Annotated in this window: 107 protein-coding genes, 15 tRNA genes, 2 rRNA genes, 1 pseudogene, 1 riboswitch and 1 other annotated feature (2 of these 127 cut by a window edge); of the genes and pseudogenes, 35 read left to right on the forward strand and 90 right to left on the reverse strand. The window is 46.2% G+C overall.

Features of this window, described 5'->3' with window-relative positions; all coding sequences use genetic code 11:
* Positions 1-480 carry the final stretch of an endo-beta-N-acetylglucosaminidase gene (locus tag ACDJ58_RS24665; RefSeq protein ID WP_413373459.1) on the forward strand. 2,277 nt of this gene lie to the left of the window's left edge, so the window shows 480 of its 2,757 coding nt (coding positions 2,278-2,757); its start codon lies off the left edge, out of view; it ends in the stop codon at positions 478-480.
* Between the two features lie 88 nt (positions 481-568).
* On the opposite strand, the gene ACDJ58_RS24670 is transcribed toward ACDJ58_RS24665, so the two are convergent.
* The 5 genes from ACDJ58_RS24670 to ACDJ58_RS24690 all read right to left on the reverse strand — a co-directional run bounded on the left by ACDJ58_RS24670 (position 569) and on the right by ACDJ58_RS24690 (position 5,132).
* Entirely contained in the window at positions 569-1,225 is a 657-nt protein-coding gene (locus ACDJ58_RS24670; RefSeq protein ID WP_413373461.1) for a hypothetical protein, read from the reverse strand.
* On the reverse strand, positions 1,226-1,744 hold the full coding sequence (locus ACDJ58_RS24675; RefSeq protein ID WP_413373463.1) for a DinB family protein: 519 nt from the start codon (positions 1,742-1,744) through the stop codon (positions 1,226-1,228).
* 95 nt (positions 1,745-1,839) lie between these two features.
* Entirely contained in the window at positions 1,840-2,811 is a 972-nt protein-coding gene (locus ACDJ58_RS24680) for a helix-turn-helix transcriptional regulator (RefSeq protein ID WP_413373464.1), read from the reverse strand.
* Between the two features lie 137 nt (positions 2,812-2,948).
* Complete coding sequence (locus ACDJ58_RS24685) at positions 2,949-4,484, reverse strand: helicase DnaB (RefSeq protein WP_163761056.1); 1,536 nt, start codon at positions 4,482-4,484, stop codon at positions 2,949-2,951.
* Between the two features lie 354 nt (positions 4,485-4,838).
* Entirely contained in the window at positions 4,839-5,132 is a 294-nt protein-coding gene (locus tag ACDJ58_RS24690; protein WP_413373467.1) for a YuiB family protein, read from the reverse strand.
* A 230-nt stretch (positions 5,133-5,362) separates the two neighbouring features.
* Between ACDJ58_RS24690 and hemQ the strand changes: the two genes are divergently transcribed.
* A complete protein-coding gene (gene hemQ, locus ACDJ58_RS24695; protein ID WP_413373469.1) occupies positions 5,363-6,109 on the forward strand; it encodes a hydrogen peroxide-dependent heme synthase in 747 nt (248 codons plus the stop codon).
* Positions 6,110-6,242: 133 nt separating this feature from the next.
* On the opposite strand, the gene ACDJ58_RS24700 is transcribed toward hemQ, so the two are convergent.
* Entirely contained in the window at positions 6,243-6,497 is a 255-nt protein-coding gene (locus tag ACDJ58_RS24700) for a hypothetical protein (RefSeq protein WP_024632648.1), read from the reverse strand.
* On the reverse strand, positions 6,494-7,687 hold the full coding sequence (locus tag ACDJ58_RS24705; protein ID WP_024632649.1) for an NAD(P)/FAD-dependent oxidoreductase: 1,194 nt from the start codon (positions 7,685-7,687) through the stop codon (positions 6,494-6,496). The genes ACDJ58_RS24700 and ACDJ58_RS24705 overlap by 4 nt, the downstream gene beginning before the upstream one ends.
* 534 nt (positions 7,688-8,221) lie before the next feature.
* Between ACDJ58_RS24705 and ACDJ58_RS24710 the strand changes: the two genes are divergently transcribed.
* Together ACDJ58_RS24710 and ACDJ58_RS24715 are read left to right on the forward strand one after the other, a co-directional pair.
* Complete coding sequence (locus ACDJ58_RS24710) at positions 8,222-9,196, forward strand: NAD(P)/FAD-dependent oxidoreductase (protein ID WP_211754064.1); 975 nt, start codon at positions 8,222-8,224, stop codon at positions 9,194-9,196.
* An 85-nt stretch (positions 9,197-9,281) separates the two neighbouring features.
* A complete protein-coding gene (locus ACDJ58_RS24715) occupies positions 9,282-9,533 on the forward strand; it encodes a hypothetical protein (RefSeq protein WP_157284171.1) in 252 nt (83 codons plus the stop codon).
* A 21-nt stretch (positions 9,534-9,554) separates the two neighbouring features.
* Here ACDJ58_RS24715 and ACDJ58_RS24720 read toward each other — a convergent pair whose 3' ends face one another.
* Together ACDJ58_RS24720 and ACDJ58_RS24725 are read right to left on the reverse strand one after the other, a co-directional pair.
* Positions 9,555-9,698, reverse strand: a complete 144-nt coding sequence (locus ACDJ58_RS24720) for a sporulation histidine kinase inhibitor Sda (protein WP_017692430.1) — start codon at positions 9,696-9,698, stop codon at positions 9,555-9,557.
* A gap of 355 nt (positions 9,699-10,053) precedes the next feature.
* Positions 10,054-10,713: a YheC/YheD family protein gene (locus tag ACDJ58_RS24725; RefSeq protein WP_053783243.1), complete on the reverse strand. Its 660-nt coding sequence runs from the start codon at positions 10,711-10,713 to the stop codon at positions 10,054-10,056.
* A 236-nt stretch (positions 10,714-10,949) separates the two neighbouring features.
* Here ACDJ58_RS24725 and ACDJ58_RS24730 point away from each other — a divergent pair, with 236 nt between their 5' ends.
* Positions 10,950-11,204, forward strand: coding sequence for a hypothetical protein (locus ACDJ58_RS24730; protein WP_413373472.1), 255 nt, complete (start codon positions 10,950-10,952; stop codon positions 11,202-11,204).
* A gap of 26 nt (positions 11,205-11,230) precedes the next feature.
* The gene (locus ACDJ58_RS24735) at positions 11,231-12,757 is read left to right on the forward strand and encodes a Ppx/GppA family phosphatase (protein WP_413373474.1); all 1,527 of its coding nucleotides are present in this window, start codon (positions 11,231-11,233) and stop codon (positions 12,755-12,757) included.
* Here the strand turns inward: ACDJ58_RS24735 and ppk1 are convergent.
* Positions 12,717-14,798, reverse strand: a complete 2,082-nt coding sequence (gene ppk1 / locus ACDJ58_RS24740; protein ID WP_413373476.1) for a polyphosphate kinase 1 — start codon at positions 14,796-14,798, stop codon at positions 12,717-12,719. The two genes, ACDJ58_RS24735 and ppk1, sit on opposite strands and share 41 nt — an antisense overlap.
* A gap of 248 nt (positions 14,799-15,046) precedes the next feature.
* On the opposite strand from ppk1, the gene ACDJ58_RS24745 reads away from it, so the two are divergent.
* From ACDJ58_RS24745 to ACDJ58_RS24755, 3 genes are all read left to right on the forward strand, one after another.
* A complete protein-coding gene (locus ACDJ58_RS24745) occupies positions 15,047-15,274 on the forward strand; it encodes a hypothetical protein (protein WP_413373477.1) in 228 nt (75 codons plus the stop codon).
* 415 nt (positions 15,275-15,689) lie between these two features.
* A complete protein-coding gene (locus ACDJ58_RS24750; RefSeq protein ID WP_413379817.1) occupies positions 15,690-16,670 on the forward strand; it encodes an arabinogalactan endo-beta-1,4-galactanase in 981 nt (326 codons plus the stop codon).
* Between the two features lie 470 nt (positions 16,671-17,140).
* A complete protein-coding gene (locus tag ACDJ58_RS24755; protein WP_413373479.1) occupies positions 17,141-17,650 on the forward strand; it encodes a hypothetical protein in 510 nt (169 codons plus the stop codon).
* 96 nt (positions 17,651-17,746) lie between these two features.
* On the opposite strand, the gene ACDJ58_RS24760 is transcribed toward ACDJ58_RS24755, so the two are convergent.
* Positions 17,747-18,388, reverse strand: a complete 642-nt coding sequence (locus ACDJ58_RS24760) for an NAD(P)-dependent oxidoreductase (RefSeq protein WP_413379819.1) — start codon at positions 18,386-18,388, stop codon at positions 17,747-17,749.
* A 214-nt stretch (positions 18,389-18,602) separates the two neighbouring features.
* On the reverse strand, positions 18,603-18,959 hold the full coding sequence (locus ACDJ58_RS24765; protein WP_163761050.1) for a HesB/IscA family protein: 357 nt from the start codon (positions 18,957-18,959) through the stop codon (positions 18,603-18,605).
* Between the two features lie 441 nt (positions 18,960-19,400).
* Between ACDJ58_RS24765 and mqnE the strand changes: the two genes are divergently transcribed.
* Together mqnE and ACDJ58_RS24775 are read left to right on the forward strand one after the other, a co-directional pair.
* Positions 19,401-20,507, forward strand: a complete 1,107-nt coding sequence (mqnE, locus tag ACDJ58_RS24770) for an aminofutalosine synthase MqnE (protein WP_413373481.1) — start codon at positions 19,401-19,403, stop codon at positions 20,505-20,507.
* A gap of 216 nt (positions 20,508-20,723) precedes the next feature.
* On the forward strand, positions 20,724-21,785 hold the full coding sequence (locus tag ACDJ58_RS24775; RefSeq protein ID WP_063566178.1) for an NAD(P)/FAD-dependent oxidoreductase: 1,062 nt from the start codon (positions 20,724-20,726) through the stop codon (positions 21,783-21,785).
* On the opposite strand, the gene ACDJ58_RS24780 is transcribed toward ACDJ58_RS24775, so the two are convergent.
* A complete protein-coding gene (locus tag ACDJ58_RS24780; protein ID WP_413373483.1) occupies positions 21,782-22,036 on the reverse strand; it encodes a YuzB family protein in 255 nt (84 codons plus the stop codon). The two genes, ACDJ58_RS24775 and ACDJ58_RS24780, sit on opposite strands and share 4 nt — an antisense overlap.
* An 80-nt stretch (positions 22,037-22,116) precedes the next feature.
* Here ACDJ58_RS24780 and ACDJ58_RS24785 point away from each other — a divergent pair, with 80 nt between their 5' ends.
* Positions 22,117-22,362, forward strand: coding sequence for a NifU family protein (locus ACDJ58_RS24785; protein WP_024632664.1), 246 nt, complete (start codon positions 22,117-22,119; stop codon positions 22,360-22,362).
* Positions 22,363-22,430: 68 nt separating this feature from the next.
* Here ACDJ58_RS24785 and ACDJ58_RS24790 read toward each other — a convergent pair whose 3' ends face one another.
* Positions 22,431-23,210 carry an SDR family oxidoreductase gene (locus tag ACDJ58_RS24790; RefSeq protein WP_413373485.1) on the reverse strand — a complete coding sequence of 260 codons (780 nt, stop codon included), beginning with the start codon at positions 23,208-23,210 and terminating at the stop codon, positions 22,431-22,433.
* A 324-nt stretch (positions 23,211-23,534) separates the two neighbouring features.
* On the opposite strand from ACDJ58_RS24790, the gene ACDJ58_RS24795 reads away from it, so the two are divergent.
* A complete protein-coding gene (locus ACDJ58_RS24795) occupies positions 23,535-24,533 on the forward strand; it encodes a DUF2167 domain-containing protein (protein ID WP_413373486.1) in 999 nt (332 codons plus the stop codon).
* 168 nt (positions 24,534-24,701) lie between these two features.
* On the opposite strand, the gene ACDJ58_RS24800 is transcribed toward ACDJ58_RS24795, so the two are convergent.
* The 6 genes from ACDJ58_RS24800 to ACDJ58_RS24825 all read right to left on the reverse strand — a co-directional run bounded on the left by ACDJ58_RS24800 (position 24,702) and on the right by ACDJ58_RS24825 (position 30,232).
* A complete protein-coding gene (locus tag ACDJ58_RS24800; protein WP_053783256.1) occupies positions 24,702-25,538 on the reverse strand; it encodes a MetQ/NlpA family ABC transporter substrate-binding protein in 837 nt (278 codons plus the stop codon).
* A 79-nt stretch (positions 25,539-25,617) separates the two neighbouring features.
* Positions 25,618-26,277, reverse strand: coding sequence for a methionine ABC transporter permease (locus ACDJ58_RS24805; RefSeq protein WP_413373488.1), 660 nt, complete (start codon positions 26,275-26,277; stop codon positions 25,618-25,620).
* Positions 26,278-27,312, reverse strand: coding sequence for a methionine ABC transporter ATP-binding protein (locus tag ACDJ58_RS24810; protein WP_413373490.1), 1,035 nt, complete (start codon positions 27,310-27,312; stop codon positions 26,278-26,280).
* Between the two features lie 128 nt (positions 27,313-27,440).
* Positions 27,441-27,582, reverse strand: a riboswitch (SAM riboswitch).
* A 130-nt stretch (positions 27,583-27,712) separates the two neighbouring features.
* Positions 27,713-28,441, reverse strand: a complete 729-nt coding sequence (locus ACDJ58_RS24815) for a Cthe_2314 family HEPN domain-containing protein (RefSeq protein WP_413373492.1) — start codon at positions 28,439-28,441, stop codon at positions 27,713-27,715.
* A gap of 212 nt (positions 28,442-28,653) precedes the next feature.
* Entirely contained in the window at positions 28,654-29,592 is a 939-nt protein-coding gene (locus tag ACDJ58_RS24820) for a COX15/CtaA family protein (RefSeq protein ID WP_063566122.1), read from the reverse strand.
* Positions 29,593-29,887: 295 nt separating this feature from the next.
* Complete coding sequence (locus ACDJ58_RS24825; protein ID WP_413373495.1) at positions 29,888-30,232, reverse strand: thioredoxin family protein; 345 nt, start codon at positions 30,230-30,232, stop codon at positions 29,888-29,890.
* Positions 30,233-30,375: 143 nt separating this feature from the next.
* Here ACDJ58_RS24825 and ACDJ58_RS24830 point away from each other — a divergent pair, with 143 nt between their 5' ends.
* Positions 30,376-31,656 (forward strand): DUF2515 family protein, encoded by a 1,281-nt coding sequence (locus tag ACDJ58_RS24830; RefSeq protein WP_413373497.1) that lies wholly within the window; start codon positions 30,376-30,378, stop codon positions 31,654-31,656.
* Between the two features lie 151 nt (positions 31,657-31,807).
* On the opposite strand, the gene ACDJ58_RS24835 is transcribed toward ACDJ58_RS24830, so the two are convergent.
* From ACDJ58_RS24835 to ACDJ58_RS24885, 11 genes are all read right to left on the reverse strand, one after another.
* Positions 31,808-33,436, reverse strand: a complete 1,629-nt coding sequence (locus tag ACDJ58_RS24835; protein WP_099858137.1) for a polysaccharide biosynthesis protein — start codon at positions 33,434-33,436, stop codon at positions 31,808-31,810.
* Positions 33,437-33,496: 60 nt separating this feature from the next.
* Positions 33,497-33,937 (reverse strand): DUF456 domain-containing protein, encoded by a 441-nt coding sequence (locus ACDJ58_RS24840; RefSeq protein WP_063566179.1) that lies wholly within the window; start codon positions 33,935-33,937, stop codon positions 33,497-33,499.
* A 54-nt stretch (positions 33,938-33,991) separates the two neighbouring features.
* Positions 33,992-34,741 carry a Cof-type HAD-IIB family hydrolase gene (locus ACDJ58_RS24845; RefSeq protein ID WP_076290920.1) on the reverse strand — a complete coding sequence of 250 codons (750 nt, stop codon included), beginning with the start codon at positions 34,739-34,741 and terminating at the stop codon, positions 33,992-33,994.
* Between the two features lie 282 nt (positions 34,742-35,023).
* The gene (locus ACDJ58_RS24850; RefSeq protein ID WP_063566127.1) at positions 35,024-35,896 is read right to left on the reverse strand and encodes a metal ABC transporter permease; all 873 of its coding nucleotides are present in this window, start codon (positions 35,894-35,896) and stop codon (positions 35,024-35,026) included.
* Positions 35,896-36,855 carry a metal ABC transporter permease gene (locus ACDJ58_RS24855; protein WP_076290922.1) on the reverse strand — a complete coding sequence of 320 codons (960 nt, stop codon included), beginning with the start codon at positions 36,853-36,855 and terminating at the stop codon, positions 35,896-35,898. Before ACDJ58_RS24855 ends, ACDJ58_RS24850 begins: the two co-directional genes overlap by 1 nt.
* A 3-nt stretch (positions 36,856-36,858) precedes the next feature.
* On the reverse strand, positions 36,859-37,680 hold the full coding sequence (locus ACDJ58_RS24860; protein ID WP_413373499.1) for a metal ABC transporter ATP-binding protein: 822 nt from the start codon (positions 37,678-37,680) through the stop codon (positions 36,859-36,861).
* A gap of 31 nt (positions 37,681-37,711) precedes the next feature.
* Complete coding sequence (locus ACDJ58_RS24865) at positions 37,712-38,626, reverse strand: metal ABC transporter solute-binding protein, Zn/Mn family (protein WP_413379821.1); 915 nt, start codon at positions 38,624-38,626, stop codon at positions 37,712-37,714.
* 272 nt (positions 38,627-38,898) lie between these two features.
* A complete protein-coding gene (locus ACDJ58_RS24870) occupies positions 38,899-40,878 on the reverse strand; it encodes a peptidoglycan D,D-transpeptidase FtsI family protein (RefSeq protein ID WP_413373500.1) in 1,980 nt (659 codons plus the stop codon).
* Between the two features lie 366 nt (positions 40,879-41,244).
* Positions 41,245-43,269 carry a peptidoglycan D,D-transpeptidase FtsI family protein gene (locus ACDJ58_RS24875; RefSeq protein ID WP_413373502.1) on the reverse strand — a complete coding sequence of 675 codons (2,025 nt, stop codon included), beginning with the start codon at positions 43,267-43,269 and terminating at the stop codon, positions 41,245-41,247.
* Between the two features lie 105 nt (positions 43,270-43,374).
* Complete coding sequence (locus tag ACDJ58_RS24880) at positions 43,375-44,472, reverse strand: transglutaminase domain-containing protein (RefSeq protein ID WP_413379823.1); 1,098 nt, start codon at positions 44,470-44,472, stop codon at positions 43,375-43,377.
* 69 nt (positions 44,473-44,541) lie between these two features.
* Positions 44,542-44,997, reverse strand: coding sequence for an ATPase (locus tag ACDJ58_RS24885; protein WP_413373504.1), 456 nt, complete (start codon positions 44,995-44,997; stop codon positions 44,542-44,544).
* Between the two features lie 217 nt (positions 44,998-45,214).
* Here ACDJ58_RS24885 and ACDJ58_RS24890 point away from each other — a divergent pair, with 217 nt between their 5' ends.
* Together ACDJ58_RS24890 and ACDJ58_RS24895 are read left to right on the forward strand one after the other, a co-directional pair.
* On the forward strand, positions 45,215-46,390 hold the full coding sequence (locus tag ACDJ58_RS24890) for an MFS transporter (RefSeq protein WP_413373506.1): 1,176 nt from the start codon (positions 45,215-45,217) through the stop codon (positions 46,388-46,390).
* Positions 46,391-46,895: 505 nt separating this feature from the next.
* A complete protein-coding gene (locus ACDJ58_RS24895) occupies positions 46,896-47,243 on the forward strand; it encodes a toprim domain-containing protein (protein ID WP_024631255.1) in 348 nt (115 codons plus the stop codon).
* 80 nt (positions 47,244-47,323) lie between these two features.
* Here the strand turns inward: ACDJ58_RS24895 and ACDJ58_RS24900 are convergent, their stop codons facing one another.
* Positions 47,324-47,935 carry an SCO family protein gene (locus ACDJ58_RS24900; protein ID WP_413379825.1) on the reverse strand — a complete coding sequence of 204 codons (612 nt, stop codon included), beginning with the start codon at positions 47,933-47,935 and terminating at the stop codon, positions 47,324-47,326.
* Positions 47,936-48,166: 231 nt separating this feature from the next.
* On the reverse strand, positions 48,167-49,096 hold the full coding sequence (cyoE, locus tag ACDJ58_RS24905; protein WP_413373508.1) for a heme o synthase: 930 nt from the start codon (positions 49,094-49,096) through the stop codon (positions 48,167-48,169).
* Positions 49,097-49,349: 253 nt separating this feature from the next.
* On the opposite strand from cyoE, the gene ACDJ58_RS24910 reads away from it, so the two are divergent.
* Positions 49,350-50,330, forward strand: coding sequence for a metal-dependent hydrolase (locus tag ACDJ58_RS24910; RefSeq protein ID WP_413373510.1), 981 nt, complete (start codon positions 49,350-49,352; stop codon positions 50,328-50,330).
* 105 nt (positions 50,331-50,435) lie between these two features.
* On the opposite strand, the gene ACDJ58_RS24915 is transcribed toward ACDJ58_RS24910, so the two are convergent.
* The gene (locus ACDJ58_RS24915; RefSeq protein WP_017692386.1) at positions 50,436-50,654 is read right to left on the reverse strand and encodes an alpha/beta-type small acid-soluble spore protein; all 219 of its coding nucleotides are present in this window, start codon (positions 50,652-50,654) and stop codon (positions 50,436-50,438) included.
* Between the two features lie 120 nt (positions 50,655-50,774).
* On the opposite strand from ACDJ58_RS24915, the gene ACDJ58_RS24920 reads away from it, so the two are divergent.
* A complete protein-coding gene (locus tag ACDJ58_RS24920) occupies positions 50,775-50,972 on the forward strand; it encodes a hypothetical protein (protein WP_413373512.1) in 198 nt (65 codons plus the stop codon).
* Positions 50,973-51,077: 105 nt separating this feature from the next.
* Here ACDJ58_RS24920 and trpS read toward each other — a convergent pair whose 3' ends face one another.
* A complete protein-coding gene (gene trpS, locus ACDJ58_RS24925) occupies positions 51,078-52,070 on the reverse strand; it encodes a tryptophan--tRNA ligase (protein WP_413373514.1) in 993 nt (330 codons plus the stop codon).
* 64 nt (positions 52,071-52,134) lie between these two features.
* Positions 52,135-52,401: a binding site (T-box leader), on the reverse strand.
* A gap of 249 nt (positions 52,402-52,650) precedes the next feature.
* Between trpS and ACDJ58_RS24930 the strand changes: the two genes are divergently transcribed.
* Together ACDJ58_RS24930 and ACDJ58_RS24935 are read left to right on the forward strand one after the other, a co-directional pair.
* The gene (locus ACDJ58_RS24930; RefSeq protein ID WP_413373516.1) at positions 52,651-53,625 is read left to right on the forward strand and encodes an aldose 1-epimerase; all 975 of its coding nucleotides are present in this window, start codon (positions 52,651-52,653) and stop codon (positions 53,623-53,625) included.
* A 202-nt stretch (positions 53,626-53,827) separates the two neighbouring features.
* Positions 53,828-54,061 (forward strand): alpha/beta-type small acid-soluble spore protein, encoded by a 234-nt coding sequence (locus tag ACDJ58_RS24935; protein WP_017692382.1) that lies wholly within the window; start codon positions 53,828-53,830, stop codon positions 54,059-54,061.
* An 81-nt stretch (positions 54,062-54,142) separates the two neighbouring features.
* Here ACDJ58_RS24935 and ACDJ58_RS24940 read toward each other — a convergent pair whose 3' ends face one another.
* Positions 54,143-54,556 carry an O-methyltransferase gene (locus ACDJ58_RS24940; protein WP_413373518.1) on the reverse strand — a complete coding sequence of 138 codons (414 nt, stop codon included), beginning with the start codon at positions 54,554-54,556 and terminating at the stop codon, positions 54,143-54,145.
* A gap of 272 nt (positions 54,557-54,828) precedes the next feature.
* Positions 54,829-56,628, reverse strand: a complete 1,800-nt coding sequence (locus ACDJ58_RS24945) for a M3 family oligoendopeptidase (protein ID WP_413373520.1) — start codon at positions 56,626-56,628, stop codon at positions 54,829-54,831.
* Between the two features lie 118 nt (positions 56,629-56,746).
* Between ACDJ58_RS24945 and ACDJ58_RS24950 the strand changes: the two genes are divergently transcribed.
* Together ACDJ58_RS24950 and ACDJ58_RS24955 are read left to right on the forward strand one after the other, a co-directional pair.
* A complete protein-coding gene (locus tag ACDJ58_RS24950) occupies positions 56,747-56,917 on the forward strand; it encodes a YycC family protein (protein ID WP_064506463.1) in 171 nt (56 codons plus the stop codon).
* Entirely contained in the window at positions 56,914-57,147 is a 234-nt protein-coding gene (locus ACDJ58_RS24955) for a hypothetical protein (protein WP_063566143.1), read from the forward strand. Before ACDJ58_RS24950 ends, ACDJ58_RS24955 begins: the two co-directional genes overlap by 4 nt.
* 17 nt (positions 57,148-57,164) lie before the next feature.
* Here ACDJ58_RS24955 and ACDJ58_RS24960 read toward each other — a convergent pair whose 3' ends face one another.
* Entirely contained in the window at positions 57,165-57,896 is a 732-nt protein-coding gene (locus tag ACDJ58_RS24960; RefSeq protein WP_413373521.1) for a DUF2225 domain-containing protein, read from the reverse strand.
* Positions 57,897-57,932: 36 nt separating this feature from the next.
* A complete protein-coding gene (locus ACDJ58_RS24965) occupies positions 57,933-58,310 on the reverse strand; it encodes a globin (protein WP_413373523.1) in 378 nt (125 codons plus the stop codon).
* A 562-nt stretch (positions 58,311-58,872) separates the two neighbouring features.
* On the opposite strand from ACDJ58_RS24965, the gene ylbJ reads away from it, so the two are divergent.
* On the forward strand, positions 58,873-60,126 hold the full coding sequence (gene ylbJ, locus ACDJ58_RS24970) for a sporulation integral membrane protein YlbJ (RefSeq protein ID WP_413373525.1): 1,254 nt from the start codon (positions 58,873-58,875) through the stop codon (positions 60,124-60,126).
* Between the two features lie 104 nt (positions 60,127-60,230).
* Positions 60,231-61,034: an NAD kinase gene (locus ACDJ58_RS24975; RefSeq protein ID WP_024634403.1), complete on the forward strand. Its 804-nt coding sequence runs from the start codon at positions 60,231-60,233 to the stop codon at positions 61,032-61,034.
* A gap of 28 nt (positions 61,035-61,062) precedes the next feature.
* Here the strand turns inward: ACDJ58_RS24975 and ACDJ58_RS24980 are convergent, their stop codons facing one another.
* Positions 61,063-61,464 carry a YutD family protein gene (locus tag ACDJ58_RS24980; RefSeq protein ID WP_413373527.1) on the reverse strand — a complete coding sequence of 134 codons (402 nt, stop codon included), beginning with the start codon at positions 61,462-61,464 and terminating at the stop codon, positions 61,063-61,065.
* Complete coding sequence (lipA, locus tag ACDJ58_RS24985) at positions 61,461-62,360, reverse strand: lipoyl synthase (protein WP_413373529.1); 900 nt, start codon at positions 62,358-62,360, stop codon at positions 61,461-61,463. Before lipA ends, ACDJ58_RS24980 begins: the two co-directional genes overlap by 4 nt.
* A 203-nt stretch (positions 62,361-62,563) precedes the next feature.
* Between lipA and ACDJ58_RS24990 the strand changes: the two genes are divergently transcribed.
* The gene (locus ACDJ58_RS24990) at positions 62,564-63,634 is read left to right on the forward strand and encodes a M23 family metallopeptidase (RefSeq protein WP_413373531.1); all 1,071 of its coding nucleotides are present in this window, start codon (positions 62,564-62,566) and stop codon (positions 63,632-63,634) included.
* Positions 63,635-63,756: 122 nt separating this feature from the next.
* On the opposite strand, the gene yunB is transcribed toward ACDJ58_RS24990, so the two are convergent.
* The 4 genes from yunB to zwf (ACDJ58_RS25010) form a co-directional block, all read right to left on the reverse strand.
* Entirely contained in the window at positions 63,757-64,632 is an 876-nt protein-coding gene (gene yunB, locus ACDJ58_RS24995) for a sporulation protein YunB (RefSeq protein ID WP_413373533.1), read from the reverse strand.
* Between the two features lie 206 nt (positions 64,633-64,838).
* Positions 64,839-65,483, reverse strand: coding sequence for a fructose-6-phosphate aldolase (gene fsa / locus ACDJ58_RS25000; protein ID WP_024632668.1), 645 nt, complete (start codon positions 65,481-65,483; stop codon positions 64,839-64,841).
* A gap of 86 nt (positions 65,484-65,569) precedes the next feature.
* Positions 65,570-66,463, reverse strand: a complete 894-nt coding sequence (gene gnd / locus ACDJ58_RS25005) for a phosphogluconate dehydrogenase (NAD(+)-dependent, decarboxylating) (RefSeq protein ID WP_063566149.1) — start codon at positions 66,461-66,463, stop codon at positions 65,570-65,572.
* A 404-nt stretch (positions 66,464-66,867) separates the two neighbouring features.
* Positions 66,868-68,322, reverse strand: coding sequence for a glucose-6-phosphate dehydrogenase (gene zwf, locus ACDJ58_RS25010; protein ID WP_413373535.1), 1,455 nt, complete (start codon positions 68,320-68,322; stop codon positions 66,868-66,870).
* A gap of 414 nt (positions 68,323-68,736) precedes the next feature.
* On the opposite strand from zwf (ACDJ58_RS25010), the gene ACDJ58_RS25015 reads away from it, so the two are divergent.
* Positions 68,737-69,057 (forward strand): winged helix-turn-helix transcriptional regulator, encoded by a 321-nt coding sequence (locus ACDJ58_RS25015; RefSeq protein WP_024632671.1) that lies wholly within the window; start codon positions 68,737-68,739, stop codon positions 69,055-69,057.
* Between the two features lie 164 nt (positions 69,058-69,221).
* Here the strand turns inward: ACDJ58_RS25015 and ACDJ58_RS25020 are convergent, their stop codons facing one another.
* Positions 69,222-70,094 carry a helix-turn-helix domain-containing protein gene (locus tag ACDJ58_RS25020; protein ID WP_413373538.1) on the reverse strand — a complete coding sequence of 291 codons (873 nt, stop codon included), beginning with the start codon at positions 70,092-70,094 and terminating at the stop codon, positions 69,222-69,224.
* 142 nt (positions 70,095-70,236) lie between these two features.
* On the opposite strand from ACDJ58_RS25020, the gene ACDJ58_RS25025 reads away from it, so the two are divergent.
* Positions 70,237-71,364: a glycoside hydrolase family 88 protein gene (locus ACDJ58_RS25025; RefSeq protein WP_413373539.1), complete on the forward strand. Its 1,128-nt coding sequence runs from the start codon at positions 70,237-70,239 to the stop codon at positions 71,362-71,364.
* A gap of 83 nt (positions 71,365-71,447) precedes the next feature.
* Here the strand turns inward: ACDJ58_RS25025 and ACDJ58_RS25030 are convergent, their stop codons facing one another.
* Complete coding sequence (locus ACDJ58_RS25030) at positions 71,448-72,605, reverse strand: Gfo/Idh/MocA family protein (protein ID WP_413373541.1); 1,158 nt, start codon at positions 72,603-72,605, stop codon at positions 71,448-71,450.
* Positions 72,606-72,717: 112 nt separating this feature from the next.
* Between ACDJ58_RS25030 and ACDJ58_RS25035 the strand changes: the two genes are divergently transcribed.
* Complete coding sequence (locus tag ACDJ58_RS25035; protein WP_413373542.1) at positions 72,718-73,584, forward strand: AraC family transcriptional regulator; 867 nt, start codon at positions 72,718-72,720, stop codon at positions 73,582-73,584.
* 77 nt (positions 73,585-73,661) lie between these two features.
* Here ACDJ58_RS25035 and ACDJ58_RS25040 read toward each other — a convergent pair whose 3' ends face one another.
* From ACDJ58_RS25040 to ACDJ58_RS25055, 4 genes are all read right to left on the reverse strand, one after another.
* Entirely contained in the window at positions 73,662-74,423 is a 762-nt protein-coding gene (locus tag ACDJ58_RS25040) for a DUF3600 domain-containing protein (RefSeq protein ID WP_413373544.1), read from the reverse strand.
* Positions 74,410-74,997 (reverse strand): sigma-70 family RNA polymerase sigma factor, encoded by a 588-nt coding sequence (locus ACDJ58_RS25045; protein WP_413373546.1) that lies wholly within the window; start codon positions 74,995-74,997, stop codon positions 74,410-74,412. The genes ACDJ58_RS25040 and ACDJ58_RS25045 overlap by 14 nt, the downstream gene beginning before the upstream one ends.
* Before the next feature lie 175 nt (positions 74,998-75,172).
* Complete coding sequence (locus ACDJ58_RS25050) at positions 75,173-75,961, reverse strand: TrmH family RNA methyltransferase (RefSeq protein ID WP_413373548.1); 789 nt, start codon at positions 75,959-75,961, stop codon at positions 75,173-75,175.
* 101 nt (positions 75,962-76,062) lie between these two features.
* On the reverse strand, positions 76,063-76,725 hold the full coding sequence (locus ACDJ58_RS25055; RefSeq protein WP_064635682.1) for a potassium channel family protein: 663 nt from the start codon (positions 76,723-76,725) through the stop codon (positions 76,063-76,065).
* Between the two features lie 184 nt (positions 76,726-76,909).
* Here ACDJ58_RS25055 and sspI point away from each other — a divergent pair, with 184 nt between their 5' ends.
* Positions 76,910-77,143, forward strand: a complete 234-nt coding sequence (gene sspI / locus ACDJ58_RS25060; protein ID WP_413373550.1) for a small acid-soluble spore protein SspI — start codon at positions 76,910-76,912, stop codon at positions 77,141-77,143.
* Between the two features lie 392 nt (positions 77,144-77,535).
* On the opposite strand, the gene ACDJ58_RS25065 is transcribed toward sspI, so the two are convergent.
* The 12 genes from ACDJ58_RS25065 to ACDJ58_RS25120 form a co-directional block, all read right to left on the reverse strand.
* A complete protein-coding gene (locus tag ACDJ58_RS25065) occupies positions 77,536-79,119 on the reverse strand; it encodes a peptide chain release factor 3 (RefSeq protein ID WP_413373551.1) in 1,584 nt (527 codons plus the stop codon).
* A gap of 358 nt (positions 79,120-79,477) precedes the next feature.
* Positions 79,478-79,876 carry a DoxX family protein gene (locus tag ACDJ58_RS25070; protein WP_413373553.1) on the reverse strand — a complete coding sequence of 133 codons (399 nt, stop codon included), beginning with the start codon at positions 79,874-79,876 and terminating at the stop codon, positions 79,478-79,480.
* A gap of 403 nt (positions 79,877-80,279) precedes the next feature.
* Positions 80,280-81,830: a glucose-6-phosphate dehydrogenase gene (gene zwf, locus ACDJ58_RS25075; protein WP_413373555.1), complete on the reverse strand. Its 1,551-nt coding sequence runs from the start codon at positions 81,828-81,830 to the stop codon at positions 80,280-80,282.
* Between the two features lie 246 nt (positions 81,831-82,076).
* On the reverse strand, positions 82,077-82,814 hold the full coding sequence (locus ACDJ58_RS25080) for a YwmB family TATA-box binding protein (protein WP_413373556.1): 738 nt from the start codon (positions 82,812-82,814) through the stop codon (positions 82,077-82,079).
* A 242-nt stretch (positions 82,815-83,056) separates the two neighbouring features.
* Complete coding sequence (locus tag ACDJ58_RS25085; RefSeq protein ID WP_413373558.1) at positions 83,057-83,731, reverse strand: response regulator; 675 nt, start codon at positions 83,729-83,731, stop codon at positions 83,057-83,059.
* Positions 83,667-84,788 carry a sensor histidine kinase gene (locus tag ACDJ58_RS25090; RefSeq protein ID WP_413373560.1) on the reverse strand — a complete coding sequence of 374 codons (1,122 nt, stop codon included), beginning with the start codon at positions 84,786-84,788 and terminating at the stop codon, positions 83,667-83,669. Before ACDJ58_RS25090 ends, ACDJ58_RS25085 begins: the two co-directional genes overlap by 65 nt.
* A gap of 33 nt (positions 84,789-84,821) precedes the next feature.
* Positions 84,822-85,469 carry a cell wall-active antibiotics response protein LiaF gene (liaF, locus tag ACDJ58_RS25095; RefSeq protein ID WP_413373562.1) on the reverse strand — a complete coding sequence of 216 codons (648 nt, stop codon included), beginning with the start codon at positions 85,467-85,469 and terminating at the stop codon, positions 84,822-84,824.
* Between the two features lie 149 nt (positions 85,470-85,618).
* Positions 85,619-86,326 carry a PspA/IM30 family protein gene (locus ACDJ58_RS25100; protein ID WP_413373563.1) on the reverse strand — a complete coding sequence of 236 codons (708 nt, stop codon included), beginning with the start codon at positions 86,324-86,326 and terminating at the stop codon, positions 85,619-85,621.
* A 1-nt stretch (position 86,327) separates the two neighbouring features.
* The gene (locus ACDJ58_RS25105) at positions 86,328-86,834 is read right to left on the reverse strand and encodes a PspC domain-containing protein (protein WP_413373565.1); all 507 of its coding nucleotides are present in this window, start codon (positions 86,832-86,834) and stop codon (positions 86,328-86,330) included.
* A 17-nt stretch (positions 86,835-86,851) separates the two neighbouring features.
* On the reverse strand, positions 86,852-87,088 hold the full coding sequence (locus ACDJ58_RS25110; RefSeq protein WP_379446868.1) for a PspC domain-containing protein: 237 nt from the start codon (positions 87,086-87,088) through the stop codon (positions 86,852-86,854).
* 4 nt (positions 87,089-87,092) lie between these two features.
* On the reverse strand, positions 87,093-87,764 hold the full coding sequence (locus ACDJ58_RS25115; RefSeq protein ID WP_110002425.1) for a PspA/IM30 family protein: 672 nt from the start codon (positions 87,762-87,764) through the stop codon (positions 87,093-87,095).
* Positions 87,765-87,797: 33 nt separating this feature from the next.
* Positions 87,798-88,106 (reverse strand): LiaF transmembrane domain-containing protein, encoded by a 309-nt coding sequence (locus ACDJ58_RS25120; protein WP_062324034.1) that lies wholly within the window; start codon positions 88,104-88,106, stop codon positions 87,798-87,800.
* Positions 88,107-88,598: 492 nt separating this feature from the next.
* On the opposite strand from ACDJ58_RS25120, the gene ACDJ58_RS25125 reads away from it, so the two are divergent.
* Complete coding sequence (locus tag ACDJ58_RS25125) at positions 88,599-90,986, forward strand: helix-turn-helix domain-containing protein (RefSeq protein ID WP_413373567.1); 2,388 nt, start codon at positions 88,599-88,601, stop codon at positions 90,984-90,986.
* Positions 90,987-91,153: 167 nt separating this feature from the next.
* On the opposite strand, the gene ACDJ58_RS25130 is transcribed toward ACDJ58_RS25125, so the two are convergent.
* The 7 genes from ACDJ58_RS25130 to ACDJ58_RS25160 all read right to left on the reverse strand — a co-directional run bounded on the left by ACDJ58_RS25130 (position 91,154) and on the right by ACDJ58_RS25160 (position 102,347).
* The gene (locus tag ACDJ58_RS25130) at positions 91,154-92,080 is read right to left on the reverse strand and encodes a class I SAM-dependent methyltransferase (RefSeq protein WP_413373569.1); all 927 of its coding nucleotides are present in this window, start codon (positions 92,078-92,080) and stop codon (positions 91,154-91,156) included.
* A 392-nt stretch (positions 92,081-92,472) separates the two neighbouring features.
* Entirely contained in the window at positions 92,473-95,136 is a 2,664-nt protein-coding gene (locus ACDJ58_RS25135; protein WP_413373570.1) for a glycosyl hydrolase-related protein, read from the reverse strand.
* A gap of 58 nt (positions 95,137-95,194) precedes the next feature.
* A complete protein-coding gene (locus ACDJ58_RS25140; protein WP_413373571.1) occupies positions 95,195-97,363 on the reverse strand; it encodes a glycosyl hydrolase family 95 catalytic domain-containing protein in 2,169 nt (722 codons plus the stop codon).
* Between the two features lie 80 nt (positions 97,364-97,443).
* Positions 97,444-99,102, reverse strand: a complete 1,659-nt coding sequence (locus tag ACDJ58_RS25145; protein ID WP_413373572.1) for an extracellular solute-binding protein — start codon at positions 99,100-99,102, stop codon at positions 97,444-97,446.
* Between the two features lie 61 nt (positions 99,103-99,163).
* A complete protein-coding gene (locus ACDJ58_RS25150; RefSeq protein WP_413373573.1) occupies positions 99,164-100,054 on the reverse strand; it encodes a carbohydrate ABC transporter permease in 891 nt (296 codons plus the stop codon).
* A gap of 12 nt (positions 100,055-100,066) precedes the next feature.
* Positions 100,067-100,978, reverse strand: coding sequence for an ABC transporter permease (locus ACDJ58_RS25155; protein ID WP_413373574.1), 912 nt, complete (start codon positions 100,976-100,978; stop codon positions 100,067-100,069).
* A gap of 274 nt (positions 100,979-101,252) precedes the next feature.
* Positions 101,253-102,347: a GntR family transcriptional regulator gene (locus tag ACDJ58_RS25160; protein ID WP_413373576.1), complete on the reverse strand. Its 1,095-nt coding sequence runs from the start codon at positions 102,345-102,347 to the stop codon at positions 101,253-101,255.
* A gap of 343 nt (positions 102,348-102,690) precedes the next feature.
* Here ACDJ58_RS25160 and ACDJ58_RS25165 point away from each other — a divergent pair, with 343 nt between their 5' ends.
* A complete protein-coding gene (locus tag ACDJ58_RS25165) occupies positions 102,691-102,846 on the forward strand; it encodes a hypothetical protein (protein ID WP_413373577.1) in 156 nt (51 codons plus the stop codon).
* Here ACDJ58_RS25165 and ACDJ58_RS25170 read toward each other — a convergent pair.
* Positions 102,825-103,679 carry a helix-turn-helix domain-containing protein gene (locus tag ACDJ58_RS25170; protein ID WP_413373578.1) on the reverse strand — a complete coding sequence of 285 codons (855 nt, stop codon included), beginning with the start codon at positions 103,677-103,679 and terminating at the stop codon, positions 102,825-102,827. The two genes, ACDJ58_RS25165 and ACDJ58_RS25170, sit on opposite strands and share 22 nt — an antisense overlap.
* A 105-nt stretch (positions 103,680-103,784) precedes the next feature.
* Here ACDJ58_RS25170 and gap point away from each other — a divergent pair, with 105 nt between their 5' ends.
* The 3 genes and pseudogenes from gap to ACDJ58_RS25185 all read left to right on the forward strand — a co-directional run bounded on the left by gap (position 103,785) and on the right by ACDJ58_RS25185 (position 106,087).
* On the forward strand, positions 103,785-104,786 hold the full coding sequence (gene gap / locus ACDJ58_RS25175; protein ID WP_413373580.1) for a type I glyceraldehyde-3-phosphate dehydrogenase: 1,002 nt from the start codon (positions 103,785-103,787) through the stop codon (positions 104,784-104,786).
* A gap of 253 nt (positions 104,787-105,039) precedes the next feature.
* Positions 105,040-105,749 (forward strand): annotated as a pseudogene (locus ACDJ58_RS25180) (response regulator transcription factor).
* Positions 105,746-106,087 (forward strand): hypothetical protein, encoded by a 342-nt coding sequence (locus ACDJ58_RS25185; protein ID WP_413373582.1) that lies wholly within the window; start codon positions 105,746-105,748, stop codon positions 106,085-106,087. The pseudogene ACDJ58_RS25180 and the gene ACDJ58_RS25185 overlap by 4 nt, the downstream one beginning before the upstream one ends.
* 177 nt (positions 106,088-106,264) lie before the next feature.
* Here ACDJ58_RS25185 and ACDJ58_RS25190 read toward each other — a convergent pair.
* The 18 genes from ACDJ58_RS25190 to ACDJ58_RS25275 all read right to left on the reverse strand — a co-directional run bounded on the left by ACDJ58_RS25190 (position 106,265) and on the right by ACDJ58_RS25275 (position 113,944).
* Positions 106,265-106,343: transfer RNA gene (locus ACDJ58_RS25190), tRNA-Leu, on the reverse strand.
* A 24-nt stretch (positions 106,344-106,367) separates the two neighbouring features.
* Positions 106,368-106,441, reverse strand: a tRNA-Cys gene (locus ACDJ58_RS25195).
* Positions 106,442-106,447: 6 nt separating this feature from the next.
* Positions 106,448-106,522 (reverse strand) — tRNA-Gly (locus ACDJ58_RS25200).
* A gap of 4 nt (positions 106,523-106,526) precedes the next feature.
* Positions 106,527-106,601 (reverse strand) — tRNA-Gln (locus tag ACDJ58_RS25205).
* A 12-nt stretch (positions 106,602-106,613) separates the two neighbouring features.
* A tRNA-His gene (locus tag ACDJ58_RS25210) sits at positions 106,614-106,686 on the reverse strand.
* 29 nt (positions 106,687-106,715) lie between these two features.
* Positions 106,716-106,789 (reverse strand) — tRNA-Trp (locus tag ACDJ58_RS25215).
* A 6-nt stretch (positions 106,790-106,795) separates the two neighbouring features.
* Positions 106,796-106,881 (reverse strand) — tRNA-Tyr (locus tag ACDJ58_RS25220).
* Positions 106,882-106,890: 9 nt separating this feature from the next.
* Positions 106,891-106,966 (reverse strand) — tRNA-Thr (locus tag ACDJ58_RS25225).
* An 18-nt stretch (positions 106,967-106,984) separates the two neighbouring features.
* Positions 106,985-107,060 (reverse strand) — tRNA-Phe (locus ACDJ58_RS25230).
* 96 nt (positions 107,061-107,156) lie between these two features.
* Positions 107,157-107,234, reverse strand: a tRNA-Asp gene (locus ACDJ58_RS25235).
* Positions 107,235-107,261: 27 nt separating this feature from the next.
* Positions 107,262-107,335 (reverse strand) — tRNA-Met (locus ACDJ58_RS25240).
* An 18-nt stretch (positions 107,336-107,353) separates the two neighbouring features.
* Positions 107,354-107,429, reverse strand: a tRNA-Val gene (locus ACDJ58_RS25245).
* Between the two features lie 68 nt (positions 107,430-107,497).
* Positions 107,498-107,569: transfer RNA gene (locus tag ACDJ58_RS25250), tRNA-Glu, on the reverse strand.
* A gap of 6 nt (positions 107,570-107,575) precedes the next feature.
* Positions 107,576-107,667, reverse strand: a tRNA-Ser gene (locus ACDJ58_RS25255).
* 3 nt (positions 107,668-107,670) lie between these two features.
* A tRNA-Asn gene (locus ACDJ58_RS25260) sits at positions 107,671-107,746 on the reverse strand.
* 69 nt (positions 107,747-107,815) lie between these two features.
* Positions 107,816-110,742 (reverse strand): 23S ribosomal RNA (locus ACDJ58_RS25265).
* 305 nt (positions 110,743-111,047) lie between these two features.
* Positions 111,048-112,599 (reverse strand): 16S ribosomal RNA (locus ACDJ58_RS25270).
* Together the 16S and 23S rRNA genes with 15 tRNA genes alongside form the textbook arrangement of a ribosomal RNA operon.
* Positions 112,600-113,062: 463 nt before the next feature.
* The gene (locus tag ACDJ58_RS25275; protein ID WP_413373583.1) at positions 113,063-113,944 is read right to left on the reverse strand and encodes a nucleotidyltransferase-like protein; all 882 of its coding nucleotides are present in this window, start codon (positions 113,942-113,944) and stop codon (positions 113,063-113,065) included.
* Between the two features lie 122 nt (positions 113,945-114,066).
* On the opposite strand from ACDJ58_RS25275, the gene ACDJ58_RS25280 reads away from it, so the two are divergent.
* Positions 114,067-114,471 carry a YgzB family protein gene (locus tag ACDJ58_RS25280; RefSeq protein ID WP_053778954.1) on the forward strand — a complete coding sequence of 135 codons (405 nt, stop codon included), beginning with the start codon at positions 114,067-114,069 and terminating at the stop codon, positions 114,469-114,471.
* Between the two features lie 123 nt (positions 114,472-114,594).
* On the opposite strand, the gene ACDJ58_RS25285 is transcribed toward ACDJ58_RS25280, so the two are convergent.
* Positions 114,595-115,011, reverse strand: partial view of a glycosyl hydrolase family 18 protein gene (locus tag ACDJ58_RS25285; RefSeq protein ID WP_413373584.1) — the 3' end only. The gene runs 1,314 nt beyond the window's last position; 417 of the gene's 1,731 nt are visible here — the last part of the coding sequence; its start codon lies off the right edge, out of view; it ends in the stop codon at positions 114,595-114,597.

The following is a 115,011-nucleotide window of genomic DNA, read 5'->3' on the forward strand; positions in this document are numbered from 1 at the left end:
AAGAAGAACCTAGGTAAAGATCCGATCCAGCTTACACTCCAAACTGAGTACACGAAGGAACCTTTCACCAAGACACTTCAGGTCAAAAAAGGAAAACAGTCTGCCATTCTGACAGGCCTTCCGACCAATGGCGAACATTACGTCCTGGATATTGCCATTGGAAAACAGAATCCAGTCACTACGACTGGACAACTGGCAGATACTCAGATTACACCATATGCCAAGGAAATGGTTACGGTAAAGGATGGAAAGTATACCCTCGCATTGCCTGATTTGGAGGATTGGTACAAAATCTATGTCTATGAAAATGAGGTAGCACGCGAATTCGGAGTAACTTACGTTTCGCAAAAATTCCCTTATATCATTCGGGGTAGAACGAAGCTGAGCGAACTGACATTCACGCCTGCATCCAGCGCCAGCTCCCTGAAGCTCGTTATCGAAGATTATGCTGGCAATAAAGCAACGACGATTCTACGATAAAAGATTCACAAGAAATCAATTCAGCCCTTTCGCTTCCCTACAGGAAGTCGGAAGGGCCTAATTCATGTTCGGTACTTTTAATTAAACCCTACAATACGCCGTTCATCCCACCAAATATCCGACCTAAAACATTAAAATAGATCATAATAAATGACAATATAATTGCTATCGATAGAATGGGTAAAAATCGTTTTTTATTTATCGGTATGATCAGCAACAACACAACAATCATGATTAGATATATTATCATAAGGACTGGAATTAAATAGTAATGAGTGTGAATGGGTAAGTAAGCGTGACGTAATTGAAACCCTTCTGACAGTAGTAATGTAACTGGGAGAGCTGCAACAACATTAGATAACAGCCCACTCCCACGTGCATACCACATAATATAAGCACAGATCGGAGATACCACCGCGCATATCCCCCAAAAAACCATAGCCCTTTCTGGAGAAAAATGTAGAAATAACACGGTGTAAGCATAATACACGGTCAGCATTGACCCAAAAAAGATGAATATTTTTACTGCCGCCAATTGGGGAGAATAGCTAAAAACCGCTATAAGCGCTGCAACAAATACCCATACACCCAGACGCCCACCTATACTGTCAAATATAGGGTTTACCCCCGGAACATCAACAAGTTTGGCTGCCACCCCCATGATAACTCCGATCAGCATGGCATACCCTATCGATACAACTTTTTGTTTTGTGGTTGATTCGCTCTTCACTCTAATCTGATTCATTTACCCTTGAACTTTCTGCTGTTCCAACAAATAAAATATATAATCGGTTGGCACACCGCTATAACCTTGCTGTCTCAACATCGCGGTCACATTGCCCCGGTGATATGTCCCGTGGTTAACAACATGCTGTAGAATGTCCGAAAAATGTGTTTCCATTTTACCGTATTTCGGATGCTCGATTGTCATTTTTTTGTCCGGGTCAGGCGTATGCCGCAGTAAATCGCGGAAACGTTCGGCAACACTGCTAAACAGCTCCCTCATCTCATTCACGGTTTTGCCCTGTGCTTCCTCTGTCCAGCCTGAGATTTTCGGGAAAATCTCCTCGTTCGGAACTTCTGCGAGCACGAGCATATAGAGCTGTTCGAACAAGTACATGTGTACACATGTTTGTGATACGGATGGGAACACGCTCGTCACTTCCGTATGGAATACTTCCTTTGGGAGTTGCTCCAGGTGTGCAAACAATCGATCATTTGCCCAAACATGATAGTCATACAGTCGGTATGGTTGTTGAAGCATCGATAAATTCACCTTTCCCTTCTTCGCATGGTTTGGCTGCCGCAGCTGTGTCTTTATCATATAACAAGTTTGTTGACAAATGTTGTCAGCAAACTTCAATCCGGATCGTCTTCATAATGTTTGGCGATACCGTATGCCTTTTCCTGAATCCGCCGCTTCAACTCCAGTGGTTCGCGGATGCGAATGGCCGTGCCGAACGTCAGGAGATATGTCGGTAGATATTTGTTCATCGTCGGAGCATCGATCAGAAACCGTGCCTCCCGATCGGTTCGTTCCGTCAAATAGTGGCGCAGATGCCAGTGGTTGCAAACCGCATTAAGCGTGTCAGGCTGTCCCTCGATACGGATAACCGTTAACGGTCCTTCTGCCTCCCGTCTCTGGTTGGACTGCTCACAGAAAAACGCGGACGCAGAGAAAGACTCCGGCTTGTCAAACCTCGCTTCGGTTGACTCCAGCCGTTTGATTCGTTCGACGCGAAACGTCCGCATCGCCTGCGACCGATGGCAGAACGCGACAACGTACCATTCGTTTCGGTCATACGCTAGCCCATATGGATCGACTTCACGTTCGTCAGCCTGCTCCGCATTCGCTTTGCGATAGAGCATACGGACCGTTCGCCCGTCTTTCGTTGCTTGTTCCAAGTCCCGCAACAACGGAACAACAGAAGGTGCACGCGTTGAAGAAACGACGTCCAAGCTGCTCTGCTGGCGAGACAGATCGTGGCGCTGCTCCTCGTGCAGTCCGTTCTCCACCTTCTTCAACGCATACTCCAGCTCCTGCACATACGGATAACCAGCACCTTGGGCAAATTTAAACGCATCCACAAGTGCCTTCAACTCTACAGAGTTGAAGAACAATGGCGTTTCCTTGAAATTTTCCAGAATACGAATACCGCCATCATGGCCCGATTCCGCAACGACTGGCACGCCACTGACGCATAATGCGTCGATATATCGATAAACGGTGCGGACGCTAATCTCCAAACTGTCCGCGATCTGAGCGGCGGTGAGCTTTCTTCCGGATCGCAGCATCCAAAGCATGGACAGCATGTTATCCCATTTCGCCATCGGGAGCCCTCCTCTTTTCCTTGAAAGAATAAAAGTCATTTATGTATTGTTCAAAGATGTAAAACATAATCATCTAGCTAAAAAGACGAGTCTCCTTTGATTTAGGTGACTCGCCTTTTGGGTCATTATTATGAAAGTTATGAAGTTCCCTTTTGTTTGCTTGCCTGCATCTGCTGGGCAAACCTCATCATCTCTTCGAACTCTTCTTCGGATACTGCATCGCCGTCGGCGCCTATGTCTTGTACAATCGGAATTTCGGGTTTGGCTTTGGTTCCTTTGCCGTATGTACGGGAACGGGTTCCAGCTGCACCAGCAGCCTGTTTGCCTTTGACCTTGGCTTGGTCACGAATGTATTGTACCGCCTTCTCATAGGAATTCACCTGCTTGAGCAGCATGTTGGAGGCAATAGCCTCAACAAAGTTACGGTTAATTCTTTGCTCACCGCCGGATACAAGCAATGCCATCAAATAATGAATCAGCACATTGATCACTTCACCAGGCAACTTGTAGCTGAGGTCGATCTTCTCAAAAATGTCCACCAGGTTGTCCGGTACGGCACCAGGGAAGAACGTCTGAAGCAATCGTGTGTAGGGCTCATTACGCAGCATCATATTGTATTGGTGAATATCACACTTGGTCGAAAATTGCGGAGGCACTTCGACGTAGTATTCCATCTGTACCACATGTTCGACAGGCGGTTCACCGGAATCCTCTTTCCGCTCAGGCTCCTCCATATGCTGTCTGAGGGCAACAACCTTCGCTGCCTGTACCGTCTGCTGCTCATGTCGCTTCTTGGTCTGTCTGAACTGCAGGCTTGCCTTGTGTTGAAGATCATCCAGCACGAGCTGCCCCTGTGGGTTAAAGATATCATCTTCATCCAACAAACGACATACATCCTGTACGCTGAGATTGAACTTGTTCACCACATAATTCACAATGCCGAGCTGTTCGTGATCGAACCGCAATTGCTCCACATGACGGCGATTGACCGACTCACGCGGAAAACGCAATATAATGTCGGCATAATTCAGGCTGTTTTCTTCGGCTGCACCACTTATCCCGCTGCGCTGGGCCGAAGTCGAAACTTCCGACAACGCTTGTTCCAGTTCATAATCAATGACATGGGTATTCAATTCAAATATATCGTAAAAAGGAACGGAAATATTCTCTTTATTCGCTGCTGGGTAAGGCGCGTCACCGCTCTCTATCGCCGAAAAACCGGAACGCAGTGAGAGTACGGCGAACTTGCCGATTTTGTCACGAAGCAACAGTGTCAAATGCTGTGTACGGAAAAATTCTGCCGGAGAGAGCGGAGGTTGCAGCTCATATTCATAAATGTAGTCGTCATTTTCCGGAATATACAGCCGAGAAGTCTGAAGCAAACCAACAGCTTCAAGCTTGGATGCCTGCTCCACCAAATACTTGCGCCCTTTCTCGCTGGGCTCGAGTCCCAACGTCATGAACAGCCTCCGTTGCTGTTCAAGCGGCGAGTAACCGACCTGTTCACCGGGAAGATGCTGAAACAGCAGTCGATACAAGCCTATCGCAAAGGCACCTACCATTGGCTGATACGCTCCGGTGAGCATGCGGTCATCCAGGGCACTAAGTCCAAACTCCCTGTATACGCAGTAGCGATGATGTTCAGTATAATGGTGCAAATTCTTCATGCGCATAGCTTGATCTCCTTCTCCCCAAAAGTATGTTTATCTATTCTATCATAAATGTCCGATCCTCAAATGCTCAAAAACAGGTAAAAAACGGACCTGTTCTCGCTCCGTTTCGTCCTAGGTCGACAGCATTCACGTTTTCGCAGAGTTGCTAGATTACTATAAAAGCTACAGCCTTAGAACACAAGTGAACATATGGAGAAATGTTATCCATATATATATGAGACATGTCCGAATAATCATGCTCATTTTTTTGATGCATGCCAAAAAGCCTTCCCTTTGCACTCGTAAGCGTTTACGACAAAGGCAAGACCTTTACGGAAAATACAGTCCAGCGTTTGCTGCCATTTGGCTAGCCATTTAAAACATTTTGTACCCACCCAGACGAAGTTTGCGAATAGCCCAGCCACTGATGACCGCTCCACCAAGTCCAGCTACCCCCGTCATATAGTCTACAATATGGAAAGAACCCAGATGCGACATCAACGATGCCGTATGATCCCATAAGGAATACACGACAACAGGCAGAATGACAATAATGAACAGATAGGAAGGAAACCAGGTTGTCTTCATCAGCATATTCAGAATGAAACCGATACCAAACATCATAACGAAAAATAACACCATCAATACCAGCACAGGTATAAACTGCATCGGGTGACGTTCACCTCTTCTTTCACTGACTCGGTTACTCTTACTACGGATAGTAGATAGTGTACCGCAAAAAATGTGGCGAAGCAACGAACTTTCTGGACAAATTTCCCTATATTCACCTTCTCTTCATTTGCCCTTCTGCTTCCTGTTGGGATACAATGAAGACGATAAAGTACTCAACCGTCCCTTACCGGGATTTGGAAATATAACCTGCAGGAGGAATCAATTCAATGAACGAAGCCGCATCAACACTGGAGGGCTGGTACGCCCTGCATGACTTCCGCTCGATTAACTGGGCCGCCTGGAAAGCAGCCGATGATGAGGAACGCGCCGTAGCACTGGACGAGCTTCAGGCATTCTGGAAGGAATGGAAAGTTGTAGAGAATTCATCCAAAGGAAGCACTGTCGTTTATACCGTTGTGGGACAGAAGGCTGACCTTGTCATGATGCACTTGCGTGAAACGCTGGAAGATCTGAAGGCCGTTGAGAACGCGTTCAACAAAACGATGTTTGCCCAGTACACCACCAAATCATATTCCTATGTCAGTGTAGTGGAACTGAGTAACTATCTTGGTAAAGAGGGCGAAGACCCTATGCAGAACCCGGAAATCATCGCCCGTCTCAAACCGGTCCTGCCACAGCGGCAATACATCTGCTTCTACCCAATGAACAAAAAACGCGAGCTGAACGACAACTGGTACATGCTGTCGATGGACGAGCGTCGTACGATGATGCGCAGCCACGGCATGATTGGTCGCAGTTACGCTGGCAAAGTGAAACAAATCATTACCGGTTCCGTTGGTTTCGACGACTGGGAATGGGGCGTTACGTTGTTTGCGGATGATGCACTTCAGTTCAAGAAGCTCGTTTACGAGATGCGCTTTGACGAAGTCAGTGCCCGTTTTGGCGAATTCGGCTCTTTCTATGTGGGAAGCCTGCTGAACGAAGGAACATTGGAAGATATGCTTAAGCTGTAAATCGTATAAATCACAAAAAGCACCGCGATACCTCCATTAAGGATAGGATCAGCGGTGCTTTTACTTTTTTCGAATGAATATAAAATGTTCAATTATAAATGGATGACTCAGGTTCTTTTGGAAATGTGATTCCTTAATCCTGATCCTCTTCATCAACCGCTTTCAGAGATTCCAAAAACTCAGCCGTTGCCCGGTCACGGTCACGTCCCTTCTCCTTAAGCCGCTCGATGGCAGGCAAAATGAGAATATCAACTTCCTTCTGAACGATATAAGCCAGATCATATTGATCCTGTTCCTCCAGATAACCGCCAACCTGCATCAGGGCGTTGTAACGATCCAGTTCTTCGCGTGTGAGTAATCCTCTGACCTGAACACTGCAATGTCTCATCCAAAAAACCGCCCTTTCTTCAGTACCAAGGGAATGCCACCGATGATAAACAAGTACCGGAGATCCACCAGCTTTTTCAGCTGAGCCGCCTTCCATCCCTTGTATTTCTTACCGCCTACGACGGCGATAGCTTCACCTTTCCCCAGTGACGCAACCGTACCTTTACTTGTAAACACAAATGGCTGCGGCTGCTTTTTGCGGATGGCAGCGACAACGTTTTTGGCACAGTTAACACCTTGCTGCATCGCGATCTGAGCTGTTGGTGGATATGGACGCCCTTCGTTGTTGAACACGAGTGAATTGTCACCGATGACATAGACGTGCTCATGCCCTGGGGCACGAAGAAATTCATCGACCTTCACCCGTCCGCGCATCACTTCAAGGCCTGCTTGCTCAAGCAGAGCATTCCCACGAATACCGCCAGTCCATACGACCGTTGCTGCATCGAGTTTTTCTCCTTCACCCACAATGACTCCGTCTGGCAGACATTGCTTGATCGGAACACCGATTTTGAAAGTAACGCCTTTTTTCTTCAACACGTTCATTGCATGCTCAACCAGTTCCGGATCAAAGCCCGGCAGAGCTGAAGGTGCTGCTTCCACATTATAGATGTGCACATTTTTGGGATTCACGTCGAATTCCTTGCAAAGCTGAGGAATGCGATCCGCAAGTTCAGCCACGAATTCGACACCACTGAAGCCAGCCCCACCCACAACAAAACGAATGCGGTTACGTTTATTATCATTTTTGTACATGGCAAACTGATATTCGATATGCTCGCGAATCATTCTGACCGAGTTAATGCTGCGTATCGTCATGGCATGATCGAGCATGCCTGGAATACCAAAGGTCTCCGGTTCTCCACCCAATCCAATAATCAGATAATCATAGGATAACGTGCCATCCTCCAGAATAATCTTCCGATCCTGCAGGCGGATCTCCTTCACCGAAGATTTGACCAGATCAATCTTGAACTCGTCAATCAGCTTCGAAATCGGGACCCTTGCATGTTCAATGGTATCTGTGCCGGCTGCCGGCATATGTAGATGTGTAGTGATATAATGATAATCATGCCGGTTCACCAATGTGACATCGGCCTCGTTATAGTTCAATTCCTTCTGCAGCCGCTGGGCTGTCAGAATCCCGCCATAGCCCGCGCCGAGGATGACGATTTTGGGAATACTGCTCATGTCTATACCCCTTCCGGTTTCGTTGCATCAGCCATTCGATTGTTTTGTTGTAAAAAAGCTCTTACTTACCCATATTGATGAGGTCTTATCCATTATGACGACAAATGTTAACTTCGCGAATTTATTTGAACTTTTTGCATGCAAGTTATCGATTAAAATTGTGAAATTATACACAAGATTCAACAAAACGCGGGTATTGTCTTCACATTACAAATTGGGGCTAAATTAGACAAAAAAACACATAGTACAGGTCAAGGATATCTGTATTTCTGGCAAAGATCAAGGTTTTTTTTGTTATTTTTCATAACCTTTCATTTCCAATTTCATCCTATTCTCACCTGATCTTCATCTATTGTTCCCAGATTCATCAAACTGCCAACTTTGCAACCCAGTTTACACCGTTTATAATGAAAAAGACAGTTCAGCAACAAACGCTGGTTACCAAACGTACCCGGCTTCATTATTTCTGTTAACTACCTATTAAAATAAGAAAGGTGTTGTTGATTCTTGACTGCACAAACTGCCGGTCATGACATGACCGATTTACTTATTATTGGTGGCGGCCCTGCGGGTCTGTTCGCCGCGTTTTACGGAGGGATGCGTCAGGCATCTGTTACTCTGGTTGAAAGTATGCCACAACTTGGTGGACAACTTGCCGCCCTCTATCCCGAAAAATTCATCTATGATGTAGCCGGGTTCCCGAAAGTTACCGCTCAGGAACTGGTGAATAATCTGGTAGAGCAAATGAGCCATTTTAACCCGAACATCCGTCTGGAGGAAAAGGTTGTATCGGTAGAGAAATTAGAAGAACGTCACTTCGTCGTAAAAACCGATGTGAATGAATATCACGCCAAAGCCGTAATTATCACTGCAGGTGTTGGTGCATTCGAACCCCGTCGTCTGGAGCTTGAGGGTGCGGCCAAATTCGAAAAAACCAATCTGCACTACTTCATCAGTGATCTGAACGCCTTTGCTGGGAAAAAAGTACTGATCAGCGGTGGCGGTGACTCCGCTGTAGACTGGGCGCTTATGCTCGAGCCGATCGCTGAGCAAGTAACCCTGATCCATCGCCGCGACAAATTCCGCGCGCATGAGCACAGTGTCGAAAACCTGATGAATTCCAAGGTTAACATCGTTACACCTACCGAAATTACGGAACTTCACGGTGAAGACAGTATTACCAAGGTTACTTTGGCTCATGTTAAAACCAAGGAAACACAGGAAATTGAAGTCGATGATGTAATCGTCAATTTCGGATTTGTCTCTTCCCTGGGACCTATTGCAGAATGGGGCATCGAAATTGACAGCAATTCCATCGTGGTTGATTCCCGCATGGAAACTTCGATTCCGGGTATCTATGCTGCCGGAGATATTACAACCTATCCAGGCAAGCTGAAGCTGATTGCTGTTGGATTCGGTGAAGCGCCAACCGCAGTCAACAATGCTAAGGTCTACTTCGACCCAGATGCCAAGTTGTCCCCGGGACACAGCAGTAACATGAAGCGCTAATTCCTTTATGGAATCATATAGAACATAAAAGACACAAAAAAGGGTATCTTACTCCTGAATGAATCCAACATCAGGAGGGATACCCTTGTCTTATATATGCCCGCTGTGTAACGGTCTGGTTGTACCGGAGCAGGCTTGTCCCCACTGCCTTCAGGGACTGTCAGAATGCGGCAAATTGGACGATTACACCGGACCGTACAGCCCCTACGTATTTCAAACTTCCTCTGACATGGCAGACGAAGCCGAAAACGTTTGCAATCATATGATGTTCTGTCACCACTGCCAGACAAGCACGCTATGGCCTGTCCATCTATGGGACATGTCCGGAAACCTGTAACATTGCCTGCAATGAGGATCTCTAGTGAAGAATGGCAGATACGTCGGTACCCAGTTTGCGCTTATGGATTTCTGCCAACAGCAGTGCGATGAAATCTCGTTCGAGATTCAACTCAATCGCCTTATGGTAGGAATCCAACAACATCTCATCGGATAACATAGCCATTTCCCGCCACAACCTTTCCTTTTTTTTCCTCGAAACTATCATATCAGAGATTTATAAAGAGAACAAGCGTTCTTGTTATCCACAACGTTATGTGGAAATCCTGTGTATAGTTTGTTGATAAATGGTAAAAATGTTGATTGATCAACGTGGATAGTGTGGACAGTATTTATACACAGGATCGTAGCTTATCGAACAGAACGATTATCAGAGCGTTTTTTTTTAGAATAAAATCATAGTTTCAAGAGTTGATGCGAGTAAATTACCCTTATTGTTATATTTCAAACGTTCTCCATCTAGTTTCTTTCTATATTACTATCGGATTTTCTTTGGATTTTTTTAGCTTTTTTCTCCATTTTCATTGCGGTCTGGTGTTCACTTCCAAAATCCATATCTTTCCTGAATGATCCAGTCCATAATCGAAGCCGAGCTGGCCGACACCTGGGAACCGACTTTCCATGATATGTGTACAGGTGAGTGTCAGTGAACGCATCTCTCGACGTTTATGTTTTCCGGAAATATGAGGTAGAGACAGAGCGAGCGCTCTCCTACCAGACAGCATCGTTCCTCCTTTGCTAAGATTGGTCACGACCAGTCCCGGACGAGCGAGCCGTCCCACCATAGAACGGAATACCCAGCCTCTTTCCGTCTTGACGACTTTGACTCTGTAATCGATAGGTCTGCCTTGAATGGTCGCCAGATGAATGCCTTGCTGGATCATGTATCTCCGTCTGGCTTTTACACGGATTAGGGAACGGTACATCTGATTAAAATGAGTAAAAGAACGGGTTATTTTCATATGAGTGTATCGATAGGCTCCTCCGCTTGCCGATACTCTAATGACACCGTAACCTCCACCACCGACAACAGGTTTGATATACACCATTCCATAATGACTAAGCATCTTTAGCAGATTCCCCGAGTTGAACGCCTTCGTCTGTGGAATATGGACAGCAGCTACCGGATATTTCAACAGCGCCGCTGTCTTCAGCCATTTGCTTGCAAGTTGTCTCGACATGGGTTGATCTCCTTTCGTGAACAATAGTCCTTCCTTATACATACTCAACAGGAGCCGTGCTTTCTTGGATGTCTGTCCAAGGCTGGAGCCCCTTTTCCGTAGATAAAGTCCATCAGCTTGGTTCAAGGCCGGAACAGGCGCCTGGTTTGCTTTTCAAACGCATCAATCTATCGTATGCTACTAAGGAATGGTATGGAGAGGCTTAAATATGAGGATCTAAGGAGCGTTCAGAAGACATGGAATCATTTTTTAAATCACTGTATGGCGTAGCCTATTTTGCAATTTCTATCGTTCTGGTAGCCATTACGGTACTTCTATTCGTTACAGGTATTCGACTGTTTATGAAGAAAAGCAATCGCGGTTTTGCTATAAGTTGTATTCTGTTTGCCTGCTTTATCGTCTTCATCATTGTGGTCATGCTGACCACGCCCTTCTCCTCCACGCCTCCGGGTTCACCGGAAGCCATGGCTGCCTTGCTGAAAATCGGGTAGATTAACCTCTGTAGAAGGAGATGCTTATGACACATAACGAAATACTCGGAATCATCGATATCGGCTCCAATTCCATTCGTCTGGTTATTTATGAACTCGATCAGGATGGGGCCTATCGCATCATTCATGAAGACAAATATGCTGCTCGTCTAAGCAATGTGGTTGAACAAGACGGAACCATACTGCGACATTCACTGGACAAGGCCATCACCATTTTGCGACAATTCAGGGCTACTTGCGAAGCTTATCAAACCAAGCTTATCCGCGCTGCAGCCACGGCTGCCGTTCGGAATGCAGGCAATGCCCCAGAAATTATAGGTTGGTTGGAAGCCGAGACGGGACTCACCATCGAATGTGTGTCCGGTGATCAGGAAGCCTATTACGGTTTCCTTGGTGTCACTCAATCGATTGAACTTCCAGATGGTTATGTTGTGGATATTGGCGGCGGCAGTACCGAGATCACTGTATTCCGTGATCGAAAAAGACTGCACAGCATCTCTCTGCCTATTGGTGCGGTTAACTCACATGCCCGTTATGGTGGGGAAGATCAGTGGACTGAAGCTAATGCGACTGCACTTTGTAATGAAGTTATACAGGCATTAAGTGACCAGGATTGGGTCAGACAACATCCCGGACTACCTCTTATAGGGCTTGGTGGCACCATGCGTACACTGGCCAAAGTGGAGCAGAAGAGAACACAGTATTCATTACCGGTTACACATCATTACGAAATCGGTGCAGAAGAAATGGAAAATATCGCTCGTTCTTTGCCACATCTAACCTCGGCACAACGCAAGAAAGTCCCCGGACTTGCCAAGGATCGGGCGGACATTATTGTTCCAGGTGTACTCATATTGCGGACGGTCTTCCGAATCATCCAGGGGGATCGTTATGTCGTGAGCGGAGCGGGATTACGAGATGGTTTGCTAAGGGATCTCCTGGCTGAAGGTAAGCCGGTCGTGCCAGATGCGCTGAAGGACAGCATTCGCAACTTCATCCATTTTGGTCCACCCATTCCGGAGAAACGTCTGAATCGGATCCACCATGATGCGCTTACCCTGTATACTGCCCTACAAGGTAGTGCTCCCGATCCAGCGGATGCCCGGATTCTGTACACGGTCTCCATGCTGCACATGGCTGGAAAACAGATTAACTATTTCCGGTATCCGCAGCACTCGGCCTATTGGATCATGAATGCAAGCATCTATGGACTATCTCATCGGGAGACCATCCTGAGTGCTATTGCAGCCGATTATCATCCCAAAAAAAGAACGCCCCAGCTGCTGCATAAGCACAAGGACATTCTCAAGGATTCGGACGAACGGCATGCCCATCGCTTGGGCTCTCTGCTGCGCGTGACTGAAGCGATTAATCGCTCTGAAAGTATTACCGCCATAATGGCAACAAAAGAAAACGACTCGCTGCAGATGCAATTCATCTGTACAGCCGAGCCGTTACTGGAACTGAGCGGCCTTGAAGAGGCCGTCAAGGATCTGCAGGAAGCTTGGGGAGTTACGTTAACGCACTCCATTCAGCAGGCTTCCAGGGAATAATGCCCATCGCCTCCGTCTGACTTCTCAGCGGGGGTTTTTCATTTTGTACAAATACATAATTGCCGCCAGGCATAAGCTCTCTTGCCTTCACATTATCCATAAGCGACAGATTCAATATGTCGACCAGCATCTTTTTCAGCTCTGGATCAAACACGGGACACATCAGTTCTATTCTCCGCTTCAAATTACGGGTCATCCAGTCTGCGCTGGACAGATACACATCCGGGTTCCCGGTATTTTCAAAATAAAACAGTCTGGAGTGTTCCAGAAACCGGTCCACGATGCTGATCACACGAATATTCTCACTAAGTCCCTCTACCCCGGGACGCAAGCAGCATACACCGCGCACGATCAGATCGATCTGTACTCCAGCTTGAGATGCCAGATACAATTCATCAATGATATCCTGATGGGATAAGGAATTGATTTTGGCAATAATCCTGGACGGTCTTCCCTTGAATGCATGCTCCCTTTCCCGACGAATGAGCGCGAACAGTTCATCCTTCATGCCGTCAGGGGCGACGCGGAATGCCTGCAACGCTTTGGGTCCTGAATATCCGGTAATCTCATTAAACAATTCCGATGCATCCTCACCAATGATGGGATTGGAGGTAAACAGTCCTACATCGGTGTATACTTTGGCTGTACTTTCATTATAGTTACCTGTTCCGACATGCACGTACCTTCTCAGACCACTCTGCTCCCTGCGTACGACGAGAATAATCTTGGCATGAGTCTTTAATCCGACCAATCCATATACGACATGACAACCTGCCTTCTCCAGCGTGCGGGCCCATGCAATATTCCGTTCTTCATCAAATCTGGCTTTCAATTCAACAACAACCGTCACCTGTTTGCCGCTCTCGGCTGCATGCGCCAATGCAGGAATGAGTCGGGAATCTCCATTCACCCGATATAACGTCATTTTGATCGCCATCACGCGTGGATCTTCCGAGGCTTCCACAATAAAGTCCGTTACCGGTTCGAACGATTCGTACGGATGGTGAACGAGCACATCCCGTTTACGCAGCAATTCGAAGTGACTTTCCCGCGGTAGGAACTCCAGGGGATACACTGGCTGCACCGGACTGTATTTCAGATGAGTGAACCCTTCCAGACTATCCACAAACCCGGCCAGAAAGCTCAAGTCCAGCGGTCCATCGATCTCGTACACAGGGTCTTGAATATCGAACTCTTCCTGCAACTCTAGCAACGCATCCGGGCGGAAATCTTTGCAAATCTCCAGTCGTACCGGTGCTCCCCGGCGTCTGCGCCGTAGTTCCTTCTCAATAGCTTCAAGCAAATCCTCAGCTTCTTCTTCATTAATAGAAAGATCCGCATTGCGGGTTACCCTGAATTCCTGTACAGCCAGCGGCACATATCCGCTGAATAAGGTATGAATATGATGTTTGATGAGATCCTCGATCAAAATGAACGTTTTCTTTTTACTATTCGCCCGAAGAGGCACCTGAACGACCCGCGGCAGATTGGAAGGTACCTGAACAATAGCCAAAAATGGCTCGCCCTCCTGCTCTTCTTCCTTCTGCAGCATCACGGATAGATATACAGACTTATTGTGTACCAGTGGGAATGGCCGGCTCGAATCGATAGCCATTGGTGTTAATACCGGAAAAATGATCTCATGAAAATACTGGTCCATTGCACGCTGTTGGGTCATATTCAGATCTGTATATTCCTGAAAATGGACGCCTTTCTTGGCGAGAAGACGAATCAGCTCCCGATAGGTTTTATATTGCTCGGCGACCATGGTCCCCGTTCGTTTAATCAATCTACGGTACAAACCAGCAGGGGTGTAGCCCGTAAAATCCTTTTGCGTAAATCCAGCCTTGATCTTCTCTTTCGTCTCCGCTACCCTTACACTTACGAACTCGTCCAGATTACTGGCGACAATACCAAGAAACCTCATGCGTTCCAGCAGAGGTGTTGTTGGATCTTGCGCCTCCTGGAGCACACGGCGATTGAATTCTACCCAACTTAAATCACGGTTAACGTAATTACCTGTTTTGACATCTCTATGCATGTATGGCCTCCGAATTTGTTGCATATCTATTCTTGGTTAGATGTTCTCAACTAATTGTACTATTCGTGATTGGCTACAAGCGTCAGCGCAGTGTAAATGCTATGTAAAATTTATGTAAATGATACCTTATGGCGATAACTTTTTCCATCCCTTTACAAAGAGAAGTAGACAGAGTAAAGTGATGTACAGTGTAAAATGGTTCGTTTCCTGTTCACATTCCAAAATTGTTTTTGTTAAAGGAGTATATAATGAAATCTAATAAACCTAGAACGTTACAAAAAAATATAGAATTTTTCACAGCTGCCCTATCCCAATGCACGGTAACCGCATGGCAGGAAGATCCGGCTGGGGTGTACTGCGAGGTAGGGCGTGGCATCGTAGAGCGGATCGGCGAAGATAGCGTGCGCATTCGCAACGATAACGGTACGAAGAGTCATTATGACCGGGATATCACGATGTTCCAAACCGAAAAATAATTTTGCGTAAATATGAAAAAAAGACTAGCTTTCCGGAAAAGAGTGTTGTATACTCTTGCCACAAGGAAAGGAGGTGCGTCAACATATCTAATCACATGTTGAACGTGTCCCTTACCCGATCCACTAGCTCAAATTAACTGATTCTAGTGGAGGCGCGGGATACGGATCAAGGTTTCAAAAAGCGCCACGGGTAGAAAAGCCGTCTTCGGACGGCTTTTTGTTTTGCCTTTTTTCGGGAGAGGTTGAAAAAACAACCAAAATATTGGAAATGGACCCTGTAGCTGAGTAAACGATGCTCGATATAATTAGGTTGCAACTCAACCCATATTCGAGGAGGCATATTGTAATGTTCAAAAATGTAAGGGGTTTCAAAACATCCATCGCTCTGGTCTTTGTTTTGTTATTCACCTCCATTATGCTGCCCGCAGGCCAGCATGCCAGTGCAGCACCGAGCTTCGCCAAAGGAGCCGACATCAGTTGGGTGCCCGGAATGGAAGCACAAGGTTACAAATGGAAAGACAAAAACGGAGTGCAGCGTGATATTATTGATATTTTGAAAAATGATTACCAGATCAACTCCGTTCGTATTCGTGTCTTTGTTAATCCTTCGAATGATTATGGTAACGGTTACATGAATAAAGATCGTGCAGCCGCTCTGGCCCTGCGTGCCAAAAATGCAGGCATGAGTGTCATGCTGACCCTACACTACAGCGATTCCTGGGCTGACCCGGGTCAACAAACGAAACCGGCGGCCTGGAAAAACTACACGTTCCAGCAGCTGATGGATGCTGTATGGAATCACACGCGTGAAGTTATGACAGCCATGCAAAGCAAAGGCGTAACCCCGGACTGGGTACAAATCGGTAACGAAACAAGCAACGGTATGTTATGGGAAGATGGAAAAGCATCCACCAACATGAAAAATTATGCGTGGCTGGTGAACACGGGCCATAATGCTGTGAAGTCCATCAGCACCAGCACCAAAACAATCGTTCACTTGGCGGGCGGAGATGACAATGCCCTCTATGTATGGAATATCGGTGGTCTGATCGATAACGGTGCTAACTTTGATATGATTGCCATGTCCCTCTATCCTTCCGCTTCCGGCTGGAACACGGCTGTCACCAATGCTGTGAACAACGCCAAGGATCTGATCAACCGGTATGGTAAGGAGATTATCGTATCGGAAATCGGGATGGATAATGCCCAACCGGCAGCTGGTAAAAGTTTTGTCGCAGCGATGAAAACGCAATTCCGCAATCTGCCGAGCAGCAAAGGTAAAGGCGTATTCTACTGGGAGCCTGAAGCAACACCGGGCTACAACGGCGGTTATAGCAAAGGTGCCTGGCAGTCTAATGGCTTGCCGACCGTAATGTTGGAAGGATTTATCGACTAAACACGGGGATAAGTATTTTAAGAGCGGCAGGTGGCGTTACGGGTACGGATCGTTCTTCCGATCGCTGTTATCCCCGGATTTTTTTGAATGTCCTATTTCATAGGATAAAATCCGGGGATAAAGGCGAACGCTACCGCTTCTTCAGAATCGATTCCGTCCCCTCCACTACGTTGGCTGCTTATGAGACACTTCTAAAATGTGTTAAGTAGTGATTTTGGGTAGTAAAAAGAAAAATGCGCTACTTCCGTTGGGGAGCAGCGCATTTTTTGGGGGTTGTAGTGAGTTTAAGCAAGGCTAGATCGGTTAGCTTTTTTAGTTCCGTTAGATCGATTCGTGGATTGGTTTCATGTTAATTAGGAACGCTTTGATGAATCTAAACGTAAATAGTCTTTTCGCTCATATACTTATATAATAAGATAAAAGATTCAGACAGCACATGTGCAACCTTATTTCAAAGGTGGGGAATATGTATGGGGTTTTTAAAAGAACTGGGTCAATTTGCTGGAGAAGTTACCGGAAAAGTACTCGGCGGCACTGTCAGAGTGGCTGGAGAACTTACAGGGAGTCCATTCATCAAAGAAATTGGTAATGGCGTTGAGAAAGCTACGATTAACACAGGGAAAACGGTAGGACAACTTGCCAGCGGTACATATGATATGGCCAGTGGTGTGATCAGAAAAGATAATACAACGTTAGATGTGGGACTTGCCGATATTGGAGGAGCTGTTTCCAATACAGCTAAAGGCGTAGTAGTATCAGCTAAGTATGTGTATAACGGTGGCAAAGATGTTGTTGTCGGCATGAAAAACGAGGACATGGAGAGAGTAAAGCTCGGGGCCAAGAATCTAATTGCCGCTGCAGCAGTTACTACATTGGCTGTAGGACTCGTTGAGGTTGTGGATGGTGTTGAAAGTATAGAGTCAGCAGAGTCCATAGAATTGATAGAAAATCCTAATATAGATGACGTTACACCTCACTAGCATCGAGGATTATAGAACTTCAACTTCATAATAAAAAAATGGACGCTAATCTTATAAGATTAGCGTCCATTTTACATCTCTTTCAGTTCAAATCAATTACTTCGCTTCGCCTACAACCGTAAAGCGTTCGTTCTTATGCTGCGGGTTCTCGATCTCATCAACCAAAGCGATGGCATAGTCAGCATAGCTGATATAGCTGTTGCCTTCACTGTTCACCAAAATCTGATCTTTACCCGATTGGTACTTGCCTGTGCGTACCCCCTCTGGATTAAAGAATCCCGCCGGGCTCAGGAATGTCCATTGGATACCTGAAGAAGCTTGCAGATCCTGCAAGTTTTTACCCTGGTTGGTTGCTGTTGCTTTGTATGCATCAGGGAATCCAGGGGAGTCTACAACACGCAAGGTTTGAGTTTCATCTGTGAACAGACTGCCTGCACCACCAACAACGATCAGACGAGTATTCGGCGCCTCTTTCAGAATGTTAATCAAGGCTTGTCCTGCTTCCACATGCAGATTCTCTTTACCGGCTGGTGCACCGAATGCATTGACGATCACGTCGAATGATTTGGCATCCTCTGCCGTGAGGTCGAATACATCTTTTTCAAGTACATTCAGACTTTTATCTTCCACTTTGGATGCATTACGAACGATCGCAGTCACTTCATGCCCTCTATCCAACGCTTCTTTCAAAATAAAATTACCCGCTTTGCCTGTCGCGCCAATAATTCCAATCTTCATCATAATCTCTCCTTTGGCTAGATTCATGTCACTTCATAATGTAACTATATTAGTTACAACATAACTTGTCAACTTCAGCTCTCTATAAAAAAGCGTTCAGGTGCCCCCTTAATATGAACAACCAAAGTACATACCAAACCACCACGCAAAAAAAGACCTCCATAACGTAATTAGTACGAGACTAATCCGCTATAGAGGTCGCGATTCACAAATATTAACAATCTTTATCCGGTACGCCTGCTTCTTCCCTCGTACGGAAGGATGATCCACAGCCGCATGTTGCCACTGCGTTCGGGTTGTGAATGGTGAAACCACCGGACATGCCGGATTCTTCAAAATCAATTTCGAGTCCATTCAAATATTTCAGGTTTTCCTTCTCTACAACAACCTTCATATTCTGAATATCCATATAGAGGTCCTCATCGGACTCTTTATCGTCAAAGCCCATGGCGTACGAAAAGCCGGTACAACCGCCCGGTGCTACGCCAAGACGCAAGAACATACCAGGTGTCTCTTGCTGTGCAAGCATTTCTTTCAATCTGTCAGCAGCCGTTTCGCTGATGTTAATCATGCCAGGTCACTCTCCTTTTCGTTAACTCTTCTTTAAATTATACTCCACCCCGTCAAGGGGCTCAAGTCATCTTTGCCTGTTTCCGCGTTCCCCCTTAACTCCTTTTTCTTCCCAGTGTATTGAACCCCCGGGACACGAGGTTTATAATGAGTAGGTGATCGCTTTGAAATGTCGATATTTTGTCATGACTTATTCAGGTGATGGTCATATATGGAGTTGTAATTTTTTTCACATTTCGAGACTGCACGCAGTCCCCAATGCATATAGAGTCATAAGACTCATTTTGATGAAAACTTAGCTTTACGTACGCAGCACAGGCTGCACCGGGTAAATAAGAGTTAGTCCATATAAGAAGCGGCAGATGACCGCATCTTTTCTATGTAGTTCTGTAAGTAAGTCCTACACACAACTCGATTCCGGTTAAGAATAGGAGGATACAAAATGTCTACATTGGTAACACCGTTCACAGACAAAAGAATGGCTGAAATCGTTGAGAAAGTGCAGAACGGCGTAAGGCTGACCGTAGAAGACGGCGTTTATCTGTATGAAACGGATGATCTGCTGACTTTGGGCCAACTGGCCAATGAGGCCAACCTACGTAAGAATGGCAAGAAAGTTTATTTTATTGAAAACATGAGCCTTTATTTTACCAACGTATGCGAAGCCCACTGTGCTTTCTGTAACTTCCGCAAAGATCAGGGCGAAGATGGCTCTTACACGTTGTCCGGTCAGGAAATGATTGATTACGTAGAACAGCATATTCACCCAGGTGTACGCGAGTTCCATATTGTAGGCGGACATAATAACCATGTTCCTTTTCAATATTATGTCGATTCCTTGCGTGCTTTAAACGAGAAATATCCGGACGTTACGTTGAAAGCCTACACGGCTGCCGAGATTGATTTCTTCACCCGCATCAGCGGACTGAGCATCAAGGAAGTACTACAAGAACTGCAAAAAGCAGGTCTGAAATCACTGACTGGCGGCGGCGCTGAGATCCTGTCCGATGAATATCGCAAAAAAATGCGCGTAAACAAAGCGAACGTTGACCGTTATTTGGAAGTGCACCGTACTGCTCATAATCTGGGCATGCGTACCCATACAACGATGCTTTATGGATCCATTGAGTCCTATGAGGATCGCGTGAACCATATGGTACAGATTCGTGAACTGCAAGATGAAACCAACGGATTCATGGTCTTTATCCCGCTTTCCATGCAGCCGAAAAGCAAAAACGCCAGCATCATGCGTCGTAACTCCGCATACGAGGATCTCAAAACGATTGCGATCAGTCGTCTGATGCTGGATAACATTGATCATATCAAAGCCTACTTCATCAACATCGGTCCACAGCTGACTCAAGTCGCCCTTGGATTCGGTGCTTCGGATGCACACGGCACGATCGTTCGCGAACGGATTAGTCATGCAGCAGGCGCACTAACGCCTGAAGGCCTCACCCGCAAAGAGCTAATATGGTTAATTAAAGGCGCAGGCCGTATTCCGGTTGAACGCGATACGTTCTACAATGAAATTCAAGTGTACGAATAGCATGTAATATGAGCATCATTCCCATAAGCCACTTTCATCCTACCCGGAAGTGTTTGGCATGGAGTGGTGCAAATCACTGGAACATATCTGTAATTTTCAATGCCCATTTTCAATCATTTCAAATAAAAACAAAAGGAGCAGCTATGTTATTTGCATAGCTGCTCCACAGGTTACAGCCCCGTTCACACGGGACTGATGCAGAAAGGAAGCCGAGTCATGAAAAATTTCGTCATTCTCGGAGGCGGCTACGGTGGCCTCACGATTATCAAGGAACTTCTGGAAGGCAAGATCCCGTCAGATACACAAATCGTGTTGGTGGACCGCAGTCCCTTCCAAGGATTGAAAACTGAATATTACGCACTCGCAGCAGGGACCGTATCCGATTATGACCTGCGTATCCAATTTCCAGTCAGTGACAAAGTCACTTATCGTTACGGAGAAGTAACTTCGATCGACTTGGAACAGCGTCAGATTGAATTTGAAGGACAAGACCCTTTGGAATATGACAAGCTCGTGATTGGACTTGGATGTACAGACCGATTCCACAACACGCCCGGAGCCGAGGAATATAGCTGTACGATTCAAAGCTTTAGCAAAACACGGGAAACCTACCTTCGTCTTAACGAAGTCAAAGCTTATGGTAACGTGCATATCGTCGGCGGTGGATTGAGCGGCGTCGAGATCGCTGCCGAGCTTCGTGAGAGCAGACCGGATCTGAACATCAGCATCCTGGACCGTGGTGAACGTGTATTATCCGCTTTTCCGCAGCGCTTGTCCGCTTATGTTCATGAATGGTTCGGCGAACATCAGGTCGAGACACGTGGGCATATTGCCATTTCCCGACTTGAACCGAATGCCATTTTCAACCGGGATGAAGAAATTCTAACGGATGCGGTAGTCTGGACTGCCGGAATTCAGCCCGTAAAAGTCGTACAGGATCTCGATGTGACCAAGGATCCACAAGGTCGTGTCGTACTGAACGAATATTATCAAATTCCGGAATATACCGATGTCTATGTAGTAGGTGACTGCGCCAGCGTGCCTTATGCACCAAGCGGTCAGGCTGCCGAAGTACAGGGTGAACAAATCGCCCATATTCAGCATGCCCTCTGGAAAGGCGAAAAGCCCAATCCGCAGCCACTCAAGCTTCGTGGCACACTCGGTGCACTCGGCAAGAAGGCTGGATTTGGGCTGATGGGCAAAACGTCCATGATGGGACGTGTGCCACGTATTCTAAAAAGCGGCGTGCTCTGGATGTCCAAGCGTCATCTCGGTTAATCGAGATCCAACTGATCCCAGGCATCGGCTTCGGCAATTTTGGCCAAGATGGCGTTATATAAATCCTCCACTTTGTCGGTGATAACTAACTCACCATTCACTAGTGCAAATGGAGTCATGTAACATTGGCCGCAATTGCTGAGGCAGCCGTATTCTATCACATCATAGTCTGGATTTTCTTCCAGTTGATCCATGACTTCATCTGTGCCAAAATGCATATTATTGGCACAAAATTCAATAATCGGTCTCATGTAGGTTCACCTGCTTTGTTTGACCATTTTAATTTGTGGCCAATTGTAATATACTATAGTGAGGAAAGGAGTTGAAAAAAATGAGCGAAAACGCACAAAGCACCATGTATGATGAGGTATCTGAAGTGCTTGACAAACTTCGTCCGTTCCTGCAACGCGATGGCGGTGACGTGGAACTGGTCGACGTGGAGGACGGCATTATTAAGCTGAAACTGGTCGGTGCCTGCGGCAGCTGCCCAAGCTCCACCATTACCTTAAAAGCCGGGATTGAACGCGCCCTTCTCGAAGAAGTTGAGGGTGTCGAAGAAGTCGTACAAGTATTCTAATCAATCCTTCACGAAATAAACCTCAAGAGCCTTTCGCTTCACATGAAGCGGAGGGCTCTTTTTTTGTGCTATGCATCCTCACGCTGTATGTTAGGACGAATCGGGTCAAGTCCTCCAGATACATCCATAATGTTACCTGTTATAAAATCGGAATGATCCAGACACAGATAGGTAATCACCCGCGCAATATCTTCACCGCTTCCAGGACGTCCTCTCGGCGTTTCCTCGTCGGTTATACCTGCCATCTGATCAATCGTTTTCTCTTTGTTGGCACCGCGAATATCACCTGGACAGACCATATTAACCGTAATACCGTAGGGAGCTTCCTCCACAGCAAGTGTCTTTGTAAATGAAACCAGACCTACCTTCGCAGCAGCATAAACCGCCCGATGAGGCCATGACCTCGCTTCTCCCGCATGACTGAAGCCAAAATGTATAATTCGTCCCCACTGCTTGCGCCGCATCTCAGGCAATACTCGCTGATCCAGCAGCATCGGTCCAAGCAGGTTTCCTTGCACAAGCATCTGAACCTCATCTTCGGAATACTCGGCAAACAGTCGACGTTCACGGACAAAAGGACCCGCGTTATTCACAAGAATATCAATGCTGCCCAGTTTCTCTTCAACCGTTGCAACCAGCATAGTGATCTCTTCTGTCTTGGAAATATCGGCCTGAACGGCAATACACCGCACACCCTTGGCTACGATCTGATCCTTTAACGCCTCAGCTTCCGTACGGCTATGTACGTAATTCAGAGCAATATGGCAACCCTGATCCGCCAGACTGAGGGCCGTCATTTTACCAAGACCTTTGGCACTTCCCGTTATGAGGGCAATCTTTCCCTTCACGTTCATCCCCCTCTTCAAAGAGCAGTCACTCATCCAGTATAAAAGATTTATCATTCCCCCACAACTCGCGTTTCCCACCAATCTGTACCATTTGCAAAAAAGTGTAAATTAAGGACTAAATACTTATCTTTCAAACAACTGAAATAAAATGAATTAGGTCTTTTGTAGGAAAATTAACCCTTTATCTCCAGAATTCCCTTGTCTGGTCCGGATGCCTATGGTACTGTCGATAAGTCCTTATTTTCTTATGAACATAACGACACAATACATATGTTCATGTAAATGACAACATTGCATGACACCCTCGAAAGGAATATAACGTAAATGAAAAGATGGTTAGCCTCTCTACTCGCAATTTTGCTTATGGCCTCATTTCAAGCTCCATTCTCGACCACAGCATCTGCAGAAAGTGAAAGCAATAGCTCCACCGAAGATTATCAATGGATTGACGGGCCTTCAAACGTAGTACTTGATAACAAAGCAACATTAACCGTAGCCGAAAACCTCTCCTATCTCGATGCAGCTAACACCCAAAGGTTTTTGGAAGACACCGATTCCTTCCCCAATGGAACGGAAATTGGAAGTATCTATGGTGCCGGCGAAAACTCCAACTGGTATGTTATTTTCGAATATAACGATACCGGTCATGTCGACGACAGTGAGAAAGACGATCTGGACGCCGATGAACTGCTCGATAGCTACAAAAGAGGTACAGAAGATCAAAATGAGAAAACAACACCCGAAAATCAACTGTTTATCACCGGATGGGAAATTGAGCCTGCCTATGACAGCAGCAAACATCAATTGATCTATTCTCTTGGTCTTGAGGATTCAGAGCGGGAAAAACTCGTCAATTACAATGTGAACGTACTCACCCGCGAAGGATACATCGGTGTTATCCTCGTTACGGATAGTGCCAACTTTGAAGAAAATCGCAAACAGTTTGAAAGCTCCGTGCTTAACCAGCTCAACGTGATCAAAGGAAACACCTATGAAGAGTTTGATGCATCCGTAGACAAAAAATCTGAACTTGGCCTGACCAGTCTGATTCTCGGTGGTGCTGGAGTAGCTGTAGCTAAGAAAGTCGGATTATTGCTTTTGCTTAAAAAAGGATGGTTTGTCATCGTTGCCGCCCTTGTTGGTGCTTTCGGATGGATTCGTCGCAAGCTGACTGGCCGCAAAAAGGATGCTGTCCCAGGAGATCAGAACCCGCTATCTCCTGCTGAGGAAGCTTACCAACAGCATGCTGCTGGACAGGAGTCCACAGATTCTGATAGCCATCAGACAGATGGACGTTCGGATACTGATCCGAATAAACCTTAAAACTTACAAAGTAAAGTACCTAATGTACTTTACATCAAAGCGCTCTCTAACATGATGTACAAAACAAAAAGCCCTGAATTCTCTATAAAGAGAATGCAGGGCTTTCTTTAGTAGTTCCATAAGAAGTGGAGCCGAGTACACAATTAATTTCCAGCTTAATCGTTTAGCTTAAAACGCAGGTTCTACAGCACCTTGATAACGTTCTTTGATGAACGTTTTAACCTCTTCAGAATGCAGAGCTGCAGCCAGTTTTTGGATAGCATCAGCATCTTTGTTATCTTCACGGGATACGAGGATGTTTGCATAAGGGTTACCTTGCAGGTCCTCAATCAACAGCGCATCCTTCTCTGGGTTCAGATTGGCTTCCAGCGCGTAGTTAGCGTTGATGAATACCAGGTCTGCTTCATCCAGTTGACGAGGCATCATGGCTGCATCCAGCTCGATGATATTCAGGTTTTTCGGATTGGCTGTAATATCCTGAATCGTAGAAGTGATATTTGTGTTGTCTTTCAGCGTGATAAGTCCTTCTTTTGCAAGCAACAACAGTCCACGACCACCGTTGGATGGGTCATTAGGAATAGCTACTTTTGCGCCGTCTTTCAACTCATCCAATGATTTGATTTTTTTGGAATAGCCAGCAAATGGCTCAACATGCACAGGTGTTACAGCAACGAGGTGGAAACCACGTTCTTTGTTCTCTGTATCCAGGTAAGGCTGGTGTTGGAAAAAGTTCGCATCCAGTTGTTTATCTTCAAGCTGTTGGTTAGGTTGAACATAATCATTGAAAGTCACGATTTGCAAGCGAATGCCTTCAGCTTCGAGTTCAGGCTTGATGCTTTCCAAAATTTCCGCATGTGGTGTAGGTGATGCTCCCACTTTCAATTCTACGGTGCGCGGTGCGCCTCCAGCATTGTCAGCGCCGCTGTCGGAATCCTTATTGTTTCCGCAAGCCGCTAGAACCGCAATCAGCATAATACTAAGTAGAGCAAAAGACCATTTTTTCATGTGTAAAACCCCTTCTCCAATAATTTTTTTTGCATTTTGCACCAAGTCGATACCGAATCAGGCAAATGCTATATATGTGTTATTTCCTGGTGAACCATTTAACCAAACGATCGCCAGCCATCTGAAGCACTTGCACCAGAATGATCATAAATACAACAGATATAATCATAATTTCATTCTGATAACGGAAGTATCCGTAGTTGATTGCCAATGTTCCCAGACCTCCACCACCAACCATCCCCGCCATTGCCGTGTAGGAAACGAGAGTTACGATTGTAATGGTGATACCAGCTATCAGACCCGGCAATGCCTCTGGCAGAAGTACACGTCGCACAATCTGTCCAGTTGAAGCTCCCATCGCCTGTGCCGCTTCAATGACGCCACGATCAACTTCACGCAGTGTAGTTTCCACCAACCGGGCAAAGTATGGAGCTGCGGCAATGACGAGCGGAGGTATAACACCCAGCACCCCTGTAGCTGTGCCAACCAGTGAACGCGTAAACGGAATGAGTGCAACAATCAGAATGATAAATGGCACCGATCGCAGAATGTTTACAATAAACGATAGCATCGTGTACACCACTTGAGACTGAATCGAAGTCGACCTTGCCGTCATAAATAGCAATACGCCTAGCGGCAAACCAATGATTATCGTGAATAGGCCCGATGCTCCTAGGATTTGCAGTGTTTCAATTGAAGCCTTACCGATTTCTTCCCAACGTACTGTTGAAAAATCCATTTAACGAAGCACCTCCACATCAAGTCCCTGATCCACTAATTCTTTAATGGTGAGATTAATCTCATCTGACTGCCCTTCAAACCGAACGGTCAGCTGTCCATAGGGAACTTGTTTGATTGTTGAAATGGTGCCTTGCAAAATGGCGAAATCCACTCCTGTTTTACGAACCGTTCTGGACAAAATCGCCTCATAGGTTTTATTGCCCAGGAAGGATATTTTCACAAGCTTTGAAGCTCCGTTCGTCTGCAATGAAACATCCGCACTCGCCAGAGCGGTCTCTTCCAATGCAATTCCCACCTCATGGTCCCGCATCATAAAGTCACGGGTAATTGCATGCTGCGGCTTGAGGAATACTTCCGTTACTGGCCCTTGCTCCACGATGCCCCCCTGATGGATAACCGCCACCTGATCACATATATTCTGTATCACGTGCATCTCATGGGTGATTAGAACAATCGTGAGATTGTACTTTTCATTGATATCCAGCAATAACTTCAGAATCGAATCGGTTGTCTGGGGATCAAGTGCCGATGTCGCCTCATCACACAGCAGCACGTTCGGATCACTCGCGAGTGCTCTCGCAATGCCTACTCTTTGCTTCTGTCCGCCTGACAGTTGGGCCGGATATTTATTGCTGTGGTCCTCCAGTCCAACCAATGCGAGCATTTCCTTCACTTTCCGATCAATTGCTGCCTTGGGAGTATTAACGAGCTTCAAAGGAAAAGCCACATTGTCGTATACCGTAGCTGAGGATAACAGATTAAAGTGTTGAAAAATCATGCCGATCTTTCGCCGTTGTTGTTGCAAATCGGACTTGTTGAGATCGGTTAGGTTGATTCCATCAACCCAAACCTCGCCTGCCGTGGGGCGTTCGAGCAAATTGATACAACGGATCAATGTACTCTTGCCTGCACCGGAATGGCCGATAACTCCAAATATTTCACCCTTGCGGATATTCAAATTTAGATCGGATAAGGCCGTCGTACTTTTTGAACCTTTACCGTACGTCTTGGTTAAACCTTTTAATTCAATCAAAATTACTGCTCCTTCCCACTGCCTACATGTATCTTTACCCGAATGAAAGGAAAACTCCCCTTCATCGTACAAAAAAAAGAGCCCCTTTTGCAGAAACAAAAAGGGCTCTTCACGTGAAAGATTATACCTTCTCATCTGCCAAAATCGTGCCTTGCACCATTTTGTAGGAATTAGCACCTAACATCTATAAAGTATGACACAGCTGTCATGCAGTTATAAATCGGTTGCCGGGCTTCATCGGGCCTGTCCCTCCGCCGCTCTCGATAAGAAATATTTAATTTATAAGTTCAGTAGTAGTTATAATGTTAATGTCATAAATGTTAATTCCATCTAACTGTCGATCAGGAACTCAGTATAATCCAAGTATTCCGATTTGTCAAAGGCAAATATTACTATCCAATCAGTTCGTCGGTTGATGCATTCCCTGCTTATGCCACTTCTCGTTGATGTAGCCATACGCTGCTTTTAACGTCTCACATACCATATCCACACCCTGCCGGAGTTCCAAAAGATGCTGATCCAGGTCTTCCAGCTTCACTTTCCCTTGCAAAGTCTGGTGCAGCTGCCACAGATCATCCTGCATTTCGGAATTCATGTAATGAATCTCCATATTTCGCCGTTTGCGCAATTTGCTCATTGGCTCACGGTAAGAGTCCTTGATCCGGATTAGTTCGTTAGCAAGAACATAATGCAGCTTATCATATCCGAACTGTCTTAATACGGTGAAATAAGAATAATGAGTTTTAACATTGGTTGTATTCAGCTCAAATATCTCATTCAACACTGTACCTAACTTATCCAGAATGGCAAAACATCGGATGAAGCCATCCTTATAGAAATAGACGTAACGGGCATACTCTGCTTTTTCTGGTAATGTCATATCATCCGTAGAGCCCGCTTTGACTTTCTGACGGAAATGGGAAGCTGCAAAACAGCTTTGCTCCAATTCATCCAGCGAAGAGATCAATCCCTGGGTCCATATATACAGTTTACGAAAATCATGGGTAGGATCATGGTCCACATGCATCTGTCGCTGAAATAGCTCAAGCGTATCCGCCATCGCTTCCATCGCGTCCTTTAGTATGCCTTCGTTCTTACGCGGCTTTTCACCCAGCAACGTTCGCAGCATATATAGCCTCCTCTTTCCACTCTGCAGATCATCAAATTAATAATAATTCATCATATTAAACAAAATCGGAATCAGAGTAAACGTATGACCGCTGCTTACAATAGGGTGCCCTGACACGCCTGACATCAAACAAAGTTCACCTGTCCAATGATGTACATCATCGGATGGTGAACTTCACTGGATTATCCCTGAACTACAATAATTCGGATATATCAGAACCGGTTAACGGGCCGATGCAACTTGTACACCAGGAAACTCATATAGGTTAATACCCCGAACAAAATCGCAATATCAAGCATATGCGCCAGCGCCACGAACATATACACTTCCGGCCGATTCATCGTGAGCATCAGTCCAAAACCAATGACCACTTGCAACAAAACCAGCACAACAGAAATGACGCCGAGTGCTCTTAATTCCGTGTTATCCGGATGTTTGCGATACGCAAAATGACCGAGGATTGCAATGACGATTACTAATGAAACAGCCGCCACCCGGTGAGCAAAAGCAACAGCTACGCCTCCCGAGAGCTCAGGAATAATCTGCCCGTTACAGAGCGGAAAGCCTGAACAGCCTCCAGCAGAATCCGTATGGCTCACAAATGCTCCAGTATATACCACGAGGTACGTATAGATTGTGGAAAACCACACCAGATTTCGGAACCCTTTGCTGACTCTCGGATATCGATTCAGTCGTTCCAATCCACCATGGCGAGCCTCCTGGCGAATACCAAGCGCCATCATTAAGGAGCTGGCAAAAGCGATTAAGGCAAATCCGAAATGCAGTGCCATGACTGCGGAAGATTGGGAGAATACGACTGCAAAAGCCCCCATGATTCCCTGGACAATAACAAATATCAGCGTTAACAATGAAAACAATTGCAGATCACGGCGTGATTTGCCAAACCGCAAAAATGCTACAAAAGAGGCTATGGACAACAGTCCTGCCAGTGCGCTGACGGCGCGATGGGAAAATTCAATAAGTGAGGCAACAGTGTGTGCAGGCACAAGTTTTCCGTTACATAAAGGCCATTCCGCGCCGCAGCCAAGGCCCGATTCCGTTCGGGTTACAACGCCTCCACCAAATGTGGCCAGAAACATGACAAGACAGGTTAATACGGTTAACCATTTAAACAAGGTTAAGTGCTTCAATTTTTTTCTCACCCGCTGTTGGTTTAAGATTGCGAAGAACTACATCCTCCGCTTGATTCGGTACTTTGACACTTATTTCACAACTAAATTCATTATACCGGATAAATGTGTCATTGACGTCGCGCTTTGTGACAAAATGTTAACGTCTGTCGAAAAGTTGACCCTCTATTTATGAAGGACTATGTACATCATTAGCTTCCCCGAAAAATGTTAAAAATACAAACGCCACTTCCCTATTTCAAGAGAAATGGCGTTCCTTTAATTATAACCTTTAACATGGTGAACCTGTCATGATTTATTTATGAATCGTGGTATACACCTCAACTGCACGCTGCAGGAATTGTTCAATCTCTTCTCTCGACTTGCGCAGTTTGTTCACATAACGAACAAGTTCCCGGCCATCTGTGTAAGCTACAAAGCTGGGGATGCCGAGAATATTTTGCTCTTCGCTCACTGTACCCACCTGATCTACGTCGACCTCAATCAACTTCAGCTCACGAGCAAACTTCTCTTCAACTTCAGGCATAAACGGATCGATGTACTTGCAATCACCACACCAATCTGCCTTAAATACAGCTACAGTCAAACGCGGAGATTGGATTGCCACATCAAATTCCGGTTTCGATGTAATCTTTTCCATTACAACATCTTCCTTTCTATACCTTGTCTTATCCTCTAAGTGAAGCAAATTGCGGAGTGGAAGTCAAATATTCGGAGCATACTGACATCAACAACTTCCTAAACTAAAACCGTAATCAGAATATCAGGAAAGGAGGTCATGTCATGACTTCCATTAAAACGGATTCCTCCGAGTCTGCCCATCACGGGTCGATATTGCAGATGGTCCGTTCCATCCCAGGTGCGGCCCGGGAAGTGTGGAGGGGAAAACAAGCGGCTTGGCAAGCCTCTGCACAGCTTCGTCATCCCTTGCGTGATATGGCTTGGGACTCTGATATGGCTGCAACCTTACAAGCAGAGGTGGAGCGCCTATTGCCTGGAAACGAGAGTTCTTTTGCAAAAAATACGCTCAGCGCACTGGTGTGTGAAGAGGACTGCATTATTCTAGAAGAGATCAAAACATTAACGCAGGAGAACAACCGGAGTAACATCACTCGCACAGCAGCATACCTGGAATGTTACGAACAATATCCAGAGCTGCATTGGGCCCTGCTTGCCCATATGGTATCCCGCAACGGCGGATATCACATGACCGATCTTCAGAGTGACCTTATGCATAATCTGCAAAATCAAACAGACCGTGAGCACATGTATCGACTACTGGAGCGATGCAATGCCCTCATTTTCCAAGACGCATATCCCCAACTTTTGTTGTATATGAACAGCCGCAGGATCGGCCGGAGCTGTTTTCATTTGTTGTCCCATTTTCATGTATCGGCGTTCATGACGCCGTTCTGGGAACGATTTTGGCTGGAGCGATGCAGCTCGCTGCTTAGTGTGGCATTAATTATTAATGAGCAGAACTATATCGAGAGCCGGGTCGTGCAGCATCCTTATTTTCAAAAACAAGTGCTTTCCAAACCCGCATTCCATCTGCATAATCTGGCTGGGCTGAATCATATCGTGTTTCCACTCGGACGGAAAAAAGGTCTTGCAGGCCGGGTTATTGAACATTTTGGCAAGCTGGATGAGCGGATTATGTTTGGCAAAGGTTTATATGCGATGCTGTTTGGAGTGGAACAAGTGTACACACAAGTATTGGAGTTTGCGCGCTCGGTTCCCCACCGTGGCTCACGAGCCGAATACTGGCCCGGTCTGTTCACCGCAAATGAAGATGAAGCCGGAGGAGCTGAGCTCTATAGTCAGGAGCTGCTGGATCACGAATGGCTAGCGGAAGGACAACGGTTATATAGTCCTGAATTGCTGGCTGTATGGGGTGATACGCCGTATGAACCGATTACAAGGCAGGATTGGCTTAAAAATCGAGATTGCCTCGGTCATCTCACGATCCCACGCCGCCCTTGGCTGTTTGAGATGAGCCATGAACATCGGTATGGCATGCTGAAGACCGCATTGGCCCATGATGCCAAAACCTTAACTCATTAAGGACAGAGGCCTTACCAGGGAAATCTCGTCTAGAAAGCAAATGGCCTACCTTTATTGGTATAAATAAAAAAGCCCTGTCCGCTATGAAAGCAGACAGAGCTTGTACTTATTTCAAACAATATAACGAAGTGTGTATTATGTGTTGAATCGATTATCCACGTTGCCCGGCTCCACGTTGTAGACGCATGAGCGGACGGAGTATTTTTTGCAAAATACGAGGGTAACTGCCCAGTTCGTCTTTACGAAGTACACGTAGAACAACCATGAGTACCAGATACACGACAACCACAAGCGCACCCACAAACAGACAGGTAACGAGGAATGATACACGTGCTGGCAGGAATAAATCAAAGATGGAGTTCCCAGCCCAGTTCGCTGCAAAACCAACACCTGCTGCAAGCAGCACGGTAATGATGAATCCTTTCCAACGATCACCCATGATCGAGAAATCAACAATTTTGCGAAGTACCCGCAGATTGAGGTACGTAATAACCAAGAAACACAATGCGGTCGCAATAATGATTCCGTAAATGCCAAAAATCGGAGCCAGGATTAAACTCGCTATGAGTTTGACTACGATACCCGCAGCTACACTGATCATTGTAATCCGTGGTTTACCCACCCCAAGCAAAATGGAGTTCGTGGTCATCATTGTAATTTGGAAAATAGTACCGAACGTCAACAATGTAATAATTGGTGTCCCGTCTGGGCTGGTAAACAGCAAGCCGTTAACGGAATACGCAGCCGCACATAGAGCGATAACGATTGGCATCCCGGTCAGAATCGAAATGCGCAAAGCAAGCGTCACCTGGTTTTTCAGATGAACTTCATCCTTGCGTGCAAAAGCTGCCGAAATGACTGGCACAAGTGATTGACTCAGTGCGATAGCCAAAATCGGAGGAATGCCTGCAATACTTTGGGCCTTGGCACCGAGAATGGCAAGAACTCCTGTCGCTTCTTCCAGTCCGATTCGTCCGCTAAGCAGTGGAACTACCAACGATGAATCGATAAAGTTAATCGCTGGAACAGCGAGTGAAGATAATACGATTGGAATCGAAAGTTTGAATATATCGCTGTAAATACCCCGCATGGGCAATTGCTCCGCACGCTCGTAATTCAATTGTGCCGCACGGTCATTTTTGCGAAGCTTCAAGGTGAAGTACAACATGACAGCAAAAGCGCCAATACTTCCAAATACGCCCCCAAATGAAGCCCCTGCTGCAATGGTTTGATCATCATAATTCCATTGCAGCATAACAAACGCCACGATGATCGCTGTACCTACACGTGCAAACTGCTCCACAATCTGTGAAATGCCGCCTGCCGTCATATTGCCACGACCCTGGAAATATCCACGCATCATTGCGATGGCCGGGAAGAGAAGCAGCGCTGGAGCCAAGGCCCGAATGGCGCTCACCGATTCCGGTACTTTGGATACGTACGTCGCATAATAAGGTGCTGCGAACCATAATAAAGCAGACATCACTACCCCGGCTACAGCCGCAAAGATCAGGGCTGCACGGTAGATTTGTTGAGCTTCACCTGCGCGTCCCAGTGCATAACGTTCCGAGACCATTTTGCTAAGTGTACTCGGTATGCCTGCTGTAGCAACGGTTAACAGCATTAAATATACCGTGTTGGAGATGGTAAACGATGCGTTACCGATATCGCCGAGGATATGCTCCAGCGGCACCCGTTGAACCAATCCGAGTACCCTCGCAATCAGCGCAGCTGCCGCCAAGATGAGCGTACCTCTAATGAATGTTTCCTTCTTAGACAAGCCAATTCCCCTTCTTTCCCCCACACCGACGTGCATCCAGATGAAGCCGCTCCCGAACGTCTATGCGAATCTTACCACCCAGATAATAAACAGAACAATCATGACGATTTGCAAAATAATTTTCATTACGGTGCTCGTAAACAGCCCCACCACGGAACCAAATCCGACTTTAGAAGCTTTGGCTGGTGAAGAACCTCCGATCAGTTCCCCGATAAAAGCACCGATAAATGGCCCCAGTACAAGTCCGAATGCCGGAATGACAAATGGGCCAATGATGACACCAATCGTACTGAGAGTCGTCGATAATTTGGAGCCGCCGAATTTCTTCACGCCCCAGGCACTGACGACATAATCAGCCACAAACAGCACCACTACAATCAATATCTGGATAATCCAGAACCATACACCGAACGGAACAAAGCTGAAGAACCAGCCATAGACCAGAAACGCGAAGAAAATCGCTACAGCACCAGGCAGTATGGGATATACCGTTCCGGCCATCCCCACCGCAAACAGCAGTACAATTAAAATCCAGCCAACGGTTGCGAGCAAAGGTTACTCCCCCTTCAAAATATGATCACGGATGACTTCGACAATGCCATCTTCGTTGTTGCTCGCTACGATCAGGTCAGCCGCTTCCTTCACTTGTTCCTGCGCGTTGCCCATGGCAACACCAAGACCCACAGCTTCAATAACAGCCAGATCATTCAAGCTGTCTCCAACAGCAACCACTTCGGACATCTCTATGCCCAGAAGCTTGCAGACTTCAGCTACGCCGCTCGCTTTGGATACACCACCAGGGTTAATCTCAATATTAACAGGTGATGAGTTCGTCATTTGCAAGCCGCCCATTTGTTGCAGCTCCATCATAATCTGGTGACGGACTTCATCTACTTCGGTATTGAATCCGAATTTCAGCCATTCCAGACCTTCAATATTGTCCGTCCAGCGATCCCGGTTAAACAGCTCTTCCACGGAGTATGCCCAGTACCAGCTATTATATTTTTCGCCAATCTCTTGCATTTTGCGGATCAATGCCGGGTCCATCAGATGGCGCATATGCAGATCATGCGGAGCTTTCCAGACTTCACTGCCATTGACCGTTACCATCGGGGTCTCCAGCCCAAGCTGTACCGCATAAGGCATCGCATGAAAAACAGCTCTTCCCGTCGAAAGGCACACATGCACTCCCCGACGAATGGCGATCTGAATCCATTTGGCGGTTTCCTGTGTGATCTCATGATTATCGTTAAGCAATGTTCCATCCATATCCAATGCAAGCAATTTGTATTTTAGTTCACTCATGCCGTATTTCCTCCTCAGTTGTCTCTAGTTCTCCCTACCCAACATACTCTCACAAAAAGATCGCCCGGCATTCGCGTAGGCGGATGCTCCGGACGTCACAGCTAACGACATTTTACCACAGATCGTCGGCCTGCAACAAAGTAACCCACGATACGGGTGAACCTTTACAACATGGCAACAGGGGTCTGTTCCAATTCATGTAAGAGTCTGGTATGAAATAAAATTACCCGTAGCCATGAAAAAACCGCCTGCGATGCAGGCGGCTGTTACTTTTTTTATCCATTAACGTGCCGCGAATTTGCGACGAGCATACCGGAAGACAATACCATGCTTTGGAGACAGCAGCAGGGCTAGCACAAACAGAATTCCTGCTACGGCCACCATACAACCTGCAATGGAAGCATCCAACGCGTAAGCCATGATGTAGCCTCCTACCGAGGAAGCTGCTCCTACGAGCACGCTGTACAGAATCATTTTGCCCAATCGATCCGTGAGTAAGTAAGCCGTCGCTGCAGGTACAATCAACATGCCTACCACGAGAATAGACCCTACGCTCTCAAATGAAGCCACAGATGTCATGGAAACGAGCCCCATAAGCAAATAGTGGAACAACACCACCGGAATACCGCAGGCCGCAGCCAACGCCGGATCAAAAGCACACAACTTGAACTGCTTGTAGAACAGGCCGATTACAAGGAGGATGACCAGCAAGGTGATGCCCAGCATCCAGACCGCCCTTGGGCCTACATCCGTCCCTCCAAGCGTTAAGGTATCCCACTGGACATAAGCGATCTCACCGAACAAGACACAATCGAGATCCAGATCAATATGCCCGGCATTCAAACTGATCAAAATCACACCCACTGCGAAGAGTGCCGTAAACACTATTCCGATGGAAGCATCCGATGATAATCCTCCAGCCTGTAAGCTTTGAATAAAGAACACCGTCAGTAATCCAAATACGGTTGCCCCAAGCAGCATCCATAACGAATCACGTGAACCGCTCCACAGGAAAGCAATCGCAATACCTGGGAGAACCGCATGACTGATCGCATCTCCAACCAGAGCCATCCGTCTTAATATGAGAAAACAGCCAAGAATGGCGCAGGCGGAGGATACCAGGATAGCCGTTAATATAATCCAAAACGTTGCCATTACAACTCACCCCGTTCCTGCTGTGCTCGCTGTGCAGAGAGTGTCTGTAGCGTGGCATGTTCTTCTCTCAAATAAGCGGATTTCGCCTGTATACTTCGCAAACGCCGTGCTAACAGTCCGCGTCGTGGAGCAAGCAATGCGGAACCCGCAAATAGCACTGTTGCTGCCAGTACCGTTACTGGCCCTGTCGGCAGATTAGGCACCAGGGTGCTGAAGATTGTACCTGTCGCACCGCTCAGTGCTCCAAATACGCCGGCCAACAGTACCATAAGCGAGAGCGAGTCCGTCCAGCAGCGAGCTGCTGCTGCAGGGGTCACCAGCAAAGCGGCGACCAGCACCACGCCAACCGCCTGAATCCCTGCGACAACCGCAATAACGGTCAAGAGCAGAATCAGTTGTTCCAGCATGCCAACCGGCAGTCCCATACCTCGTGCAAATCCCGGGTCAAAGCTCACCAGCTTGAATTCTTTGAACCATGCCAGACAAGCGATCAATAATACAAGACAGACACCGCCCATGACATACACATCCGTCATCACCATGGATGCGGCCTGCCCAAACAAATATTTATCAAGTCCACTCTGACTGCCGCTTGCACCGTGCTGAATCCGAGTAAGCATCACTACGCCAATACCGAAAAATACAGTTAGCACAATCCCCATTGCCGCATCCTGCTTGATCCGGGAATACCTTGTAATCCACGAAATCCCGAAGGTCGCAATGATTCCAGCCACAAGCGCACCGAACAGAAATAATCCTACTGATTTGGTTTCAGTCAACATAAAAGCGATACAAATTCCTGGCAGAGCTGCATGCGCCAGCGTATCTCCCATGAGACTCTGACGACGCAAAAATGTAAAAGAGCCAATAATTCCACTACTGAATCCGAGCAACAAGCAGCCAAGCAATATCCAGCGTGTATTGGGATCGGACAAAATGGCTACTATCCAGTTCCACATGCACTACACCTGGCCTTTCTCCGACCGGCTTCCGATCATCGCTATCCGGCCTCCGTACGTCTCTTGCAAAGTATCCGGTACAAATACTTCATTCGTCGGTCCACCTGCAACCAGCCGTCCATTAAGCAACAGCACGTGGTCGAAATATTCCTCTACTGTCGCCAGATCATGGTGAACAACCAGTACGGTCTTCCCTTGCTTCTTTAGCTGTTCCAACAGTGAAATGATAGCTTTCTCCGTTGTGGCGTCCACACCTGCAAACGGCTCATCCATGAAATACAAGTCGGCATCCTGTACCAGTGCTCTTGCCAGAAAGACACGCTGCTGTTGCCCTCCGGACAACTGACTGATCTGACGGTACATATAATCACCCATGCCCACTTGCTCCAGGCAGTGAGCTGCCAGATCCCGTTCTTTTTTGCCAGGACGGCGGAACCAGCCCAGATGTCCATAACGCCCCATCATGACAACATCGAGGGCGTGGGTTGGGAAATCCCAATCAACAGATTCACGCTGAGGTACGTAACCGATACGGCGCCGCTGTTCTCGGTAGGACTGACCAAAAATTTTCACTTCACCGTGCATTTTAGGCACTAGTCCCAGAACGGCTTTGATCAAGGTTGATTTCCCTGCCCCATTGGGACCAAGAATGCCAATCAGCTGACCTTCCGGGATGTCAAAAGACACCCCACTGAGCACCGGCTTTTTATGGTAAGCCACCGCCAGGTCCCGAACACTAAGAGGAGTTGATGTAGGCTGTGTTCCCTTCAGATGGTTAGCATTTAGTTGTGGTTGAGATTTTTCGGATAAAATTGTATCGTTCATGCTCTGTCCACTCCTCTCTTCATATCGTTTATCATTTTAATGCTTCTACAATCGTCTGAGTGTTATGGCGGATCATGCCGATATACGTTCCTTCTTCTGTTCCCTCAGCACCCATCGCATCCGAGAACAGTTCACCACCAATGCTTACGGTATGTCCTTTTTCAGCCGCCCCAGCAATAATCGCTTCCATCGCTTTTGCTGGTACGCTGGATTCTACAAATACCGCTTTGATATTGTTGTCCACAAGGTAATCTCGCAACTCACTGACATCCCTTGCACCATACTCTGCTGCTGTACTGATTCCTTGAAGCCCCATTACTTTCATGTCATAAGCTTGGCCGAAGTATCCAAAGGCATCATGCGCCGTAACCAATACCCGGCTGGCTTCCGGTATCTCCTGGATTTTTTCCCGCACCTCAGAATCCAATGCCTCCAGTTTCGTTAGATACTGCTCAGCCTGGGCCTTGTACTCTTCTGCATGTTCCGGGTCTGCTTCCACGAGTGTATCGCGCACAGCCTCTGCGGCATGCATCCAGTGGCTGACATCAAACCAGACGTGTGGATCGTATTCCGTTCCGCCTGTATCTTTTCCTGATCGCAATTCATCCACCGGAATGTTCTCCGTGACAGCTGTTACTATTTTGCTCTTGGACATTTTCTCCAAGATGTCTGTCATTTTTCCTTCAAGATGCAGCCCGTTGTAGAAAATGACCTTCGCTTGCTCCAGCTTCCGAATATCTCCCTGCGAAGCCTTGTACAAGTGAGGATCTACACCTGGGCCCATCAGCCCGGTCACATCAACATATGCCCCGCCGACTTCACGCGCTACATCCGCAATCATGCCTGTTGTGGCTGTGACCCGTACCTTCCCTTCACTGCCTCCTGTTTCCGCTGCACTTGAGCATGCTGTTAGCACGATAACCAGAACAACAGCTGCCAGTGTCATCAACCCTCTCTGAATGCTCCTCATCTTCACCATCAACAATTCAAACCGCCCCTTTCCCTACACTAAAATAATTGTCCCCATCTAATTTTGTTGTACAAGGTATTAAAATTTATACAAGACTAATAATGTTTCCCTTGTGCAAATTTTAGCCGATGCAAAATAAAAAGGCAAGGGATAATTTCCCCTGCCTGTCCAAATGAGTATATTGGCGATTTAATTAGCCTGTTTGTCTTTTTCGCTTATCTATCCTATTTCTTTTGCGCTGCTTCACGTTAATCTGTATCTTTCCCCTGATCTTTCTTCCCTTTTGGAGTCCCATCGAGGCCATACACTTCATCGTAGGCATCGAAAATTTTACGTGCAATTGGAGATGCACTGACCGAGCCAAACCCACCTTCGGGTACAACAACCGCTATAGCCAGCTTCGGATTATCCCGGGGTGCAAATGCGATAAATACTCCGTTTTCCTTTTTGTTCGGCCCTGTTCCCTGCTCCGAGGTTCCTGTTTTTCTCGCATAATCGTAGGGGAAACCTTCAAACGAACTTACTTTGGTGACCATACCCTTGTGCACTTCATTCCAGTATGCATCCGCAAAATCAACCTCGTTTAACACTTTTGGTTTGATTTTCTTGACTACATTGCCATCTGCATCACGGATTTCCTTCACCAAATGAGGTTCGATCCGTTTGCCTTTATTGGCAAGCATTGTCGTATATTGTGCAAGTTGAAGCGTTGTATATTTACCTTGCTGACCAAATGAGGCAAAAGCGAGACGTGTCAAACCTGATTCATTATTATCACTATTATATTCCAGAGTACCCAGATACTCTTTCGGAAGATCAACTCCTGTAGACACGCCTAAACCGAACTCTTTCATATGTTCGTCCCACACTTTTACACCCTTGGTCGCCCCATATTTGTTATAGAGACCCTTACCCACCATATCGATCATAAAAGCATTAGAAGATTTCTCAATCGCTCTTCTCGCCGTAATAGAGCCGTTAAATGCCGAGTGTGAATTCCTAACCTTTCTTCCATCTTTGCCTAATGTAGCATAGCCTTGGTCATAATAGGTTTGCCCTGTACTGAACAGACCTTCTTTCAACCCAATTAGTACACTAAGAGGCTTAATAACGGAACCCAACAAAATAACGGACTCGGCCTTTTTACCTGATTCATTAGGAGGGAACGACTCCGTGGTTCCGTTGCGGAATACATACTTGATCTTCTCATAATCCCAATCATTCGGATCATAGTCCGGCATACTCGCCATAGCCACTACATTGCCTGTATCCACTTCCATGGCTACCGCGTATCCCGTTATAGCTTTAGGCAACTTCCTTAATTCATCTGTAATAGCTTGTTGTGCAACCATCTGAATTTCCTTGTTGATCGTTGTTACAAGCCCGTATCCCTTTTCAGGTGGAGTCAGATTCATCGTCCCGTCCGGCAAATTTCGTGCATCAATATCAATGGACTGGTAGCCACTTCGTCCACGAAGTTCTTCTTGATATTGCAGCTCCAAGCCGTCAAAGCCTACCTTCTCTTCTTCGTGATAAATAAGACCCGGGTCACGCTGGGTACTTGCTGATTCCCGAATGGCTTTATACTTTTTAAGTGTATCCGGCGCCCGTTTGAATTCTCTTGTATATCCAATCACTTGAACGGCTACCCCATCTGGGTCGTACCTTCGGACATTTTCCTCAAGAACCATAACGCCTGGAAACTCTGCTTTTTTCTCCATAAAATAGGCAATCTCTTTGGTTGTTAAATCGGATTTAACCAACCTTGGTACATACCCAAAAGTCTTCTGATAATCCAGATCCAGTCGCTTCATGATCTCTTCTGCATCTGGTTGTTCTTTGTCACCCGGATTAAACTGTTTAAACACAGCCGCCAGTTCATCAGCAAGTCCCTGCGCCTCCTGCTTGCGGTCATCATTTCTATAATCCTCATACAACAATACATAGAGGGACTGCACAGGTTCCGAATAAGCCAGCGCAACTTCCCCTGTCGCATCGTAGATTGGCCCACGAACAGGGGCGAGCGGAATATCTTTGGTATTACGGCTGGTTTCCATATAGGTCAGTTCAGGTCCCTCGACAAATTGTACAAAGGCCAACCTAAAAATTAGGATACTGAATATCACAAACGCAGCGAAAAAAAACATATTCATTCTTACACTAGACGGCTTGTTGTTGACTGGTGTATCTTCATTGGACATTTTCTTTTTCCTCAATCGGTTAAACATGGGATAAGCCTCTCCGTTCTTATGTAAAAGTAGATTCATCTATCACGCATATTGCATCAATCGGTTCAAATAACATACCTTTCCTTCTACAAGTCTATCAAAGGTCAACTGCCATGTCCTCCAGATTTTGGTTACATTTTCGTAAACAGGAGAGACATATGCCGATTCTTTCGAAACGATGTCAATACAGACATATCGTTAATCTCTTTACTCTTGAAATAAATTTTCATTCTCTTATATAAACGTGTCATAAACGATGTTTGTTACATACTGATTTGCAGCAGCTTGTGGGAAAGTGGCCTCTCAGTCCTGACAAACGTAAAAAGGACCCTCGAAAGGGTCCCCTCTTTGAATCAAAGACTCACATTACTGCGTATCTGATTCTTTATTTTTATCTTTTTTCGGTACACCGTCCAGACCAAACTCCTCATCATACGCATCGAAGATCGCACGTGCTACGGGAGCCGCACTGTTCGAACCGAAGCCCCCTTCCGGAATGACCACAGCTACAGCCAGCTTCGGATTGTTGCGTGGAGCGTAAGCAATAAACACCCCGTTATCCACCAACTTGCCTCCGACTAACTGTGTGGATGTACCTGTTTTTCTTGCAAAGTCATAAGGGAATCCACTAAACGCCGTTACTTCGGTTGCCATGCCTCGCTGTACTTCATTCCAGTAAGCATCATTAAAATCGACTGTGCTGAGCACTTTCGGTTTCATTTTCTCAACCACATTGCCTTGCGAATCACGGAACTCACTGACTAATTGTGGTTCCATACGTTTTCCTTTATTCGCTAGCATCGTAGCATACTGTGCCAGCTGCATCGTTGTATATTTCCCTTGTTGTCCAAAGGAACCGTAAACAAGTCGAGTTAGTGAACTTTCATCGGTGTTCATATAATCCCGAATACCCAAGAATTCATTCGGCAGATCAACCCCAGTAGATACACCCAAACCGAACTGCTTCATGTATTTATCCCAAACATTGATTCCCTCTGCACCATATTGGGAGTAAAGCTTCTTGCCAATCTCGTCAATCATGAACACGTTTGAGGAATGTCGAATTGCATCATGGGGTGTTAACGAACCATACACATGTCCTGATGAGTTCTGGACTCTGCGGTTATCTCCACCGAAAGTCGTTGAACCTCTGTCTGAATAAACCGTATTTGTGGTGAAAAATCCTTCTTTCAAACCGATCAATACACTAAGCGGTTTAATCGTTGAACCAAGTAATACGATAGATTCAGCTCGTTTTTTAGAATCGTCGGGCGGGAACGAACGAATTGTACCATTTTGGTATACATACTTGATGTCATCATATTGATCGTTGCTAATACTACCCGTTCTCCAGATATTCGTGTCATAATCTGGCATACTGGCAATCGAAACAATCTTCCCTGTATCCACTTCCATCGCTACCGCAAAACCTGTTTTGGCATTCGGATGCAGCTTACCAGAAACCGGATGTGAATGAAGCCAGCTTAGTTGATCCAGAATCGCCTGTTCTGTCTTCACCTGAACATTTTTGTTAATGGTTGTAATTAGGTCATACCCTTTTTCGGGTGGGGTTGAACCTGCTACACCTTCAGGCAAGTTCCGCAAGTCAACATCAACGGAGTTATAACCGCTTTTCCCCCGCAGAACATCCTGATATTGCAGTTCCAGTCCATCGAAGCCAACAAACTCATTCTCGGTATATACAAGACCTGGGTCCGTTTGCTTTTTATTGGCCTCATCGACCTCTTTGTATTTATTGAGTGTTTTAGAGCTTTTGAACTTTTTGAGATAACCAATCGTCTGAACGGCTACCGTATCCGGATCATAGTAGCGCACACTTTCCTCTACAATCTGAATTCCCTTGAATTCATCCTTGTGCTGCAGAAAATAGGCTACTTCCTCATCGGACAGATCACTCTTGATCAGACGTGGCATGAACCCATTCGCTTTACGCGAATTGAGGTCCATTGCTTCTAAGATGTTATCGACCGTAAGGGCCTCGGAATCCTTTTTCTTATACTGCTCAAAAACATCATGCAGCCGGGTTGCGATGTCCTCCACTTCCGCTATATTCGGATTTGGCTTGCCATCCACATCACCATAATTTTTGTATAAGGTCAGATACAAGGATTGAATCGGCTTGGAGTAAGCCAGCTTCACCTCACCTGTGGAATCATAGATGGTTCCTCTCACGGGAGCGAGCGGCACATCTTTGGTAATGTTGCTCGCTTCCTCCTGACTGAGCTCAGGCCCTTCCACGAATTGCAAAAATGCCAGCCGTACAATAATAACGCTAAAAATAACAAAGGAAGCGAAGAAAAATACGTTCATCCGGTAACTGAAGCGCCGCTTGTCCGTATGTTCGTCCTTCTCTTTTGAATGATTTTTCATTCATCCTACCTCTTTCATGACTTGATGCATACCGTCCAGGCTGTACAGCCTCGGCATGATAACCTGGCAACGTCGTCATCTCCCAGACCCATGTCCGGCGTAATGTTAAGCTGATTGATCTTTCAGATGGGTATCGGCAAAGTTAGGAGGATTGAACCAATCGCCACTAATCGCCCAAGTGGGGTCAAGCGGAATCCAACTTTCCGAATCACTCAAATATATTTCATTCCAAGCATGCGGACCATATCCACCCTGCCCGTTATAACCAAGACCTGTAACCACTTTGACTTCCAGACCCTGTGAACGAGCCATGACTGCATATAGACGAGCGTAATCGATACATACGCCTTCACGTGTATCAAATGTATTTTGTGGCGTCTGCTCGTGCCATATGCCCTTTTGCTCATAGTCATCCACTTTACCATAGTCATATTGAATGCGAGAACCTACCCAGTCATATAATGCCCTGGCTTTGGCTTCATCTGTCGTGTGCCCTTTCACAATTTCTTTTGCCGCAGATTCAATATCCGCCGGAATGTTATGATCAATGACTTCATATTTGCGTTGCAGAATCGCGCCAAGTTCCTTTTGCACTGCTTGAGTAAACACAGGCAGCTTGTCCTTGATGAATGTACCTGATAAAGGCTCTATAACAGATTTGGCCCCCTGCATATAAATGGGCGAAGCCTCTACATAGCGACTAAACATGCTGCCCGGATAGAGACTGACAATCATGAACAACACAGCAATCACAATCATCCCACGGACTGAGCCAATGACTGTACCGATCACAGCACCCGTAAAGCGGCTGAAAAATCCTTTTGGTCTGCTCTCTTGCTCTGCTGAACTGTATCTTCTGCTGAAAATAAAGGAAGAGAGCAATCCGAGAATCAATCGGATGAAGCCATAACTAAGCACAAACAACACGGCAAACCGCATCAGCGGAAAATCGGCAATGGCCGTAATCAATGTATAATACATCTGCTCCCAGCGGTTCAATTCACGATTTGGCATGTCTGCAGCATGCACAGACAACCATTGCTGAACATATGGCGCAAGCCATAATGTTAAACCGATGGATAACAGAATACCAATGACCGCCATAATGCCATCCATGAGGAATCCAAAGAGTCTTCCTGCCGAACGCGAAGCACCTCTGGACCACCCCTGAAGCAATGAAGCGGCCACAATCAGCAGCAGCATAATCGTTATGCCGTTGAATTCTTTCAGACTATCCAGCCAACTTTGCAGCACGTATCCATTCCTCCTTTACTACGAAGCCGGTGCTGTTCCGTTCTCCTGTGCCTGTTTGACAAAAGTTCGTATCGTTTCATTGTCGACTTTCCATTCACCCACTGAGATCCCCCGAAATGTAACATCGACTTTATCCGAATTCGTTCTACCCTTAATCTCCACATTGGGACTTGTGATGGTAAATGCTCCATCCTGTCCCTTGGTGTATGTTGCTTTGGAAGCTTCCTTGAGCATCATGCTGGTCGCTTCCTTCTTCAATGTGTCCATCGTACTCGATTGGACGTCAGTAACTGTCTCTTTGATCTGATCAATGGAGATGCCGCTGTATATCAGTAGAGCCGCAATAATGATGATGGCAATCGCCCATTTCAATACGGTTTTGACCACATTCAGAACAAAGAACAAAATGATCAACGCAACCACGATCACCAGCCAGTTCTGCATCACAAACTCTTTGATTACTTCTATGTTCATGACTACACCTTCCGTATTAGAGTTGATTATTAACACTTCCCGAATATTATACATGATTTCCGAAGCTGCTGTCAGCTAAGCCCTCCTATGTAAAAATAAACGGTCTAAGTTCGTCCCGCCGGGCGTACAAGTAGTACCATGAGGTTCTGTCCAAAGGAACGGGGAACACGGCATGACCAGTTATTGAACATGCATCGCTTAACAAGGAGGGGCTTATGTGAAAACGGCCATCTGGCTATATCTATTTTTGTTCCTTGCTGTTTTTGATCTGCACGCACAGTATCCAATCTTGACCCCTTTCGCTATCTCGCTCGGGGCGGCCCCGACCTTCATCGGCTGGATGATGGGCATCTATTCCTTGACTCATCTCCCAGGCAATCTGATTGCCGGAACCCAAATCGACAAACATGGCAGTCGTCGTTACATTGTATTCAGTTTGCTGGGTGCAGGCATCATTTTGCTTATCCAGGCGCAAATCCATACACCATGGCAGCTGCTCGCCCTGCGCTCCATCAGCGGGTTTGTACTTGCTTTTCTGTCTCCGGCCTGTCTCGCACTGCTTGCGCAACTGTCAAGTGATCCAATCAAGCAAGGCAAGTACATGTCAGGCCATGGCGTCGTACATACGCTGGCATCCGTGGTTTCCCCCGCCGCAGGCGCATTAATCGTCGGAGCTTTAGGATTTTCCGCCACCTTTGCGAGTCTCGGTTATCTGCTCATTCTGTCCGGCGTTATCGCATGGTTATCCATGCCCAAAGGCTTGGCTGAAGTTCAGCAAGAAGTAATGACCGAGCCCGCCATGCCAAGCAACCTGGTTGAAGAAAAAAGAAAATTCCTGCCCGTATCCTGGCGATACTTTGCTCTGCCCCTTGTCATTGCTTGTGCCCAAGGAATTCTTTTTTTTGAACTGCCTCTGCGTGGAGGCGGACATTCGTCCATGATGTCTACCGGACTTTTGTTTTCCATTATCAGTATTGGAGCACTATTTACCCTGAGCATGCTATTTCTCAACCGTTATTCTCCCAAACTGCGGTTGATTGCAGGAGTGCTGCTAATGTCTTTATGTTTCTTTGCTATGGCGGCGATACCACAGATTCCTTTGTCTTCCGTGCTCTTCGTTCTGGGGATGTCCAAAGGCATTATTTTCCCTGCCATGGCAACACTGTTTATTCATTTAAGCGGCGGAAACAAGCTGGGTCGCATCTTCTCTTTGCAATCTATTGCTACCTCCATTGGTTCTTTCATCGGCCCAATCACAGCAGGACAGCTTCGCGTGGGTCTATCACCATATTTCATTGGCTTTGTATTATTAATGATCGGTATTATGCTGCTCCCTTATTTCACAGCCAGACGCGAAGCTTCCCTATCTGATCCTAAAAGCATACTGGGTTAACCGTATCAAGATGATCTATATCCAAACCCTTTGACAATAGAAAGGCTTGTATTTTTCTTAGCTTTGCATCATTCCCCCATTTACAGCTAAACTATATAAAATGGACTGATGTTTTACACACAAACGAGGTGACTTCTTCATCTTCAAGATTTCTTCTTAAATATCCTCATTAGGAATGGACGATCAGCGGAAGTAGTGGAGGGGACGGAATCGATTCTGAAGAAGCGGTAGCGTTCGCCTTTGACTCCAGATGTTATACCTTTCAAAAATAAATTCAAAACATTTGGAGGCAACAGCGATCGAAAGAACGATCCGTAAACGGAACGGCCACTGATGCTTAGAGATTCAGTTCAGAATGTGGAAAAGAAGTTAGAGATCGAAGATGTTTCTGTCAGCGTAGTCGCCGTGTAAAAATTAGAAGTCCATTTTATATAATCCAGTCGATTTTCGCTGCAACATTTCCCGGGGAATGTCGACACAAGCTCTTGATCAAGAGGTGAATATGATGCCTATTCATGTCATTGTGGAAGGTAAAAACGACCGCAGCAAACTAAAACGTCTTGTAGGACCTGAAATCAACATTTTGTGCACGTTTGGAACACTGAATTCTCTCAAGCTTGAGTCGCTGCGCAAACAGGTTGGTTACGATGAGGTCTACTTATTTATGGATAATGACAGTTCGGGTAAAAAAATCAGGGGTGTGCTGCGAGATGCCTTCCCGGATGCAGTACAGATGTATACACGACGCGGTTATGCGGGTGTAGAGGGAACTCCCGATGAATACATCATCGCCCAGCTGGAGAAAGCCGGATTGGAATCGTATATCCAATATCCTGAATTCCCATCGTTTTAAACCGTAAGAGGCTGCTCGCCAGGGTATTCATTCAACCCAGGAAGCAGCCTCTTTATTTGGCGATTATAATGAACGCATCTTTATTCCTTGATCAGATTGCGAATGTCTTCCGCAATGACTGCTGGTGCAACATCCTCTGTATTAAACGCATTGTATACCTTGCGCAACTGGTTATTCCGATCCACCAATCCAATCATGTTCATATGGGCAAAATCGTCCTTGTTCTCACCCTCAATGAGGATCTGGAATGAATCCCTTGCGAGCTGTTTCGTTTGATCCATATCCCCCCGCAGGAAGTACCAGCCTTCATAATCCGCGTGGAATCGATCTGCAAATTCCTTAATCTTCTCCTTGGTATCCACTTTCGGATCAAACGAGATGGACACAAATGAGACATCCTTGCCAAAGGTATCGTCCTCTTTCAACAGATCCTGCACCTGGGATAACGTAAACGTCGTAATTGGGCACACATCCGGACAACTGGTGAAATAAAAGTAGAACAAACGCACCTTGCCTTTGGTATCATCCAGAGATACTGTGCTTCCATCCACATTTTCCATCGAAAAGGATTGAATCTTCCGAATTTCGGGTAATTTTTCCTTGCTGGCAAATACGGTGCCCCACATTAAATATACCGCCATAATCAGCGCAAGCCCTAGCAGCATCCATGTCCATTTATACTTTTTCAGCATCATTATCGTCCTTTCCTATATCAGATCATATGAATACGCATACATAAAGCTGTAACGGTTCTCTATAAAATTCACGGACTCTGGATCGTGTTTTTAATGCCATTTCCTCATTCCCATACCACTTTGATGCATATGTATACCAAGAACCCAACCGACAATGGGCCCCCTTGTTATTGTAGCTGTTCCGCGGACCCGTGCCCATCTAATGTTTATTAAAGCATTTCATTCTGCTCATTTGTGCACTGTATCCAGAATCATCAATATAAAACTCAAGGATAGATAGTTAATGGAGTAAAGGAATACCTTTTTGGCCCAGGCATCTGTATTTTGTACACGGAAACCTTTAAGAGCGTAGTACAGCCACAGCACGGAAAGTATCAGTGAAACGGTAAGATAAAAGATGCCTGCGTATCCGTAAGCGTACATGAGGACTGGGACAAAGATTTGCAAAACCAGATAAGGGATCATCTGAATCTTGGTCCGTTCAATACCCTTTACAACCGGTAATAGCGGAAATCCACCAGCCCGATAATCTTCTACCCTGCGGATCGCGAGCGCCCAGAAGTGTGGAGGCTGCCATAAAAACAACATGGCCAGAAGCAGCCATGCACCAAGATCCATCCGTCCGGTTACTGCAACATACCCGATGACTGGCGGCATTGCACCAGACAGACCGCCAATGGAGGTGCTCCATGTCGACGAACGTTTTAACCAAAGGGTGTACATAAACACATAGACAAACATGCCAAAAATGCCGCATAATCCGGCAAGTACCCCGGAGAAGGAAAATAGTACGGATAATCCAATCACACCCAAAATAATGGCATAGGATAGAACGACTTTGGGTGTTAAACGTCCTGTTGGCAAGGACCTATTGCGGGTACGTTCCATTTTGAGATCAAGTTCACGGTCAAAGTAATTGTTAAATACACAAGAAGAAGCCATAATCAGTACCGTCCCAAGCAGGGTCAGCACCATCTTGCCATAGTCGACGTCCCACTGGGATGCAAGCCAAAAGCCACCAAAAACCGCAATAAGGTTGGTTCGAAGAATGCCCGGTTTCGTAATATGGATAAAATCTTTCCACGTCCCTGATTTCATCGGAGGCGCAGATCGTGTTGCCGAATCGGAAGAAGCCTGGTATCTCAATGGATTGTCCACGCTTGTGAATCCCCCTTCTTCTTGATCTCATGGAGGTTTCTCTCTCTGCCTCCGATATAAAGTTTATCACAGGAAAAGGAAAAAGAGTTTGACAATGCTCGTACAATTGCTGTCAATTGAGCAGGTTCTTGTCATTTCTTTGCAAATTAGAGTGTTTTGCTTCCCGGTAGGCGGATAATATACACTATATATGGGTATCACCTAGATAGAGAAGCAACTCGCATTAACGATACACCACACAAAGGAGACGTTTATGGATACTTCTACACATTTTGTCATGGGGATTGGTTTGGCCGGTCTGGCTTATGTCGATCCTGTTGTCGCGACGAGTCCCATGCTCGCAGCTGCGGTCATGGTTGGCACCATTGCAGGCTCGCAGGCTCCTGACATCGACACTGCGTTACGTCTCAAAAGCAACTCGCTCTACATTCGGAATCACCGGGGTATGTCTCATTCACTGCCATTTCTCCTGTTATGGGTTCTGCTCATCACCGGTGTCATTGCACTGATCTTCCCGGGTGTCGCTGTTGGACACGTCGCAGCTTGGACTGCTGTCGCTGTATGCGTTCACGTTTTTACCGATTTGTTCAATACCTATGGAACTCAGGCAGCACGGCCTTTTACTGAACGCTGGATTGCCTGGAACATCATTCATATTTTTGATCCGTTTCTGTTTACCACACATGTGCTGGCCATTTTGTTATGGGCTTTCGATCTGATTGCTCCTGCTCCACTCTTTGTTTCACTGTATATTTTGATTGGCTTGTATTATGTATGGCGGACAATAGCACGTGCTATGGCTGTTAGACAGGTGAAGCGACTCGACAAAAATAATTCTGAGGCTCATTACATGGTCATCCCAACGATATCCTGGAACCGATGGCATGTGGTGAAAAGATATGAAGACGGCAGTTATGAGATTGGCAAAATGGATCATTCCGTCTTAACCTGGAATCTCCATGCTTCATCGTCCACTCACGCGGCTGTCGCCGCCTCACGCAACTCTCCTGAAGTCACTGCGTTTCTGTACTTCACCTCCTATGCTGTTGCAGAGGTGGAAGAATTACCAGCAGGATACAAGGTTCGCTGGGCAGATGTACGTTATCGACACCGCAAACAATATCCATTTGTCGCTGTAGTCGTTATGGATCGAAATTTCGAAACGATTGATACGTATGTCGGCTGGTTAAGTGACGAGAAAATGGATAAAAAACTTTTATCCGCACGCTCTTGACGAAAGGTGCATGGAAGGGCACAATCAGACATAGGAACGAATGCGCGAGAAAGCCCGGAGCGTTTCCGCTCCGGGCTTCTGCTTGTTGCTGTTTGGTTATAATAATTATTTGCCAGACCCAGCCAGAGACTGCTCAGCGATTTGTACCAGACGTTTGGTGATATACCCGCCCAGAGATCCTGTCTCACGGGAAGTGTAGTTACCGTAGTAACCGTCTTGTGGGATAGTTACACCCAGTTCCTGTGCAGCTTCGATTTTCAATTGTTGCAGTGCTGAATTTGCTTGAGGTACCACCAAGTTGTTAGAACGAGATCCTTGAGCCATATTTAAAATCTCCCTTCAATCTGTGTCTGTAATGTAATTGCAAGCTTGCAAGATTATTATGGCTCGTGCGCATCAGGTTATACGGAATTTCATCAAATTTCTATATGGAGGTTTTTCCCAATGAGCAAAGGTTTATCGCTATGGTTTGCATTCTCTTCGATTATGTTGTTAGCGGTTACGGCGATTATGATCTCTTACTCCGGCTGGTTGGCTACGCTGCTGTTTATCGTGTCCGTTGCCAACATCGGCTGGGGATTCGTTATTCGCGCAAAGAAAGAGCGTCATGAAGGACGTACCACTTCAGAAACCGCCTCTTGACCCAGTAAACTTCATAGGATAGTACGATAATAAAGAGGAGCCCCAATAGGGCTCCTCTTTATTATGTGAACAATTCATTTACTTTAAGTTACTTGCCTCGTCCTACTACAACGTACGTCTAGGAACAAACCCCATGCGTTCTTTAACCGCATTAAGTGTCAGGGAAGCCACCGCTTCTGCGCGACGAGCTGAAGTTTCCAGAATGTCGGCCAATTCGCCAGACTCGCGAATCTCACGATACCGTTCCTGTAAAGGTTCAATAACGGATACCACCACTTCAGCCAGTTCTTTTTTGAACGGTCCATACATTTTGCCTTCATAGCGTTCCGCTACTTCGTTCAATGTCAGACCTGCGCATTCAGCGTAGATACTCATCAGGTTGCTGACTTCAGGTTTGTTTGCCGGATCATATACAACTTCACGACCAGAATCGGTTGTGGCACGGCTAATTTTTTTGCGGATCACATCTGGCGGATCAAGCAAGGCGATGTAGCTGCCTGCATTGGGATTACTTTTGCTCATTTTGGAAGAAGCATCGTCCAGTGACATTACACGAGCACCCACCTGTGGAATATAAGGGTCTGGAATCGTGAAATACTCACCATAACGATGGTTAAAACGTCCCGCCAAATCGCGTGTCAGTTCCAGATGCTGCTTTTGGTCTTCGCCTACTGGCACAAGATCAGCATTATACAGCAAAATATCAGCAGCCATTAATGAAGGATATACAAACAGTCCGGCGCCAACAGAATCTTTACCGGATGATTTGTCCTTGAACTGAGTCATGCGTTCGAGCTCACCCATCGAAGTCAGGGTGGTCATCAACCAGCCCAATTCCGCGTGCTGCGGTACATGGGATTGCAGAAACACATTGGATTTCGTAGGATCGATTCCAGCTGCGATGAACAATGCAGCTACCGCCTCAGACTGCTCACGCAGCGCTGCTGGCTCTTGAGCTACCGTTACAGCGTGAAGATCAACCACCATGAAGTGACATTGATAGTCATGCTGCAATTTCACAAAGTTTTTAATTGCTCCGATGTAGTTGCCCAATGTGAGCTTGCCACTCGGCTGAATTCCCGAAAGTACTGTTTTCATTTCACATAACGCCTCCCTATTTGTTTGTTCCTATTCTCCGCGAACGCAAAAAGGCCCCACATCCGCAAGGGACGTGAGACCGTGGTGCCACCCTTATTCGCATTTCTCCAATCCTCAAGACCTGATTAGATCATGTAGAAGAAATGCCTTCATTTCTCCGTAACGTGGAGTATACGTCCGATTCTACTAAGGGTAGTCCAAGCTCCAGACATCGCCTGTTCAAACCAGCACTCAAAGGTCCATTCGGTAAAGAGTTCACACCGATTCACATCATCCATCGGCTTTCTGAAGAGAGTTCTCTTGGCTTACTTGTCCCTGTCATCGCTTTGATTATAATTCATTAAATAAAACACTTCGTTCAGAATACCATCTTAATCCGCACGGAGCAGAATGTCAAAATGGGAATAGCTTTTTTTACCCACTTCACAGAAATCTGTTATGATGGAATTGCTTATCCTAATTACCAGCATTCATTCGGTATGCTAATGGGATAAGTGGCATGTACACAATGACACGCCTGCAACGGCATATAGGAATGGTCGTTTGCAGACAGATTTCAAGTGGGAAAAGGAGCATCGATATGAAAAAAGTGACCAAAGGCCAATGGAATGGTTACGACACGTATATCCTACATAGCCGTGAATTGGAGATTACCCTGCTGCCGCGTCTTGGAAATAATATTATTTCGATTCGCGATCTGGTGCAGGGCCGCGATGTCGTTCGCAGTCCGGAAGAAGACGAACTTGCCTTTTATTTGCAGAAGCCGTATCACTTCGGCGTTCCGCTTCTTGTTCCGCCAGGCCGCATTCATCGAGGACAATTCGAATATGAGGGAGTTCATTACCAATTCGATCAGAATACGGCCAATGACAACCATATTCACGGCCTCCACCGCAGCCAGTCCTGGTGTGTCAGCGACATCGAAGAAGATGAAGATGGCTGTGCAATTACAACGGAATTATTAACTGAAAATGAAGAGCATTGGATGGCTCAATTTCCAATTCCTTTGAAGCTTGAGATGACGTTCAGACTACAAAACGCGGTGTTAAGCCAGCGTCTGCGTGTGACCAATCTGAGCTCTACTCCTGCTCCTTTTGGAATGGGATATCATACATGGTTTCTGCTTGACGGCAAACCTGCCGAATGGACACTTCAACTTCCTGTGTCCGGAATTTACGCTCAGAATGAAGAACAACTGCCTACAGGTGAGATTGAATCTCTCGGAGAATGGTCTTCTTTGAACGATGGCATGAACATGCAAGGACGAAACTGGGATACTATTTTGAAAGCTGCCGAAGGGCAACCAGCGGTAGCTCACTTGCGCAGGCAGGATGGATATACGCTGAAATATTCAGCGGATGAAGCATATTTCAAACATTGGGTCCTCTTTACAAAGGGCGAATCCGATCAATTTCTATGCATTGAACCCTACACATGGCTCCCTGATGCACCCAATTTGAAATTAACAGACGAGCAAACGGGACTGATTCGTCTGGAACCTGAACAGCCAGTTGAGCTATTTACACGTATTGAGATTGTTCCCCCAACCGAGTAGTAACTCTTGCACTCTCAGGGGCCTTCTATGGGACATAGCCCCTATATTTCCCTTTTATTCTTCGTAGCCGATCCATACTGGATCGGCTTTTTCCATGTTATATCTCATCTCTTTTATCCAAATTATACCTTATGCCATATCATGCATATTTCCTCATTCTCTAACCATACTAACATCACCAAGCCATAAGGAGGTGACACACATGTACGGAGGTCAAAACCAAGGTAGCGGAAGCCGCTCCAACAATCTGGTTGTTCCCCAAGCAACAGCAGCATTGCAACAATTGAAAATTGAAGCTGCACAAGAGCTGGGTGTAACTATTCCCCAAGACGGTTACTACGGTAACTACACTTCCCGTGAGACAGGTTCTCTGGGTGGTTACATCACTAAACGTCTGGTACAAATCGCTGAGCAGCAATTATCGGGTCGTTCGTAAGCTCGTAATTTGTGCTCGTATATGCAAGAACAAAAAAGCGGCCTTCCTCGGAAGTGCCGCTTTCCTGTGTGCTCATCACAATTATGAAGACGACTCCATGCCTGAATCCATGTATGTATTGGTTCTTGGATAACGAATCATCAGGTTCGCCATATTATAGTTGGACTCCATCGTGGCATCAACTAGAATCATGCCTTGTCTTACTGTAAAATCAAATGCAATTTCTCCATGCGTCCAATTTCGCTTAAATTTCAAAGTCTCCAGTGCCATTGCGCGGAAAGAAGAGCGCTGGGTTTCGTTTAGTCCACCGTCCTCCACTTCCATTTGACCGTCACGTCCGGTTATCGGATTATGTCGAATCCCAAACTTTCCAATTACATTATTTCGTATTTGCACAAAAACTACACCTGAATCTAACCCTGATAATTCATGATCAAGCTCTTTGAACACCAGATCCAACTGTCGTGCTAATGAAAGCTGGTCAATTTTTACCATAACGCTCCTCCTTTATGCACTTCATCCTTCAAAACAAGGACTTACGACTCATTATATGACAACAAATGTGGTCATTCAACAAAGACAAACAAACTTGGGTAATTATAACTATAATTTGCACAATTAATTGCCATTTTGCGTCCTTTTAGCGAGTTATTTCTCTTAATTGCGACAAATTATTTAGCGGGAGCTTAACTTTAAAAAACACAAAAAAGGCCGCAACCCCGTGTGTATTTACACAGGATTGCAGCCCCATTACATATATAGGAATACTATTTTGCGGATTCTGTCATCTCAAGAAATTGATCAATATCGGCAATGACCAGGTTCGCTGCATTTTGCCAGAAATCAGGTTGTGTGAGATCTGTACCCAGATGTTTCTGAGCCAGTTCTTCTACCGTCATTCGGCCCGTATCTCGCAGCAAGTCATCGTATTTATCGGCAAATGCCGTGCCTTCCTCCTGCGCTCTGGCGTATATGCCTGCACTGAACATATATCCGAACGTATACGGGAAGTTGTAGAATGGTACACCTGTCAGATAGAAATGCAGCTTGGATGCCCAGAAATGCGGATGATCGGATGCAAGCGCACCACAGAACGCTTCTTGCTGTGCTTCCACCATCAGTTTGGACAACTCATCTGCATTCACCAAACCTTGTTTGCGTTGCTCATAGAACCGATTTTCGAACAGGAAACGAGCGTGAATATTCATGAAAAATGCAACGCTTCGTTGAATCTTGTCTTCGAGCAGAGCAAGCTTCTCTTGCTCATCCGTTGCTGCTTGAACCAGTGCATCGGCTACAATCAACTCAGCAAAGGTAGATGCCGTTTCCGCCACATTCATGGCGTAGCGTTGATTCAAGGCCGGCAGTTCTTCCATAATGTGCTGATGATATCCGTGACCAAGTTCATGGGCAAGTGTCGACACATTCGACGGCGTTCCAGAGAAGGTCATGAAAATACGTGTTGCTTTGCTGAGCGGCAATGACGTACAGAATCCCCCTGGACGCTTGCCAGGACGGTCCTCTGCTTCGATCCAACGTTTCTCAAACGCCATCTCTGCAAATTTGGAAAGTTTGGGACTGAACTTGGCGAATTGATCAACAATATTGATGGCTGCCTCGTCATATGTGACTTTTCCACCCGACTTGCCTACAGGTGCATCCACGTCACTCCAGCTGAGTTTTTCCACACCAAGCAGTTTTGCCTTGCGCTCCAAATATCGAACCAATGCAGGTTTGGCACCGTTAATTACGTTCCACATTGTATCGAGCGTCTGACGCGACATCCGATTGATCGCCAAAGGTTCCTTGAGAATATCATCCCAGCCGCGCTTCTCATACAATTTGAGACGGAAGCCTGCCAGATGGTTTAATGTATCTGCACAGAAGTCTTCGACATCGGTCCAAGCTTGTTCCCAATTGGCGAATACAGTCTCGCGCACATTCCGGTCACTGTCGCTCAGCTTGTTGGAAGCCTGGCCTGCGGACAGCATAACCGTTTCACCATTTTGCTCAAATGGAATGTTAACCTTGCTCACAATGGTGTTATAGAATTTGCCCCAGCCATGGTAACCATCCACGCCCAAATCAAGCGCAAGGCCTTCAAGCTCAGGAGACAGTTTCTCACGAGCTTGCGTGCGGCTCTCGTTCAATGCAAAGGCAAGCGGCCGAATATCCTCCCGGGCAATCCATGCTTCCCATACAGAGTCTGTCGTCTGGCTAAGCGTATTATCGAATTGGGACTTGGTGCTGTTGAACATCGCGCTAAGAGAACTTATGGTTCCCTGAAGCTGAACTGCCTTTTTATCCTTTTGGTTTTGTGAAGAAAGACAGGACACAAATGCCGACCCTTCCGAAATTCGGATATAACAGCTCTGAAGCAATGCCAGGATCGGATCAAACGCATTCGTTTCTTCCAACGACTTGGGTGCAGATGTTTCTTTCAAAAGGGCTTGCAGCTTGCGTACATCCTGCTCCAGCTCAATCAAATACGCAGCGAACGACTCGGAGGCAGAACCTCCACTAAAGATGGACTCCAGATCCCAGACGGGTTGTAATGGTGTTTTCATTTAAATAAGGCACCTCTCTCAGTAGAATGGATAATTAACCTTGAATTAGAACTGGTTTTATAAGCGCTATATCTCTATACTAGAGAAATAGTTTAAGCTATTTTCAGGAGGTAATCGTATGAAACCTTTACAAGTCTCGGCTGACACAGCCGTCAAATTAGCAGAATCTCTGGGTGTTCCTCTCGAACATCTGATGCATATGCCGCAGCATATTCTGATGCAGAAAATCGCCGAGTTGGCCAAAGAAGAAGCGGCTAAACCTGCCTCTACGGAAGGCGAGCAAGAATGATCCCCTTTGAGAACAGCTGGCCTTACGATATTGTAATGGGGGACATTTATGTACAGCAATGTCCGTACTGCCATGCAAACAATGTACTGCTGCCACTCAAACCGAAGGAGCTTGTACGCATTCGCGAAGGCAAAAAGAAATTACTGGTCTTTCCTTGTTGTAATGCCAGCATGACTGTGATCGACAACGATAGTGATTACCTGCTATCCAGTCGTCCTGTCCGCAATTAGAGAACAACTGTCACTTATCAAATGGGGCTGCGTTTCGCAGCCTCTTTGTCTGCTTCAATCATTTCATCTGGCAATTCCAGCTTGCCCGAAATCATCTGTTCCCGCAGCAATGCCCACTGCTCCCGCGAAGCACGAATCATGGCAGCATCGGTAATGCGCTTGTCATGAATGACCCTGCCGAACCATTTTACAGCCTCATGGAATCGACCTACCCTGCGGTTCAACTCTCCCAGCAGATACAACAGCTTGGCTTCATTCCCGCCAGTACCTTCCCGTTCATAAACCTTTACATAAGCCTCAAGGCTAAATTCAAGAAAACGGTTTTCCTGGGTATGATCCTCCATGTATCGATACAGCCAGGCAATATGATGCAGCAGACCGGCAACGACACGATCTTTCTCCTGAATAACCTGCGCACACAGCAATCCAAGCTTGTATGAATCCATCGCCTGTTCCAGTGTCCGTGCTCCGCTATAGTCTCGTTTCACCCAACGATTGCCGATCTGCTCTTTGAAAGCCTTGCGCTGTTTATCGTTCAATTGTTCCGTCGAATTCTCTGTCGAAGCGAATCCACACTTCGGACAGATTCGAACAACATAGAAATCTGGATTTTCCCGCTTGTAATACGCGCAAAAATCGGAATCCGTCCGATATGGCCGTTTTAAGCTTGGTCTTACGCGTGAGGTATCATACTCAGTCTCGCAATAATGACACTTCACCTTTACCTTATACAGAGGCTCTAATTCCACTCATTCCATCCCTCTCCCACAAGCTTGTAATCGGAACTAAGGTGTATTCACAAAATGATGTGCTGGCCCCGACAATCGCTGCAGGACAAAAGAATGCAAAGGCTCTTCCACACCGACCTGTGTCAACGCCTGATCCATACATGCAAGCCAGGCTTCTGCCCGTTCAACCGTCACTTCAAAGTGCATATGGCGGGCACGCATCATCGGATGACCAAAAGCCTCGGAAAACAATGCAGGACCACCGAAGAATTGAGACAAAAACATGTATTGCTTGTCGATTACCGGCTGAATATTCTCCGGAAAAAGAGATGCCAGCTTCTCATTCTGCTGAACAATCGGATAAAAAGCTTCGACCAGTGCGCGAACGCCTGCCTCTCCACCAAGATTGTCATAGATACTCAAACTAGGATTCATTCCGCTTTCCCCTCCTTTCAGGTGTCGAATTTTGACATATATTACACTCCCATGCTTAATTATGAAAGGAGATAGAAGAACAAGGCCACGAACGCCTTAATCTTCATTCTATCAAAAAAATCCCAAAAGTCCTATATAACATGAAAGGGTTATGGTCCCACATAGCCATGTCTCATACAGGTCTATCTCATACAGAAGACACAAAAAAAGCGCCAAACATGAGGTTTGGCGCACCAGATATTTCATTAATAACTTCGCCAGTCCTCTTCTTCAGAGCGCACAAGCGAGGCACGTATAACATAAACAAAAGCACAAACCAGGATTCCGGTGACAAGACTCATAATCATCACTCCATCCGATTTAATTCCACCTTCTAGGTAATTAGGTGACGTTCAGGCGTTTTTATCATTTTAGCATACATCTCTTAAAAACACAGCCACTTTTGCAAGCGCTTTCTAAACATTAATTTGTACTGTTTGTCCGCTTTGTCTCATATATTGATGGCAAAAGCACCAGCGATCTGCTGCACACTGACCATTCCAAAAATAAAGGAGAAGAATTCATGGCCGCTTCACAACGAATCACCCATGTCCTGATCCCATTAGCTCTCCTGATCCTGTGTGTATTGATGGTGCTGTTTCCTGCGGAAACCTGGCATGCAGGCGTACGTGGACTATCCATTTGGTGGGACGTGCTTTTCCCCTCCCTTTTTCCCTTTCTGGTACTATCCGAGCTGCTTCTTGGCTTCGGCATTGTTCATTTTTTGGGTACCCTCTTAAATCCATTGATGCGTCCGCTATTTCGCGTTCCCGGAAGCGGCGGCTTTGTGTTTGCTGTCAGTTGCGCTTCCGGTTATCCCACTGGAGCCAAATTGACTGCACAATTGTGGGAACAAAAATTAGTTACTCGGGAAGAAGGTGAACGCCTCGTTGCTTTCACCACATCATCCGATCCCATCTTCATGATTGGAGCCGTATCGGTCGGTTTTTTTCATAATGTAGCTATCGCTCCCGTACTGGTCACATCACATTATGGTGCTGCATTTCTTGTGGGCCTGCTCATGCGGTTCCATGGCGGAGTCTCCGTAAAGGATAAACAGTCGATCATCGACTCTCCCTCCGCATCTGAAGAGGTACACAGAAACAGACTGCTTCGAGCCATTTATGCAATGCACGAGGCAAGAAAGGCTGACGGACGGGCATTTGGTGAATTGCTGCGCCAGGCAGTCTCCTCATCCCTTCGCCTTATTATTATCGTAGGCGGGTTAGTTGTATTCTTCTCCGTTATGATGGAATTACTCGTTCAAACCGGATGGCTAGGTGGATTATATGCCATTACGGAACAACTGCTTCTATATACAGGATTCCCCCCTGCCTTATCCCACAGTCTCGTAGGTGGATTATTCGAAGTCACTTTGGGAGCCAAGGAAGCAGGAGGGGCAGGCATTTCCATTCCGCTCGTGTACAAAGCTGCTGCTGCTGCCTTCGTCCTCTCTTGGGGAGGATTATCCGTTCATGCCCAGATTATGAGTGTCCTGAGCAACACACCGATGAGGTACGGCCCCTTTCTGTTTGCCAGAGTAATCCACGCTCTCATTGCACCCATACTTGTACTTTTGTTATGGCTGCCGATGATGGGTGATTCGGAATGGCCTGTTTTGTTCCAAACGGGTGCCAAGCCAGAATTATTTTCGTATACACCAGACTGGGGACAGATCCTGTTTTCGGGAGTAGGTGTACTTGGAGGCGTATTACTTTTACTGCTCATGCTTTCTCTAGTAAGTCCCTTTTTCTTACCTCGACGTATGAAAAAATAAGCCATCCTGTGCGTTCATATTCAACTGAATATCAATCCAACATTGTGTTCTTCCCTGGAATTGATTATCATCGGTAGTATAATGACCACAAAGGAGCTTTCATCTTGAGATACTATGTTCAAGACCGCGGAGACCAGTTATCGATTGATCTCAGTCAGCAGTTTCATGCGCTGGCAAAAGAGGAAGGGTTTAAGCTGGATGCAGAATCGCCGGAGATTGTCATCTCCATCGGAGGCGATGGTACGATGCTGCAAGCATTTCACAATTTCATCGACCGCATCCCGGACATTGCTTTTGTTGGGGTTCATACAGGCCATCTCGGCTTTTATGCCGATTGGAAGAAGGAAGAATTACGGGAACTGGTTAGATTGATGAGCGGCAAAGGAGACCCGGAACGACTCAAACCCCGGATTGTGGAGTATCCGCTGCTGGAGCTTGAGATTCGTAAAAAGTCGGGCAATACCTCTTATATCGCACTGAACGAATTTACGTTAAAAGGTGTAGACGGTACGGTCGTTGCTCAGGTCGACATTAATGACGTGACGTTTGAGATGTTCCGGGGAGACGGTATCTGTGTATCGACACCTTCAGGCAGTACGGCATACAACAAGGCGCTTGGCGGCGCCATGGTGCATCCCACAATCGAGGCTATTCAGATCGCCGAGATTGCTTCAATCAATAACCGCGTCTATCGGACGCTGGGTTCACCGGTTATTTTGCCCAAGCACCATCACTGTGATATCTTCTCACGCAAGGATCAGCGGTTATTGCTTACCATTGACCACGTAAACGTTATGGTGGAAGATCTCATATCCGTACGCTGCCAGGTGGCCCGTCACAAGGTCAGCTTTGCCCGTTTCCGGCCCTATCCGTTTTGGAACAGGGTTCGCACAGCTTTTTTGGACTAAATACACGCAACAAAAAAAGCGGTCCTTCTCAGGAACCGCTTTTTGCTTTGGCTTGAGGCTGATCTTTGCTCTTCTGAAGCACAAAGTACGCACAGCCAAAATTGCAATATTCATTGATATAATCCACCATGCTGGAGATCGTGGAATCCTTCGTTGCTTTGGGATGGTTGTCCCGGTAAAAACCTTTCAACCGCAGCTGGCTGTAACCCCAGTCCCCAATAATGTAATCGTACCGCTCCAGCACTTCGCTGTAACGATCGCGGAAGACTTCAGGATTCCAGCCTTCTTTGTGGTTCTGCACGATTTCATAATTCTTTCCGCCGATTTGAACAATAACCGGTTCTTTGGGTTCGTCCTGGACAGGCTCCTGAACCGATTCCTGAATCTGTTCTGAACTTTTTTCTTCTTCCAAACCTGTCTCCTCCATCATGCGTGAGATGCCGCCTTTTCAGTATTTTTCGCAGCAGATTTCACTTGTTCATGGGCATGGTAGGAGCTGCGGACCATAGGTCCGGATTCGACGTGGCTGAATCCACGCTTCAGTCCTTCCTGCTTCAATGATGCGAACTCTTCTGGCGGATAATACTTCTCCACAAACAGATGTTTCTCTGATGGCTGCAAGTATTGACCAATCGTCATAATATCACAATCCACAGCGCGCAGATCATCCATTGTTTGCAAAATTTCCTGATATTCCTCACCTACACCAAGCATGATGCTCGATTTCGTTGGGATATTTGGCTGCATTTCCTTGGCACGAGCAAGCAGTTCGAGTGAACGCTTGTATTTCGCCTTGGCACGGACTTTGTCCGATAACCGCTCAACGGTCTCGATGTTATGATTCAAGATATCCGGTTTGGCATCCATCACAATCTGCAAGGAATCCCGGTCACCCAAAAAGTCCGGAATCAGCACTTCTACGCTACATAAAGGCAAACGACGACGAACGGCCTTGACCGTCTCCGCAAAGATCGTCGCTCCTCCATCCTTCAGGTCATCACGCGCCACGCTTGTAATTACGCAGTGTTGCAGATTCATCTGTTCTGCTGCTTCTGCCACACGTTCTGGTTCCTGCAAATCAAGTTCCGTTGGCAAGCCGGTATTCACCGCGCAAAAACGGCATGCCCGTGTGCAAATGTCGCCCAAAATCATAAAAGTAGCCGTCCGATTGGCCCAACATTCATAAATATTCGGGCACCGTGCTTCCTCACATACTGTATGCAGCGTTTTGGAACGCATCATCGTTTTCATTTCCTGATAGTTATCGCCGGTTGTCAATTTGATCCGAATCCAGTCCGGTTTCGGTTCTTTAACACGTTTAGCCAATGCATAAACCTTCTTTCTACTGAAGTTAGGCTGTTGCTCGGAACATATTATACCATGAAAGCGCTGGAAAAACCCCCATTTGTCACATCTTGTGCATTCATGTCTTACATGGATAAAATGAAGACTTTTGAAGAACGCTAGGTTATAGCTTGGTTCACCGGGCACCATATGCATCATCTCATTGGAAAGGGGGCTGCTTCCCTGTGCAAGATCGCTTTACATCGCGGTTAACTTATTCCTTTTGGATCAAAACATTGCTTGCAGGCACACTGCTTCTCCCATTCTTGCCTGTTGATGTTTACGGTGAACCCACCGCCGCTGATTCCAAACCTCAAGCTGTAGAGCAAAAACCAGCGGACATTTTCGCTTCACGCCGACATCTATATGAAAGCATTGGTCAGATGACCCAAATTCCCTGGTACAGGCTCGCAGCGATTGATCAATATGAACGAACCATCTCGCGTGCACATCCGAAAGATCGTAAACATCCGGAACGGCTGACCGGCATATTCATGACCTCCCCTGCCTGGAGAGGCTGGCTAAATCCGGATGAGACGGATCAACAACCGGGTTCCATTGTCTTTTTCAATGGGTATGGTCGTGACGGTTCTGGTGATGGTGTAGCAGATGCTAATAATGACCTGGACGTACTTTACAGCATGGCTTCCATTGTTCAGAATTATGGGAACAAGCCGGAGGACTTCAACATCGCTCTGTGGGAATATTATCATAACTCCCGGGCTGTGCAACGCATTCAGCAATTCGCGAAATTATATGAGCATTTTGACAGCCTCGATCTCTTTGGTCACGCCTTTCCCGTCCCTCTCGGAACCAACTATTCATATCGCAGCACCTGGGGAACTAAACGCAGTTGGGGCGGGTACCGTATTCATGAAGGCACAGATATTTTTGCACCGCATGGCCTGCCTGTGCGCAGTACCTGTTACGGTGTCGTGGAAATCAAAGGCTGGAATCCGTTTGGCGGCTGGCGTATCGGTATTCGTGATCTGAACAACCATTACCACTATTACGCTCATCTATCCGGCTTCGACAAAAACGCCCATATCGGCGAAGTGGTTACCCCTGGTCAGGTTTTGGGCTGGGTGGGCAGTTCAGGCTATGGAAAACCAGGTACACAAGGCAAGTTTCCTCCTCATCTCCACTATGGCATCTATCGTGACAGTGGTCTGAATGAATGGTCGTTCGACCCTTACCCGAATCTGAAGCATTGGGAGCAGGAAGAACGCAAACAGAAGAAGGCCAAAAGTAAATGAGTCAAAATGAAGTTGGAATAAAGGATAATAAGTATCTATTTAGTTTGAGATGATTTTTAATGCAAAGCGGGACCTCTATCATAGGGGCCCCGTTTTTTTATTCGATATTTGCCTTTGACTCATTAGTGGTTCACATCCACGTCAAGCTGCAATCCCTCATTGAGATCAGACAAATCCGGCTCAACCTCCAGTCCATTTCTGTTCAGACCGTTTGCTGGAGCCTGCTGCTGGTTGGGAGAGGTTGAATTAGGCGTTCCTCCATGACCACTCGAAACACCCGTCTGACCCGATGGCAGTGCAATCGCGGGTGCATTGCTGCCGTTGGTGCCTACCGGTTTGCCCTGATTATCGTAGTAGTACATCGGCACATCCCCGACCACCAACAGGTAAGATATCGGAATTTCCGTATCGACGGTCTCGGGTTCCATGTCAAAGGGCACCACTACCGCAACTTCGGCAATGATGTGAATGTACACTTCCACCAGAATCATGTTTATACCGGCATTCTGCTGACGGGTGTTCAGATCCACCTTGACGGCTCCCTGAGGCTCAATACGAACCGGTATACTTGGACCAAAGGATGCCAGTACCGGACTGCCCAACGCCTGCCCCAGCGGAATTTTTTCTTTTAACATATGCACGTTCTGCAAAGTGGATTGCACGATGTTCATCGTACTCGCGGTGATTCGCATATGCTCATCGTAATTCAGCATGAATCCGGACACTTTCCCAGCCGTATCGGTTTTCCAATCAATCAATCCTTCGGTGGATTTGCCTTCGGAAACCTGCGCTGTAATCGCCTTGTTGATCGCTTCCGTTGCAATCTGCTTTACTCTGATTTTAGCCAGATGCATGATGGGTGGTTTCATTTTCTTATCCACATAGGCAAAACCCTGCATCAAACAAAACGCTGTTACCAATAAAATAATCAACCACATTTTGCGCCTTCCACTTGGCGGCTTGCGGCGTCTTCGACTTCGCCATCGTCTTCTCATCATCGGGCGTCCCTCCCCTGCGGGATGAGCTATAGGCTATATACTATCCTTATGCACTGTTGTCCCGAAAAAGAAGGACAGCACCTGCTCGTACGTGGATATCATCACTTACAACAAAAAAAGCCTTCCGCCAGCAGATTTTGTCTGCAAGACGGAAGGCTTTTTAATGGAATATGGCTCTGAGGAATCAGATCCCTGTCCACATTTTATTATTTCGGAACGGACTCCCAATCTTTCAAGAAACGCTCAATGCCGCTGTCTGTCAGCGGGTGTTTCCACAATGTTGGCAGGAGCGAACCCGGAATGGTCGCGATATGCGCACCAGAAAGAGCTGCATCCTCGACATGTTTGATATTACGGATGCTTGCTGCAATAATTTCGGAAGGCAAATCATACGTATCCAGAATGAGACGCAGATCGCGAATCAGCTTCATGCCATCCACCGCAATATCATCCAGACGGCCAACAAATGGACTGATGTATGTTGCTCCAGCTTTTGCCGCCATCAGACCCTGTGCTGCAGAGAAGATCAGCGTTACATTAGTTTTAATTCCTTTTTGGGTCAGTTCATGACAAGCATAGAGTCCATCTTCGGTCATCGGTAGTTTAATCACTACATTCGGTGCCCATTCTGCAATTTCATAAGCTTCCTTCAACATATCCTCGGCTTTAAGTCCGATCACTTCAGCACTGACCGGGCCTTTAACAACGCCACAGATCTCCTGAATCACTTCTTTAAATACGCGACCTTCTTTGGCAATCAAAGACGGGTTGGTCGTGACTCCATCCACCAGACCAAGACGTTCGATCCGTTTGATTTCTTCAACATTACCTGTATCTAAGAAAAATTTCATGATATGTTCCCTCCACTTGATGAATTTATAAACAACTATACTCATCATTACCCAATTATCCGTATATGTTAACAGTTATATATGAATTAATTTTTTTCTACAGCGTGACCGCCAAATTCATTACGCAATGCTGCAACAACTTTACCTGTGAACGTGTCTGTTTCCAGGGAGCGGTAACGCATCAACAGGGACAACGCGATAACTGGCGTAGCAGTTTGCAGGTCAAATGCTGTTTCAACCGTCCAACGTCCTTCACCGGAAGAATGCATAACCCCTTTGATTTCATCCAGGTTAGCGTCTTTGGAGAATGCACGCTCTGTCAATTCCATCAACCAAGAACGGATAACGGAACCATTGTTCCATACACGAGCAACTTGTTCGAAGTCGAAATCGAAGCCGCTTTTCTCCAATACGTCGAAGCCTTCACCGATGGAAGCCATCATACCATACTCGATACCGTTGTGAACCATTTTCAGGAAGTGACCGCTACCCGCTTTACCTGCATACAGGTAACCATTTTCAACGGAAGTATCCTTGAATGCAGGCTCAACTACAGCCCAAGCTTCAGGATCGCCACCGATCATGTAACATGCGCCATTACGTGCGCCTTCCATACCGCCGGATGTACCAGCATCCATATAGTGAATGCCTTTAGGTTTCATTTCTTCGTAACGACGGATGGACTCTTTGTAGTGCGAGTTACCCGCTTCAATGATAATGTCGCCTTTGGACAACAGTGGGCTTACTTCAGCCAATACAGCGTCAACCACGTTGTGAGGAACCATGATCCACAATACACGTGGGGATTCAAGAGAAGCGACCATTTCTGCATAAGAAGATACGCCTGCTGCGCCGTATTCTTTCATTTCATTTACAGCTTCAGCGTTAAGGTCAAAAGCAACCACTTCATGTTTGTGGTCAATCAGGTTTCTACCCAGGTTCAATCCCATTTTACCTAATCCAATAAGTCCAAGTTTCATTGCTAAGTTCCTCCTGTTATGAACATTTCTAATTTTATCTGCGTTTCACATTTAATTAATTGCATTTCGCAACAACCGTTCCGGTGACGGATCGTTCTTCCGATCGCTGTTGTATCCAAATTTTCTTGAATTATTTCTCTCATAGTTGAAATTTGGATACAAAGGCGAACGCTTCGCTTCTTCAGAATCGATTCCGTCTCCTTCACTACGGTGCGAACACAAAAATTAATTAAATTGAGCCGCTAATCTATATCAAAAATTTTCGCGGCCTTCCGGGATTACCGGAAGGGCTTATGCAAAATTGGAACGGTGTACTTCATAAAAATTTTGTAGAGCAGAACAGATTGTAGTGTTCTCTTCTCTGATGCTGCGTTCTCTTCTCTGATGCTGCTCTTACATTAGACTTACCACCAACGGTAGCCGTTCTCTGCAATCAGACGATCTGTTGACTTAGGTCCTTGCGAACCTGCGCTGTACGTATCAAGCGGCACACTGCCCTCCTGGAATGCTTCCAAGATCGGCTGTACCCATTGCCAAGCCAGTTCAACTTCGTTCCAGTGAGCAAAGAATGTAGAATCTCCACGCATCGCGTCAAAGATCAGGTTTTCATAAGCTTCCGGAATGTTGCGTTCACCTGAGTTGAAGCTCATATGCATCGGTTCCACTTCGCCTTGGTTAAGTGGGTTTTTCGCATTTAATTGAAGCGAGATGCTTTCTTTCGGACCAATTTCAATCGTCAGCAGGTTAGGCTCTGTTGTATTTTCGGATTCATGACCTGTTTTCAGTGGAGCCTTGAATTCAACAACAATTCTAGTCGATTTCTCAGCCAGGCGTTTGCCTGTACGAATGTAAAATGGAACTTCACTCCAGAATGGATCATCGATCCACAGTCTCGCGGCAACATATGTTTCATTCTGAGAACCAGCTGGAATGTCAGGCTCGTCCAGATATCCAACAACAGAAGTACCTTGCAGTTCGCCTGCTTCATATTGGGCACGAACGACTTCGGAAGCGATATTCTCTTTCGTCAATGGACGAAGAGCTTCAGCGATCTTCTGCTTTTTGAATTGAATTTCTTCTGGTGTGCAGCGTTTTGGCAAATGCAAACCAATCATCATCAGCAATTGAAGCATATGATTTTGGAACATGTCACGAAGGGCACCGCTTTGGTCATAATACGCGGCACGTTCTTCAACGCCAACCGTTTCACTTGCTGTAATCTGTACATTGGCAATGTAACGGTTTGACCACAAAGCCTGAATGACCGGATTCGCGTAAGTGAGGGTTTCAATATTTTGAACCATCGGTTTACCAAGGAAATGGTCAATACGGTAAATTTCTTCTTCTGCAAAGGTATTGCTCAATTTTTCGTTCAGATCACGAGCAGATTGCAGATCGTGTCCAAATGGTTTTTCGATGATGAGTTTCTTCCAGCCTTTGGTGTTACCCAAGCCGCTTTCTTGAATGTTCAGTGCGATTGGCTCAAAGAATTCCGGTGCAACCGACATGTAGAACATGCGATTTTCGGGAATATTGAGCTCTTGTTCACGTTTCTGAACCAGTTCCAGCAATTTGGTGTAATCTTCAAGCTTCGTATTATTTAAAGAACAATAACGGAAAGCTCCAATGAAGTCGCGAACCTGAGCTTCTTCTTCCGGTGTTTGACGGGAGAAGGTGTGCAGTGACTTTTCAACATTCGCCTGGAAGTCAGCATCCGACAATTCACGCCGTCCAAGACCGATAACGGAGAAGGATTTCGGCATTTTCGAATCAATGTACAAATTATATAATGCAGGGTAAATCTTACGTTTGGCTAAATCGCCTGTTGCCCCGAAGAGGACAAATGTCATTGCGTCCATTGGAGTGCCTCCTGTGATCTGTGCAGTATAGTATATGATGATGCAAAATGTTCAAATCCAAGCATGACAAAAGACGGAATTAGTGGGGGAGTTCCCCGCCTTACCTCCGCTTGTGTATCTGACCTGAATTAAACATGGAACATTCCTTCTCTCCACAACCTTAATCAAGGTTATAAATTGTAACCAATTGAATTGACGTTACCCATATTACACCTGTCGTCACAATTCGTCAACAATCGTGTCTAACCTGTGAACACCAGTGTTTATAGGGTTTTTATTTAATGTTAACGCTTTATGTGGTAACATTAAGAACAATTGGTATGTGACATTTTACACATAGGGCTTGTGGACACTCAGGTTACAATAAGTATACTAATGCTATAATAAGCATAACTAAATCAAAGGAGTACTATTATGAGCGATGATGAGAATGCCAAGCAAATATGCGAAAAGGTGGAACAGTCTTATCAGATCATTGGCCGGAAATGGGTAGCCCTCATTATTCATACATTGATGGAAGAACCCAAACGATTCAGTGAAATTCACGCTTATATCCCGGACCTGAGCAAACGGGTACTTAATGAACGGATGAAGGAACTGGAGGAAGAGGGACTTGTTGTGCGTCATGTGGTTACGGAACGCCCTGTTCGGACAGAATATATGTTGTCCCGCAAAGGCACAGAGCTGGGGCGCGCATTAAGCGCCGTAGAACGATGGGCCGATAAGTGGCTGTAGCACTACTTTTGAGGAAAGTATAGGAACCCATTCTATTTTAGAGGAGAAACTTCATTTTTAATTTAACTTCCGACACATTGAGAATTAAAAATAACACTTTAAATTTCACCACGATAATGTACTGACGCTACTTTTAATAACATCAGCAGTAACTCTCATGTGATTTAATGTCTGCTGCTGCGTTCAAAATGCTGCCGATACTGTAGCGGAGTGGTTCCCGCCGATTTGCGAAATAATTGAATAAAATAAGATCCATTGGGAAATCCCGCCCGCCTACCAACCTCCTCAACGGACAGAGTTGTCGTTTCCAGCAGAAGATAAGCCTGCTTGAGTCTTCGGGCTGTGACGTAGTCCGTAATACTGCTTCCTGTTTCTTGCTGAAAGATACGGGAAGCATATGACTTGGATAAGTGGATATCGTCCGCCATATGATCCAGTCTGATTTCGGCTATATAGTGCTCTTCAATCCAATGCATTATCTTCTCCGCATGTCTTAATTGACGTGATTCGACCAAGTGCGTTTGCCCCGCATGTTTCCCATCACTTTGTTGATACAAAACATTCAAAAGCTGAAGTAAAAACAGCACCGATTCCTCCCACTCTCCCCCAATCCGACTGCGTGACTGATGATAACTTTTATATACCCAATCCAGCTGATCCATAGATGAACTCAGATCAAAAACCTGCGGTTGATTGCGTCCTTTCCATAACCTCGAAAATAAAGCACGGCGATGCGGGAACGCTTCCAAATATCGTTCCATTACAATGTGCTCTACATAGAAAATATTCCTTTCATACGGAGTATCTGGATGAACCTCGGCATAAACGTGATGCAGCTGATATGGCTGAAAAAAGAAGAGCATGCCTTTACGAATGGGATAAGTATGATTATTTAAAACCACAATGCCTTGCCCTTCATGGACATAGAGGATTTCCCCGCATTGATGCCAATGATAATATCCTTTGAAGTCGTTCAGCGATTTAATTTGATAATCCCACACCAAAGTATTTCCTTCAAAGTCCACACGCTCAAACATTCTCGTTCCCCCTTCTTCACAATGACAACAGAGCAACATTTCTTCATATCCTAACACAACTTTTAAGATTTTTAAAAAGATATAATCTCCTTATAGGAAAGCGTTATCTTTACTTTCTAATTAAACCTAAGGAGGTTATCTCATGGCCAAGGCAGAACCCGCTGTAACTACGACATATTGGCAGGAAGTCATGCAGAAGCTGGAAAACAAATTCCCAGAGATGAAAAAAAACATTGGGGATAAATGCCCTCATTTTGCAGGCGATGATGGCAAGTATGATAACATCAACACCGATTGGTGGGTTTCAGGTTTCTGGCCGGGTATGCTGTGGATTATGTACGATATGACAGGAGAGGAAAGCTACCGGGATGCGGCATGGTCGTGGGATGAAACTTTGGAGCAATGGTTTATAAGACCAACAGGAGAGCTTCATCACGATGTTGGCTTCCAGTTTCTCTCTACTGCTGTAATTAAACATAAAATCACAGGTGATGAGGATGCTCTCAGACGTGGTCTGGAGGCAGCCAATTTCCTTGCAGGGCGCTATAATCCGGTAGGCAAATTCATTCGTGCATGGAATGAAGACAAATATGGCTGGGCCATCATTGATTGCATGCTGAATATCTCTTTGTTGTTCTGGGCTTCAGAAGTGACGGGAGATCCACGCTACAAACATATTGCCATTAGCCATGCCGAGACGACCATGCAGCATGGTGTTCGTGAAGACGGATCAACCAAACATATCCTTTCCTTTGACCCGGAGGATGGTCGTTATATTGAATGTTTTGGCGGACAGGGATATGCTCCTGAATCCTCATGGAGTCGTGGTACCTCATGGGGATTATATGGGTTTGCCAATACGTATCGTTATACCCAGGATGAACGTTTCCTGAACACAGCGAAACGAATCGCCCATTACTTTATTGCTGCGCTGCCAGAGGATCATGTACCTTACTGGGATTTCAGACTTCCGACTTTGGAGGGTCAGTCCCGAGATAGCTCTGCAGCAGCAATCGCCGCATCCGGCCTGCTGGAGCTGGCCGCCGCCGTTCCGGAAAGTGAAAAACGCCTCTATGCCGATGCAGCCGAACGAATCCTGCGTTCCTTAACAGAGAACTATGCGGTCTGGGATCAGCCAGAGCATGAATCGATTTTGCTGCATGCCACAGGCAGTGGCAATTCCTTCATCGATGTCTCCCTGATCTATGGAGATTATTATTATCTGGAGGCCATCGCGAAATTAAATGGATGGAAACATCGGGTGTATTGATTTTGTTTTGTAAATATGATTCCAATAAAAAGAAGCCAGACCTCACAATATCTGTGGGACTGGCCTCTTTTTTTGTTATATAACTAAGACTCCAACTTTCTCCCTAACGTAATATCCACATCCTCGAAGTTCTCTACCTCTGTCTTTTTCTCATAAAAATGCACCGCATTTTGCATAATCCCTTCCCTTGTATAGAAAGCATCCTCCGCCTCTAGTGGAAAAGTAACCTTCTCCCCCGTACTGGCCGATTTATAAATACCTACAATGAGTTCCAGTGTATTCCGTCCACTCTTCCCATCCACCAGAAGGGGTGATCCTGTCTCAATGGCGTTTAGCACATTCTCCACTTGCCCTGCGTGACGCACATGAATAACATCCGGTAAGTCGTCAATAAGTTTCTGAATCTGTTGTTCCAGATCTGGATTGGGTTCTGGGAATCCATTAGTTCGTGCCGTAGAAGCAACGACCTTCCAAGGCGCAGATACCCTGGCCCCTTTACCTTGAAAAATCAACTGCTGCTCCTCTCCGTGGTGTACCACGGAACTGGTGATCATACCAAGTGCTCCTTCTTGAAAACGAAGCATTGCCATGGAAATATCCTCCACTTCGGCATTATCATGCGCCGTATTCGCCATCATGGCCTGCAATTCCATCGGAGGACCCATCATCCAAAGCATCGCATCAATATGATGTACCGCATGATTAAGAGTACAGCCTCCGCCTTCCTTTTCCCATGTACCACGCCACCACAGATCATAATAATTATAGCCCCGCCACCAAAACGAATCGACCTGAACGTGGACAATGGGACCCATAAGTTTGCTATCCAGCACATCTTTCAATTTCATCATCGGTGTCGTAAAACGATTCTGCGCCACAACCGAAAGCAACTTACCACTCTCTTGCGCCGCTTCCAGCATCATATCCGCCTCTTGTAAAGAAGAAGCCATCGGTTTTTCGACCAACACATGTGTTCCTGCATGCAGAAAATCACATGTGATCGGTGCATGTGTATACGGAGGGGTACAGACGGAAACCAAATCAATGTTTTGATCCAGCAATTCATGATAATCGGTAACAGCTTGCGCACCTTTCAATCCATAATCGTTAATTCGCTTTTCTGCTTTTTCCGTATACATATCCACCACAGCTACGATCTGGCATCGTTCTGGAAATGCCAAATACGCTGTAATGTGCGCTGCACTGATCGCGCCTGCTCCAATAATGGCTACTTTCAACATGAATGCATACCTCCCTTATTCCCTTCACAATACACAATAATAAAGCGCTTTTATGCGTTCATCTTGTGATAAAATGAAACTATATTGCGCTCTTGAAGGGGAGGCAGTCTTAATGCCCATCATCACTGAGGATCAATTTAATCTGGCATGCCGTCGCACCTCCACCACTGCGTTCCGAGAGGTTTTTCACGCTCATTCACAGATGGAAATCACGTATATCCATGATGGATATGGACAGTTGATAACAGAGGGACAGGCATTCCCCCTTGAACCGGGTACACTGATGATATTCCGGCCTTTTCAGCTGCATCAGGTCCAGATTCAAGTCACGAAAGAACATCCCTTTATTCGCAGCGTACTGATGTATGAGCAGCACCTGCTGAACCCGCACTCTCGGCAATTTGCCGTATCAAATCGTTTTACAATGGACCTTCTCGGGCAAACATCTCCGCTTCAACCGATCCGTATATCCGCTGCGTCCCCGCTGGTTCAGATGATTGAGCAATTTGCCGATATTCTACCTACGTTACTTCCACATGAAGCGGAAGAGGATACACGACTCTTTTTACTTGGACTGCTCGCACAACTTCGCTACCTTTGGAAAGACAAACAATATCCTAGCTCTAATACGCTCCCAACGGGTTCTTCCGTTCTGCATCCTCATGCTGAGGCTGTCATGCAATGGATTGAAGAGCACTACAATGAACCGTTTCGTCTGGAGGATATCGCAGATACACTGCATCTCTCGCCTTATCATTTGTCCCATATATTTAAAAAAGCTACCGGCACCACCATCGTTGCTTACGCCCAAGCTACACGTATTCGTCATGCTTGTGTGTTACTCACAAGTACCACACATACTGTTCCGGAAATAGGCCACCGTGTAGGCATGTCCAGCCCATCTTATTTTTGCAAAGTCTTCCGCAACGCAACAGGCACCACGCCGCATCAGTATCGGCTGAATGTACAGGGCAGATAAGAAGGTCATCCAACGAAACGAAAAGGAGCAAAAGGTGTAACATCCTTTCGCTCCTCAGCTCCTGAACACTACCCAAGTTACTCACCCGGCTTGCGTACATCCAGTCCCAACTTCTCCAAGAAGGGAAAAATCTGCTCGCGTACCTGTTTCAGTTCTTCCTTCTGCTCCGCAGACAATCGTTCTTCATGGATGTTCCCATCCTGATCCATCACCATGGCTTCATACTGCTTCATCTGTGCATACAACGATTTGAACTCGGTAAACTGCTCCTTGGAAAACTTCGTCTCTGCCATTGCTAGATGTTCCTTCCAAAATTGTTCCTGGTCCTTAGGTTCTTTTGGAGAGTCTACACTTGCTGCTTCCAGCTTTTTGAAAAATGGTTCCAGTTCTGCAGTAAGACGATTAAACTCCGTCTGTTCTGTGTCACTCCATTGCTCGGGGTGCATCTCTCCCTGTTGATTCGCATACTTCAAAGCCATTTGCCCCATTTGCTTCATCAGACCCATAAATTGAATAAATTCCTCTTCACTTAAATGTGCTTTGGCTGTCTGCAGCTTCGCTTCCAGTCTCATGTAATCCTCCGATGTTCCACCCACCTCTGATATATTTTCCTGTGAACCATACATTTCGTTAGCCAAATAGGTATAACCTGCATAAGCTCCAGTAGGAATGATGAGCACAGCAGCCAGCAGCACAGTAACCAGCCATTTTTTCCGATGTCTTTTGAAACGTGATTCACTTCGAATAGCATTCATGATTTTATGTTTTGTTCTCTCAGGAATTGTCCAGTCTTTGGTCTCTTCCTGGTAGGCTGTTCGCAGCTGTTCATCGAGATTCATGTAAATCCTCCACCTTTCCCCGAATGCCTAGGTCCAACTTCTGATTCTGCCTCAGCTTGGTTAATGCCGCATGAATACGCGATTTCACCGTTCCTAGCGGAATGTCCAATATGCATGAAATCTCCTCTTGCGTGTACTCGTTCAAATAGTGAAGAGTTACCACCTGCTGCAGCTTGTATGGCAATCGGTGCACCTGCTCAAGCAGAGGGCGATTTGCCAGTTTGTTGATTGAATCACCGGAAAAATCATACTCCAGCCCAGTATCAGACTTCTCCATCCGCTTGTTAAAACGAAATTGTGTCAACTGTCTGCGCCGGTAACTTCGGACCTGCCGCATCGTCACACCCATTAACCATGGACGAAACGCTCTCTCCGAATCGTAACGCTCTAATGACCTGTATGCCTGAATATAGATTTCCTGTACCAGATCTTCCGCGTCAGATGGGTCACGAATCAGAAAACGAACAGTACGATATACATCCATCACCGTTAGCTCATATAACTCCCCGTATGCTTCGTAATCGCCAGCCCGGGTTAATTCCACAAGTTTTATGTACCTTTCTGCCTCACTCATTATCCATCCCCTTCCTCCTTACACTATATATTGGCATACCATCTCCATATCGTTCGATTTATTTATTTCAAATTTCTCCGACCATACAAAAAAAGCTCATTCCTCACTCATCGTTCGAGTTGGAATAAGCTTATATTTCTTACTTCATATGAACATAAAGTATATTATTTATGGGTTAAACCATCCGCTGTCTCATCGCCTCGAACAACAAGATCGTCGCCGCCATCGCAGCATTAAGTGACTCTGCCTGTCCCTGCATTGGAATCGTAATCGCATCGTCCACCAGTTGTGCAGTAGACTCCGATATGCCCTTGCCCTCATTACCAATCACAAGCCACACCGATTGTTTAAAATCATAACTATAACAAGAATACTCTGCCTGTAAAGACGTACTAACCAACTTTACGCCCGCAGCCTTCGCTTCAGGCAGCAACGTTTCCAACTGACCTTCTACGATTGGCAAATGAAACAATGACCCCATCGTCGAACGGATCGTTTTCGGATTATAGACATCGGCACAACCAGCACCTAGCACAACACCTGCCGCTCCCGCTGCATCCGCACTGCGAATGATCGTCCCCACATTACCGGGGTCCTGAACATTGTCCAATACCACGACCAGCCCCTTGGAGGAAGACAACAAGCTTTGCAGCAGCTCACGACCTTTATGTACAACGGCAAAAACAGGTTGGGGTGTCATCGTATCCGTGCACTTGGCGATAACCGCAGGGGATACACTGATCCATTCCACACGCTGAAGTGGAGCTTCCAGTCCAGTCAGTTCCTTGGGTACACCCTGCTCCCCATCGTAAACGATGCATTCCAGATCTGCCCCGGCACGCAGCGCTTCCTGTACGAGATGAATGCCTTCAATAATATATTTATGTTGACGGGTACGGTGCTTTTTCTCCAGCAGCTGTGCCCATTCCTTCACACGTGTATTTTGCGGTGATACAATATCCATCTTTCCATCCTTCCCGTCTGCGGGATTTTTTATCAACAAGTTACATGACGAATTGAAATTTTCCGACCAAAGAATGTTCCATTATCCAATCATCATACTTATCACTTTGGATACGCAAGCTCCATTTTCGTCAAATGGTCCTTGTGACCAACGATGATCAGCACATCCCCGTCTGCAATCCGATCCTCGGCATACGGAGAGATATTCATCGAATTCCCACTGCGGATCGCCATCACGTTGCAACCGAAACGTGCACGAATATTTAGCTCCAGCAGATTTTTACCGATCATTTGCTCAGACGCTCTCATCTCCAAAATGCTGTAGTCCTCAGATAACTCGATGTAATCGAGAATGTTTGGAGATGTTAGATGATGGGCTACACGTAGTCCCATATCCCGCTCAGGATAAATAACCTTGTCTGCTCCGATCTTCTGTAATACTTTACCATGAAGTTCATTTTGTGCTTTTACAATCAGAACAGGTACACCCATATCCTTCAGAATAAGGGTTGTAAGAATACTCGACTGAATATCTTCACCAATCGCCACAACAACGACATCAAAATTCCGTATGCCCAGCGCACGCAGCGCTTCTTCATCTGTCGAATCTGCCGATACGGCATGAGTCACCACATTGGACATTTCCTGGGTCCGCTGCTCGTCCGCATCAATTGCCAGTACGTCGAATCCCATGCCGCTCAGTGCATTGGCTACACTTGATCCGAACCGTCCCATGCCAATGACGGCATATTGTTTTTTTGCCATTAGGGTCTAACCTCCCGCTGCACTTCAGCATTACGCATCTATTGGTAGTCCATTTTTCAATTAAAGGGTGAATGTTTACTTAAATATCCTTCGTAGTATACCACAAAGCCCAATAAACTTGAATGCGCTCACGCTTCCCAGGGAACAGTATTAGAGCAGCCGAATATACGAGGAGGGACTTGCGATGCCAATTACATTAAGCCTGCGTGAAGCGATTGTTCATAAGGTTCATGACAAAAGTGATGATCAGCTCCGGGAGATGATCGAAGGTTCTGTAGATGGACCGGAAGCAGCATTACCCGGACTTGGTGCCATTTTCGAAATGATCTGGAAGAACACGGAAACAGCCAAGCAGGAAGAATTAATTCAAATCGCGCAGGAGCATCTGCACACCATTCCCGTTCAACCCATCAGATAACTGAAGCCTTGGAGGGAAAGGTACCATCATCACGTTGTTCTGTCTGCAAAGAAAGATTTTGGCTCATTGGTCTGGATGATGCCTTGCTCCAAGAGCAAGGCAGTTATATCCCCATAGACTAATTAGGCTCCCCAACCAAACAAGGTACAGCCTCTGAGCATAACTCAGGAGGCTGTACCTTGTTTGTGTATATCAGCTCCCAAGGAAGCAGCCGCCTCTAAATACCAATGAGCAAACTGAATGATGACTGAATGTTATTCTCCCTTCTTCCCTAAACGTGAAACCTTAATGAGATATAAAAGCTGGGAACGACAAAAATGACCTAAATCCCTCTGATCAGGGATTTAGGTCATTTGCTTCTACTATCTTTACTGATTTAAGGAAGAAACGGCTTATGGAGCTGTCTCCAGGAATTTCGCCGTCGGGTTTTTGTCCATTGCGGTTCTCATCGCGTATTCATTTTCGAACAGGACAACATAATTACCCTTTTTATCTTTCACCAGAGCGGAGTTGATCCGGAATTTACTTGGGTCCAAGTTCTCGTCCACGATCCAGCGCGCGAATTGATAAGGCATGCGCTGCAATTGCACGTCTACCCCATACTCGCCCTTCATCCGGTATTCAAATACTTCGAACTGGAGTTGACCAATTACGCCGAGTATGGTCTCGTCGAAACTTACGGTCTGGAACACCTGAATGGTTCCTTCCTCCGTCAACTGGTCAATCCCTTTTTGGTACTGTTTATGTTTCAACGCATTTTTCACGGTAACTTTGGCGAAAATCTCTGGTGAGAATGTTGGCAATTCCTCAAATATAACTTCGCTGCCTTGGCTCAGTGAATCTCCAATTCGGAAGATACCTGGGTCGAACAAACCGATAATATCGCCTGCATACGCCTCTTCCACAATATCCCGGTCTTGTGCCAGGAACTGCTGTGGTTGGGACAACTTGATCTCTTTGCCCACACGGTTATGCTTCACACTCATCCCACGTTGGAACTTGCCTGACACGATCCGCAGGAACGCAATACGATCGCGGTGTGCAGGGTTCATGTTCGCCTGAATCTTGAATACATAACCGCTGAATTTCTCATTCGTCGGCTGAATCTCTCCTGCTGTACTACGACGAGGTTCAGGCTTCGGTGCGAGTTGCAGGAAATTCTCCAAAAACGTCTGCACGCCGAAATTATTGATGGCACTACCGAAGAATATAGGCGTCAGTTCCCCACGCTGTACTTTCTCCATGTCGAACTGGTCTCCCGCTACATCAAGCAGTTCCAGGTCCTGACACAATTGATCATGAAGATACTCCCCTGCCATCTCGCGGATAATCGGATCTTTGTAGCCATCTACTTTTTGTACTCTAATGGTCGAATGATCGTCCCCTTGGAACAATTCCACCTGATTTTTCATTCGGTCATATACACCGCACAGCTCGCGACCTGTACCAATTGGCCAGTTCATCGGTACAGAGCGGATACCCAGTACATTTTCGAGTTCTTCCATCAGATCAAACGGGCTTTGTCCTTCACGATCCAGCTTGTTGATGAACGTAAAGATGGGAATACCACGCTTCGCACAAACCTGGAACAATTTGATCGTCTGTGCCTCGACGCCTTTCGCCACGTCAATCAACATAACCGCGCTATCCGCAGCTGTCAGTGTACGATACGTATCTTCACTGAAGTCCTGGTGACCTGGTGTATCCAGAATATTGACACGATGATCCAGATAATCAAACTGCATGACGGAAGATGTAACCGAGATCCCCCGTTGCTTCTCAATTTCCATCCAGTCACTTGTTGCATGTTTGCTTGCTTTCCGTGCTTTTACTGTACCGGCAAGACGAATCGCGCCCCCAAACAGCAACAGCTTCTCAGTCAATGTCGTTTTACCCGCATCCGGGTGAGAGATAATGGCAAACGTCCGGCGTTTGTCCACTTCCTGTTGAAGAATGTTATCTGCAGCTTTGCTCATAGGTTCTATCCCTTTCATCCGTTCATTCACGTTAATCCGGCGAGGCCGGTCTACCATTCAATCTTTATGCAATCCGGCTATGCCGGTTGATTGTACATTCGCATTTCGCACATTAGGCAATTAAGCATCCTATGTTAATTTTACACATTTACAACGGAGTTCATCCTCCCTAAGCGTTGTGCTTCCATTCATGCCGTAGACCTGATCTATAATCCAACTTTCCTATTGTACCATAATCTTTACCGAAAATAACCGATTACGTACATCAGAATCTTCTCTTTACCGATTGCAAAAAAAGAGCACCCTTCAGCCATCATTATGGCTTCCAGGCACTCCTCATTCATTTCGTTTGTCGAACTTAGAAAATTAATGCATCCAGTGCGTATTGTCCTCCACCAGTCAATGCCAGTGCTACACCAACCACCAGGATTGCAAGGTTATATTCAAATCCGTTTTGCGTGGACCAGTATCCGTTCGCACCATGAACCTTCACAATGGCAATGACCATAGTCAGAGCAATCAGAATGCCGCCTACCGGTGTGAGCAGACCCAGAGCGAGCAGCAATCCGCCGCCGAATTCAGCGAGCCCTGCCAGCAATGCTACCACTGCGCCGGGTTTCATACCCATCGATTCAAACCAGCCGCCGGTTCCCTTGATTCCGTATCCCCCGAACCATCCAAACAGTTTCTGAGCCCCGTGCGCCATGAACGACAATCCAATCACCAAACGAATCAACAACAATCCTACATCCAACATTTTCTTTTCCTCCATTCAATATATACAAAATAGTATTCTTAGATTAAAGATATTATGCTAAATTTTTTTCTTCATGAATGTATTTCGTAACCCCTTCACCTGGTTCACATTTTATCTCATGAATGATGTACGTATCCGATTCGTCATCGGGTTTCGTATGTCTTTGCGTAATCTCTTTATCTCTTGAATTGAGTATAAGTTATATACTTACTTTTTGTCAATAACTTATTTTATTATATGTAAAGTTTTACATCCTCCCACTTCTCCATCGCAAAAAAGACCTGAAAAGATCGCATCTCTGCGTTCTTCCCAAGTCTTATTTATAACAGTGTTAATCTTATCACCAACAAAATGACATCACACTAATCAAAATCCCTGCCACTCATGAGTGATACTCCCGCGATTAATTGTTCACTTGCCAGACCACACTGTCTTCGTCCTGACCGTTCACCGGCCACCAGTGAAACCCATCCTGCTCCAGCAGTTTGCCTGTTGCTTCCGGCCCCCACGTACCTGCTGGATACGTGTGCAGCTCTCCGTGATTTTCCACCCAAGCCGCCGCAATCCGGTCAACGAAGGACCACGCTGTAGCAACTTCATCCCAACGGGTGAAGTAGGTGGAGTCTCCTTCTGCTGCATCATGCAACAGACGTTCATACGCCTCCGGCGAGTTGATTCCAATCATGCAGCTCTGGCAGAAATCCATGGCGAGCGGCTGAATCTCGGAATCCGAGCCCGGCTTCTTGGCATTAATTTTAATATAAATGCCTTCCATCGGATTTACCCGAATCACGAGCAAATTCGGCTCCAGCTTGTACTTTTTCCCCAGATAGACGTTACTCGGCATGGATTTGAATTCAACCACGATTTCGGTCGTTTTCACCGGCAGGCGCTTGCCTGTCCGAATATAGAATGGCACACCTGCCCAGCGGAAATTATCTACAAATACGCGTGCGGCAAAATAAGTCTCCGTATTGGATTCCGGATCAACCTTGTCCTCCTGACGATAACCGGGAAGCTGCTTACCACGATACTCCCCTTCGGTATACTGCCCGCGCACAACGTTAGTGCTTACTTCTTCATTAGAGGTAAACGCACGCAGAGAACGCAATACCTTAACCTTCTCATCTCGAATGTCCTCCGGAAACAAACGGCTTGGCGGCTCCATGGCAATCATCGTCAGCATCTGCAGCATATGGTTCTGTCCCATATCGCGCAATGCTCCCGAGTGATCGTAGTATCCACCGCGTTCTTCCACACCGACCGTCTCTCCCAGGGTAATCTGAACGTTGGCAATATGTTTATTGTTCCAAAGCGGTTCGAAAAAGGCATTACCAAAGCGAATTACTTCGATATTCTGCACCATTTCCTTGCCCAGATAGTGGTCAATCCGATAAATCTCTTCCTCACGGAACACTTCACGGATCTGCTCATTCAGATGCTCCGCAGATTGCAGATCATATCCAAATGGCTTCTCAATCACAAGTCGATTCCACCCGCGGCTCTCCAGCATTCCACCATCACGCAAACTATATGAGACGCTGCCAAACAACTCAGGTGCCAGCGCCAGATAGAACAGGCGGTTACCCGGTGTATTAAATTTCGCTTCCAGGCTCTCAGTCTGCTCACGCAATTCTTTGAAACCGTCCACGTTATTGATATCTAGTGATTTATACTCAAAATGTTCGACAAAAGCATTCCACTCATCGGGTTCCCCCGCCGGATAGCGGCAGAACTCTTTAATGGATTCATAGATGTCTTCCCGGAATTCTTCTGGTGACCTCGGACGACGCGCTACACCAATAACCGCAAAGTTTTCGGCTAACTTGCCTTCGCGGTAGAGACTGTAGATAGCCGGAAACAGCTTCCGGCGGGCCAAATCACCCGTTGCTCCAAAAATGAAAAATACTGCACCTGGTGTCTGCACTTCATCTTGCATTTGTTTTTCGACCATGGGCTCCTCTTTCTTTCCGGGAAGACATCTCCACACTCTCCCCGAGCTATGTAATGGTGTTATATACGCAACATACAACCGTCAATTACCAGCAAATTTCCTTCTTGGATGTGATGCCATTTTAGCATAAAGCCCCATGGGTTGCACTAATTTTCCCAAGAAATATAATCATTATTTTTCCACAATTCATGGAAATTTCATCTATAAAATTCATGATCAAACTTATAAATCTGCTTTAATATTGCATTAATATTCAATCGTGATCACCGGGAAACCTACTGTAACTCGAGTGGTCCCCTTTTCATCATCCTGGTGGACCGCCAGCTGCATGTTCAAGTGATGCGCACCACTCTTAATCGCTATGGGCAGATCCGATGCCTCATAAGACACGCTGGCAGTGCTGTTATCTGTATAACGTTCTATCGCTTGCATGTCCATATCTCCAGAAAGCTGTTCCTCGATTTGCTGCAATTGACTGCTGGCGCCACTTTCCGTTGCATCTGTGCCCTGCACAGCGAAATTCCATGCCGCCTTCATTCCCGAGTCTGTGAGCAACCGGGATACCTGTTCATGTAATGTGGTCAATAAACGTTGGTCCGTATATTCATTGCCTGATAACTGGATGATCGCGTAGTATTCCTTTTCCCCCGTAACGACAACATTGACCAGAATGCCTGTGTGCTGAGCATCAGCAACCCTCTCACTACGATACACATCATGCCCCGTCTGTACAACGCGTTCAGGCTGTTGCAATCCCAGCCGATGAGCGAGCAGCTCTGCTTGCTCCTTTGCATCTCCACGGCCTTCCCCTTGCCATTTAATGACTAAACGCTCCACATGATCGATTGCTGTATCTGCGGTCTTCATCAATTGTTCCAGTTTGCCTGCTTCGGATTCCGTCTTCTCAGCGTACACATGAGTCATGCCTACAAGTATAATGATTGCTAATGCCAGTATGCCTGCTGTCATCCATCGATTTAACATTCGAATCCTCCGCTCTTTCTTGCATTCTATGAATCTATCAACAGCATGCCCCCATTACTCATTTGCTAAACTTCTTTTTGGCATACAAAAAAAGCCCCATCCACCATCTTCATGGCTGATCGGACCTTATATCATATCATGGGCAGACCACACTTCCGAATGCGTCCTGCCCCGATTTATTCACTTCATCTATCTACTCAACAACCCAATAGCGCATGCTGTGCGTGCACATTCTTCATGTCCTACTCCGCAAGTCCATTCTTATATGCATAGATGGCTGCCTGTGTACGGTCATCTACGCCAAGTTTTGCAAGGATGTTCGTGACATGGAATTTGACCGTCTTGATCCCGATAATCAGATCATCTGCGATGTCCTGGTTCGATTTGCCTTTAGCTACTAACCGAAGTACATCCATCTCCCGATCAGTCAATTCATCATGAGCTGGTGCCGCTGCCTGAGGCTGTCGGAAACGGTTCATCATTTTGGAAGCAACTTGTGATTCCAGAACCGATTGCCCCCGAGCCGCTGCGCGGATCGCATCTGCCACCTCATTCGCTCTCGATGTTTTTAACAGGTAACTGAAGGCTCCTGCCTCAATAACCGGATACATTTTTTCGTCATCCAGATAACTCGTTAGCACAATGACCTTGCAATCCGGATACATTTTGAGCAGCTGCCGCGTAGCTTCAATCCCGTCCATCCCTTCCATGACGAGATCCATCAAGACAACATCAGGTTTATACTCCTGTGCCAACCGAATGCCTTCCTCACCGCTGCCCGCTTCACCTACAACTTCAATGCCATCTTCGGTATCAAGTACCGCGGCGAGGCCTATACGCACCATCTCATGATCATCCACGAGCAACACTTTGATCGACGTTTCCGTTTCCGTCTCCGTTTCCATTCCCGTCTCCATTGACATGTTCTTCCTCACTTTCATCAATCATCAAAGGTATCGTAATCTCAATTCGTGTTCCTTTGCCCGGCGCCGTTACAAATTGAATAGCTCCGCCAATTTCAGTCACACGTTCACGCATATTAGTCAAACCATAGGAGGCCTGTTTCTGATCGTCGAGATCGAATCCCTGACCATCATCGCGAATCAGTACCCGAATGGCATCCATCCGGCGCTGAAGTCGAATTTCCATCTTTTCTGCCTTCGCATGACGTAATGTATTGGACATCGCTTCCTGAATAATACGGAACAGATGATTCTCAATGCCTTTGATCAAATGAATGTCGTCATCCATTTCGAGCACAATGTCCATAGGTACTTTTGTTTTCAATTCCATTACAAGATCACGCAGACCTTGTTCCAAATGTTTACCCTCCAGATAGACTGGTCGCAGATGTAACAGCAACGCACGCATCTCCGACTGGGCTACCGAAGCCATCTCCTCAATTAACGCCACCTGCCGCTGGGCACGTGCAAAATCTTTTTCCATTCTGCGTCCAACCGCTGTTGCGGTCATGGATATGGCGAACAGCTGCTGCGATACCGCATCATGCAGTTCTCGTGCCAGTCGCTGCCGTTCCTCCACAATGGCCGTTATTCTGGCCTGTTCAGCCAGCTGCGCGTTATTCGTAGACAGCCTCTGCAGTGAGGATACCTGATCTTCCCACTTTTTGCCGATTCGTCCAAGCTGCTCACTTAATCGGCCGACATCATCAATGCCGAGGTCCGGCACAGTACGTGAGAGTGAGCCCTTTTCCCATTGCAGCAGCGTCTCTCGCAACAGTTCAAGCCTGCGTTTGACCCGGTAACTCTGATAGAATCCGAAGACCGCACCCATACCAGTCAAGAGCAGTAGTAATGCCAGACCTGATTGAATCAGATGGCTCCATCCGGTAAACGGGGCAAGATAACCATATGTATACAATACATACAAGATTACAATGAGCACAATGAAAACAAGGAGGATCCCTTCACCCATACTTCGGGTTACCATGTCGGTATGTCGTTTTGTCTTCATCCGGGTCTCCTCCTTCTCCACCTATTTAACTTATTACGGATTACTGATGTTTAGGTCGCCAACAATATATGAAATGACAAATTTTGCTTTATGTTCACTGGACTCATATCCAGGAGTTCTCCATACCAATTTGTTCATCATGCCACTATCCTGCTCTCCATTCAGGCTAATCCGTCCAAAGAGTACCGATGCCTCAATTTCAACGCCATAATCTTCAGGCAGTGTCAGACGAACATTCCCCATAACCCCCTGCAAAAGTACAATCGTTTGTTTCTCTTCCGGGAGGGAGAGTGACAGATCTGCATTGATCTCACCCAAGGCATGCCATAGGCTCATGCTGCGCAATGTCCATGGTGCCTGATCCCAATAGTAACGAGCCATGAAATTTTGTTTGCGCATGATATTTCCATCTAAATGAATCTTTTTGTTTTTGGAATAAAAATAGGCCAGCGAAGCCAGTACAATCAAAAATACAATCATTAGATTATCAAGCAACAACAGAGCTGCACCGATACCGAGATATCGATAACCTTTGTGTGTGTCACCCTTACGAACTTGCACCATACCTATCGTTAACAGAATCAGTGCGGCGACGGTCAGCAGGTTAATACTTCGGTTCAGTAACATCAGCATGCCGATAACAATGATTACAACAGCAAGCCATTGACCCTTCTTATTCATCTCTGCCGCACCTCCTCTGTAAGTTAATCTTCCCAATTCGACGGAAAAGCCATATCAGGCATTGAATACCTGTATGGCTTAACCTTTGTTCTAGAAACCGTTCTTTATTCACGATTTATAGAATATCATATTGTCTTCTGAGCGAACAGTTATTCTTTTGAAGTACCACCCGTTTCATTCTTGACACCATTGCCGATTTTGTTTTTCAGAGCTTGCAGTTGTTGATCCACTTTGAATTGCTTTTCTGTATCTACAGGATTTGTGTACGTAGATTGTGTATTACGATAAGGTGCGCGGGTCACATCAGCTTCTGCTTCCATTTGCATGATTTTCTCTTCCATGCGATGGAATCCAAGGGATGCGCCACCACTCTCGATGGAGTGCAAGCTGTTGATTTGAGACATTTGTTTTTTGGCTTTCGCCATTTGTGCACGGGATACGAGTTCATTGCGTTTGTTACGCATTTTGTAGAACTCATCTTTCATATCATGCAGCTGTTGCAGCAAATCTTTCGCTTGAGCCTCGGACTGAGCATGAAGTTCTCTGTACTCCGTGATTTTTTGATCGAAGTAGATTTTCTCTTCCAGCAATTTACGTGCCACTTCTTCCTGACCATTAGCCAGTGCAGCCTCTGCCTGAGACTCACGTTGTACCGATGTACGTTCTGCTTCGTCCAGACGCTGTTTCATGCGACGCTCGTTCGCCATTTGTTTGGCGACTGTTACCTCTGCCTCATGAATTTCAGCCTCCATGTCACGCAAGTACTGGTTCAACATTACAATCGGGTCTTCCACTTTATCCAACATATCATTTACTGACGCTTTAGTCATATCCTTAATCCGTTTAAATACTCCCATTTTACTTTTCTCCCTTCTCGTAACGAGATAATTTTTGGCGAAGCTCTTCAACTTCTTTTTTCAATGCTTTTTTCTCAATATCTTTCATCATGGAATCAAGTTCACTTTCTTGCTGTGACCCTGCTCCGTAGGCGTTATTGTCGTAAGAACGTGGACCAGACTGAGGTCTGCTGTTGTATCCTGGGCCAGGACCGAAGTTTCCTGGGCCTTGATTACGGTTGTTTTGGAAAGGACCTCTTGGCGGCTCGTGATCAAAGTTGTTGTATCCTCTACCAGCGTCAGGACCAGGGCCCGGACCATAGCCGTAGGGATCATAAGGTGGATATGGCTCTTTTGGTACCACCAGTGCTGCGATAAAGTAGATTAACAACGACGTGCCGCCAGTTACGAAGATACTGATGACGAAGATGATACGCAGCAAGGTTGAATCCATGCCGATCGACTCGGATATCCCACCACATAATCCTGTCAGCATCCGGTCACGCGTTGAGCGATATAATTTGCTCATGTGCTTACTCCTTTCGTTTACTTGTATCCTCTTACGTGATCAGCACCATAAGTGTATGGATCAGCGTGATAGGATTCTTTTGGCACTACCAATGCAGCGATGAAGTAGATCAGCAATGATGTACCTCCCGTAGCGAAAATACTGATGAAGAAAATGATACGCAGCAGCGTGGAACTAAATCCAAGATTTTCAGAAATGCCGCCGATCAAACCTGTCAGCATACGATTACGCGATGAGCGGTAAAGTTTATTCATGTGTCTACTCCTTTCTGTCATTGTTCAGCTTTTGTTTCAGCCGCTCTAGTTCTTTGTCCAGCGTAGAGGAAGACATGGTACCAGACGTTCCTGCCCCATCCTGACTCATCCGCCGCAAATCCCGGAGACTTTGTGCCTCATATTCGAGATCAGAAACCTGATCGTCCAGCCGGTTGAACATACGGGGTACATTCTGACCGTTGTAGTGACCTCTCTGATTCATTCGTTGCTGCAATTGAATCGTCTGCATACGAGCGTAGTAATATTGGCGTTTGCTGTATACATTTTGATACTCCACTTTCAGTTGGTCGATCTGTTCATCAAGTTCCTGTAAAGCCGCATTGCTTTGTGCGTACAATTCATTGTATTGCTCCATTTTTTCCTCGTGGAGAATTTTCTCCTGCAAAGCAAGTTTAGCTAAATGCTCCTCGCCTGCTTTAAGAGCCATGGAAGCTTGCTCTTCCCGTTTGTGTACCATACCTGCTGCCTGATCCGCTTGTTGTTTCATTTGTCTGGTATGGCTTGCATATTGATGACGAAGCTTCTCGGCTTCACCGATGTCTTGGCGGGTCGAGACCAGAAACTGATCAATCAGTTTGACTGGATCCTGACTTTGCTCCAGATGTTCGTTTAAATTAGCTACGGTAATGTCCCGCATTCGACGAAATACACTCATTTTGTCTGTCCTCCTTATCATAATCGTGAAAGCTTAGTAACGGCCACGACGACTGCGATTATTACTCAACATGGAGAATCCGAAGATGATTAACCCAATCGCGATGATCGGTCCGATCAGCCAGGCCAGTTTACCCAGCAATGAGAGGATACCGATGAAGAGAACAATCCATCCAAGCAATACATTTCCTCGTTTAACTCCGTAGTAGCCAAGTGCAATCATCAGGATCGGAATTAGATAACCCATTAAATGTCCCAGTAGAGGAGTTAACTTTCCGAAGAGGAGAAGTGCACCCAACGCAATCAGTACAACCGCCCATCCATTTCCTTTATTCCATCTCATAATTATTGTTCACCACCCTTTCGGTTCGTTAATTTTGGTTTGTGTGTTTGTTCGTTTGTTTCTTGTTTAACCTTATGTCCTTATTCTAGGGGAAACTGCGACTTTTCAAAACAGACCGTGGACGGTTTTTCATCCTAGACTCAGGTCGGGGATCGGGTTGGACCTTTGACTGTCCCTGGATCAGACCATTGACCACTGTACCGAATAAAGGCCTTAGATATTCCTTATTGCCCTCTTTCAAAGCCGTTCCCCCCGTGTGTGGGAATAAGACACCCATACCTCTTATCTACGTTCTCCCTTCACTGACGTTTCCCATTACGCATTCCATAAAAGCTAAAACGGCCTCTAACATAATTTGAAGGATTTCATAACTTTGATTTTCACCTAAACTTTTATTACTTTTTTATCCAAATAAACAAAATTTATATTGTTCTATATGTAAGCGTTTACTAAAATAGGAAGTGTTACTAATCCAAAGTCAGGAGTGGACCTGTGCGATCATTCAGCTATCTACATAAAATGATAGTCTTCGGAATCTTGTTAAGTACCCTGCCCATTCTGTTGACGGGAATCGCCGCCTTTGTCTATTCTTCGAAACAATCAGAGCTGCATCGTGCTCAAGCTAATAAACAACTGTTAATCCAAATGCAAACCAATGTGGAGCACAAACTTGCAACCGTAAGCTATATGCTCGATCAGGCCGTTCGGTCACCGGAAGCGCTCCATTCTCTAACTTCATCATCATCGGTCCAAGGCACCTTACCTTTGTTTGCTGAGAAGTTACAGACCGAATTCAAGAATATGAGGTCATGGGAGCCTCTAATGGATATTACACTCGTAAATCAGACCCAGGACTGGCTTATCGATCATGCTGGCCTATACCTTAATGCTGATTTCCCAATGGCTCTACCGATGAAAGACTTGTTATCGAACACACTCACATCCGGTTGGCAGCTTACACCATCATCTGTGTTTAACAATAATGAACGCCTAGTGAATTCCGGCTGCATCTATCATATTGCACTTGCCAGATCGATACCCGATGTAAATGTTTCTTCTGACGCTGCCCTGATTGCGGGAATTCCCGCGTGTTCACTGCAAAAACCACTGGAAGAGGAGTCTCCAGACAGCTCTGCGGCCGGACTGATCATTTTGAATCGTGAACAGCGTATTATGGTTCATCCTGATCCTCGATATATTGGACAGCCCATGGCTGCAGCAGGAATAAAAGATAGCAAATCGGGTGCCAACTTTAGCGACCTTTTATCTAATCGCGGATTCGCTGCCTCTTCTGGCCAACGGGAGGTACGTATTGCTGATACACATTACTCGCTGTCCTATACGCATTCTTCTCTAAAAGGGTGGACATATATTCTCGCTTCACCTACGAATATTCTTACTCACGAATATGTTCAGATTGGGCTACACACCATGTATATCAGTGTCGTTATGCTACTGCTTTCACTGTTGCTCTCATGGATCGGGTCAAGGCGAATGCATATTCCCATCCGCAGGCTTCTTGCACAACTCGGTGACAAACGCTTACCCAAAAATCGCCTTGGAAGCAAGTCTACACTTCATATGGATGAATTTGATCAAATCGGAGCCGGCATTTCCCAGCTATCTACTTCTCAATCCCAGCTTGAAAGCAAACTAAATCAATATATGTTGCAGCTCCGTACTCATTTTCTAATCAACCTGCTACTGGGCAAAAATGCACCGTCCACTCTTCATGACACACTCAGAGAGAATGGTTATGGTTCACAGCTTCACGAGTGGCAACAAATAGCCGTCATTGCAGTTCAGGCTGATCTTGTAAATCACACCAAATATCATGCCAAGGATCGTGATTTGTTGCTGTTTGCCGTTCAAAATATACTGGAGGAGAGTGTTTATGTAGAACAACAGTTACTTCCTGTGGTATATGAACAGGCTGTCATTACAATCATCGGTACCCCTGAGCAAGATCGTGTTCGTTTTTCACAGCATCTGTATACGTTAACGGAACAACTCCAACATCAGATCAGGGAGATCCTTAGTCTCCAGGTAAGCATTGGCTTTAGTCAGCCTCACACCTCCCTATTTCAGATACCGCAAGCTTATACGGAGGCCCTTGAAGCGCTCAAGCATCGAATGAAACTGGGAGCAGGCATCATCTTTCAATTTGAGGCGAACGATAATCGTATATCTCATTGGGCATTGCCATATCCCGAATCATTGGAGTATACGCTGATACAGGCTATCCAAAATGCCGATGAAGTTCAGGCCTCATCTCATCTCCATCAGTTGCTTGAAGTGCTTTTTGGCATGGAATGCACACCGGAAGAATACCAGGTAGCACTTACCCGATTGTTAACACATATATTGCAGATGATGCAGGAATCCGGTATACGACTAGGGCAGATTTCCAAACGACATGGGTCTATTTTCAATGAACTTCATGCTTTACAGTACGCAGCTGAGGTTGAGCAATGGTTTAACGAACATATTATCATACCGATCATTCTCATTTTGAAGGAAAGACAGTACGCCCAATATCAGCATATCTCTGAGAAAATGATTGTCATGATTCAGCAAGAATACGATAAAGATCTGACGTTGGAGGAGTGCGCATCCAGACTTCACTACAATGCAAACTACCTAAGTAGTGTGTTCCGCAAAGAGACAGGCTGTGCATTTAGTGAGTATCTGACGAAGTACCGCTTCAGTATGGCTAAAAAGTGGCTGGACGAAAGCCAGCTAACGGTCAAGGATATCGCTGCACGGCTTCGTTATAACAACCCGCAGAACTTTATCCGCTCTTTTCGAAAATGGGAAGGAATCACGCCTGGACAGTATAGGGAACGTAAGCAGAAGCCTGATCTATCCATGAAAAAGTAAGCGGCTCTTTTGAGGATGAAGTATGACGGTTATAACTATTTCTTCTATAGAAGAAGAACGTTTGTTGATTAGTCGAAGAATAAGTTGTTTTATAACTGAGCATCAAAAAGGGAGCAGTTATAACTGCCCCTTTTAAATTCATCTAAAATGATTACTTCTGAAATGATTTAGTACTCCTTTGTACGTACCACTTTCATGTTCGGTTGCTCCAATTGAATCAGAATTTTACCGAACTTCCCTCCGCGTGAAAATGTAACCATACCATCATTGTAAGTGTCTCTGATATATTGTTCAGCCAGTGCCAGTGAATCTTCATCTGCAGGTAATCCGTACGTACTAAGCCATTCCTTAAGCTTATCGACGACTTCCTCAACAGGCATCTCAATGAAACTTGTTTCTTTAGTGATCAAGGTAGTATAAGAATAATCTTTCAGGTACAGCAGCTGTTGCATATATCCCATATCTCCAGCGCTGTATGATGGATAAACACCTACTACCTCTTTAAGCTCATCAATTAGTGTGTGTTCTTTTGGCCCAGCCATCGTACTGATATAAACATACTTTTGTGCAGTGCTGATCGCCTGTTCAATCGTTTCCCAATTCGACATCGCGGGGCACATGGATGCAAATGCAAAGTCATATTTCTTCTCCCAGCCCTTGTCCTGAATTGATATGTCCTCGAACCGTTCTGAAGTAATATCAATACTGGATGTAAGGGATGCAGGAATTGTCTCTTTCATTAATGAAACTAACAGTTCAGAGGGCTCTACAGCTGTAACGGTCGCTCCTTTGGTTGCAAAAGGGATCGTAAAGATGCCCGACGCTGCTCCAATGTCTAATATCGATAACCCGTCAAAATTCACTCCCTGATTTTCAATCCAGCCTATGATGCGTTCGGATCGCTGCTTTCCCTCTTCAGTAAACGACTGTTGATGATATTCTCTAGCCCATCGTTCAAATGCTTCTGTCGCGTCAAACGCCACGCTTTTCATATTGTATTTTGAAGCTGTAGACTGATTCCTCCACGCTTCTTCCCATACAGATAGATTGAATAAACTTCCAGAATGCTTGGATATATGTTTTTCCTCAGACACGTTGCTTCCCTCCATTTCTTTTATAAAATATAAATTCGCAAAAGGATATTATCTTTTTTTTGATAAGCATCCTTTATATGAATTTAAAAGAGCTATAATATCCATAATTAATTGAAATTATATCAGAGACTTTATATATCCACAATATACTCATTGAAGTTATGCGTCAATACATAAACAAAAATAGTTCCATATTCTTTCTTAAGACAGTATCATCCAATGTAATTATAAAAATAGCTCTGCAAATTGCTTTTGCAATTTGTAGAGCTATTCAGTGCGCGAGAGGACTCAACCCCTATGGTTTCAATTCGATTTTGAGTCGCACATGCTGCACCGATTCACCAATCACTATGCTGCTCTGGTGAAGATTTATTTTCTCATCTTTCGTTGTCCTATTCTTCTAATAAAATTAGCAGATGCCGCATTTGCTTGGCTCCAAGGCTGATGTGCAGCGTATCTACATCCTGGATAGCCAATGGATTCAGCTGCTCCTCCAGAACATTTGATTCGTACGCTTCCGCAATCACTCTGCCTGGAAAACTCAAATGTGCCTCTGAATTGTCGTCCTTCACATTACTTACCCGTATAATAATGCCCTTGCTTATCTCCGCCGGTTTCACATCGAAAATGTGCACATGTTCACTCACAAAATGGATGAATTGCCCTTCATCTGCCTTCTTGCAATCCATAACAGGCGTTGCGTAGATTTGTGAGACGGCTTGAGCGGAAGTTTCAGTGATGGCTGACGGTTCGAATATCCGATAGGTCGACAACAGATAAGTAAAAGTATTAAAACCAGGCTGGCGTGCTCTAAAGTTCGTTTCCCAGTAGTTATTCATAGGCCAGGCCAACAGCAAGGGATTGCCCGACTTATCGATTTGCTTGTGCTCTCTGCCGAAATTAAAATCCCCTACTTGAACCAAAGGCGCATCGGGGCAAACCAATGTCACACCATGTTCTTCGTTGAATAGGGAAACGCTTTTGTCCACGGTCACAAAATCCCTGCATACACCTGGCAACTGCTGCTCATCCAGCTCCACTAGCTGTCCGGCAGTATCGTAGAAGCATCGCCAGTTTTCCAAATTGAGTGGAATCGCGAAGTACGTTCCTTCCGGGGTGGTGATGTCTTGCTTCATATAAGAAACTTTGATCTCAATCTCCGGCCGGTAGCTGAATAGCATGAAGCGCTGCTCTAAGTTATATACTCCAGGCGCATCCCACCGCAGCACCAGTGTCGCATCATTCGCTCCCCGCTCGACGAAGCAGTCGATCAAGTTGGAGTACGTCCGCCTTACGGCAGGCCAGTCGTTATTCCAGCAGCTGACACTATTGTTGCCTTTCTCAATCTCCCGCGAAAAAATAGTTTGTCTGCTATTTTCAGCAGCGGTCGTGTCAATCGTCTCCTGAACATATTGGAACAACGTCCATGGGCTGGACAAATCAAGCGTTTCCCAGCCGTTTTGCTTGTCATACAAGCTCAGAATTCTTCCCCGAACTGGATCGAATTGTAGTCGGTGATAAGGAGACTCTATATGGCCGTCTAGCACCTTGATCTCAAATCCCCGATTCATCGCACTAAACGGATCGTTCCATTGCTCCTTAGAGCCAGGAAAAACTTCAAGATTTGAAGCCTGCTCCGCCTTCTGCAGCTTATCGAACGGAATTTTCCGCCAGCTGAACGGCGGCAGTTCAATCACACCATAGCTCTCTCCGCCAGTAAGGCGATCGTTGTTCATGAGCACTTGCCTCATTCTGTCCGCGCTAAGATGCCGTCCAGGCGCTCTAAAGCTTGAGGGCACCCGCAGATCATGCTTGATCGGCACGGATGAATAGTTCACAAGCATGATCCCCTCGGGGTCATCACCCTGAAGTGGATTTGCGGAGAGCTGCTCCAGTTGGCTTCCAAGCAAATAGCCGGTCAGACTATTTCCTTGGTAGGCGTAGTGCGATTTGTGTGCCCATTGAATATCAACATTTAGATGATCGGGATCGGCGATGGCGTTAAATGCCCCCCAGGTGTGTTCGTCGTATAAATGGATTTGCTCCCAAGCTTGCCGTTTGATCGCAGGATATCTTCCATCCGACTTTCCTTGGAAAGCTTCCAGCAGCTCGACTGCCTTCATGCCTTGCTTCGTGCGGCGATTCAGCTTCGTTTCCTTGGCTGCGCTGCCGGAACCGAAGTTCCAGTAATCCGTCCAGTCCCCGGCATATGTCGGGAGCTCCTCCGAATGCTTGCGCACTCTTGCGTGCAGCTGCTCCGGCGTCACGAATGAAATTCGCTGTTCGCGCGACTCACTGTTCCATTGTTTGATGAGGTCTGCCAGCTCCTGATCCGGCGGGTTGTTATCGTATAACGGTAGATTGGTTGCGGTTAAATAGACGAAATCGAATGGATAGTCTGGATTATCCTCGATCTTCTTTAGATATGGGGCAAGGCCTTGCGCCATGTTATCTGTGCTTCTAGCGTTTACGTCGCAGATTTGGCTGAACAGTGAATAATGCTCACCGTTAAACGTCAGCAGCTTCCTGAGATCAGGTGCCTTCCAGTGGAAAGCATTCGGCCTTTTGAATGGAACGGCACCCATATGGATGTTGATCCCCATGATGAAAAACTCTACACCCGCATCAAGCAGCAATTGGCTGTAAGGCCAAGGCTGACCATTGACATCATGGTGAATAGCCGTATTAATTTCGATCCCAAATCGGCTGCGCAGCTCTATGATGGGCTGCAGCATACGAGTCGTTTGCTCCGCGGTCACAAGAGGTGTTGTATGCATGAAAGAAGCGGCGATGCTCATTTGCCCGCTGTGCAGATAACGACGGAACTGCTCAACCTGCTTATCAGTTGCATCCTCCAGCCATCGAAGCACAGGGTAACTGGATTCACAGGTCCAGCGGAATTTATTTTCCTCCGCCCAATCCTCGGTCGATTCGCATAATTGCAAGGCCTGATCGATATATTTCTTTTGCAGCTCCAGTAGAATAGGCTGCGCATGAGTATAGCCGATATCCAAATGGCTGTGGTGAAGCACGAGTATATCTTTAATTTTTGACACACACTTTCCTCCTGACATGCTACATTTAATCGTAACCTCGTAGCTAGTAGTTTTATTTCTAATGACCCAGCAGCCTATAAGACTTGCCGGCTTCTGTATTAAAAGAAATAATGTTTTCTGACAACTGCCACTCGATTTCCCTTTGTTGATTACCAGCGCTATCTATTTCCACAACAGATAACTCACCGTTTGGCCATGGGTTCAAGATGCTGCAGGCTCTGCCCTTATCACTTGTAAGGTCAATGTGCGTTACCTTGCCTTCCGACAGCTCACTGGATACAATAAATGCTCCAACGGCTCTCAGGTTATGAAAACGGGCATCTTTCTCCTGTGGCCAAACCGGGAACAGCTTGATCACCTGCTCATGGCTTTGCAGCAGCATTTCGTTGATGGCCGAAGGTACACCACTACAGCATTCGATGCCCCCTCCGCCAAAGAAAATAAACAAATTTGGGAAGCTATGCTCCGAGCATTGACGACGAAGCTCACGGAGAATAGTCTCAGGCTCATAACCGACACGCGCGGCGGCGGTGAATATTGTTGGAAAGCCGTTATAATCTGTCCAGCGATTTAACACTGTAATCGTGTCCTTGGCAATCTCCAGAAGCTGGGGATCTGAATCTAGACCTATCCCGCCTGCAGGCCATATGTGCTGGATCGCGAGTGTATTGTCCCCCCACCATTCGTGCCCTTGCTCCGTTAGGCGGAATATCATTTTCCCTTCGCGCTCAAATGTCGGATAATCGCTCATATGCTCCAAGACATGAGTCCACTTCTCATGACGATCCCCATCAAGCTGTAATTGTCCAGAAATATCGAGCAGCCCTTTAAATAACATCCGGATGAGCGCTAATGAAAGGATAGGATTCATATCCTCCAAACCGCGATCCCAATCATCATTGTCGTGCGACTCTGTATAGGTTCCGACTTCATGAATAGCATCACAGTAAATCACGTAACGGCCATCCTCGAAGGTCAGGTAATCCTCCCAGAAATTCGCCACCTCAATCAGGAACGGGTACATCAAGCCGGCATATTCCAAATCATACGTATAATAAAACCGCATCAGCATATTGACTGTACTTAGCACCGAATTGCTCTTCTGCCCCAAAAACATGTGCCCATTCTCATAGGGCGTATTACATAGTGCAGTAGGCAACCCTTTCGGGCCAATACCAACATCGTAATAGAGCCCTCTACATCCCAAGTATTCCTCCGCATACCGGCGACCATTAGGCATATACTCCAGCAGCGGCGTATCATACGGTTCGCTCAGTTCTATGTGGTTGGACGAATACACGCCCCACCAAGGGGCCTGGTAATTGTAATTCAAATGATAATCTCCCGCCCATTCCGGATTATCTGTCGTAATCCAATTGCCGAATAAGCCCGGCGCGAACTTCTTGTTGCGGCTGCAGCAAGCCATAATATAATGGGAACCGAACCAGAACTTCTCCAGCAACTCATCTCCAATTTCAATTGCAGACTTTGACCAGAACCCGCTCCACCAGTCAGCATGCTCCGAGCGCAGCGAAGCAATCCGATTCTCGTCATAAAGCCCGACTTTTCTAATAGACTCCTGCAAATAGTTTTCCTCATCATGGTTCGTCACTACGTAAGCAATAATATATTGTTTTGTTCCAGGTTTTAGTTCAAAAGACTGACTGCCCGACGAGCAACGCAAAGCAATAACACCTTCCGTCGGCCATTCGATGCCTTCACCGGTAAATTTACGTGCCGCCCACGCAGTGTCACCATCCTGCCCCTGCTCCGTTTCCGAGCCATTTCCGGGCTGTACCCACAGATCTAGCGTAACGGCAACGGCTTGCTTGTCGCAGCTCAGCTCCACAATTAACGCATTTTCCATGGCTGATATCCAGGAGGTCATGGTGATCGACGCTACCGCTCCATGAAATGTCGATACGATTTTTGCTTCATCCAGCCGCTGCTCGCTATAATACGAAGCATTTGCCAGATCGGGCATATGAATATCAATCCCTCCGAGCAAGCACGGGCTACCATTCGAGTACATCAGCTGGGCTTTCCAGAAATCCGTTTTCGAGATCCATATACGCTGCTGTTCAGGCTTTCCGCTAATAGTGACACCGAGATCGCCATTGCCAATGACCGGGCTATCGACGACCTTGTCTGAAGGTACAATTTTCGGAGGTTCTGTAAAGATCCCCTTATACTTTTCTACTCTCTGTTTCCATTCCACAGCTACCATGCAGATATCCACCACCAGTTTTTAATGTTCAAAATCATGCCCGCCCCCTTTAGAAGGAACATAGCGGGCATGATCGTTAATTATTTATTCGCTGCACGTCTTTCTTCATATCTCTTCAGCGCATCGTCATAGATCTTGAGGACTTTGTCCAGATCGCCTGTTTTCTTAATCTTAGCCTGGAAATCCGCCCATTTATCAAAGCTTTCTTTTCCATTCACAAATTTGTTTTGCATTTCTGCTACATACGTATTTACCGGCGACATGACCGAAGTGATCTGCTCGCGTTCATCATCTGTAAATTCAAGGCTAGGCTCGAAAATCATTGGAGGCACATAATCATTAGGGTACGGCATGTCTTGGAACGCGGTCTCCCATGGTTGATCAACGAGTTTGCTATTTACGATACCGGAGTCCTTAGGTGCAAAATCAATGAATGCTTTTGTATCAATGGCCATTTGCAGACCAGGCCGGTAAGAACTGCTTGATCTCGTTCCGTATTTATCGCTTTCAATCCATGGGTTCTCCGCACTTTTGATCGAATCTACAAAGGTCGGTTTGCCACTGGCATCTTTAGTATAGGTGGTACCTTCAATCCCCCAAGTGATCAAGTTTATAATTTCCGGCTTATATTGCAAATCCAACAGCTTCACTAATTCCTGCACATGCTTTGCCTTCGGATTGATCACCATCACCGCACCCGAGCTAACCCCTACGGAACTGAAGTCGTTTACGCTTTGCCATGCTTTCCCGTATTTTGGATTATCGGGGAATAGGGAAATGACGAACTTCTCCCCTCCCGTTGATGCGCGATTCCAGTCACCAGCAAAGGTGAACCAATTGGACAGCAAGATGAAGTTCGTACCACTCATTGCTTTTTTCTTAATAGCATCGGTTTTATCCGAGAACACCTCAGGATCTAGCAGCTTCTCTGCATATAGCTTATTGGCAAACTGCAGCGCTTCCTTATACGATTCTTCGAATGGTCCGTAAACATAGTTTTTCCCGTTCCAATAGATGGACGTGCCTCCATTGTGATTAGCATAAAAGAGTGGATCGAAAGAACCGCTTTGCGTATTCACCGGATAGGAATTTGGATATTTCTCTTTCAACGTTTTTGCGGCTGCATACAGCTCATCTATCGTGCTTGGAATATGGATGCCTTCCTTTTGAAAAATATCATATCGATAGGTTGCCGGCGTGTATACGCCCATACCTTTATCTTTTGCTTGCCTTGGAAGGTCAATGTTCCATAATCCATAGAACTGTCCATCCGAGCGGATCGCCTTGATTTTCCCATCTGTCGCTTGGTCGATTAAACTCATATAGTTAGGCAGAAGGTCTTTATACTTGCTCAGTTCCAGGAACGTGCCCTCCGTTTCATATTGCTTAAAAAGGTCTTTGCTCATGACCATGAACAAATCCGTTGTATCGCCGCTCGCAAGCAGCAGCTTGGATTTCTCCTCGTATTCACCAATTGGGATGTAATTATATTTAATGTCCAGCTCCTCACCCATTAGAGTTTCCATCTGTTTAATCCATTCCTTGTGCACCATAGAATCTTCAATTTTGGCGCCAAAGGAAGGCAGGGTTACAGAAAAGCTTAGCGTTCCAGCTTGCTCCGCAGTATTACTGTTTCCCGAATTTGTGGAATTAGAGTCAGAGCTGCATCCTGCCAAGATGGTTCCCACGCTTAGTACACTTGCAAGCAACAAAGAAGATAATTTGAAGCGTTGTCTCATCGTTACCCCTCCTGGAATCATTGTCATCTTGTTGCCCAATCCTCTCAGCTGCCTTGCTAAATTAACCTTTAACAGCGCCAATCATGACACCTTTCACAAAATATTTTTGGAGGAACGGATAGATCACCATGATGGGGAACATCGCAATGACAACAATCGCCATTTGAATATTTTTCGGATTCACATTCATTTGCGCCATCATCGCTTGCATGACTTCTGTTCCCGTCCCGGAATCGAAGGAAATGGAGAATAAATATTTCCTTAGGATCAGTTGTAAAGGATACTTATTCTCATCCTGAAGATACACCAGTGCTTCAAACCATCCATTCCAGCTCCCGACAATGCCGAATAGTGCAAATGTTGCCAAGAGTGGCTTGGAAAGTGACAAATAAATTTTCGTTAAGATTTGAACATCGTTAGCACCATCAATAACAGCGGATTCGCGTAAATCTGCTGGTATGGATTGATAAAAGGATCTGAACAAAAAGACATTAAACGCAGATACACAGCCGGGGATAATCATAATCCAATAGGTATCAAGTAAATGAAGACTGCGTGCGAGCAAATAAGAAGGAATCAAGCCACCACTAAAGAACATCGTAATGATCAGAAAGATCGAAAGAAATTTTTTGGCCATGAAATCATGAATCGTCAGCGGATACGCCATTAGCGAAGTAAAGGTTAGCATAAACAAGGTAGACCCGAGTGCATATATAATGGAATGCGCGTAGCCTGAATACAGAAATGGATCCTGCAAGATGTATTTGTAACCGCCTACATTAAAGCCCTTCGGAAAAATCGTAATTTCACCTCTAAGAATTGGCTCAGAACTACTTAAAGAAACTGCAATGACGTGCAAAAATGGATATAACATGACCACACATAGAAGCAGCATCAACAAAATATTGAACAGATCAAATATTTTTGAACCAACACTTTCTTTACCTACCATGTTCCACACCCCCTACCAAATACTCGTATCTGATACTTTACGACTTAACATGTTTGCCCCTATAAGTAAGATAAATGCAACCAAGGACTGGAAGAGCCCGATAGCTGTCGTATATTCAAATCTTGATCCCATGATCCCTTCACGATAAAGATAGGTCCCAATAACATCCGCAACCTCATAGGTGTCAGGGTTATAAAGCATAAGGATTTTCTGGAAATCCGTACCCAAAATCCCGCTAAGAGATAAAATAAGCAAAATAATCGTCGTTGGTTTGATGTGCGGCCAGTTAATATTCAGCACCTTCTGCCAGCGATTTGCACCGTCAATGCTTGCTACATCATGTAACGTAGGATCAACACTGCTTAATGCCGCGAGGTACAAGATTGTACCAAAACCGATCCCCTGCCATATGTTTGAGCTGATAAATATGGTTCTGAACCATTCTGGCTCTGACAGAAACACAATCGGATCAACGCCAAACCAACCTGCAATTTTGTTAAACAAGCCGTCCCTCTCAGTAAATGTCCGAAGAATACCAACAATAATGACCGTGGAGATAAAGTGCGGCAAATAGGATATGGTCTGCACCGCTTTTTTGAATTTAGGAAACTTTAATTCGTTAAATAATAAGGCCAAAATGATCGGAGCGGGAAATCCCCATAATAAGGAATAGATACCTAACAATATGGTGTTCTTGAGCACCCTCATCGCCATAGGATCTTGGAAAAATAAAATGAAGTACTTAAACCCCACCCATTCGCTGCCCCACATCCCTCGAACCGCACTATACTTTTTGAAGGCAATCTGTATCCCGTACATTGGAAAGTAACTAAACACCAGTACAACCAAAAAGCCAGGCAAGACCATTAAAAATAAATACCTTTGCTTCCAAAAACGTTTAAAAAACTTGTGTGAAGTTACCATCTCTGCTCTTTCCCCCTTCAAAAACTTAGCACTTAAAGCTCCTCCAGAAAAATAATTGTTACCGCTTACAACAAACAATACAACCAATGAATATCTGTGTCAATATTTTATTTATAATTAGATTATTAATGATACAATAAATGATACAGACGTTAGTTGAAAGCCCTAATTCCACTTATTAGTTATCCAAACACGAATCAAAAAAAAGCGACCTCATCGAAAGTCCGCAACGGAATTTCAATGAAGCCGCTCAATAAATTTATGCCAAAAAAGATCATTCAGATATCGAATTAACAGACTCCCCGATATAAATGTTCGATTTGCAAACTTGTCCGTAAAACAATGGGTCTTCATTGTCAGCAATCATGTTCAGCAATAATTGCGCAGCACATTGTCCCATTTCATAAAAAGGCTGTGTGACCCCAGTTACATTTAATTTGATTCTGCGATTTAAATTTTCTGCATCATAGGTAACGAACGATACATCCTCAGGTATACGATAATTCAGATTTTCTAAGGAACGGATGGCAGCCTCGGCAATTTGATCATTCGCAGTAAATACAGCCGTGAACTGCATCTCTTTCATTTTTTTCTCTAAAATTTCACAGTAATCATCAAATTCATCCGAGAAATCCTCATACTTGGTTGAAATAAAGACTTCAAATTCATCAGAATACGCTAGTTCCGAGTCAATAAAAGCCTGCTTAAAGCCCATAAGCCGTTCATTTATCGTGCTTATATTACTATTTTTAATAAATAATATTCGCCTATGTCCTTGTTCGATGAGCAGTTTGGTTAGGTTGTAAGCGCCTGCAATATTATCGCTGGTTACATAGGGAATGCTTGTGTTATAGACCACCCGATCCAAGCTTATGTATTTGATCCCATAATCCTGAAGTAAGGAGAAGATCCGATTATTAATCTCTTCATGCCCTTCGCTCATAAAGGGACTTAAGATAACCCCTTCTACCTTTCTTTCGACTGCCCCTCGTACGAGGGATTCCAGCTTTTCAAGATTTCGATCATCACTTGAACTCAACAGCTGATAGCCCCGTAAAAATAAGGTATCTTCCACACCTCGCAGCGCAGTCGCCCAAATCGGATTATCAATGCCAAAAACAAAAGCAGCCACCAGACGCGTACCACTTTGCAAAGTTTCCTTCCCTTTATTCATAAAGGTTCCTCTACGACTATCCCGGATGAGCCAACCTTCCTCCGCCAACTCCTTAATCGCCTTTTCAATCGTATTCACACTAGACTCATAATATTGGGCGAACTCGCGGCTGGATGGCAACCTATAGTTCTCAGTCCACTCTCCTCTTATCAGCCTTTGCTTAATATCTTCTTTGATAACCGAGTACTTAGCCACAGCTTCATTCTCCTCATGTAATCTTATACTTCACTGTACCCTCCCGCTTCCATCTGTGTCAAGTTTTATGATACAAGGAAACAAAATTCAAAGCCTCTTCTGAAGTTATGGAATGAGCGGTGAAGCATGGAGAGAAGACTCCACACTTCGCGGTTATTAGGCAGAACGAAGAAACAAGCTAGTCGCCCGTATATTGTCACTACTTCGTAAGGGCTCGTGGCAATAACCCAAAAGCAGTCATTTTAGACGAAGGAAAGAACTCGGAAAGAACTTTTGATAGAACAGCCCCGCTCCCTACCATTCACAAATAAACGGAGCGAACGCTCCAGGGAGGGTAATAAATATGTCTAAGACGACTGTCACCACCATTGCAAATCAAAAAGGCTTCAACACGGGGATAAGGAATGTGGCGTTGGCCGGAGCTGGTGTTCAACAACTGTTACAAAGCTTCCCAGAAAGCTCCAGCCATACAGAAGTTTATTGTGCAGTAGCGAACTGACGGGAGAGGTTCCGGTATACGGTTGGAGACAACCCTCTCTTAGCCGTAAATTGTTTGATGAAGTAAGTGTCATACTCAAACCCGGTGGCACGCGCAATTTCGTTCAAGCTCATGTCTGTGTGGGTGAGAAGATCCCCCGCAACTTTCAAGCGGTGCAACAGCAAATATCCCATTGCTGTACATCCGCATCTTTCCTGAAATCTCTTATTAAGCGACACACGATTCAAGTGTGCGCATTTCGTTAAATCTTCCAAGGTAACTTTATCGGAATAATTAGTGTATATATATTCCAGCACTAAATCAACAGGGGATTGTTCATTTTCGCGGTTCAAATCCTCAAGCATACCCAATATTTGGATGAGGTATTTTTTTATTCTGCATGCCCAGCGTGCATCGCTTTGCGCATATACTTCTGTTCCAAGCACAAAAAACCACTCAAATAATTGCGGATAAGCTTTCTCGGTAATAAAAGGTACTCCGGTGCGTGTTGGATTGCTCAGAAAAAGCGAAAACCCTGTTTGTATTTTTAACTGGCTTGGAAAGTAGTCTTCCGTTTCAGAAATCGGGGTGCTATTCAGAAAATCGGGATGATAACAGAAGGATTGCGCACAGGCGTTGTGCTTCTCAAGTATTTGTATCGTATCATCTTCGGATAAACACAGAACCCCGGGTGCTGAAACCGCTATTGGTCGTTCGTTGAGTACACCGTTGATGCTACCAGACGTAACAAAGATTAATGTAAGCCGCTCCGGATAGGGAAGACATTTAAAATCTTCGGCGGCAACAAATTCAATATTCACCGTTCTGTCTTTGTGGCGGTCAATTTGCGGCATGGTTCTCTCCTGACAGATAGTATAGTCAATTGCTTCACTTATAACAGTTTACCACAAAGGTTCGTGGGATATAATTAAGCAAGACAAAGAAAGGTGGTTATTATTATGGCAATCAACATTGCGGTAAATGGTTTCGGCAGAATTGGCAGGCTTGCCTTTCGGCAGCTTTTTGGTGCAGAAGGATATCAAATTGTCGCTATCAATGACCTGACAAGTCCGAAGATGCTTGCGCATTTGCTAAAGCACGACACAACGCAGCGACGTTATGATGAAAAGATTGATTACAGTGATAACAGCTTAATCGTGAACGGCGTGGATATTCCGATTTATGCCGAAAGAGATCCCGGCAAGCTCCCGTGGAAAGAATTGCATGTTGATGTAGTCCTGGAATGTACAGGCTTTTTCGCAACAAAAAAAGCATCTGCAGCCCATATTGAAGCAGGTGCAAAAAAAGTGGTCATCTCAACCGTTGCCGGAAAAGATATTCCTACTATTGTATATGGTGTTAATGAACAAACGCTGACTAAAGAGGATACTATTGTTTCGGCCGCATCCTGCACCACAAACTGCCTGGCTCCAATGGTTTATTACCTTAACGAGCTTACGCCGATTAAAAAAGGTTTTATGACGACGATACACGCTTATACAAACGACCAAAATACCCTTGATGGCCCTCACGCCAAAGGCGACTTACGCCGAGCGCGCTCTGCGGCCGGCAACATCATCCCAACGTCAACCGGGGCAGCAAAAGCAATTGGGCTAGTAATCCCTTCCTTGGACGGCAAACTGGATGGTGTATCCCAGAGAGTGCCGGTTATGGCCGGCTCCCTGACAGAATTGACAGTAGTCGTGGACGGTTCCGTAACTGCGGAGCAGGTCAATAAGAAGATGGAGCAGTCCCAGTCGGAGCAATACGGATATACAGAGGAAGAGCTTGTTTCGTCCGATATTATCGGCATGACTTACGGCAGCTTATTTGACGCAACGCAAACAAAAGTAACGGAGCTAGGAACAGATACCCTGGTCAAAATAGCGGCATGGTATGATAACGAAAATTCCTTTACCAGTCAAATGATTCGCACAGCCAAATATCTGGCGGAATTGTGATGTTGGCAAACTAATGTCCGTGAAATTAAAATCCCTAGTCAATAATGTCGTACCTAAGCAGTAACCACAATTATAACTACAAAATAAAACAAGCCGAAAGTAGAGATTGACGGACTTTCGGCTTGTTTGTATGTTTTAGAACAAACACCTCAAATCATCATGGATACGATTCCTTCCAGCACGATTATGACAGCAAACTGATGGGATTAGCATCGCCCCATTTAGTATGCTACTCTGGGAAAGGGTGAACATAATGACAAATCTATCTGATATTAAAATCGCAATCGTTGATGACGAGCCCTCGATTGTTACGGTGCTCCAAATGGTGCTCCGCAGGGAGGGTTCCATCGTCTGTACGAGGCTTCCACTAGTGCAGAAGCACTCGACGTAGCGGCGCGCATTGCCCCCGATATCGGCCGGCTCGACATTATGCTCCCCGACGGCAGCGGACTAGAGCTCTGCTCCAAGCTCCGTGAATACGGGAATCCGCATATTTTGTTCCTGACGGCCAAAACTTCGCCATTGGCGGCGACGATTATTTCACAAAGCCTTTCAATCCCTTGGAGGTGGCCGCAAGAATTCAGGCGCGCATCCGCCGACTGGAGCCGGAAGCTCCTACTGCCACCCTAATGAGGCGGCCTGATCCGGGGGGGTTAACGGTTCGGCCGGCTTACCGTTAACGAGGCGGAGGGCGAGCTGATCGTGGATGGACAGCTGGTTCCATGCCCCGCACAAGAGTTCCAACTGCTGCTGCACTTCTGCAAGCATCCCGGAATCGTATTTTCCAAAACGCAGCTATACGACAAGGTTTAGGGGATCAACGGCCTGAGAGATGACTCGACGGTCATAGTGCATATTCGGCGCATACGGGAGCGGATCGAGATCGATCCCGGCAACCCGAAGCTGCTAGTTACCATCCGCGGGCTCGGATACAAGCTGGTGAAGGAACCGCAGGAGCGATGAAAATACAACAACGCATGGCTTTCCACTTCGCGTATCAATTGATCTTCTGTTCCCTTCTGATTCTGACCATTACTCTGGTAGCCTGCATCCTGTACTTTCAGAATGCGAAGAACAATGAGATACGCCGAAACTTTCCGGCAGGCGCCCTGCAGTTGATCGATCAAGAAGCTAATTCCAAGGATGGGACCATTCAGATTTCACCCAAATGGGTCAAGCTCATCGAAGAAAAAGGAATGTGGTTGCAGGTTGCAAATGCTGAAGGAAAGGTAATTTACGATGTCAACTTAACTCCACATCATGCGCTGCCGGCCACCTGGACCTTACGATTTTATCATTGATTCTGTAGGAAGGGATACTTACGGCTAAAGCAGTGCTTACGATCTAGAGATACCAGAATGTCACGTATTTGCCGAAGTAGATCATGTTGAATTCTCCTGTACTTCATCTTAATATCTGCCAAATAAAAAAAGCTCATTAGATTTTGCATCTAATGAGCTTTTACTTACTTGATTGAATACCGGCGAGAGGACTCGAACCTCCACGGTTTCCCACTCGATTTTGAGTCGAGCGCGTCTGCCATTCCGCCACGCCGGCATATCATGTTTTATAAAAATATACTGGAGGCGCCACCCAGATTCGAACTGGGGATAAAGCTTTTGCAGAGCTGTGCCTTACCACTTGGCTATGGCGCCACATTTTGGAGCGGACGACGGGAATCGAACCCGCGACCCTCGCCTTGGCAAGGCGATGCTCTACCGCTGAGCCACGTCCGCATAATGGCTGGGGATATAGGATTTGAACCTATGCATGACGGAGTCAAAGTCCGTTGCCTTACCGCTTGGCTAATCCCCAAAAAAACAAAGGGGCGATCGAGGGGAATTGAACCCCCGAATGCCGGATCCACAAACCGGTGCGTTAACCACTTCGCCACGACCGCCATAATACAATATGTTCTTAAAAGTTAATTGGCAGGGGCAGCAGGAATTGAACCCACACCAACGGTTTTGGAGACCGTTGTTCTACCTTTAAACTATGCCCCTAAAAACTGGTGGAGGATGATGGATTCGAACCACCGAACCCGTACGGGAGCAGATTTACAGTCTGATGCGTTTGGCCACTTCGCTAATCCTCCAGGATTACATGGTGCCGGCGAGAGGACTTGAACCCCCAACCTACTGATTACAAGTCAGTTGCTCTACCAGTTGAGCTACACCGGCGTATTATGTTGTGATAAATGGTGGCTCGGGACGGAATCGAACCGCCGACACGAGGATTTTCAGTCCTCTGCTCTACCGACTGAGCTACCGAGCCACAATAAAGTTTAATCTTGAAACGTTACACTTTATCTAGGGCGTTCGGTGCCATATAGCAGATTAAGTGAACAAATTCCTCATGTAAAGATTAAAATGGCGGAACCGACGGGATTCGAACCCGCGATCTCCTGCGTGACAGGCAGGCATGTTAGGCCAACTACACCACGGTTCCAGATCACTTTCTTGGAAGAAAGTATAATTGCGGGGGCAGGATTTGAACCTGCGGCCTTCGGGTTATGAGCCCGACGAGCTACCGGGCTGCTCCACCCCGCGTCGTTATTAAAAGTTATATGGTGGAGGCTGAGGGGTTCGAACCCCCGACCCTCTGCTTGTAAGGCAGATGCTCTCCCAGCTGAGCTAAGCCTCCGAACAACACATTTATGATCTTATCATAAAACTGCTGTGTAAATCAACTTCTTTTTTTGAAGTTAAATATGACCCGTAGGGGATTCGAACCCCTGTTACCTCCGTGAAAGGGAGGTGTCTTAACCCCTTGACCAACGGGCCTTACTATGGCGGAGAGAGAGGGATTCGAACCCTCGAGACGCTTGTGGCGCCTACACGATTTCCAATCGTGCTCCTTCGGCCAGCTCGGACACCTCTCCATATGGCTCCCCGAACAGGGCTCGAACCTGTGACAACTCGATTAACAGTCGAGTGCTCTACCAACTGAGCTATCAGGGAATATGCTTCAGAGATCATTCTCTGAAAACTAGATCCGAAACGAAATGTGCGATTTAAAACCTGCATATCTTGGATAAGCCCTCGACCGATTAGTACTGGTCAGCTCCATGCATTGCTGCACTTCCACCCCCAGCCTATCTACCTCGTCGTCTTCAAGGGGTCTTACATACTGGGAAATCTCATCTTGAGGGGGGCTTCACGCTTAGATGCTTTCAGCGCTTATCCCTTCCGTACATAGCTACCCAGCGGTGCTCCTGGCGGAACAACTGGTACACCAGCGGTACGTCCATCCCGGTCCTCTCGTACTAAGGACAGCTCCTCTCAAATTTCCTACGCCCACGACAGATAGGGACCGAACTGTCTCACGACGTTCTGAACCCAGCTCGCGTACCGCTTTAATGGGCGAACAGCCCAACCCTTGGGACCTACTTCAGCCCCAGGATGCGATGAGCCGACATCGAGGTGCCAAACCTCCCCGTCGATGTGGACTCTTGGGGGAGATAAGCCTGTTATCCCCAGGGTAGCTTTTATCCGTTGAGCGATGGCCCTTCCATGCGGTACCACCGGATCACTAAGCCCGACTTTCGTCCCTGCTCGACTTGTAGGTCTCGCAGTCAAGCTCCCTTATGCCTTTGCACTCTTCGAATGATTTCCAACCATTCTGAGGGAACCTTTGGGCGCCTCCGTTACTCTTTAGGAGGCGACCGCCCCAGTCAAACTGCCCACCTGACACTGTCCCCGCACCGGATTACGGTACCAGGTTAGAACCTAGATACGATCAGGGTGGTATCCCAACGGTGCCTCCACGCAAGCTGGCGCTCACGTTTCAAAGGCTCCCACCTATCCTGTACAGATCGTACCCAAATTCAATATCAAGCTGCAGTAAAGCTCCATGGGGTCTTTCCGTCTTGTCGCGGGTAACCTGCATCTTCACAGGTATTAAAATTTCACCGGATCTCTCGTTGAGACAGCGCCCAAGTCGTTACGCCATTCGTGCGGGTCAGAATTTACCTGACAAGGAATTTCGCTACCTTAGGACCGTTATAGTTACGGCCGCCGTTTACTGGGGCTTCGGTTCACAGCTTCGGATTGCTCCTAACCGCTCCCCTTAACCTTCCAGCACCGGGCAGGCGTCAGCCCGTATACTTCGCCTTACGGCTTCGCACAGACCTGTGTTTTTGCTAAACAGTCGCTTGGGCCTTTTCACTGCGGCCCCCTCGTGCTATTCACACTACCGGGGCACCCCTTCTCCCGAAGTTACGGGGTCATTTTGCCGAGTTCCTTAACGAGAGTTCTTCCGCGCGCCTTAGAATTCTCTTCTCGCCTACCTGTGTCGGTTTGCGGTACGGGCACCATCACCTGGCTAGAGGCTTTTCTTGGCAGTGTGAGATCATGACCTTCGCTACTATAATTTTCGCTCCCCATCACAGCCCAGCCTTAACGATGTGCGGATTTGCCTACACATCAGCCTCACTGCTTAGACGGACATCCATCAGTCCGCGTCACTACCCTGCTGCGTCCCCCCATTGCTCATAACGGCTTACGGTGGTACAGGAATTTCGACCTGTTGTCCTTCGACTACGCCTTTCGGCCTCGCCTTAGGTCCCGACTTACCCTGAGCGGACGAGCCTTCCTCAGGAACCCTTAGGCTTTCGGCGGATCAGATTCTCACTGATCTTTTCGTTACTCATACCGGCATTCTCACTTGTATAATGTCCAGCGCTCCTTACGGTACACCTTCAACCCTTATACAACGCTCCCCTACCCCTGATGCAAAGCATCAAGCCATAGCTTCGGTGGTGTGTTTAGCCCCGTTACATTTTCGGCGCAGAGTCACTCGACCAGTGAGCTATTACGCACTCTTTCAATGGTGGCTGCTTCTAAGCCAACATCCTGGTTGTCTGTGCAACTCCACATCCTTTCCCACTTAACACACACTTGGGGACCTTAGCTGATGGTCTGGGCTGTTTCCCTTTTGACAATGGATCTTAGCACTCACTGTCTGACTCCCGGAAGTAAGTCTATGGCATTCGGAGTTTGACTGAGCTTGGTAACCCTTGCGGGCCCCGCACCCAATCAGTGCTCTACCTCCACGACTCTGTTTTCCGAGGCTAGCCCTAAAGCTATTTCGGGGAGAACCAGCTATCTCCGAGTTCGATTGGAATTTCTCCGCTACCCCCACCTCATCCCCGCATTTTTCAACATGCGTGGGTTCGGGCCTCCAGTGCGTGTTACCGCACCTTCACCCTGGACAGGGGTAGATCACCCGGTTTCGGGTCTACGTCCACGTACTAAATCGCCCTATTCAGACTCGCTTTCGCTGCGGCTCCGGCTCTTCACCTTAACCTTGCACGGGAACGTAACTCGCCGGTTCATTCTACAAAAGGCACGCCATCACCCCTAAAACGGGCTCTGACTTTTTGTAAGCACACGGTTTCAGGTTCTATTTCACTCCCCTTCCGGGGTGCTTTTCACCTTTCCCTCACGGTACTGCTTCACTATCGGTCGCTAGGAAGTATTTAGCCTTGGCAGATGGTCCTGCCGGATTCATACGGGGTTTCACGTGCCCCGCACTACTCGGGATACATCTCGGAGAGAACCAACTTTCAAGTACAGGGCTTTTACCTTCTTTGGCGGGCCTTTCCAGACCTCTTCGTTTAACCGGTTCCTTTGTAACTCCATGTGAGATGTCCCACAACCCCAAAGAGCAAGCTCTCTGGTTTGGGCTTCTCCGCGTTCGCTCGCCGCTACTGACGGAATCACTATTGTTTTCTCTTCCTCAAGGTACTTAGATGTTTCAGTTCCCTTGGTATGCCTCTGCATAACCTATGTATTCAGTTATGAGTAACTGGAAATTACCCCAGCTGGGTTTCCCCATTCGGACACCCCCGGATCAAAGCTTGCTTACAGCTCCCCGAGGCAGTTTCGTTGTTCGCCACGTCCTTCATCGGCTCCTAGCGCCTAGGCATCCTCCGTGTGCTCTTAGTAGCTTAACCATATCGCTCGTGTTCGAGCTGTCTCTTCCCTTGTTTTGCTTGCGCAAAGCCAAAAGTCGTTCCATTTCGATCACTCGCTCATGCAATCTACCGTTTTTATTGAAACTTGTTTAACACAAGTTCAGCTTAAAAAGGAATGTTCTAAATCGCAAAATTTCGTTTCGATATCTAGTTTTCAAAGAACAAGCTCCATGCAAAAGCAAGCTGTTTGAGAGTTTGAGCTCTCAAAACTGAGCAACGAGTGAGTAGTTTTGCAGCTAAGCTGCGTATTTGAATGTTTCCACGCGGGAAACGATTCTCCATAGAAAGGAGGTGATCCAGCCGCACCTTCCGATACGGCTACCTTGTTACGACTTCACCCCAATCATCTATCCCACCTTCGGCGGCTGGCTCCTTGCGGTTACCCCACCGACTTCGGGTGTTATAAACTCTCGTGGTGTGACGGGCGGTGTGTACAAGACCCGGGAACGTATTCACCGCGGCATGCTGATCCGCGATTACTAGCAATTCCGACTTCATGCAGGCGAGTTGCAGCCTGCAATCCGAACTGAGACCGGCTTTTTAGGATTCGTTCCACCTCGCGGCTTCACAGCCCGTTGTACCGGCCATTGTAGTACGTGTGTAGCCCAGGTCATAAGGGGCATGATGATTTGACGTCATCCCCACCTTCCTCCGGTTTATCACCGGCAGTCACCTTAGAGTGCCCACCCGAAGTGCTGGCAACTAAGATCAAGGGTTGCGCTCGTTGCGGGACTTAACCCAACATCTCACGACACGAGCTGACGACAACCATGCACCACCTGTCTCCTCTGTCCCGAAGGAAAGATACATCTCTGTACCGATCAGAGGGATGTCAAGACCTGGTAAGGTTCTTCGCGTTGCTTCGAATTAAACCACATACTCCACTGCTTGTGCGGGTCCCCGTCAATTCCTTTGAGTTTCAGTCTTGCGACCGTACTCCCCAGGCGGAGTGCTTAATGTGTTAACTTCGGCACCAAGGGTATCGAAACCCCTAACACCTAGCACTCATCGTTTACGGCGTGGACTACCAGGGTATCTAATCCTGTTTGCTCCCCACGCTTTCGCGCCTCAGCGTCAGTTACAGCCCAGAGAGTCGCCTTCGCCACTGGTGTTCCTCCACATATCTACGCATTTCACCGCTACACGTGGAATTCCACTCTCCTCTTCTGCACTCAAGTCACCCAGTTTCCAGTGCGATCCGGGGTTGAGCCCCGGGATTAAACACCAGACTTAAATGACCGCCTGCGCGCGCTTTACGCCCAATAATTCCGGACAACGCTTGCCCCCTACGTATTACCGCGGCTGCTGGCACGTAGTTAGCCGGGGCTTTCTTCTCAGGTACCGTCACCTTGAGAGCAGTTACTCTCCCAAGCGTTCTTCCCTGGCAACAGAGCTTTACGATCCGAAAACCTTCATCACTCACGCGGCATTGCTCCGTCAGGCTTTCGCCCATTGCGGAAGATTCCCTACTGCTGCCTCCCGTAGGAGTCTGGGCCGTGTCTCAGTCCCAGTGTGGCCGATCACCCTCTCAGGTCGGCTACGCATCGTCGCCTTGGTGAGCCGTTACCCCACCAACTAGCTAATGCGCCGCAGGCCCATCCCCAAGTGACAGATTGCTCCGTCTTTCCAGTTCTCTTCAGGAGAAGAAAACAACTATTCGGTATTAGCTACCGTTTCCGGTAGTTGTCCCAAACTTGAGGGCAGGTTGCCTACGTGTTACTCACCCGTCCGCCGCTAACTATCAGAGAAGCAAGCTTCTCATCAAGTCCGCTCGACTTGCATGTATTAGGCATGCCGCCAGCGTTCGTCCTGAGCCAGGATCAAACTCTCCAATAAAGTATTGAAAAGAGCGATATGCTCATTTTGAAACTGACGAGATTAAAAATCTCATTTGTGCTTTGAAATCATACAGTCCGAAGACTTGTACAGATTTCTCAGCGTCGATCTTGCAAGCAAGATCGTTACTCACTCGTTGTTCAGTTTTCAAAGATCAAACTCATTTGTGTTACTCTTTTTCGTCTTAACCGTGTTTTCGGCGGCGACTTAAATAATGTATCACATTTCGTTTGTTTTCGTCAAGAACTTTTTTTAATTTCTTTTTTTGAAGCTTTTAGTTCTTTGCTAATTCCTATGCAGAATTTATCATTTGTTGACGATAATCTCGTTTGAGGAACGGAATATAATGTATCATATTTCCTGAATAAGAGTCAACCTCTTTTTATAAATTATTAAACAAACAAAAAAGGAAGGTTTCCCCTCCCACTTTATCAACCATATAACGGGAAGGGTTTACGAGTAGTTACGCCTCAATCCAATAGCGGATTTCCCGTCCATCTCCTCCTATAAAGGATGGCCATCCTGCCGATTCTTTTACTATAGAACGAAACACCAGCTTACGAAGAATGAGTGGCAGATCCTCCCTTACAAATCTCAACTGTGGATGATGGACAAGTTCATCCATACTCCACGGTTCCCTTCGACTTCCCAGCACACGCAGAAGCAATCCAGAGCAATCGCTCATTTTGGACATCACTGAGAATTCACAAGCAAGCAGTACAAGCTCGACTCTCTGTTCCAGCGTCTCCGAGCTTACTGTGAGCTCCTGATAGAGCTTCCACAAGGCACGATCCAGACTCTGCACATGTGTCCAGACGGCATGATCCGGGTAGATCCCCTGTTCAATAAGTACAATTCTTGCCCAGTTCCCTAGAGCCTCAAGCACATTGTAATAGGCATCAACAACATGGCCCTCTTGAATGTAACGTTTGGCTTCCACATACATTCTCAAAAAACTGGCGAATTCGTGTAGCAGCTTTTGCTCACGCAATTCGGTTCCAAAAGCAGATAGCTCCTCTCGCAAATCGCTCAAGGCGTTATCCGCTTCCCAGATGATCTCACCTTCAATAAGGCACTGCATGATGTTATTGTTATCCCCCGTAATTACACTGCTCTGCAGCTCATGACGGCTGACATAGATCATTTGATAACGAAGATCACCATATTTGTAGTGTCCAACCTTCGATACCAACTGGTGGGTATTATGAACAACAAGTACGAGCAATTCAAAATCCTGGATTAGGGAGCCGTGGAATCGCTCTCCCGAGTGGGAATAAGCGATAGCCCCAACTGCCCCTGTCTCTTCCGACTGTTCGGACAAAAAAGCAAGGTTCTTTAGTTCCACGATTCCCTCCATACAATTCATGGCAGATAAGCGCCAAGTCAGTTATAATGTAATTCTACATGCAGATTGAAGTTTCCTTCTTATCCAGGTCCGATACTACTCATACGAATGGAGCATTTTTCATGATTTTTAAATCAGCAAAAATTAATGCTTTTCGCACTTGGGGACTACTACTTACCATGCTAGGCATGGGCCTAATGGTACTGGGAACTGCCGGAATTGTGTTCTGGGGACACGCGGGCAAAGTATTTGCCGCTGTGGGACTCGTCATCGGCCTAATTGCCATGATGGCTAGTCTGGCCATTTATTTCTGGGCTGGCATGCTTTCCACAAGCGCAGTACAAGTGGACTGTCCGGAATGTGGCAAGTTAACCAAAATGCTCGGCAAGACGGATCGTTGTATGTTCTGTCACACCATCCTTACCCTGGACCCTAATCAGGCCAATACAACCAGTTCACAACTGAAAGCGCATTCCACACCTCCATCCCCTTCCGACACAGATCATGGCATGAGTTCCAACAGCTAGATGTTCTTTTCATCAAAGCCCAGAGACAGAAAAAAGGCCCGGTATCTTCACCGGACCTTTTTTTGAATTTCAGAAAGACTTTTAAATTAATTAATATATAAGTTCAATAGAGCTATTTCATGTTTATTTCGAATACCCTGCGTGTTTTAACGTCTCCCATGCCGATGCATCGGCGAAGCTTCGATTCCATGCAGCTACTCCGCCCAATTTCAACGAAGCAACCAAATCAACACGTGCCTGAAGCGAAACGGCATCTTCTATCCAGATTTTCTTAGTGGCCCCATCCTCGGAATATTCCACATAATTCTGTCCGCTTTGTTTATCCAGAACAGGTTTGAGTTTCTTTTCCTTGATCAGGTCTGTGACGGTGCTCATGCCTACCGCTTTGGAAGACACTTTCACTTCTCCTTGATCATTGGTCTCTTCCGTCCAAATTCGAGTATATAGCGGCACAGCCATAATCAATTTGTTCGATGGTACTTCATCCTCTTCCAGGATCCGTCTCATAGAAGACTCGGTCCAAGGAAGCGAGGCAACCGA

The organism is Paenibacillus taichungensis (genome assembly GCF_047302525.1).
Classification (GTDB): Bacteria; Bacillota; Bacilli; order Paenibacillales; family Paenibacillaceae; genus Paenibacillus; species Paenibacillus taichungensis_B.

What these genes read in the sequence shown, in the direction of transcription:
- zwf (WP_413373535.1), bottom strand. Translation starts at nt 68,322, where the DNA reads ATGGACGCAATGACATTTGTCCTCTTCGGGGCAACAGGCGATTTAGCC.
- trpS (WP_413373514.1), bottom strand. Translation starts at nt 52,070, where the DNA reads ATGAAAACAGTACTTTCGGGAATTCAGCCGAGTGGCAAGCTCACATTG.
- ACDJ58_RS24745 (WP_413373477.1), top strand. Translation starts at nt 15,047, where the DNA reads ATGAAATCTAATAAACCTAGAACGTTACAAAAAAATATAGAATTTTTC.
- ACDJ58_RS24670 (WP_413373461.1), bottom strand. Translation starts at nt 1,225, where the DNA reads ATGAATCAGATTAGAGTGAAGAGCGAATCAACCACAAAACAAAAAGTT.
- ppk1 (WP_413373476.1), bottom strand. Translation starts at nt 14,798, where the DNA reads ATGCATAGAGATGTCAAAACAGGTAATTACGTTAACCGTGATTTAAGT.
- liaF (WP_413373562.1), bottom strand. Translation starts at nt 85,469, where the DNA reads ATGAATAAGAAGGGTCAATGGCTTGCTGTTGTAATCATTGTTATCGGC.
- ylbJ (WP_413373525.1), top strand. Translation starts at nt 58,873, where the DNA reads ATGGCCGCTTCACAACGAATCACCCATGTCCTGATCCCATTAGCTCTC.
- ACDJ58_RS25115 (WP_110002425.1), bottom strand. Translation starts at nt 87,764, where the DNA reads ATGAGTGTATTTCGTCGAATGCGGGACATTACCGTAGCTAATTTAAAC.
- ACDJ58_RS24915 (WP_017692386.1), bottom strand. Translation starts at nt 50,654, where the DNA reads ATGGCTCAAGGATCTCGTTCTAACAACTTGGTGGTACCTCAAGCAAAT.
- ACDJ58_RS25105 (WP_413373565.1), bottom strand. Translation starts at nt 86,834, where the DNA reads ATGAGCAAATTATATCGCTCAACGCGTGACCGGATGCTGACAGGATTA.
- ACDJ58_RS24735 (WP_413373474.1), top strand. Translation starts at nt 11,231, where the DNA reads ATGACACATAACGAAATACTCGGAATCATCGATATCGGCTCCAATTCC.
- ACDJ58_RS24805 (WP_413373488.1), bottom strand. Translation starts at nt 26,277, where the DNA reads ATGGATTTTTCAACAGTACGTTGGGAAGAAATCGGTAAGGCTTCAATT.
- ACDJ58_RS25025 (WP_413373539.1), top strand. Translation starts at nt 70,237, where the DNA reads ATGGCCAAGGCAGAACCCGCTGTAACTACGACATATTGGCAGGAAGTC.
- ACDJ58_RS24755 (WP_413373479.1), top strand. Translation starts at nt 17,141, where the DNA reads ATGGGGTTTTTAAAAGAACTGGGTCAATTTGCTGGAGAAGTTACCGGA.
- ACDJ58_RS24940 (WP_413373518.1), bottom strand. Translation starts at nt 54,556, where the DNA reads ATGGTAAAAATTGACCAGCTTTCATTAGCACGACAGTTGGATCTGGTG.
- ACDJ58_RS24920 (WP_413373512.1), top strand. Translation starts at nt 50,775, where the DNA reads ATGAGCAAAGGTTTATCGCTATGGTTTGCATTCTCTTCGATTATGTTG.
- ACDJ58_RS24860 (WP_413373499.1), bottom strand. Translation starts at nt 37,680, where the DNA reads ATGAACGATACAATTTTATCCGAAAAATCTCAACCACAACTAAATGCT.
- ACDJ58_RS25145 (WP_413373572.1), bottom strand. Translation starts at nt 99,102, where the DNA reads ATGAGACAACGCTTCAAATTATCTTCTTTGTTGCTTGCAAGTGTACTA.
- ACDJ58_RS25070 (WP_413373553.1), bottom strand. Translation starts at nt 79,876, where the DNA reads ATGTTGGATGTAGGATTGTTGTTGATTCGTTTGGTGATTGGATTGTCG.
- ACDJ58_RS24750 (WP_413379817.1), top strand. Translation starts at nt 15,690, where the DNA reads ATGCTGCCCGCAGGCCAGCATGCCAGTGCAGCACCGAGCTTCGCCAAA.
- mqnE (WP_413373481.1), top strand. Translation starts at nt 19,401, where the DNA reads ATGTCTACATTGGTAACACCGTTCACAGACAAAAGAATGGCTGAAATC.
- ACDJ58_RS25015 (WP_024632671.1), top strand. Translation starts at nt 68,737, where the DNA reads ATGAGCGATGATGAGAATGCCAAGCAAATATGCGAAAAGGTGGAACAG.
- yunB (WP_413373533.1), bottom strand. Translation starts at nt 64,632, where the DNA reads ATGATGAGAAGACGATGGCGAAGTCGAAGACGCCGCAAGCCGCCAAGT.
- ACDJ58_RS24855 (WP_076290922.1), bottom strand. Translation starts at nt 36,855, where the DNA reads ATGTGGAACTGGATAGTAGCCATTTTGTCCGATCCCAATACACGCTGG.
- ACDJ58_RS24800 (WP_053783256.1), bottom strand. Translation starts at nt 25,538, where the DNA reads ATGAAAAAATGGTCTTTTGCTCTACTTAGTATTATGCTGATTGCGGTT.
- ACDJ58_RS24720 (WP_017692430.1), bottom strand. Translation starts at nt 9,698, where the DNA reads ATGGCTATGTTATCCGATGAGATGTTGTTGGATTCCTACCATAAGGCG.
- ACDJ58_RS24870 (WP_413373500.1), bottom strand. Translation starts at nt 40,878, where the DNA reads ATGTTTAACCGATTGAGGAAAAAGAAAATGTCCAATGAAGATACACCA.
- sspI (WP_413373550.1), top strand. Translation starts at nt 76,910, where the DNA reads ATGCCAATTACATTAAGCCTGCGTGAAGCGATTGTTCATAAGGTTCAT.
- ACDJ58_RS24945 (WP_413373520.1), bottom strand. Translation starts at nt 56,628, where the DNA reads ATGAAAACACCATTACAACCCGTCTGGGATCTGGAGTCCATCTTTAGT.
- ACDJ58_RS25040 (WP_413373544.1), bottom strand. Translation starts at nt 74,423, where the DNA reads ATGAATCTCGATGAACAGCTGCGAACAGCCTACCAGGAAGAGACCAAA.
- ACDJ58_RS24825 (WP_413373495.1), bottom strand. Translation starts at nt 30,232, where the DNA reads ATGGAAAAGATTACATCGAAACCGGAATTTGATGTGGCAATCCAATCT.
- ACDJ58_RS24780 (WP_413373483.1), bottom strand. Translation starts at nt 22,036, where the DNA reads ATGAGACCGATTATTGAATTTTGTGCCAATAATATGCATTTTGGCACA.
- ACDJ58_RS25100 (WP_413373563.1), bottom strand. Translation starts at nt 86,326, where the DNA reads ATGGGAGTATTTAAACGGATTAAGGATATGACTAAAGCGTCAGTAAAT.
- ACDJ58_RS24935 (WP_017692382.1), top strand. Translation starts at nt 53,828, where the DNA reads ATGTACGGAGGTCAAAACCAAGGTAGCGGAAGCCGCTCCAACAATCTG.
- ACDJ58_RS24705 (WP_024632649.1), bottom strand. Translation starts at nt 7,687, where the DNA reads ATGAGCAGTATTCCCAAAATCGTCATCCTCGGCGCGGGCTATGGCGGG.
- ACDJ58_RS25120 (WP_062324034.1), bottom strand. Translation starts at nt 88,106, where the DNA reads ATGAGATGGAATAAAGGAAATGGATGGGCGGTTGTACTGATTGCGTTG.
- fsa (WP_024632668.1), bottom strand. Translation starts at nt 65,483, where the DNA reads ATGAAATTTTTCTTAGATACAGGTAATGTTGAAGAAATCAAACGGATC.
- ACDJ58_RS24965 (WP_413373523.1), bottom strand. Translation starts at nt 58,310, where the DNA reads ATGAATCCTAGTTTGAGTATCTATGACAATCTTGGTGGAGAGGCAGGC.
- ACDJ58_RS24875 (WP_413373502.1), bottom strand. Translation starts at nt 43,269, where the DNA reads ATGAAAAATCATTCAAAAGAGAAGGACGAACATACGGACAAGCGGCGC.
- ACDJ58_RS25030 (WP_413373541.1), bottom strand. Translation starts at nt 72,605, where the DNA reads ATGTTGAAAGTAGCCATTATTGGAGCAGGCGCGATCAGTGCAGCGCAC.
- ACDJ58_RS24930 (WP_413373516.1), top strand. Translation starts at nt 52,651, where the DNA reads ATGAAAAAAGTGACCAAAGGCCAATGGAATGGTTACGACACGTATATC.
- ACDJ58_RS24830 (WP_413373497.1), top strand. Translation starts at nt 30,376, where the DNA reads ATGACTTCCATTAAAACGGATTCCTCCGAGTCTGCCCATCACGGGTCG.
- ACDJ58_RS25280 (WP_053778954.1), top strand. Translation starts at nt 114,067, where the DNA reads ATGATTTTTAAATCAGCAAAAATTAATGCTTTTCGCACTTGGGGACTA.
- ACDJ58_RS24700 (WP_024632648.1), bottom strand. Translation starts at nt 6,497, where the DNA reads ATGAGACATTGCAGTGTTCAGGTCAGAGGATTACTCACACGCGAAGAA.
- ACDJ58_RS25155 (WP_413373574.1), bottom strand. Translation starts at nt 100,978, where the DNA reads ATGGTAACTTCACACAAGTTTTTTAAACGTTTTTGGAAGCAAAGGTAT.
- ACDJ58_RS25090 (WP_413373560.1), bottom strand. Translation starts at nt 84,788, where the DNA reads ATGAAGACAAAACGACATACCGACATGGTAACCCGAAGTATGGGTGAA.
- ACDJ58_RS24730 (WP_413373472.1), top strand. Translation starts at nt 10,950, where the DNA reads ATGGAATCATTTTTTAAATCACTGTATGGCGTAGCCTATTTTGCAATT.
- ACDJ58_RS25050 (WP_413373548.1), bottom strand. Translation starts at nt 75,961, where the DNA reads ATGGATATTGTATCACCGCAAAATACACGTGTGAAGGAATGGGCACAG.
- ACDJ58_RS24880 (WP_413379823.1), bottom strand. Translation starts at nt 44,472, where the DNA reads ATGCTGCTGCTGATTGTGGCCGCTTCATTGCTTCAGGGGTGGTCCAGA.
- ACDJ58_RS25165 (WP_413373577.1), top strand. Translation starts at nt 102,691, where the DNA reads ATGTCTAAGACGACTGTCACCACCATTGCAAATCAAAAAGGCTTCAAC.
- ACDJ58_RS25185 (WP_413373582.1), top strand. Translation starts at nt 105,746, where the DNA reads ATGAAAATACAACAACGCATGGCTTTCCACTTCGCGTATCAATTGATC.
- ACDJ58_RS25170 (WP_413373578.1), bottom strand. Translation starts at nt 103,679, where the DNA reads ATGCCGCAAATTGACCGCCACAAAGACAGAACGGTGAATATTGAATTT.
- ACDJ58_RS25035 (WP_413373542.1), top strand. Translation starts at nt 72,718, where the DNA reads ATGCCCATCATCACTGAGGATCAATTTAATCTGGCATGCCGTCGCACC.
- ACDJ58_RS24850 (WP_063566127.1), bottom strand. Translation starts at nt 35,896, where the DNA reads ATGGCAACGTTTTGGATTATATTAACGGCTATCCTGGTATCCTCCGCC.
- ACDJ58_RS25140 (WP_413373571.1), bottom strand. Translation starts at nt 97,363, where the DNA reads ATGGTAGCTGTGGAATGGAAACAGAGAGTAGAAAAGTATAAGGGGATC.
- ACDJ58_RS24760 (WP_413379819.1), bottom strand. Translation starts at nt 18,388, where the DNA reads ATGAAGATTGGAATTATTGGCGCGACAGGCAAAGCGGGTAATTTTATT.
- ACDJ58_RS25080 (WP_413373556.1), bottom strand. Translation starts at nt 82,814, where the DNA reads ATGTTAAATCGATGGATGACAGCAGGCATACTGGCATTAGCAATCATT.
- ACDJ58_RS24795 (WP_413373486.1), top strand. Translation starts at nt 23,535, where the DNA reads ATGAAAAGATGGTTAGCCTCTCTACTCGCAATTTTGCTTATGGCCTCA.
- ACDJ58_RS24865 (WP_413379821.1), bottom strand. Translation starts at nt 38,626, where the DNA reads ATGACACTGGCAGCTGTTGTTCTGGTTATCGTGCTAACAGCATGCTCA.
- ACDJ58_RS24710 (WP_211754064.1), top strand. Translation starts at nt 8,222, where the DNA reads ATGACCGATTTACTTATTATTGGTGGCGGCCCTGCGGGTCTGTTCGCC.
- ACDJ58_RS25085 (WP_413373558.1), bottom strand. Translation starts at nt 83,731, where the DNA reads ATGGAGACGGGAATGGAAACGGAGACGGAAACGGAAACGTCGATCAAA.
- ACDJ58_RS24955 (WP_063566143.1), top strand. Translation starts at nt 56,914, where the DNA reads ATGATCCCCTTTGAGAACAGCTGGCCTTACGATATTGTAATGGGGGAC.
- gnd (WP_063566149.1), bottom strand. Translation starts at nt 66,463, where the DNA reads ATGAAACTTGGACTTATTGGATTAGGTAAAATGGGATTGAACCTGGGT.
- ACDJ58_RS24765 (WP_163761050.1), bottom strand. Translation starts at nt 18,959, where the DNA reads ATGATTAACATCAGCGAAACGGCTGCTGACAGATTGAAAGAAATGCTT.
- ACDJ58_RS24900 (WP_413379825.1), bottom strand. Translation starts at nt 47,935, where the DNA reads ATGCTGAAAAAGTATAAATGGACATGGATGCTGCTAGGGCTTGCGCTG.
- ACDJ58_RS24725 (WP_053783243.1), bottom strand. Translation starts at nt 10,713, where the DNA reads ATGTCGAGACAACTTGCAAGCAAATGGCTGAAGACAGCGGCGCTGTTG.
- ACDJ58_RS24680 (WP_413373464.1), bottom strand. Translation starts at nt 2,811, where the DNA reads ATGGCGAAATGGGATAACATGCTGTCCATGCTTTGGATGCTGCGATCC.
- ACDJ58_RS24775 (WP_063566178.1), top strand. Translation starts at nt 20,724, where the DNA reads ATGAAAAATTTCGTCATTCTCGGAGGCGGCTACGGTGGCCTCACGATT.
- ACDJ58_RS25065 (WP_413373551.1), bottom strand. Translation starts at nt 79,119, where the DNA reads ATGAGCAAAGCTGCAGATAACATTCTTCAACAGGAAGTGGACAAACGC.
- ACDJ58_RS24845 (WP_076290920.1), bottom strand. Translation starts at nt 34,741, where the DNA reads ATGAGTGAACTAAAATACAAATTGCTTGCATTGGATATGGATGGAACA.
- ACDJ58_RS24950 (WP_064506463.1), top strand. Translation starts at nt 56,747, where the DNA reads ATGAAACCTTTACAAGTCTCGGCTGACACAGCCGTCAAATTAGCAGAA.
- ACDJ58_RS24685 (WP_163761056.1), bottom strand. Translation starts at nt 4,484, where the DNA reads ATGCGCATGAAGAATTTGCACCATTATACTGAACATCATCGCTACTGC.
- hemQ (WP_413373469.1), top strand. Translation starts at nt 5,363, where the DNA reads ATGAACGAAGCCGCATCAACACTGGAGGGCTGGTACGCCCTGCATGAC.
- ACDJ58_RS25020 (WP_413373538.1), bottom strand. Translation starts at nt 70,094, where the DNA reads ATGTTTGAGCGTGTGGACTTTGAAGGAAATACTTTGGTGTGGGATTAT.
- ACDJ58_RS24885 (WP_413373504.1), bottom strand. Translation starts at nt 44,997, where the DNA reads ATGAACATAGAAGTAATCAAAGAGTTTGTGATGCAGAACTGGCTGGTG.
- ACDJ58_RS25150 (WP_413373573.1), bottom strand. Translation starts at nt 100,054, where the DNA reads ATGGTAGGTAAAGAAAGTGTTGGTTCAAAAATATTTGATCTGTTCAAT.
- ACDJ58_RS24690 (WP_413373467.1), bottom strand. Translation starts at nt 5,132, where the DNA reads ATGCAGTTTATACCTGTGCTGGTATTGATGGTGTTATTTTTCGTTATG.
- ACDJ58_RS24910 (WP_413373510.1), top strand. Translation starts at nt 49,350, where the DNA reads ATGGATACTTCTACACATTTTGTCATGGGGATTGGTTTGGCCGGTCTG.
- ACDJ58_RS25045 (WP_413373546.1), bottom strand. Translation starts at nt 74,997, where the DNA reads ATGAGTGAGGCAGAAAGGTACATAAAACTTGTGGAATTAACCCGGGCT.
- ACDJ58_RS25110 (WP_379446868.1), bottom strand. Translation starts at nt 87,088, where the DNA reads ATGAATAAACTTTACCGCTCATCGCGTAATCGTATGCTGACAGGTTTG.
- ACDJ58_RS24980 (WP_413373527.1), bottom strand. Translation starts at nt 61,464, where the DNA reads ATGATGGAGGAGACAGGTTTGGAAGAAGAAAAAAGTTCAGAACAGATT.
- ACDJ58_RS25055 (WP_064635682.1), bottom strand. Translation starts at nt 76,725, where the DNA reads ATGGCAAAAAAACAATATGCCGTCATTGGCATGGGACGGTTCGGATCA.
- zwf (WP_413373555.1), bottom strand. Translation starts at nt 81,830, where the DNA reads ATGGTCGAAAAACAAATGCAAGATGAAGTGCAGACACCAGGTGCAGTA.
- ACDJ58_RS24815 (WP_413373492.1), bottom strand. Translation starts at nt 28,441, where the DNA reads ATGCTGCGAACGTTGCTGGGTGAAAAGCCGCGTAAGAACGAAGGCATA.
- ACDJ58_RS24675 (WP_413373463.1), bottom strand. Translation starts at nt 1,744, where the DNA reads ATGCTTCAACAACCATACCGACTGTATGACTATCATGTTTGGGCAAAT.
- ACDJ58_RS24895 (WP_024631255.1), top strand. Translation starts at nt 46,896, where the DNA reads ATGCCTATTCATGTCATTGTGGAAGGTAAAAACGACCGCAGCAAACTA.
- ACDJ58_RS24840 (WP_063566179.1), bottom strand. Translation starts at nt 33,937, where the DNA reads ATGGCCGGAACGGTATATCCCATACTGCCTGGTGCTGTAGCGATTTTC.
- gap (WP_413373580.1), top strand. Translation starts at nt 103,785, where the DNA reads ATGGCAATCAACATTGCGGTAAATGGTTTCGGCAGAATTGGCAGGCTT.
- ACDJ58_RS24785 (WP_024632664.1), top strand. Translation starts at nt 22,117, where the DNA reads ATGAGCGAAAACGCACAAAGCACCATGTATGATGAGGTATCTGAAGTG.